The following is a 115,343-nucleotide window of genomic DNA, read 5'->3' on the forward strand; positions in this document are numbered from 1 at the left end:
CAGGAGTGGGGGCAAGGTGTGGGCAACCCGCGTGAGCGGGTTGTCCACGGCTTGTCCCCACGCCCGCCTGATGGGAATCAGGCGGCCTGCACGCGTTGTCCACGGTCCGGCGCTGGCACGGCGTTGCCGGGGGTGTCGCGGCGGTCCAAGCCTTGCTCAGTCGTCTCCGGCTGAAGCGCCCCGCGGCGCATCGACTCCCCGCTGAGCGCCAGACGATGGGCGTTGTGCAGCAGCCGATCGAGGATCGCATCGGCGAGGGTGGCCTCCCCGATGAGCTCATGCCAAGTGTCCACCGGTAGCTGGCTGGCGATCAGCGTCGCATGGCGCCCGTGGCGCTCCTCGATGAGCTCCATGAGGTCGGTGCGCTGGGCGGCATTGAGCTTGGCCAGGCCCCAATCATCGAGGATCACCAGCTCCATGCGGACGAGCTGGCCCACGGAGCGGTTCCAGCTACCGTCGCCGTGCGCGATGCGCAGCTGCTCCAGCAGCCGCGGCAGGCGCAGGTAGCGCACCGAGAGTCCTTGGCGGCAGGCCTGATTGCCGAGGGCGCAGGCGAGCCAGGTCTTGCCGCAACCGGTGGGGCCGGTCAGGCAGAGATTCTGTGCGCGGCGCACCCAGTCGCAGCTGGCCAGGGCCGCCATCTGCGCGCGGTGCAGGCCGCGGGCATGGCGGTAGTCGATGTCCTCGATGCAGGCGTTCACGCGCAGCTTCGCGGCACTGAGCAGGCGTTTGAGGCGGCGATTCTCCCGGCTGAGCTGTTCGCGCTCGATCAAGAGCGCCAGGCGCTGCTCGAAGGCCAGCTCCTGGATGGGCGGTTGTTCGAGCTGCTGCGCGAGCGCCTCGGCCATGCCGGTGAGCTTCAGGGCACGCAGACCTTCTAGGGTGGGTTGATGCAGCATCGTCGTTCCCCTCAGTGGTAGTAGCGCGCGCCGCGCACGTTGGCATGCTGCGGCAGCGTTGCCGGCGTTGTCTCGACCTCAGCAAGCGCCGGCAGCGGCTGCTGATCAAGCCCTTGGGTGAGGATCGAGCGCACGCTGTGGTAGCTCGGCGAGGCGATCACCAGCGCCCGCGCGCAGGCCGCTTCCAAGCGCGCCTCGCCATAGCCGCGCGCCAGGTGGCGCAGGCCCAGACAAGCCCGGTAACCGTGCTCGGGATGCGCTTGCTCGCTCAGCTGCTGGCTCACCACGGCCTGGGTGGCCGGGCCGATGGTCTGTGCCCAGTCGAGCAGGCGCTGCGGCGACCACTGCTGATGCGCCTGATGCGCCTTGGGCATGTGCTCGGGGCGCGTGCTGCACCCGCCGGCGCCTTGTCGGGGATGGGTCGCCACCCGCTGGCCGCGGTGTAGCACCTCCACGCTGGTGGCGCTCAGACGCACGTCCACGCGCTCACCGACCAGGCGATGGGGCACGCTGTAGTCAGCGCCATCGACATGGATGTGATAGTCGATACCGACGCGGGCATGGCGCCATTCGGCGTACTCGAACGGCGTTGCCGGCAGGGCCTTCAACGCCGGGCGATCGAGCTGCTCGAACAGCGTGCGGCGTGAACCAGGCAGTTTCTGAAACGGGCGCGCGTTGAGGGCCACCAGCAGTTCGGCGATGGCGGCGTTGAGCTCGGCGAGCGCGAAGAAGCGCTGGTGACGCAGCCGCGCCAGGATCCAGCGCTCGACCACCTGCACCGCCACTTCGGCCTTGGCTTTGTCTTTCGGCTTGTAGGGCCGCGCCGGCAGGATGGCGGTGCCGTAGTGACGGGCCAGTTCCTGGTAGGTGGCGTTGGGCTCAGGGGCGTAGCGGTCGGGGCGCTTGACCGCGGCGCGCAGGTTGTCCGGCACCAACAGCGCGGGCACACCGCCGAAGAAGGCGAGCGCACGCTGATGGGAGCCGATCCAGTCCGGCAACGACTGGCTCCAGGTGGCCTCGGCGTAGGTGTAGCTGGAGGCGCCGAGCACGGCGACGAAGACCTGCGCCTGGCGCGCCTCGCCGCTGCTGGCATCGCTGACCGCAACCGTGGGGCCGCAGTAGTCAATGAACAGCTTCTCCCCGGCCCGGTGCACCTGGCGCAGGCTGCGCTGCTGGCGCCCGATCCATTGCCGGTAGCGCAGGCAGAACTGGCTGTAGCGGTAGGCCTGCTCGCCCGCCTCGGCGGCATACTCCGACCACAGCAGCTGCAGTGTCACCCCTTTGCGCTTGAGTTCGGTGTGCAGCTGCGCGTAATCGGGCTCACGATAGCCGTGCGCCTGGGCGCGGCGGGGACGATACAGCAGCGCCTCGAGCGCGGCTTCATCCATCCCATCGGGCAGCGGCCAGGCGATCCCCTTGGCCTGGGCCACACTGACGACCTTGCCGACCGTGCCCTTGGAGAGCCCCACCGCGCGGGCGATGGTGGCATGGCTGAGCTTGGCCTCAAACTTCAGTCGCAGTATTTCGGTGATCTGTCGCATTGGAATCCTCGTCGCCGGCATCGGTGCGTCCCACAGGGTTGGATGAAACGCCCGTGATGCGGCAGAAAGTTGAGAATGTCCAGTGCATTGCGAGCGATTCCGATGCAACGTGACCAGCCATTCCGCCATCGTGACCAGCCATTCCGGAAACCGACCGGAAATTGGTCACGTTGAGATCGGAATCGGCGGTCACGTTCCGTCGGAATCCGCGGTCACCTTCAAGCGGAATCGATGGTCACGATGGGTCGGAATACGCAGGTTCGACAGATTCATGCCCATGAAGTAAAGGCACAGCACCCAGGTGCGCAACGGCTGATGATGGCTGGCCGGCGAAGACCGTCCCGGTCAGGTCGTCGAGCCAACGCCCGCAGTCCCTGCAGCGGTACTTCTGACGCTCCGGCTGGCGACTATCCCGCACCTGCTTGGTGACCGCTGCCGAACCGCACCGGACGCAGCTGACCCCCTCCCGCCAGCGCAGCGTGCGCACCGTCTCGAAACACTTGGCGTCGTCGATGAGCGTTTGGATTTTCAGCATCAGATCACTCCGGCAGCGATTCAAAAGGGCCGGAGCGTATCGCTTGACCGCCTACTGTCGCATTCCATAGAGGGCGTAGCCGAAGCGATCTAAGACGCCCTATCAAAATACCCGCCTAACCTACACAAGCTCCTGAATGACAGGCCGTAGAGGGCGTTCTGTTAGCGCTTCGCAGAACACGCAGCAATTTGAATAGTGATCTGCAGATCGGCTGCCCCTGCCCACGCAACGCCGAATAACGGTCGATGGAGAATACGCGATTATGCTGTCGGTGGGGTGCGGTATCTCCTTTTGTACAGTGTCGTTCGTGCCAGTCCGAGGTTATCCGAGGCGCGTCCAGAGTCTGATCAGTGAACGAGATGTCAAAAATCTTTACACTTCGTTCCTGCGCATGGTGCTTGGCACTCCAACCGCCGATCCTAAGCAAGTCTAAGCCGCAGTTTTTGTAGTGTTTATTTTGCTGCCTCGGATCTGCGGCACAAAACTTGATTGTCGTAACTCGTCCTACCAGCGAGGCTTCGAACAGGCACATGCCCACGGGTGAGCGGGTGCGGCCGAGCGAGACCGATGATCGGTTGGAGGACCAAATTGCGCTCACGAGGTTTTTTGGAGAGTAGGCATGAAGAAGCTGACTGTAATCGCCGCTGGGGGGCTGCTGGGGTTGGTCGCGCAGACGCTAAGTGCGGCTAAGATCAATCTTTTCGAGTACAACTTCAATATCGACGGCCTCGTTGATCCTGCACCGACAGGCCTTGACGATGCTTCATTCGACTACTCAACCGGGTTAGGAAGCTTAACAATCGAATTGACAACGCCTGGAAGCCGTTACGTCTCCTTTTTCGTTGATCATGAGATCGACGAGTGGAGCAACGGTTGGTTTAATGAGACCGGTGCAATGTCGGGGAGCGCCGAAGCAGGTCAGAGCTGGGAGATCGATGAGCCGAAGTTTTACTTTGGCGACATCTTCGACAATTTTTCTAACGGCACGCTAGACGACAGTATTTTCTGCGGCACTAATCCTACTGACAATACGAGTTACTGTGATTCGTCGCTAGAAGACGACGTCTCCATGGCCCTTGCTTGGGACTTCACATTGGCTACTGACGAAACTGCCCTCATCAGCTTCGACTTGAGCGATACGCCTGCGCCGAGCGGATTCTACCTCACCCAGACTGACCCGGATTCCAACCAAGGCACCGGCCAATCGATCTACTTCTCCTCGACCTTAGACATCTCGTCGTCTTCGACACCGCCCAACCCGGTACCAGCGCCGGCCCCTCTGGGATTGCTCGCGGCGGGAGCCTTCGCCTGGGGGCTCAATCGACGTCGATCCGCGTAATAGGAGCTGCCCACCAGCCGATGGGCACCGTTCGGTCCAATGAGCCACGATCTGCTGGGGGCAGGCCGGGGCTTGATCGGATTCAGAAAAAAGGAGCCAAAAGATGCATCCGCGATCGAGTCACTCGACTCGCCCTGAAGAGCGCCAGCCGACCTACGCGCGCTCCGGGCTTGTCTCTCCGGCTAGGCCTAGGCACGTCACGCTGTCTTGTATCCTGACGGCGATCCTGCTCCTAGCGCTCCTCCTACCCGCGATCGCGGCAGCGGCTCCGACCGTCAAAACAGTCCCCTGGGTTGCAAGCAACCCCTTGATTCCCCATGACACCTGGGATGGCAAAGAGGTCACGCTCAAGGGGACCTCGGACGTCGCCGGTGACAATATCGAGTACACCTGGGACTTCGGTGACGGAGGTTTCGCCACCGGTACCGTGACCAACGGCTACGCCATCGAGGCCCGACACGCCTACACTGGCGTCGTCGGCGACATCTTCACCGCCCGCCTCACGGTACAGAACACCGATACCGGTGAGATCGGCAGCGCAACCTACTTCGTTGAGATCCGCGAGAAGACTCTGGAGACCGAGGTCAATGTCGCGATCGACGAGGGTCTGTGGTACCTCCATAAGACGCTGTACCGGCAGACGACTAACGGCATCGAGCTTGGCAGCTGGTCTCAGTCCACCTCTTGCTCCGTCGCGAATCCCTTACGCTGCGCATCAAACGGCCACTACGCCATTACGCCGGCCAACCTCAATGCCTTCGCCGTTAATGGTCACGTGGAGGCTGGCGACCCGGACAATCCCTATACGGAGACCGTCGCCCGCGGCATGCGCTGGCTGTTCGGGGCGCTAAGGACCGAAGCCATCTCTTCGCGCACCTATCCGGCTCCAACCGGCACAGTGAATCCGGACTCCAACGGTAATGGCTATGGGGTGCGGGTCAACCAAGGCAGCTACCCCTATCAGGGCGGGTTCTTCATCGATGCCATCATCGCCGCCGGTGATCCTGACCGCGTCACGACCACCGGCGCTGTCGGCTCGGGCACTGATCCGGGCATCCAAGGACGCCGCTATGCCGATATCGTTCAGGACATGGTCGATTCCTACGCCTACGGCCAATACAACGCCAATAGCGCCGCCCGCGGCGGCTGGCGCTATAGGTGGAATCAATTCCCGGACAATTCCGCTTCTCAATGGGCGGCCATCGGACTCATTCCCGCCGAACGGGTCTGGGGGCTCAATGTGCCGGATTGGGTTAAGACCGAGAACGAGGTCTGGCTTGGCTACAGCCAGGCCCTGACGGGCAGCGAGGCTGGGCGCTTCGGTTACACGAACACGTCCCCCTCGGGCTGGGGGCCCTATGCGGTCACACCCTCGGGCATGGTACAGATGGTCATGGACGGCATCGGACGCGGCGATCAGCGCTGGGACCTCGCCGAGACCTGGATCCGTGATCGCTTCGGCAATGACACCAGTCGGGCGGAGACATCGATACGGGATTATTACTACGGTCTCTTCTCTTTCACGAAGGCGATGCTGCTGCACGACTCCGACGGCGATGGCGAAGCAGAGCCTATTACGCTCCTGCAGTCACAGACCCAAGGCGTCGACCCAATCGACTGGTACTCAGCGGAGCAAGACAAGGGCGATTCCATCGACGGTGTCGCGCGTACGCTCGTGGACGATCAGGAGGCCGGCGGCTACTGGTATAGCCACAATCGTCGCGAGCACAACTACGAAGGCAACCAGTATTCGCTCGAGACCGCCTTCGCGGTCATCATGCTCAAGCAGACCCTGTTCCAGGCCGGCTCGCCGGTAGCGGTCGCCCAGGCGACACCTAACCCGGGCGTCGCTGGTGGTATCACTCTGCTCGATGCCCGTAACTCCTTCCACCAGGACGCCAACCGCTCCATCTTGAGCTACGAATGGGACCTCGACGACGACGGCGTCTTCGATGTGATTGGCCCGACCGTGGAGTATCGTTTCCCGGGGCTTGGGGATTACCCCGTCACGCTGCGTATCTCAGACGATTCATTGCCCGTGCAGACCGCAACCACGACCATCGTGGCGCGGATCGACGTGCCGCCGCTCGCGCCGACCGCGGATGCAGGCGGACCCTATGTCTTCTGCCCGGGGCAGGGCTTCTTCCTCGACGGCACCGGATCCGTCAATCCGGACGAGGGTCAGAGTGAGCCTGGGCTGCCAGGGGACAGCATCGTCAGCTATGCCTGGGAGCTCACCGGTAACGCCCAATTCGACGACGCGTCCGGCGCTCAGCCGAACGTTACGGGTTTCTTCACGGGCCTGGGTGTTGGCAAATATCTGATCCAGCTTCGTGTCACCGACCGCACCGCGACCGCCTTCCCTTCCAGCGGCGAGCCGGATCTGAGCGATGCCGATACCGCCCAGGTCTTCGTGCGTGATGCCTCCGATTCCGCCTGCACGGCCTGCGTCAGCGACCTGTCCGCACGCGCCAAGCGCAACAAGGTGGGATTACAGTGGTCACCACTGCCTGAGGTCGCTGGCTACGACATCTTCCGAAGCACCCAGCAGGGGGGTCCCTACAGTCTCCTGGCCTCGACCGAGGCGGATATCGGGTTCTATCTTGACGACTCGGTGCTCACCGGGACGGTCTACTACTATGTGGTCCGCCCCTTCGATGAGCGGCACGACGAGGTGTGTCAGTCCAACGAATCGAGCGCGCTCCCACAACTCCGCACTCGGGGCGGCTCCTCGCGTAATTTGGCTCCGGTGATCACCTCCATACCCTCGACCTTCGCGACCGAGGGGTTGGGCTACAGCTATCAGGCTCAGGCGCAGGATCCGAATGGGGACATCCTGAGCTATGCCCTGGACCTGGCGCCTCAGGGCATGACGATTGGCTCGTCATCCGGTCTGATCCAATGGGTGCCCGAAGACGCACAGGTCGGCGATCAGAACGTAACCCTGCGGGTACAGGACCCAGGTGGTTTGCTGAGCACCCAATCGTTCATGATCTCCGTGATCGATCAGACGGATCCACCAGAGATCTTGTCGAGCCCGGTTACCGAAGCCGAGGCTCGGGTGGCCTATAGCTATCAAGTCGAGGCGGTCGATCCGGATCTGGGAGACAGTCTGGACTATACGCTGACCACGGCGCCGGATGGGATGACCATTGATGCGGCTAGTGGCCTGGTGAGCTGGACTCCTCACGATGACCAGGTCGGAAGCCAGCTGGTGACGGTGCGTGCGACCGATACCACCGGCCTATTTGCCGAGCAGTCGTTCACGATCCAGGTTGTCGAGTTGAATGAGCCGCCTTCCTTCACCTCTTCGCCGGTCGTTGAGGCGCTGGAAGGCAGTCTCTACGCCTATGACGCCGACGCCAATGACCCCAATACGGGCGATACCCTGACCTTCTCGCTCGATGAAGCGCCCTCCGGCATGGACATCGATCCAGCGAGCGGCCTCATCCAATGGACCCCGAGCGAGCAGCAGGTGGGCTTCGTGGACGTTCTGGTCCGTGTCGGTGACGCCGCCGGACTGAGCAGCACCCAAAGCTATCAGGTCGCGGTCCTGAACCAGAACGACCCGCCGAGCATCACGAGCACCCCCGTCACTTCGGGTGACCAGGATGGCCTCTACGTCTACCAGGTGGCGGCTAGCGACCAGGACCAGGGCGACGTGCTGACATTCAAGCTCACGACTGCGCCGACAGGCATGACGATCAATCCGACGAGTGGCCGGATCACATGGACGCCCGGCAACGAGGATGCCGGCAGCGAGCATGCTGTGGCGGTGCAGGTCCGGGATTCAGGAGGCGCGACGGCCGCTCAGAGCTTCGTCGTGACCGTGCTCAACGTCAATGACCCGCCCGTGATCACCTCGGCGCCGATCGTTGTCGCTGGCGAAGGTGTCAGCTACGCCTATGACGTCGAGGCAACCGACCCGGACATCGGAGACAGCCTGACCTTCTCGCTGCAGACCCCGCCAGATGGGATGACGATCGACCCGAGCAGTGGTCTCATCTCTTGGACGCCGGCCAGCAGCCAAGCAGGGGTCGAGGCCAGCGTCAGCGTTCGTGTGACGGATGCAGGCGGTCTCATGAGCACACAAGACTTCAGCATCGCTGTCGCGAGCGCTGATGACTTCATTGCCGTACCCGACGTGGTCGGTTCGACCCAAACCGACGCGGAGATCGCGATCGACGATGCGGGTCTGAGCCAGGCAACCGGCTCAACGGCATTCGATGCCGTAGTCCCCGTTGACCACGTCATTAGCCAGACACCAGCGGCCGGGACCGCCGTTCCGGTTGGCTCGCCCGTCAGACTGGAGGTCTCGTTAGGCCCGGTTCAGGAATTGGTCCCGAGCCTGATAGGGCTGGCCCAAAACGACGCCGAGGCTAGCCTGGCCGACGCAAATCTAGCGGTTGGCACGGTATCCACGGGTAACAGCAATAGCGTCCAGGCCGGGATCGTCTTGAGCCAGGATCCTGCCGCCGGCACCTATCGTCCAGCTGGCAGCGCTGTCAGTTACAAGGTTTCTCTCGGTCCAGACAATACGCCACCCACGGCTGCCATCGAATCCCCGGCAACCGGCAGCTCACTCTCCGGAACGGTCGAGATCACAGGCACTGCGGACGACGACAATCTGCGCTCCTGGCGCCTCGAATACTCGGTGTCCGGCAGCGACGATTGGGTCGGCATTGCCGAGGGCGACACCCCCGTCAGTAATGGTCTCCTGGGTCGGATCGATGCGGGCATACTGCGTCCCGACATCTATCGATTGCGTCTCACCGTCGCTGACGATCTGCACGCCGTGAGCAGTCTGGTCGAAGTGCAGACCAACGACCAGCGGCAGTTGGGGCAATTCGAGCTGGTCTACGAAGACCTGCGTGTCCCTAACCTGGGTCTGCCGATCGTGCTTCGGCGCGTCTATGACTCATCGCAGCCTGGTGCCGGCGATTTCGGTCGCGGGTGGCGCTTGGCGCTGACCGATCTGGACATTCGAGAGGACGAAGACAATAACGTCTTCATTACGCTGCCGGATGGCCGGCGCAAGGCATTCGGCTTCACGCCGACCTCGTTCGGCTTCCCCTTCAACTTCCTGGCGGCGCCAGGCTACACGGCTCCGCTGGGTGTGTACGACCGTCTCGACGCCCTTGACTGCGGCGCATTGGCAATGTCCGGCGGACGCTGGTTCTGCTTCCCAGGCCCGCTGTACGACCCAGATCTCTATCGGTTGACCACCAAGGAGGGGCTTATCTATACGGTCAGCGAATCCCTTGGTCTGCAGCGGCTGGAAGACCGCAAGGGTCATTACATCGAGATCACCAATGACGGGATCTTGTCGAGCTCTGGGCGGAACGTGACCTTCGACCGGGATGCGGAGGGCAGAATCATCGGGATCACAGACGCCAACGGCAATCAGCAGCATTATGTCTATGACGACCAAGGGCGTTTGATCGAGCACGTCGACCGTAACGGGAATTCCACCCAATACGACTATCTTGACAACGCTCATCTCCTGAGCGGCATCACCACGCCCGACGGTTGTCAGCCTGTGCGCAACGAGTACACCGATGGGCGGCTGTCTGCCCGGATCGATGAGCACGGCAATGTCACGACCTACACCTATGACGCGACTGCCGGGAGCGAGACGGTCACCGATGCCAATGGCGAGCCCACGACCTACTTCTACGACGGACTCGGCAATACCATCCGCGTGGTTGGACCGCTCGGCAGCGAGACACTGATCGAGAGGGATGCGGACGGCAACGAAACCCGTCGTACCGATCCATCAGGTCGGGTCACCGAGAAGACCTATGATGCCAATGGCAACCAGCGGTCGATCACCGTCGATCCGGCGGGGCTGGCCCTGACATCGACCTGGACCTACAACGCCTTCGGTCAGCAGACCCTTTACACCGACCCGGAAGGGAATACGACTACCTATAGCTACGACAGCGATGGAAACCTGTTGAGCCGGGTTCACAAGGACCCTGCCGGAGCTGTCGTGGCGAGTGAGTCCTTCACCTACGACAGTTTAGGCAACCGACTGACGCACACGCACGAGGATGGCAGCGTCACGTCCTACACCTATGACAGTTTCGGCAACATCCTTACGGAGACACCGCCGGATCGAGGGACAACGACCTTCGAGTACGACGTCATGGGCAATCGGACTGCTCTAATCGATCCGCTCGGCAATCGCAGCGAATTCAGCTTCGACGCCCTCGGGAATCCGACCGGCTTGACGCATGGAGGACAGGCTATCTGGTCGTCAACCTATGATGAGCAGGGGCGGTACCTCAGCCTGACCGACGCCAATGGGGAGGTCACCCGTTTCAGCTATGACTGCGTTGGGAATCTGACTGAAGTGCAGGATGCACTGAATCAGGAGACAGAGTACAGCTACGACAGCGCTGGCAACCTCATCGCGACGATCGACGCTCTGGATAATCGAATCGAATTCGACTATGACGCTGTCAATCGGCAGATCGCGCGCATCGGGCGGGATGGCCGTGCCTGGGGTTTCGACTACAGCCCGGACGGCCTCATCGATGAAATGTCGACGCCCAACGGTGACGAGACGCGCCAGACCTACGATGCCGCTGGGCGGATCATCGAGCGGGTTGAGCCTGAGCGGACGATTCGCTATAGCTACGACGGCAATGATCGGCTGCTGAAGTCGGAAGAGGACTATGGCGGTGGTGTCGTGGCAGAGACCACTTGGTCCTACGATGCCCAGGGTCAGGTCTTGAACTCAACAGATCGCAACGGTCGCACGCTCGCCTATACCCGCAACGAGCGCGGTGATCGGCTGTCCATGACGACGCCGGATGGCCTGACGACCACCTACGTCTACGATGGGATGCAGCAGCCGGTGGAGATCGCGACCGGCAGTGACGGGGTGTCCCTCACCTATGACGAGGCCGGCAATCTGATTCAGAAGTCGTTCACCAACGGTGCACGCGAGATACTCACCTACGACAGTCTGAATCGCCTCACGGGTGTCCGTATCGAAGACTCCTTGGGTCAGGTGATCCAGTCCTTCGACTACACACTCGACGGGAACGGCCAACGAACAGCGATCGACCTAACCGATGGCCACATCGCCTACGGTCAGGATGCGCTGTATCGGTTGACGTCCGAGCGCATCAGCTCGACCAGTCTGGGCAACCGGACGAGCAACTGGAGCTACGATGCCATTGGCAACCGCACTGATTCTGGAGCCTCCTTCGCTGACGACGGGCGCATCAAGACCGATGGCCTGGGCTTCAGCTACGTGCATGACGACAATGGAAACCGCGTGCAGAAGACGGGTGGTGCCACGCTGGTGACCTACGGCTATGACTCGCTGAATCGGCTAACGACGTATGACACGAGTGGTATGAGTGCGGTCTATGGCTATGACTACGTCGGGCGGCGGGACTACCGCGCGGTCAATGGCACCGTCACTCAGTACCTGTACGACCGGCAGAACATCGTCGCCGAATATGACGATGCCGGAAGCTTGGTGGCCCGTTATACCCATGCATTGGGCATCGACACGCCGCTGATGGTGGTCCGCAATGGACGCACCTGGTTCTATCACACCGATGGTCTCGGCAGCGTGGTCGCAATCACAGACGACAGCGGGGCCGCTGTGCAGCGTTATGGCTACGACGCCTGGGGCAATTTGATCCTAAACGAGGGTGACTTCAGCTTTGCCGATGTCGAGCCTATCAACCGCCTGACCTTTACCGGGCGGGAGTACGACGCGGAATCGGGCCTCTATTACTTCCGGGCCAGGAGCTACGATCCTCAGCTTGGACGCTTCCTGCAGAAGGATCCGCAGCAAGGCTCTCTCAACGTGCCCCAGAGCCAGCACCCCTACAGTTATGTCCGCAATAATCCGGTAAATCTGACGGATCCGATGGGCGAAGCGGCAATGCTCGAATACGGGTTCATACTGACCGCGCCGACCGCTCAGGAGCAATCCGCGGCGCTGGTTGGTTTCATGCACGGTTTCGGTGCCACGAACATCACCTTCATCGGACACTTCATGGAGCTGAGCACCACCGGCAACTTCCACGACATCAGCCAGCTCTGGGATGAAGCGACTGCGCGCACGGAACGATCGATGGATGAGCTCAAGAGTATCCTTGGCGTCGCGGAGAAGACGAGTAGCAAGGGTGGTGTGGGCAGTATTCCCGGGGCATTCCTGAATGGCGCCCATTACGAGCTGGGAGTCAAGATCACGATCTTGGGGCATGGTGAGAAGCGCTCGATCGAGGACTCACAGGGCGGCTTCAAGGAGGGCGTCGACAACGGATTGGCTTATCTGCGCTCTCTGCGGCCACACTAGCAAGGCTCGAAAGCAGGGCGATCGCATCAGAGCATGATGATGTGCTTTTAGGGGTTATCTGAGCTTAGCGGCATAATCAGCCGAAAATACTGACGTGCTGAGGTTCCGATGCCACCGCTTGCCCTCGACCGCTCGCTTGTGCGCCACTTTGCCGACCTTGAGGACCCGCGCTGCGCGTTGAAGCGTCGCCATCGGCTGGTCGATATGATCGTGATCGCCATCGCGGCTGTGTCGTGCGGCGCTGACGGTGGGGTTGCGATCGCCGCTTTCGGGCGCGCCAAGCGCGAGTGGCTGGGGCAATTCCTGGAGCTGCCCAATGCTATTCCCGCCCATGACACCTTTGGGCGGGTGTTTGCGCTGATCGAGCAGGGCAATTGCATCAACCGGCTCTAATATTTGCGGATGCTGATGCTTTCCGTTTGCTTGGCGACTCGGGGTCCTCGAACAGGAGCTTGGCGAGGTAACGCTCATCCCAACCCGCCTTCAGGCGCTTGTTCTGGATGCCAAGCTTGGTGGGATCGTTTTTGAGTCGGTTCAGTGCAATGTGACGCAGCACGGCCAGATTTTCGCGAGCGACCGGCTCACGGACCCGCGAGTCATCCTCGCGAAAGGCGACATCGAGGCTCCAATGCAGCTGATTCTCCACCGTCCAGTGGCTGCGCGCGGCGCAGGCGAAGGTCTCGGCTTCAGGACCGATGCTGACGATGTAGAAGCGCGTCTCCTGGGTGGCGGTGCCGTTGAGCTCGCGGGTCGACTCGACCATGCCGATCCTATTCAGGCCCTCCCAGCGGATGCAGGTCACCAGCTCCCTGGCCCAATCGCGAACGTCGGTGTCGGTTTAAGAACCATCGGTTACCGTTACGAATTTCAGCTGCTCCCTGAAAGCGTTTGATCACACGATGGTTTCAAATTTGGAACTGCTGATGGCGAAAAGCCGTATGGAAAAGTAATGGGTTTGCGGATAGCATACCTCATAGGATCTGCGGTGCTGGTGGCAGTTACGCGCACCCGCCCTAACATGACCGTCTGAGGATTTCCGAGTGCCAAGGCCCTACGCGCTGCACGCCCTTCGTGGTCTTTCCCTTGTTCTGCTTTTGGCGGTCCTGCTGACGGCGACAGCGCTGAGCGCCTTCCAGGACGAGACTGCGGTAACGCTGCCACCGCTCGCGGATGACGCCTATGCGTTGGCGGCGGGGGACGTGGATGCGGACGGTGATCTGGACCTGGTGGTGACCGGCGCCGATGGCCCACGCCTGCTGCTGAACCAGGCCACCGGCGGCGGTGCGGGTGTCTTCACGGAAAGCGCGGGACTGCCCGCGCTCGGCGCCGTCGCTCTGGGCGCGGTGTTGGTCGACGTGGACGGCGACGCTGATCTGGATCTGTTCCTGGCGGTGGCCGACGGTCAGGACCGGCTCCTGCTCAACGACGGCGCCGGCGCCTACACCGATGCCACCGCCGCGAGGCTGCCGCCGGATGTAGCCACGGGCGCCGCCGCAGCCGCAGGCGATGTGGATGGCGATGGCGATACGGATCTAGTAGTCGGGAACCGCGACAGCCGAAGCCTGCTACTGCTGAATAACGGCAGCGGCGCCTTCACCGATGCCGGCACCAACCGACTGCCCGTGGATGCCGATCCGACCACCGCGGTGCTGTTCGCGGACCTGGACGGCGATGGCGCCGATGACCTGTTCTTTGCAAACGACGGTGCCCAGAATCGATTGCTCCTCAACGACGGTCTTGGCACCTTCACCGATGCTACCGCGGCCAATTTGCCCGCCGCCGCCGACGAGAGCCTTAGCGCAGCGGCCGCCGACGCCGATGGCGACGGCGATATCGACCTGGTCATCGCCAATGGCACCGCCGGCACTTCGCTCCTGCTGAACGATGCCGGGCTGTTCACCGACGCCTCCGCGTCGCGCCTCCCGGCCCTGGCGGAGTATGCCGTTGGTCTCGCCGCTGGCGATATCGACTTCGATGGCAGCGTGGATCTTGTCGTCGCCAATGCCGGGCAGGACGCCGTACTGCTGAACGATGGCGCCGGCAGCTTTGCAGTCTCCACCCTGCCGGCCGATGAGCGCCGCAGCTTCGCCGTGCTGTTGCTCGACGCCGACCTGGACTTCGATCTCGACCTGCCCATTGCTGCTCCGGCCGGCCAGACGCGCCTCCTCGTTAACGATCTCGCCTTCCCGCGCATCCGCCTTAGCCTGGCGCCGGACTATGTGGAGGCCACGGAAACACTGACCTTTGCCGTGGAGACCTTCGACGAAGATGGCGTCGCCGCCGTGGCACTCATCGTGCGTCGGCCGGGCGGCACCGAGGATACGCCGACACTCACCGCCGGGACCGCCAGCTATGTGCCGCCGGTGGCGGGGGATTACGTGGCTCGGGTGACTGCTGAGGACAGCCTCGGCAACATCGCTACCCGCAGCCTCTCCTTCCTGGTGCAGGAGCAGGATCTCACCGCACCCGGCGTGACCACCACGGTAACGCCAGCTGAAGTTCTGTTTGGGCAGTCGGTGCAGATTGCGGTATCGGCGAGCGATGATCGCGGGGTTGTCAGCCGTCGGCTGAACGTCTCCGGTATCACCGTGCCCCTCAGCACCGCCGGCGAGGCCACCTATGTGGCAACCGCCGTCGGCACCCAGACGGCAACCGGCTTTGCTCGCGATGCCGCTGGCAATGAGGGCAGCGACGCCGTCACGTTCGATGTGCGGCCGGACAACACGGCGCCCACGCTGGCGCTATCGCTTGGGGCGGACACAGTCGACCTCGTGGATCCGCTCACCATTTCCACCACCGCCACGGACAATGTCGCGGTGGTGAGTCTAGCCATTACCGTGACCGGTCCAACGCATCCGGACGGACTCGAGCTCACGCCCGATGCGGACGGTAGCGCCGCTTATACGCCGTTCCTCGCTGGCACCCACACCGTAAGCGTGCGCGCCACCGACCCGGCCGGCAACGAGACGGTGGAGACCGCCACCTTCGAGGCCGTCGGCGAGTCGGACAGCACCGCGCCGACGGTGACCGTGGATGTCTCTCCCGCCACCGTCGCCGTCGGCAACGTGGTGACCGTCACGGTGGACGCTACCGACGATGTCGCGGTGAGCTCACGCTCGCTCACCATCAATGGCACGCCGGTGACCCTGGACGCCGTGGGTACGGCGACCTATACCCCGCCCGTCATCGGCGACTACACGGCCGAGGCCCGCGCCACGGACCCCACAGGCAACGCCACCACCGCGACCACCACCTTCCGGGCCATCGACCCGGCGGGCGACACCGAACCGCCCGACGTCGCGCTTGCCTCGCCGGCGGACAGCGCCGAGGCTTCGGGTGTCGTGACCATCGGCGGCACCGCCGACGATCCGACCCTGGCCGCCTACAGCCTGGCCTACGCGCCCGTCGGTACCAACGACTTCACGACCTTTGCCACCGGCACCGAGGCGGTTGTTGATGGCACCCTCGGCACGCTGGACACGACGCTGATGGAGAACGGGTTCTATCGTGTCCGACTGACGGCCGAGGACATCAATGGTCGCACCGCGACGACCGAGCGCCTGATTCAGGTCTCCGGTCGATTGAAACTCGGCATCTTCACGGTCTCGTTCCAGGACAAGACCATCCCGGTCGGCCGGCTGCCGGTGTCCGTGACCCGCACCTACGACAGCCGCCGGCGCGGCAGCGTCGGCGATTTCGGCTACGGCTGGAATGTGGCGCTGACTCAGGCCGAGCTCGTCGCGAACCGGCTCGCCGGCGACGGCTGGGAAGACCAGAACCTGGGCGGATTCATCCCGACCTACCAGTTGGCGCCGACCCAGCCGCACTTCGTGACCATCCGGCTTGGCGAGGACAAGGAGGTGAAGTTCCGCGCCGTGCCCGTCCCCGCGACCCAGCGGCTGTATCCGTTCTCGTCCTATGGCCCCACCGGGATGCGCTACGCGCCCGTCGGCGACAGCGACGTCGGTACGCTCACGGCCAGCGGCGAGGATCCGGCCTGGCTCATCGGCGACGAGATCGTGGATTTCGGCTTCGACGTCTACAACCCGAGCCGCTTCACCTACACGGCCCCGGACGGCTTCCAGTACATCTTCAGCGGCTCCCAGACGTCGGTTCGCTACAGCCTGATCGCGGTGGTCGATCCCGCGGGCGTGCGCATCGACATCACGCCTGATGGATTCACGCGCTCCGACGGCCTGGCGGTAACCTTCGTGCGCGACGCTCTGGGCCGTATCACGTCCATCGAGGACCCGGCCGGCAACACCGTGACCTACGAGTACGACGGCGCCGGCGACCTGGTCGCCGTCATCGACGCGGAGGGCCATCGCGCCGAGTTCGAGTACGACGACGAGCACTATCTGACCGAGCTGCGCGACCCGTCCGGCAACCCGGTTCAGCGCAACGAGTACGACGAGGACGGCCGGCTGATCGCGATCACCGATGCGGCGGGCAACCGCGTCGAGATGGACTACGACCTGGACGCCAATACCCAGATCGTTCGCGACCGGCGCAACAACCCGTCCATCTACGAGTACGATAGCGCCGGCAACGTCGTCGCCGAGACCCGCTTCCCGACCGTCGACGGCAGCGTGCAGCCGGTACTGACCCAGCGCCGCTTCGACGACAACGGCCAGATGACGCAGGAGACCCTGCCCGACGGCACCGTCAACAGCTACGCCTACGACCGCTTCGGCAACATCATTGAGGAGGTCAGGGACGTCGGTGGCCTGGCGCTCACCACCACCTACGTCTACAACGCCAGCGGCCGGCTGCTGACCGAGACCGACGCCCGTGGCAACACCATCACCCACACCTACGACGCGGACGGCAATCGCGACTCCACCACCGATCGCGAAGGCAACATCACGCTGTTCGAGTACAGCGACGACGGTCTGCTCACGCGTGAGATCGACGCCCTCGGCAACTACACGGCCTACGAGCACGACGTCCTGGGCAATGTCATCGCCGAGTCGCGTTGGGACGGCAACAGGTCGGTGTCCACGGCCGACGATACGCTGCTGCGCCGTATCGAATACGATTACGACAGCGTCGGGAACAAGGTCGCCGAGACCGTATTGGTGGCCGACGGTAGCGGAGGCTACGTCGAGGCCACCACGAGTTGGACCTACGACCGCAACGGCCGGCAGCTCACCGAGACCGACCCGCGGGGCCATACGACGACCTACGACTACGACGAGGTCGGCAATCGCATCGCCGAGATCGATCCGCTGGGCCATCGCACCGAGTATGGGCACAACGCGCTCGGCGACCTGATCCGCATCGACTACCCCGACGGCGGTGCGAAGCTCATCGGCTACGACGCGGACGGCAACCGCACCACGGTCACCAATCCGAACGGTCGGACTACCACCTACGTCTACGACGCGTTGGACCGCGTCATCCGTGTCGATCATCCCGATGTGACGCTGGCGGACGGCAGCACCCAGATCAGCAGCCAGATCAACCTCTACGACGCGGTGGGGAACCTGATCGGCGAGGTGGACGAGCGCGGCAATCGCACCGATCACGGCTACGACGCCGCGGGACGGCGCACCAGCACCCTGCAGCCGGAGGTCTACGACGCCGTGACCGACAGCCTGGTGCGGCCGCAGACCCTGTACGAATACGACGCCAACGGCAACCGCAGCGCGGTCGTCGATGCCAAGGGCAACCGCACCGAATACAGCTTCGATCGCGAAGACCGGCCCACGGGCACGCTGTTTGCCGACGGCAATACGACCGCCGTCGGTTACGACGACCTGGGCCGGGAGACCTCGCGCACCGATGCCGCCGGGCTGGTCACCGAGTACGCCTACGATGCCCTCGGTCGTCAGACCGCGGTCTCGCTGCCGCCGCCGAACCCCGGCGATGCGCGGCCCGAGACCCTGTTCACCTACGACGAACTTGGCAATCCGCTGACCCAGACCGACGCCAACGGGCATGTCACGGCGTTCACCTACGACCTAACCGGAAACCGCCTGTCCCGCACGCTGCCGGGTCTGCAGACCGAGACCTTCGTCTACGACGCAGCGGACCAGATGGTCAGCCACACCGACTTCAACGGCGAGACTACCGAATTCGACTACGACGCCCGTGGTCGCCGAACGCTAATCGCGTACCCGGACGGCACCAGCGTCGCGACCACCTACACGCCGGGTGGCCAGCGGTCGATCGTCACCGATGCCCGCGGGCCCACGACCTATGCCTACGACGAGCGCGATCGGCTGGTGAGCCGCACCGATCCGGACGGACTCGTCATCGCTTACGGCTATACGGCCAGCAGCGAGGTGGAGACCGCGACCACGGCCGCCGGCACCACCCGCTATGGTTACGACGCCCTCGACCGTCTGGCCTCGGTCACCGATCCCGACGGTAACGCCGCCTTCTTCTGGTACGACGCGGTGGGCAATCAGTCGGTCCTCGACCACGCCAACGGCGCCGAGACCCGTTATGGCTACAACGACCGCAATCAATTGACCCGCGTCGAGCAACGCGACGCGCTCGGCGCCCTGTTCGCGATGCACGTCTACACGCTGGACGCGAACGGGCTTCGCACCCGCGTGGACGAACTGCCCATGGGCAACGCGGTGGACTATGTCTACGACGACAACCATCGCCTGGTCCGCGAGACGCGTGTCGGCGCCGACGCCTACGACATCCGCTACAGCTACGATGCGGTGGGCAACCGGGTCGCGATCGACCGCGACGGTGCCGTCACGGGCTACAGCTACGATGCCAACGACCGTCTCACCAGCTCCGGTCTGACCACCTACGGCTACGACGCCAACGGCAATCTCACCAGCGTGACATCGGGCGGACAGACGACGACCTTCGTCTTCGATGCTGCCAACCGGCTGGTCCGGAGCACGGCGCCCGGCGGTGCGGCGACCGATTACGTGTACGACGCCGACGGCAACCGCGTGCTGAAGTCCGACACCGGCGGCGACACGCGCTACCTGGTGGACATCCGCAACCACACCGGCGTGGCTCAGGTGCTCGAGGAGCACGCCGGCGGCGGCCCCGTGGCCCGGTACACCTATGGCGCGCAACGGCTGACCCAGGACCGTGCTGGCGTCCTGAGTCACTACCATGCCGACGGACTCGGCAGCGTCCGCGCCCTGACCGACGCCACCGGCGCGGTGACCGACAGCTACGTGTACGACGGCTACGGCAACGAGGTCGCGACCACCGGCTCCACCGATAATCCCTACAGGTTCGCCGGCGAGCCCTTCGACCCGAACGTGGGCCTCTACTACCTGCGGGCTCGCTACTACGACGCCGAGACCGGTCGCTTCGTCTCGATGGACCCGGCCGCTGGCGATCCGCAAAGCCCGATGAGCCTGCACCGGTATCTGTACGCGAACGATAACCCGGTCAACTTCGTCGATCCGACCGGCCGGTTCACGCTGATCTCCATCAACATCAGCATCTCGATCCAGAGCACGATCCGCTCGATCTACACCAAGAACCTGGTCAGCTTCTTCCTGACAGCGGCACGCATCGCCTACTGCCAGCTGGAGCCCGCCTACACGCTCCAGATCATCGGCATCGACATGATGTTCAAGGACCTGCCCGGCGCCGAGCTGATCATTCATCAGTCGCGCGCGCAGATCGCCGCGGGCTACCGAGCTATCGGCAACGCGGCGCTTGCCGTCTACCAGGACACCTTGAACGAGTTGGTGGACTTCAAGGTCGAGTTCGGCGGCGTGCTGGCCGATGTCTACAACTGGGCCAACGGCAGCGGCGGCCTGCCGATTTCGGTGCCGCTACCCCAAGAGGCGGCGGAAGTCATCGAGTTCTACGAGCAACTGCAGGGCTGGTTCGAGACGGCGGAGACCGCCTACACCAAGGCGAAGGAGGGCATCCAGGCCGCCACCAGCAGCGACGCCTGCCAGATATTCACATTCCTCGACGAGAATGCCGACACAATCCTCGGCAAGGTTCCGGACTTCTGATCGGGGGCTGAGACATGAACCGTCAGACGCACAGCAGCCACCCCGTCAGTCGCACCGGAGTCTCCATGCATCCGCTAGTTTCCTCCCGTCGCCGAGGCACCGTCCGGCCTGATCTTCCCGGTGGTTCGCGCCGCCGCGACTTCGATTGGAGCACCATGGGCAGGGCGCTGGTCCTGATCGCGCTTCTGCTCGCCGGTGGTTGGAGCGGTAGCGCACGGGCTGCCAGCTTTGCCGTCGGCGGCGCGGACGGCAGCTTCGAGAGCGACCTGACCGGCACGGTGACCGAGGGTGCCGTCGGCTTGGTTCCGGGCATCGGCATCATCGGCCCGAGTCAGGGCGCTGGTGCCCTGCTGATGACCACGGAACCGGACGAGGGCTCCCAGCCCGCCGACGCGGATGCGGCCGAGCTTCGCGTCGAGGGGTTCGGCATCCCCGCCGGCACTGGGAGCTTGCGCCTCGACTACAGCTTCCTGACCAACGAGCCGACCCCCAGCCGCACCAACGACCGCTTCACCGTCGAACTGGTGCTGATCACCGCCGGGGGCGAGGAGCGACTCCTGGCCCAGGACACCTTCGACAGCTTCTATCCGGCACCCTGGACCGGCTACGCGGAACAGACCGGCTGGCGCAAGCTGGTGGCCGATGTCTCCGCCCACGCCGGTTCCGGCGACAGCTTCACGCTGGCGTTGCGGGTGGCGGATACCGGGGACGGTCGCGCCGACTCGGCGGTGATCGTCGACAACCTGATCTTTGCCGATCCGGGCGAGCCGATCGCGGAGGTGGCCGAGTCCTACCTCGAGGTCGCGCTGGGCGAGGAGCTGGTGCTGGACGGGTCGGGCTCCAGCGATGCCGACGATGCCATTGCCGAATACCGATGGGACCTCGGCAACGGCTGGTACGGTATCGGCCCCGTGCTCGCGTACACCTACGACGAGGAGGGCGTCTACCGGGCCCGCCTCCAGGTCACCGACGGCGACGGGAACAGCAGCACCCAGGACGTGATCATCGTCGTCGGCGAGCTGAACAGCGCGCCGTCGATCGTCTCCGCGCCGGTGAGCGCGGCGGCCCAGAACGTGGAATACCGCTATCAGGTCCGGGTCGAGGACCCCGAACTCGTCTACGGCGACACCATGACCTTCGCCTTGACCGAGTCGCCGGCGGGCATGATCGTGGACCCGGCGACGGGCCTGATCACCTGGACCCCGGGCGACGGCGACCCGCGCAGCTCCGACGTCACCGTTCGAGTGGAAGACAGCGAGGGCCTGTCCGACAGCCAGAGCTTTCGGGTCACGATCGGCCCCGAGGTCTATCTGATCGCGGCCCAGGACGACGGCTGGCTCTACTTCAGCCGCAGCATCGGCGACGGCACCTGGACCGCGCCCGAACTCATCGACGACGTTGGCAACAACTCCCGCGGCGTCGCCATAGCCGACTTCGACGGCGACGGCGATTTCGACTTCATCACCGGCAACGACACTACGAATCCGACCCTCTACCTGAAGTTCTACGAGCGCGACGGGCTCGATTTCAAGGCACCGGTCCTAATCGGAAGCATCGGTTCGACCCCGTTTCCGGCCGGGAACACCATAGAAGACATGGCCGCCGGCGACTTCGACAACGACGGTTGGATGGATCTCGCCGTCCACGGCGACGACGGCGACAGCTGGGTGTTGATGAACCAGGGTGGGCTGGTCTTCGGCGAGGCGGTCTTCTTCGCCTCCGATTTCGAGACCGGCGACGACACCTGGGGTGGCCAGCAGTGCTCGACCGCGCAGGCGCGCGACGACACCGTCCTCGCCCCCGACGGCGGCACCTTCTCTATGCGCGTCTATGCGACCGCCGACGGTTCCTGCATGTCCACCGACATCAATCCGTCCGGCTGGACGCTCCGGCTTGGCTCAACGGTCTCGTTCAAGTACCGCATCCCGGCCGGCGTGCCCATGGGACTGCTGTTCAACGTCAGCGGCAAGGGCTGGATCTATCTCGGCGGGAGCCCCGCCGCCGACGGTGGCCAGTACGACTATCCGAACGTTCCGAAGGTCGAGCTGATCGACGACGGCCAATGGCATGAGGTCGAGATCGACCTGTTCCGTGCCATCAAGGCCCAGTGGCCGGATGCGACGACCATCACCGAATTCGAATGGTGGACCGGCCCCGCCGGCGAGGCGACCGCTGGGCAGGCCTTCTGGTTCGACGACTTCGAGATCACGCGCCGCGACCTGCAATCCGGCTTCGAGATCGCGCGCCTGCCTCACACCGGCGGTCGCGGGCGCGGTTTCGATGCCGGCGACGTGGACGGCGACGGCGACCTCGACCTGGCGCGCGGTCGCTGCTGCGACGGCCTGATCTACCTCTACACCAACGACGGTAGCGGCAACTTCACCGCATCCGCCGGGGCCGTGGCCGATGCCGGCAGGGATCCCTACGGCGTCATGCTGGCTGACTTCGACGGCGACAACGCCGCCGACCTGATCGGCAACTTCGGCAGCAACGGCGACAGCTCTTTCTTCAAGGGCAATCGCAGCGGCACCTTCCAGTCCGGCGTCGCGATCCCGTCTCTCGATACCGGCACCTACAGCTCCTTCGCCCATTTCGACATCGACGACGACGGTGATCGGGACGTCGTCGCGGCCACCTATACGCGCGATCGCGTGCTCTACTACGCCGGCAACGGTGACGGGACCTTCGCGCAGGCGTTTGAGGTCGGCGCGACCGCCAGCAGGACGCTGGCCATCGCACTGCCAGCCGGTCGCGAGATCGGGCAGCCCTTTGCCGATGTCGTCGCCGACACCCAGGCGATCGATGTCAGCGATACGGTGCAGTTCGACGCCTCGGGGTCCTTCGACGACGGCGCCATCGGCGCCTACGAATGGGACTTCGGCGATGGCACAACCGGCACCGGCGCGACTCCGAGCCACACATACACCCAGGAGGGCGACTACAAGGCCGTCGTGACGGTCGTCGACAACGAGGCCCGGATTGATCGCCGCTCCGTTCGCATCCAGGTGACCGGCGCGCCGCCCACGGCCGTGGCCGGCAGCTATGTCCTCGACGAAACCATGGCCCTGAACGAGCAATGGCACGGCTTCCTTAACGGCGGGGCCTCCAGCGACGACAGCGGCATCGTCCTCTACGAATGGGACCTCGATGCCAGCGACGGCGTCGATCTCCAACCCCTCGGGCCGACGCCACGGGTCGTTTACGAAGCCCCCGGCGTCTACACCGTGACTCTGCGCGTCACAGATGTCGTCGGCCAGACCGCCACTGCCACCGGCACCGTCACGGTCGAGGCCGGCGCCCCGCCATCGGCCAGCGTAACCGGGCCGGCTCTGCTCGAAGAGACCGACGCAAGCCTGGGGGTTTGGACCGGCTGGTACGATGCCTCGGCGAGCTCGGACGACGTCGGACTCGCCGCCATCAGCCTCGACTGGGGCGACGGCGCCGGCTTCGATCTCGCCCCGCTTGCCGACGACTTCGACGACGGCGATCGCGACGGCTGGTCCCATTTTGGCGGCAGCTGGGGCGTGACCCACGGAATGCTCACTCAGACCAGTCTGAACGAGTCCTGGGTCTGGCTCCAGGATCTGACCCGCCGCTACGGGGATTTCGTCCTCGAACTGGACTTCCGAGGCAGCGAGGGGCCGAGCGACGCCTACGTCGGCGTGGCCTTCCGCAACGCCAATTCCAGCGCCAGTCGTGACACCTATCTGCTCTATTCCCGCGACAGTTGGGACTTCTGGCGCTTCTACGACTGGAACACCGATAGCATTCTGGCCGAGGGCGGCAGCGGCTGGGACCCGGAGACCTGGTATCGGATCAAGATCGAGGTCGTCGGCGAGCGGATGCGCCTGTGGGTGACCGAGGCCGGCGCTACGGAGACCCTGGACCCGGTGCTCGAGGTCAGCGACGGCGCCCATGCGGAGGGCGGCATCGGGCTCCTGACCTGGGGCCAGGCCGCCTGGTTCGATAACGTCAAGGTCACGCCGCTGGATGCCACCTGGTCCGAGAGTGCATCGGCCCTGACCGATCTGGCGCATTCCTTCGAGACCGCTGGCGACTACAGCGTCGTTGTCACGGCCGAAGACCATGCCGGGCAACAGCACCAGACCATTCTGGACGTCTCGGCGGTGGCCGGAGACGCCCCGGTGGCCGATGCCGGCGGCCCCTACGTCTTGGACGAGTGGGATGCCTGGGACGGGCGCTGGGACTTCATCGGCGACTTCGGCGGCTCCAGCGACGATACCCGGGTCGAACGCTATCGCATCGATCTCGGCGACGGCAACGGCTATACCACTGGCGTCGCCGATGGTGCGGCCACCGGTGCGTTCATGACCGGCACCGACCTGTACGGCTATGACGTGCCGGATGCGACCATCCAGCGCATCGTCGCCACCGAGGACGGCACCCAGGTGGACATCGTCGATCTGTCTACGCTGGAGATCATCGCCTCCAACATGCTTGATCGGCTGCAGAGCTGGAACAACGTCAACGTCGGCGACGGCACCTATTTCAAGGTCAAGGCCAGCAAGCCTGTGGTCGCCTATTTGACCGACTTCGGTGCCCACTCGGCCTTCATGCCGGCGATGGACGGTAGCGCCGTCGGCAACGAGTTCGTCCTGCACCGCGACGGCAACAGTGGCTTCTACGTCTTTGCCTTCGAGGATGCCGTCGTGCGCTTCTTCTCCAGCGCGGATGTCGAGATCGACCGGCGCGAGCTGCGCGCCGGCGAATACTGGAGCACGAGCAGCCCAATCAGCGACACGCTCTATCGGGTCGTGGCCAGCGGTCGGGTCGCGCTGCAGACGGTCGGCGGCAACGGCTACACGACCGTCCCCTCCGAGAACGGCACGCCGGTCGGCCGGCGCTTCTACTGTGCCACCGTCGATTGGACCACGGCCGCGCTCACCGCCTTTGCCTACGACGACGCGAACATCGAGGTCTTCGATCTGGACAGCGGCGAGCTCCTCTACACCGCTGCGATGCTCGCCGGCCAGCTGTGGTTCCAGCCCGGTATCGGCACGCGCCGACTCCGCATCGAGAGCGATGCCGCAATCGAGGTCTGGGCGGGCAGCACCGAGGGCGGCAGCGGCATCGTCGATCTGGGCGACGACATCTCGATGACCGTTGGCCGCGACGGCACCGAATTCCTGTTGCACGAGCTGCGCGACGGCATCGTCATCTTCGCGCCCAACGCCGATACGGCCATCGACATCGACGACGGCCTGCAGACCGCGACCCTGGAGCGCGATGGCTTCCTGCACCTGACGCCGGCCGACCTGCCGCCGCTGGATGTGCATCGCATCCGCACGACCAAGCCGGTCGTGATCCAGACCCTCGGGCGCGCGAACAGCTACAACGACCTGGGCACCTATCTCGGCGGCGTCTCGGCGCGCCACTGGTATACCGGCGTCGGCACCTATGACCTATCCCTGGTGGCCATCGACAACGCCGAACAGGAAAGCGTCGCGGCCTTCACGACGGTGCAAGTGACCCAGGGCGAGCCGCCGGTCCCGGACATCGCAGCCCCCGCCGAGGCGGACGAGGGGACGGCCGTGGGCGGGCGCTGGCCGGTGCATTTCGACGCCACCGGCTCCACCGACGACTCCGAGATCATCCGCTTCCAGTGGGACTTCGGCGATGGCGCCACCGCCACCGGCGCTGTCGTCGATCACGAGTACACAGCGGTCGGCGAATACGACGTGACGCTGACCACGACCGACCGGGCCGGCCAGCAGACCAGCACCACCAGGACCATCGACGTCACCCGGGGGGCGCCGCCGGTGGCCGACAGCGGCGGCCCCTATAGCTTCGGCGAAGAGACGGCCAGCCACGGCGTCTGGACCGCCGCCATCGACGCCTCCGCGTCCACCGACGACGCCGGCATCTACGACTACCTGTGGACCCTGGAGCCGTCTATCGTCGACGACTTCACCGCGACGGAACTGGATGGGGAGCGGTGGCAGCGCCTGAACGCCGCCATCGACAGCGGCGTCGTCAGAGTCACGCCGACCGGAGGCTGGGCGACCACCTATCTGGTCACCAGACAGTCGTACCGCCGCGGCCCTGGCACCAGCTTCACGGGCTTGATCGGCACGCCGACCGGCACGCAGAACCTGATGTGGGGCCTGAAGAACTTGGGCTCGAACGCGTCATACAGGCAGTTCCCCTATGCGATCTACTTCAACAACGGTTCCATCCTGATCTACGAGTACGGCGCCAACCGCGGCACCGTCGGCAGCTATACCCGTGGCCAGGCGCATGAGGTACGCATCGACCTTAAGCAGCCGTCCGGTGCGCTTTACTACTACCGCGAACTGGGTGCGGCCGATTGGACGCTGTTGTACGACTCTTCCAGTTTCTCCGACACCTATCTGCGGCTCGGTGCGGTCGGGAACCGGGGCGTCTTCGAGCTCAGCCAGTTTACTGTCCAGCAGACGGACGAACGCCCGATCACAAGCCTCTCCTTCGACGAGCCCGGCGTCTATGAGCTGACCCTCCGGGTGCGCGATAACGCGCTGCAGGAGGACATCGCGATGACCAGCATCACCATCGCCGACGGCGCGCCGCCGACGGCCGAGGCGGGCGGTCCCTACGAAGCCGAGGTGGGCGCGATGCTGACCTTTGACGGCAGCGGCTCAAGCGACGATGTCGCCATCCAGTCCTACGACTGGAGCTTTGGCGACAGCACCGGTGGTGCCGCGGACCTGCCCTACACCGGCACCGGCGCGAGGGCTCGGCATTTCTACCGGGCCGAAGGGACCTACACGGCCGAGCTGACGACGACGGACAACACCGGCAAGACTGGCACCGACACGGCAGAGGTGACCGTGATCACCGGCGAGGTGCCTTCGGCGGATGCCGGCGGGCCCTATGTTGGCGGCGTCGATGGGCCACCGGTCTATTTCGATGCGATGGCCTCGACGGACGACTTCGGCATCGTCGAGTACCGTTGGGATTTCGATACTGCCATCGACAGCGACGGCGACGGGGATACTGCGAACGACATCGATGCCGTCGGGCCGCGGCCCTTCCATATCTACCCCTACGCTACCGGTTTGACCGGGCTGTTGGACAACTTCGATGACGGGGCGCTCGACGGGGGTCTCTGGGACGCCGCCCGCGCGGAGGAGACGGGTGGTGTGCTCAGCCTCACGGGCAACCGGAACTGGGGCAACACCTACGCCTTTGCGCGTGCCTTGAGGCGCGACGGTCAATCCGTGCGGGGTCGTATCCGTGTGGAGAGCGGTCAGACCGAATACGTCGTCTGGGGCCTGAAGAACACCAGCGACAGCTTCCATTACAACCAGATGCCCTACGGGATCTACTTGTACAATGGCCGCTTCCGGGTCTACGAGAACGGGACCTATCGCGGTGCCTTCGATACCTACCTCGAGAATACCTGGTACGAGCTGCGCGTCGATCTGAAACCCACCGGCGCGACCTACTTCTACCGTGCGGACGGTGCCGCGGACTGGGTGCAGCTCTACGACTCCGACTATTCTTCGGAGGCCGGGCTGCGCGCCGGGGTGGTGGTCTATTCGGTCTCGGCCGACATCGACGACATCGAGGTCGTCGGCGGTAGCAACGCGATCCAAGCGAGGCTGACTGTTGAAGACGGCGCCGGCCAGACGGCCACCGCGACCGTCCCGGTGACCGTGGCGCCCAACCTGGCGCCGGACGTGGTGACCGTGCCCTGGGTCGCCGGCGACCCGTTGGCGCCCCACGAGACTTACAACGGCAAGGCGATCCACCTCAAGGGCATCGTCCGCGACGCGGACCCGGTGGAGTTCGAGTGGAGCTTCGGCGACGGCACTGGCTCCGGGCGCATCGCGGTCACCGACCCCTATGATCTCTCGGTGAGCCACACCTATCCGGATTCCCCGGACAACACGCCCTTTACGGCCACGCTGACGGTCTGGGATGCGGACGGCCAGAGCGGGCAGGATGTCTACCGGGTGCTGGTCAAGCGCAGGAACTTGACGGTCGAGACCAACGTCGCCATCGACGAGGGGCTCTGGTATCTGCATCGACGCCAGACGCGGACCACGACCGAGGGCTACTCGTCCGGTTATTGGCAGACGGTTGCCTACGCCGGGTATTCCGCCAGCTCCACCGCCGCCGCCCTGCAGGCCTTCCAGATTAACGGCCACTTCGAGCACGGCGACAACGCGACCAACCCCTACGCGGAGACCGTTAGCCGGGGTCTCAAATACCTGTTCACGCTGCTCTCGCCCAATGCGATCGCCACGCAGACCGCGGGCGAGCCGGATACCAACGGCAACGACATCGGCATCACGGTCAACGGCGGACGCCCCATCTACGAGGGCGGGCCGGTGATGGACGCCATCGCCGCATCGCGCACGCCGCTGGCCCGCACCGTCACGGGAGTCGATCAGGTCCGACGCCGCAGCTACTTCGACATCCTGACCGACATGGCTGACCAGTTCGCCTGGGGGCAGTACGACGACGAGCGCTATGGCGGCTGGCGCTATAGTTGGAACTCGTTCCCGGATAATTCCGCGGCGCAATGGGGCGCCATCGGATTGCAGCCCGCGGAGGCGATCTTCGGCATCCCCGTTCCGGACTGGGTCAAGGAGTGGAATGATAACTGGCTCAGCTACAGCAACAACGGCGTGGGTTTCGGCTATACGGGCGCCGGGGACGGGCGCGCGACCACGCCGTCGGGCTTGGTGCAGCTCGCCTTCGACGAGGACGTAAAGCTCGATCCGCGTTGGCAAGCCGCCGAGGCAAGGGTTGCGGAGCTTTGGTCGCGCGGTGACACCGATAGCGTCATCTACGAGTGGTCATGCAGCGTGCGCAATGCCGGCACCGAGACCTGCCGCGACTACTACGCGATGTATGCTTTCGTGAAGGCAATGCGTCTGGCGCTGCCCGAGCAGGTCGTCACCTTCAAGACCACCGGGCTCGACTGGTTTGAGGACGCCGACGACGGCGTTGCCCGCGTCCTGATCGACGACCAGCGCGCCGACGGCCGCTTCCAGGGCCAGTACCGCTCGGCCTGGGACATGCGCTCGGCCTGGGCCGTGATCATGCTCTCCCGCACCCTGTTCGTGGAACGGCCCGTGGCCGATGCCGGCGAGGACAGCGTCTGGGCCGTCAATGTGCCCTTCCTGTTCGACGGGTCGAACTCCTATCACCCCGACCCCTTCCGGAGCATCGTCCGCTACGAATGGGACTTTGATGGGGACGGCACCTACGACCACGTCTCCGACCAGCCGACGGTCGAGCACACCTTCGACGACCCCGAGGCGGAACTGCCAAAGACCTACACGGCGCGACTACGGGTTACCGACAACAACGTCCCGCCGCTGACCGCCACCGACACCGTCGAGGTGACCCTGAGCATCCCGCCGCGGCCGCCGATCGCCGACGCGGGCGGAACCTATGTCTGCACCCAGGGCATTCCCTGTCCGCTCGACGGCAGCGGTTCCTATGATCTCGACGAGCCCTTCGACCAGATCACCCAATACGGCTGGGAGCTGGATTTCGCCGAGTTCCCGCGCGACTTCGATGAGGCCGGCGGCGCGCAGGCCATCGCCATCTTCGACACGCTGGGCACCTTCGACGTGGGGCTCCAGGTCTGGGACAACGGCTTCCTGAACGACCTCGACGAAGACGGCGAGGTGGATCCCGACGAGCGCAAGACCGGCCAGGACTTCACCCGCGTGCTGGTGGTCGCCAACGAGGCACCGACGGCCGCGGTCGCGGGCCCGTTGACCATCGACGAGGGCGAGGCCGTCGAACTCGACGCCTCCGCGTCCACCGATCCCAATGGCGATGTCCTGAGCTATCGCTGGGACATGGATGACGATGGAGCCTACGACGACGCGACCGGCGCCACTGCGAGCTTCACCGGTCGCGACGACGGCATCTATCCGGTCAGGGTCAGCGTCGGCGACAGCCTGCTCGACGACACCGACGAGACCAGCGTGACGGTCCGGAATGTCGCGCCGGTCGTGGATGCCGGTCCGGATCGGGTCATCGACGAGGGCGGCGGCATCAACGTCGCCGGCTCCTACACCGACCCCGGAGCCGACTCCTGGATCGCCACGGTCGATTACGGCGACGGCAGCGGCGAGCGGCCTCTGGCGCTGGATCAGGCCACGAAGACCTTTGCGCTAAGCCACGACTACTCCGCCAACGGTCGCTACACGGTCACGGTCACGGTCACCGACGACGATGGTGACTCGGGCAGCGATACACTCGGGGTTACCGTAACCGACCTCGGGCCTACCGCCGCCCTCAGCGGCGACAAGGCCCAGGATGAGGGCGATACCGGTAGCTACGATGCTCGCGCCAGCACGCCGGGCCCGGTGGACACCATCACAGGTTATGCGTGGGATTGGGATTACGACGGCAGCTTCACGCCTTCCGGCGATACCGGAGCCACTGCCAACCACACCTGGATCGAGGACGGCGTTTACACCGTGGCCGTGCGCGTCACCGACAGCGATGGCAGCTCGGACATCGCGATGCTCCCGGTTACCGTCGGCAACCTCGCGCCAAGCGTCGATGCTGGACCAGACCAGAGCGGCGCGCCGGGCACTACCATCAGCCTGGCACCTGCCACCTTCACGGACCCCGGTATCCAGGACACCCACACCGCCACAATCGACTGGGGTGACGGGAGCACCGCTGCGCCCGGCAGCGTCACGGGGGCCGATGGCAGCGGTACCGTCAGCGCGAGCCATGCCTTCGCGGCGCCCGGCACCTACACGGTCACGGTCACGGTCACCGATGACGAGGGCGACAGCGGTCAGGAAAGCCTTAGCGTGCGGGTGAAGGCGGGCAACCTGGCGCCGTCCGCTGATCCGGGCGGCCCGTACAGCGCCCCCGAGGGGGGCAGCGTTCAGCTCGACGGCAGTGGGTCCGCGGATCCAGATAATGGCCCATCAGCACTCGGGTACGCCTGGGATCTCGATGGCGACGGGGCCTTCGACGACGCCTCCGGCGTAAGCGCGAGTCTGTCGGCGGAAGATGACGCTATCCTGGATGTCGCGCTGAGGGTCACCGATGGCGAACTCAGCAACAATGCGGCGACAACGGTCACCGTCACCAACGTGGCGCCGGTGGTCACAGCGCCGGACGACGCCAACGGCCTGGAGGGCAGCGCGTTGACCTTTGGCGCCGCGAGCTTCTCCGATGCCGGCGTGCTCGACACCCATGTCGGGCTCGTTAATTGGGGCGACGGTACGCCGACGGAGCCTGGCGCCGTCACTGGAGCCGACGGCAGCGGCAGCTTCGACCTCGGCAGCCACACCTATGTCGAAGACGGCAGCTACACGGTGACCGTCACCGTCACCGACGACGACGCGGGCGAAGGCAGCGCGACCCTCACGGCTACCGTTGCCAATGCGGACCCCGTGGTGGACGCTGGCGCTGACCAGGCCACGACGGGGAGCACCAGCATCAGCCTGGCGCCTGCCACCTTCACCGACGCCGGCACTGCGGACACCCACACCGCCGAGATCGACTGGGGCGACGGCACCGTCGCGGACGGCAGCATCAGCCAGGGTGCGGGCAGCGGCAGCGTGGCCGGGACCCACAGCTACAGCCAGGCCGGTACCTACAGCGTACAGGTTACGGTGACGGACGACGACGGCGGGTCGGGCAGCGATAGCTTCCAGGTCACCGTCGACCCATCCGTCTTGGTCAATCAAACCGTGTTCGACCTCACCGCACGGGTCAAGAGCGGCAAGGTCGGGCTCAGCTGGAGCCCGGTAACGGGTGCTGATGGCTACAAGGTCTACCGATCCACGGCGGTTGGCGGCCCATACGACCTACTCGCGGCCGATCATGGGTGCAGCGGTGTCCCATGCTTCTACCTCGATGACGGTATCAGCAATGGCGTGACCTACTACTACGTGGTCACGTCCATGGCGTCGGGCGTCGAGTCGCTGCACTCCAACGAGGTTAGTGCCACGCCCATGGAGCGACGGCGGAGGCGGCGATGAGCTGGCGGCAACCTGGGTCGACCTACACGGCGCTTGCGTTGGCGTTGTTGCTGGCGCTGACGGCATCGGGCTGCCGGGATGCGGCAGAGTCCGGCGGCGAGAAGACGGAAAAGGGGCCTGCTGGAGGCGCGGTAGCTCTGAAACCTGACGTGCCCGACCCAGCCATGGCCGTAATGCTGGACGAGGCCGCTTCTAGGGCACCGCATGTCGCCGCAAAGCCGCCGGCGGTACCGGCGGAGCCAACGCGGTTCACGGTGGACACCGACGCTGGTCGCGTCTTCCTGCCGAGCCAAGGATGGAGGACCGTGGACGAGTTCCGCGACCTTTATTATAGTCGCCCACAGGATCTGCCTGGCGACATCGACCATGATGCGGTCATGGCGCTGTGGCAGCAGTCGGACCGATGACCGGTATTCGAACATGAATGAAGGGGATAGCGTGCCGACGATCTAAGATCGACACTGCTCGCGGCAGTCCTCGGCCTTGCCAGTCAGCATACCTTGGCTGTCCCAATCGACCTCGAGGAGTGGGCGCTCAAAGTGAATAGTGACCTCTACGGCACCTACTACGATCCAGCGCCCGGGTTCGTGCACGCAATTGGTTTCGATTTTACCACCGGACTCGGCACGCTCTCGCCGATCCTGGTCGGTGCCGGCGACTATTTTGTTGGCTGGTTCCTCGACCACGAGCTCAGTCAGCGCTTGAACGGCTAGTTCAACGAGACGGGGAGTACATCGGGCACGCCCGTTCCCGGCCAGGCGTGGGAGATCGACGAGCCGGGCTACGGGATGAATGGTGCCGAAGGGCCTGATGTCGGCGATATTCTATTCTTCAACTTCCTCGATTCCGACCAGTCCGTCAGCCTGTCGGACAATCTGGTGTTCGAATCCTGCGAGCGCTGCGATCGCACACGAGAAGACCCGAGTGGTGCGTTCTGCGAGACCGGCGACAATTATCAGGGCAACCAACGCTGCCCGCGCCGTGGACGATACAGCAGCGCCTCAAGCGCGGCTTCATCCACGCTCTCAGGTAGCGGCCAGGCCACGCCCTGGGCCCTCGCCACACTGATGACCTTGCCGACGGTGCCCTTGGAGAGCCCCACCGCGCGCGCGATGGTGGCATGGCTAAGCTTGGCCTCGAACTTCAGTCGCAGTATTTCGGTGATCTGTCGCATTGGAATCCTCGTCGCCGGCATCGGTGCGTCCCACAGGGTTGGATGAAACGCGCGTGATGCGGCAGAAAGTTGAGAATGCCCAGTGCATTGCGAGCGATTCCGATGCAACGTGACCAGCCATTCCACCATCGTGACCAGCCATTCCGGAAACCGACCGGAGATTGGTCACGTTGAGATCGGAATCGGCGGTCACGTTCCGTCGGAATCCGCGGTCACCTTCAAGCGGAATCGGTGGTCACGATGGGTCGGAATACGCACCGCGGTCACCCGGCGTAGCATTCATCAGTCCTCAATCGGCGAGAGTTGCCGACGGCGCCGCGTCGTCCTGCCCCGCCGTCTCCGCCGGATTGCGGATGATGACCCGGATCGGTGTCTGTGGCGGCGGCATCAGCGCTCGGTTCACACTTGGCGCTTGAGGGGCATTGAGCGCGATGCCGTGGCGATGCTCGATGATGCTGTCGGCATCGTGCACGAACCCGATCAGCGTGCCACTCTGCTCTGCCAGATAGATGTTGCCGGGCTCGATGAAGGTTGAGCCGGTATAGACCCAACCGTGGTCGTCCACCGGCTTGCCGTTCATCAAGATTAGTTCGGCTGCACGCGCTCGGTGTAGCGTGCCGTCCGCATCCCATTCCACGTGGATATCGACAGGATCACCCTGCACCGGCCTGGGATCAAAGTGATATTCGGGTAAGGTCGCGTTGTCCGGGTCGAGGCCGATCAGTATGCAGGCGAGATTGAACTCGGTCGCCGTCGTATCCAGCTCCAGCACGGCCTCATAGGCCTTGTAGCCGTTCCGTTTGACGGCTAGGTACTCGAGCAGGTCTCGCCCTTGGTCCGGACCACGCTCGAGGAAGCGGCCCGGCACGCTAAACTGGCCCATCTCCCGGTCGAGCTGGATCTGGCCGAGGCTCGGCGCCTCGGGCGGGGCGACCGTTGCTGTCTCGTCGGTCCAGGCTGCTGCCGGCCAGCTCAACAGCAGCGCGAGTACCGCCGGGTAAATCGAGCTCTTCGCTTGCGTCAATCGGTTCTCGTGCATCATTTGGCTCCAATCACAACGCGATGGGGCATCGGTGGCTGGAACGGATGCCGCTCGATGCAGGTGAAGCCGGCCTCTTCGAGCCAGTGCGCAACGGTCGCGTCGCTATGTACGCCGCCGTCGGCGGCCGTCAGCATCATATTCAGCCCGAACAAGGCCGCGAAGGCCGGGGTGCTGCCGTTCGCATCGGTCAAGACATCGCTGATGACCAGCATTCCGCCGGGTGCCAGCGCGTCACGGGCGCGATCGATCAGCGCGCGGCAGCCGGACTCGGTCTCGCGATGAAGAACGCCCGAGATCAGCACGACATCGTTGCCATCCGGCAGCACGTCCTCATTAAAGTCGCCGGGCAGCGTGGTGACGCGGTCGGAGACGCCTAACTCGTCGATGATCTCGCGCGCAATCGCGACGATGTCAGGCAGGTCCACCACGGTCGCCTGCAGCTTGGGATAACGCTGGGCGAGCAGTGCCGCATAGGTGCCCGGGCCGCCCCCGAGATCGAGTAGACGGTAACGCCCTTCCAGGTCGACGATTCCGGCCAGCGCGCGGCCGACCCCCAACGCCCGGTTGTGCATACCGCGCACGAAATGGCGGGTTTGGTCCGGATCCCGCCCCAGATAATCCTCGGCCGGGATCTGCGGCTTGCCGCTGATCAGCGCGTCACCGAGCCGAGCCCAGGTTCCATAGAGGTCGTCGCTGTAGCGCAGCGCATCGCCGAGATAACCGGGCTTGCCTGGCTCCAGAAAGGCGGCGCTGAGCGCGCTGTTCACATAGCCATCCGGCTGCGACTCCAGCAGACCTAGACCGGTACAGGCGTTCAGCATCAATCGGGTCTGCCGCTCGGCGGTGCCAAGCTCGGCGGCGATGGTCTTGGCCGTCAACTGCCGCCCGGCTAGCAACGCGAAGAGGCCCAAGCGGTTCGCGGTCAACAAGGTCTGGGCACCCCAATGGGCCGTGGATAATGCCACCAGCGGCGACGGGTCCGGGATCGGCCGTTGCTCAGTCATCGATAGGTTCCTTTACGCCGCGGTCGATGTCGCATTCCAACTGCATGTAGGCACAGCAGTGGCACATGAAGTCGCTTGAGATCTTGAGCCCCCGCTGCCGGCGAATGGCGGCATAGTCGATGTTGAGACGCTCGAAATAGTGGTGCAGGCGGTCAAAATAGTCTGGATGGTCGCGCCCGCCGGTCGGCCAGTACAATGAGTACACCGGCAGCACGCCACGCTCGCACAGCTTATCAGCGCCCTCGATGGCCAGGCTGGCAGCCTCATCCCAGCCCATCTCGTGCTCGGGCTCCAGCTCGATGCCGGCGACCATCGCCGAGTACACCCGGCCTTTACCCCAGAGCGCGACGGCTTGATCGAGTGCCTGAAGCCAACGCTCGTAGCCGACAAAACGCGCCTTGCCGGGACAGACCTTCGCGAACAGCGGTGCCGACCAGACCTCGAGATTGAAGCAGACCTGATCGACGAGACCTTCGCCTTGGAGCCGCTCCAGCCGATCCGCCGGCAGGGCGCCAGAGCCGCATGAGACCGGGAGCCGGTGCCCGTTGACCTGCTGCACGGCCTGGGCCAGTGCCAGGTAGCGGTCACCTTCCAAGGACCAGTCCTTCATCGATCCGCCGACCAGATATAGGTGGCGGATGCCGCCCTCGTCCAACGCCGCCCTCAGCGTCTCCTGCATGCGTTGGATCGCCACCGGCGACAACTCGGCCTGTTCAATCCGCTGCTCATAATGCTTGATGCGCTCGTTCGGCGCACCATAGGCGCAGAAGGTGCAGCGCAGGGAGTCGCCGTTGTCGCCCCGGTTCAGGAAATACTCGCAGCCCGGCGCGATATTGATGATCGCCATGTCGCCGTGCAGGCTGACGCCTGCTTGAGCCATTGGCAGACCGTCGCTGGTTTGCTCGCGCATCCAATGCGGCAGTGGTGTAAAGGCCACCGGCAGCTCGCGGCCATCATCATGTCGCAGCCGGTAGCCGGACAGCGCATCGCCCATCACCTGCCAGGGGGCATCGGCCGTTCCCTTGACTCGGATCAGGGTCTCGTCGGGCAGCGTCATCAGGTACGGAATCGTGACCTTGTCGTTGCCGGTCGGGTTCGGCTCGCCAGGCCTGAACCGATAGGGGTAGAAGTTTGGAAAGGCATGCTCGGCGGCAGCGCCTAGGCTGTCGCTGTAGCGGATGCCGTCGAACATCAGCTCGATCTTGAGCTGTGCGGAGGAGGGAAGGGTTGGGGCGGTCATCGTCACTCCATCGATGGGTGCGGGCGTCGATGATGCTATATGATTTAGTCGTTCGCCCAAAGCAGATTAGCGCACCGCGGAGACGCCCATGCTGTACATGCTGATCAACCGTACCCGTCCGGGCCTGACCTCTGAGCAGTATCAGGAGCTCGGCCGCCTCGCCCAGGCCTTCTACGACGAGATCCCGGACGGTCTGACGCTGATCGGAGACTGGGCCGCGGACGATCGGTCGCGGACCTTTGCGTTGTTGGAGACCGACGACCCGACCTTGATCGAGCGCATCCAGGCCCCATTCGCCGGCCTTGTGGAGATCGAGACGATTCCTGTCACGGCCGTGACCGGCTGGGGCGGCGGGGGCTGATCGTGTCGCCGCGAGCTCGCGGTGGACTGGCCATCGCCATCGCGCTGCTGATCCCGATCATTCCGTTCGTTGTTATCGGCGAGTTGCCGGGCGAGCGCTGGCTGTCCCGTGCCGACGATAACGCGCTGCTGTTCGGCGTGGCCGGTGCTGGTCTGCTGGCCGGTGACGTGCTGTTGCCGGTGCCCTCGAGCATCATCGGCACCTTGCTCGGCGCTCGGCTCGGGCTCATAGCCGGGCTGCTCTGGTGCTGGAGCGGGCTGATGCTTGGGAACCTGATCGGCTACGGCACCGGTCGGCTGCTGCTCGGTGGTCTCGGTGAACGGTTACCGCGGGCGCCGACGCTGGCGTTGCTGTTCTTGAGTCGCCCGGTGCCGGTGCTGGCCGAGGCGGCGACCTTCACGGCCGGCGCTGAAAGGCTCGCCATGGTGCCGTTTATTGCCATCTGTGGCGCCGGTAACCTGGTCTATGCCCTCGCCCTGACCGGCAGCGGCGCCGCGCTGCTGCCGGCCGGGCTGGCTGGGCCAGGACTGATCGTACCGTTGGCGGTGCCGGCGCTTGGCTGGCTGATATGGCGCTGGCTCAAGAGTAGGCATAGCGGTTGATTCGTGCCAGGGCTGAGCCGACCCGGCGCGTCGGTGATCACCCGCGCCTGCCCTGTCGCAATCTCAGGTGATGGCTTGAAGCTCGCGACCGCGATCGCACGTATCCAGTCCCTGGCAGCGCGGTGGCGTCATTATCCGTTGCCGCGGCCCGGTCTGCACCTGCGTTTCATGCTGCCGTTGGTCGGTGTCTTCATGATTGCGGCATTGCTTGGTTGGTGGGCGAGTTCGCGGTTGTTGGCGACGACCTTGGAGGCGCGGCAGCAGGCCTTGGTCGAGCGCACCGCCGAGCTGCTCGCTGGCGGACTGTTCCCGCTGACCCCGGAGCTGCTGGAGCGGGTTGCGCTGCTCACCGATGCGCGCGTATTCCTTCTTGATGCCGGCGGTCGGCCGCTCTCGATCAGTCCGCACATGGCGGTGCTCCCGAGCCTGAAGGAGCTCGAAAGCGGCATCGTGGATAGCGGTGGTGAGCCGCAGATCGTCGCTGTCCGACCCCTCGGGAAGGCGCCGCCGAGCGGAGCAGCTCGGATCGCCGTTACCATCTCCCTAGCGCACGTTCGAGCTGCGGTGAATCAGGCGGCATTGACCCTTGGGCTCGTGGCCGTGCTAGCGGTCTTCCTGTTGTCATGGCTGGCCCATCGGCTGGCTGCTGGCGTTACCAAGCCGCTCGACGCATTGATCCGCATGGCCGCACGTATCGCCGCTGGCGAGCGCGAGCTGGCGGCCCCGGTCGAGCCCGGTCCGCAGGAGATCGCCGCGCTCGCCGATGCGCTCGAGCATATGGTCACGCGGCTCCGCGAGACCGAGGCCGAGGCAGCGCGCCAGGCGCGCCTGGCCGGTCTTGGTGCGATGGCGGCGCGTGTTGCTCATGAGGTGCGCAATCCGCTGACGGCGATGACCATGCAGCTGCAGCTGCTGCGCGAGGACCTGCCAACCGAGCGTCGCAGGGATGTCGATGCGCTGCTGAACGAGGCGCGGCGCCTTGCGTTGCTCGTCGATGGCATCGTCGATCATGGTCGACCGCTGCGCCTGCAGCCCCGGCCGACCGATCTGAACCGCCTCGCTGCCGATGTCTCGAGTCTGTTTGCGCCGCAGATGCGGCATCGCCAGATCCTGCTGGAGCGCGACCTCGATGAGGGATTGCCATTACTGGACCTCGATCCGGATCGCACCAAGCAGATGCTGGTCAACCTGCTCGTCAATGCGCGCGACGCCCTGCCGAACGGCGGCCACATATGCCTTGCCACGACGGCTGACAGCGATAGCGCGATGCTTTCCGTTGAAGACTCAGGTCCCGGACTGCCCGAGGAACGATTCGCCGCGATTCTGTCTGGCCATGCCGGGCATGAGGGTTTCGGTCTGCGCATGACCGCACAGCTGGCTGGCGCGCAGGGCGCAACATTGGCGACGATGCCGTCCACTCTCGGCGGAGCAGCTCTGGTGCTGCGATTCTCCCTGTCCAGTCCCGATGCCAAATGAGACGATCCATGAGTCGTGTGCTGATTGCCGATGATGAGCCCGGTATCTGCAGCGCCTTCGCCGCAATGCTGGCCCGGGACGGCCACGAGGCACTGATCGCCGCGAATGGCGCGGAGGCCGTGACTCGCGTTACCCGGGAGACGCTGGACGCCGTGTTCCTCGACGTCCGGATGCCCGGTATGGACGGCCTCGAGGCCCTTGCGCGCATACGGGATTTGCAGCCACAGCTTCCGGTCATCGTCATGACCGCCTTCGGTACGGTGGAAACGGCGCTAACCGCCGTGCGCAATGGCGCTTTCGACTATCTCGGCAAGCCGCTGGAGCTCGATCAGGTTCGTGCCGTCCTTGAACGTGCGCTGCGCGCGGGTGCGGCCGACGCCTCGGTATCTGAGCAAGCAGCCACCGGTGAGGCCACTGATGATGAGCTGGTCGGCCGAGGACCTGCGATGCAATCCCTGTTCAAACGCATAGCCGTGCTCACGGACACGGCGATGACGGTGCTGATCCTCGGGGAGAGCGGTGTTGGTAAAGAACTGGTCGCACGCACGCTGCACCGCCTCGGCCGTCATCGGGAAGCGCCGTTCGTCGCCGTCAATTGTGCGGCGATCCCCGAGGCCCTATTGGAGAGCGAGCTGTTTGGCCATGCCCGCGGTGCGTTTTCGGGGGCCGTCGAGACCCGCGCCGGTCGGCTCGAGGCGGCTGGAGCCGGCACCTTGCTGCTCGACGAGGTGGGCGAGCTGCCTCCAGTCCTGCAGGGCAAGCTGCTGCGCGTGCTGCAAGAACGCCAGTTCGAACCCGTTGGCGAGCACCGCCCGCGAGCGTTGAAGGCTCGGGTGCTCGCGGCGACGAATCGCGATCTCGCGCTTGAGGTCGAGGCCGGGCGCTTTCGGGATGATCTCTACCATCGCTTGAATGCGATTAGCCTACGGGTTCCGCCGCTGCGTGAGCGTCCCGAAGACATCCCGGTCTTGGCTGAGCGGATCCTCGCTCGAATCGCTGCCGATCTCGGTCGTCGGCCCCTCTACCTTGAGCCGGACGCTCTGGCGATGCTCACAGCGCACCCGTGGCCCGGTAACGTGCGCGAGCTTCAGCATCTGCTCAGCCGCTCGGCGCTGCTCGCCCGCGGGCCCAGCCTCGGTGCCACAGATCTCCTCCTCGACAACGACGAAAGGTCGGCAGGCGGTGTCGTGGACCCGTTCTCACGCCTCGAGCAGAGTGTCAGGGCTGCTCTGGCGTCCCTGCTTGCTGCGCCGCAGCCGCCGGAGGACCCGTTTCACCGCATCGTGCGCCGGGTCGAGCGGGAGCTCATCGATGCGGCGCTGCAGCGGTGCAATGGCAGCCAGGTCGGCGCATCCCAGCTGTTGGGCTTGCACCGCACGACATTGCGCAAGCGGCTTCAAGACCATGACTGAGAGTCGCCTCCCCAAGGCGTCTGTCGCCATCGTGTACAGGCGAAGCCGCTTACCGTTTCATTAACCGACACGCTTTCGGATCAGCGCCGGGCTTCATGGTGGCCGACAAACCGACCAACAGTGTGCCATCTCATTGAAATAGTCATGGATATCCCTTTATGCGATGACCGGCCAACGAACATGGCGCGTCCTGTGCTCTACTGGGCGTGAGCGGCTGCAGGTGCTACCGGCTCACCTGTCCGTATCCCCTTCGCGGGCAGGTCTACGACTGCCGCCCCACACGGCGACCGTATTCTTCTTGTTCGGTGTGCCGCCGCTAACAAAATCACCTGCAGCTCGCTTATCATTGTGCGCGGGCTCTGAGCGCCCGCTGCCGTTTTCTTATGGCATGTTTTCGCCGCTAAGAAGGGAACAGCGCTAGCCAAAAGGCCCATTAGACACGATCGATCGAGACCGGAGAGTCCACTGAGACAGCACAGTCCAGATCCGCCCGACGCAACCGGTGTTTGGATCGCCGGCGCTTGTGGCGATATCGCTGCGACGGTGGTCGCTGGTGCCCGTGCGATAGCCCGCGGTGCCAGTGAAGCAACGGGTCTGACGACCGCCCAACCGCCCTTCAGCGAGATGGGTCTCGCCGATATCGCCGATCTCTGCTTCGGCGGTGCCGAGATCAACGACCGGCCGCTGGCAGAGTCGATTGCTGCGCTGCATGCGCGCTCGCGCACCCTCGATCACGAGCGGCTCGAGCTGATCCAGCCTGATGTCGCTGCGGTCGAGACCGATATTCTGCGTCTGCCCGATGCCGGGGACTTGTCTCTTCCCGCGCTGATCGATCGGCTGCGCGCCGCAATCCGTGTCTTTCGCGAGGGACATGACCTTGCGCGGGTCATCGTCGTCAACCTGATCTCGGCCGGCCCGGAGCCTGAGCCATCGACGCAGCACGAGACCCTGGCCGGTCTCGACGCCCTGATCGCCTCCGATCGGCGTGAGTTCGTGACCCCAAGCCTTTGCTATGCCTACGCGGCACTCCGGGAAGGCTGCCCTTATATCAATTTTACGCCGAACCCGGGTACCGAGTTTGGCGCGATTGCCGAGCTGGCGACGCAGACCGGTCTGCCGTTTTACGGCGACGACGGGAAGACCGGCGAGACCTTGGTCAAGACCGCTTTGGCGCCGATGTTCTCGGCCCGCAACCTGAAGGTCCTGAGCTGGGAGGGTGTGAACCTGCTCGGCAACGCCGATGGCCGTGCGCTGGATGATCCGCTCAATCGCCAGGCGAAGCTGCGCAACAAGGAGCAGGTGCTCGCGAGCATCCTCGGCTATGCACCGCATGCTGGCGTGTCGATCAACTACGTCCCATCCCTCGGCGATTGGAAGACTGCCTGGGATCTGATCCACTTCCAAGGGTTCCTGGATGTGCCGATGACGATGCAGTTCACGTGGCAGGGCTGTGATTCGATCCTGGCCGCGCCGCTCGTGCTGGACCTTGTCCGGCTTGCTGATTTTGCGCAGCGTCGAGGCGAGCAGGGACACATGACGCAGCTTGCCTGCTTCTTCAAGCATCCCCTCGGCGTTGACGAAATGGCGCTTCCGCGCCAGTTGGATATGCTGCAGGAGTATGCCCTACACCATGTCGAGCGAGGCTAACGGCGCCCGCCCGGCGACGGTCGGGCTGCTGGCAGCGGTGACCGCTGTCGGCCTCGACCTGTTGGTACGGCCACGCTTGGGGCCGGTGCTGGCGCCAGTGTCGGCCTTGCTGGCGGCGCTTGGCGCTGGATTGTTCGTTCTGCTGCCGCCGCTGGAAGCAAGACAGGCGCCGCTGCGAGGCCTATTTTCAGTAGCCGTGCTGACGGCACTGTTGGCCGGCCTATTGCAGTGGGTTTTGGGGCCACCGCTCGCAGCGGCCGCGATCGTCCTCGGTGCTGCGTTGACGGCGTTGCTGCTGTTTTGTACAGGTGCCTTAGTCCTGCTTGCGCCGCCGCCTTGGCGCCGAGCGGCGCATGGTCTTGCGCTCGGTGCCCTGCTCGTACTGGCGCTCACTCCAGTCTGGCTCGCCGGCTGGCTCGACGCGCTATCGCGCTGGTCTTCGGCCATCGATGCATTGATTGCCTTGAATCCGCTGACGGCGCTGGCCGTGGCCGGACAAACGGATTATCTGCGCATGGATTGGTTCTACCGACACTCACCGCTCGGTAGCCTCCGTTTCGATTACCCAAGGCCGATGTTGTTGCTTGTGGGCTATAGTCTGCTTGCGCTCGCGCTTGGCCTGGCTCTTTTTCGCCGTCGGCATCGACAGCCACCGTTAAACAGGTCGTGACCTACTGGCGCTTGAGGCAGCCGGCATTGTTCCATCACTAATCGACGAGGACTCTGTGATGCATCGAATGACGACCTTGCTCTGCGTGCTAGCGCTCACGGCTTCGCTGACCGCCCCAACCTTGGCTGCGGCTGCAACCGATGAAGAAGCGGCTGCGAATGCGACCACCGATCTCGATCCCGAGCTCGAGGCCGAGCTCGGCCGCGCCATCGACCTTGGGATCACCTATCTGCGCGGCCAACAAGCCGATGACGGTGCCTGGTCCGACTCCGTGGGCGTGACCGCATTGGCATTGCGAGCGCAGCTCGAATCGCCGCAGGCTATGCCCGGCGATGATCCGATGATCGAGAAGGGGGTCGCGTTCATCCTCAAGCACGTCAATGACGACGGCTCGATCAGCGAGACCAACCATAACCGAAATTACAATACCGCCGTTGCCATGACGACGCTTGCGGCGACTGGCGAACCGAAATACGAGGCCGTCATCGCCGATGCGCAGCGCTTTCTGCAGGGGCTGCAGCTCGATGAAGCCGACGGCTACGAGCCCAGCCATAACTACTATGGCGGCATCGGCTACGGGGGCGATGAACGGCCGGACTTGTCCAATCTCTATATGGCCCTGGAGGCGATGAAGGCGACCGACTTGGACCCGGACGACCCGCTCTGGGATAAGGCATTGACCTTTGTCACCCGCTCCCAGAACAACAGCGAGACCAACGATATCGAGGTTAGCGTGGATGACGGCGGCTTTGCGTATATGCCCAACTACAGCCCGCATGGCGAGGGTCGCTCTTATGGAGGCATGACTAGCGCGGGCCTTCTGAGCTTGCTGTTCGCCGGCGTCGACAAGACCGATCCCAGGGTGCAGGCGGCCTATGATTGGATTCGTGCCAATTACACGGTGGAGACGAATCCGAACGCGACAGGCAAGCAGGGCTTGTTCTATTACTACAACGCCTTTGCAAAGGCGATGGCCGCGTACGGCGAGCCGCTGGTGACCGATACCGACGGTGTCAGCCACGATTGGCGTCGCGATCTCGGTAAGCGGCTATTGGCGCTGCAAGATGCGGACGGCTCTTGGGTCAACAAGGACTCCAGCCGCTGGTGGGAAGGTGACCCGAACCTGGTCACAAGCTGGAGCCTGATCGCGTTGAACCATATCCACGGCCGCTGAGCCGCTCCCTCTAAGACACCCGTTGAGCCGGTGCGTCGCATTGCGTCGGGGCTAATGATCTGCGGCCTGGTTGGGTCATCCTCAGCCGCCAGCCTGGACATCATCCCGCTGTGGGACGGTTTGTTCGTTGCGGGTGCGCCGGTGGAACTGCAGGCGCTGGTCGGCAGCGATACTGGTGGTGCGGCGAGAATCGTGGTCACGAGCGACGATTATCGGCTCGATTACAGCTTTGAGATCGAGGCCGGCGAGCCGCTCCGGCTTGCGCTCCCGCTACGCCCCGGCCTATCGGGTCGGGTCAAGGCTGCTGTTGAGCTGCCGGACGGTAGTCGCCTCATTGAGTCGCTGACGCTGACCCGTGAACCGAGGGCCGTTACCGTCACTAGCAGCGCGCGGCTGCCGCTAACCGGCTCTGGCTATGGTCCTATTGGTAGACTGGTGCTGACGCCATCCAGGCTGGCAGCGCTGAACGGCGATCAGAGTGCTGCCCTCGCAGCCTATCTCGCCCGCTGCGGTGGGCTCGTCGTACCGGGCGCCAGTGCACAAGGGCTTGCGCTGTTGCGGGCCGCTGCCGGCTGTGGTGGTGCCGGGATTAGGGCTAATGTCTCCGCGTCGCTCCCGACCGTACAGTCGGTGCTGTTGCCGGCGGCGCCGGAGTCTAATCCGCAACGGTCAATCCTGCTGTTGCTTATCCCCTATCTGCTCTTCCTGTTGGGGGTTGCGACATTGCGCCGGCTTGGGATCTGGCTACTCGCGGTGCCGGCCGGCGCGGCCTTGGTCATCGCCGCCGCACTTCCAGCAGTGACTGGTGGAATCACTGCCAGCACGATCGCAGTGATGCATGCCGGCGACACCACCATGCGCTGGCGCGCTTGGCTCCTCGCCGATGGCGGAGCGGGCCGCGAGCGGCTGCCGCTTGCCTCTGGCACGGAGGTGCCCCGTGCGCTGGATGGCGGTCCTGTCGAGCTGGTGAGGTCCGCTGAGGACGCAACGCCAGCCCTAGTGCTACCAACGAGGCTGCTTCACCAACGTCGTTTCGAGCTCGCTGGCATCGCGCCTGCGCCCTGGTCGTTCCGGGCTCACCTTACCCGGGACCTTGTTCATCTTGTCAATGAGAGCAACGAGGTAATGCCGGCTGGATGGCTATGGACTGGCGACAGGGCCTTGTCGTTACCACCGCTGGCTGCAGGAGCGGGCATGGAGGCCGATATCGGCAGTGCTGTGACGGCGGGAGGACGGCGCCCCGACCACGACATCCCTTGCCCGCTGGAGGGGCTGGTGGATGCATCCGGTCCGGCATTACTGTTGCCGCTGGCGAACGAACCGCTGCTCGGCAACCAGGGCTGGCTGATCATCGAGCTGTCTCCGGCCATTGCCGAGGCATGAGCCCCTATCGAGTCGCGCTCATCGGTGGTCTCTTGTATGGGCTGCCCTGGGCCGCCTGGATCGTCGGCGGGTTGGCTCCAAGTCCCAACACGGGCCGCGACCTGAGCGCCATTGCCCTCAGCTTGCCGCTGGTGCAGCTCACGGCACTTGTGCTGTTGTTACCAGGGCTCCTGGACGATCGGCTCGGCAACGGGCTTGCTGCAGCATTGCTGACGCTGATGATACCCTGGCCAATACTGCCGGTTCTGCACGCAGCGGGCGTCGGGAACGGGCTGCTGTTGCTCGGTCAAGCCACTTCCATATTCGGCGGTCTGTTGTTGGCCTTCCTCTATCGAGTATTGCGTCGAGCTGCGCGGTTCTCGGCTGAAGCCGGGTTTGCTGGCACGCTGCAGCTCGCCGTGCTCTTGGCGGTGGTGGTTTACGGGCCTGCGCTGCTGGGGATGGCGCGATGAGGTCGAACCTTGACGAGAACCTTGGGCGGCTGCTCAATCGGCTGCGTTGGCGCTTGCGATTCAGAGACTTGCGTCGCGACCTGCGTAGGGGTTTGAGCGTTGCCGCAGCAGTGCTTGGGGCAGGCGCGTTGCTGTATCTTGAACTGGGCTGGCCCAAGACATCGATCACGATCGGTATCGGTGGGCTGACTGTCTTGGCCTCATTGCTGCCGGCCCTGTGCCGCCTGCACGGCGGCAGCCCGAGCTTCAATGAGACCCTCCGCTTCGCGGATAGCGCAGCTGCAGCCAACGCGCTGCTCCTGACTGCACGAGAATCATCGGACGCAGTATCAGATATCGCAACGCGGCTGATCCGAGCGCAGGCAGCCGCAGCGCTGCCGGAGTGGCGCCATCGACTGCGGCGGCTGCCATTGGGACCCCTGCCGGTGACATTGCTGCCGCCCGCGCTGGTATTCTTGGCGGCGGCATTGCTGCTTGCTGCCATTGCCGATGCGCAAAGCGACCTCGGAGATGCCTCCTTGGCGAGCCCTGAGGCGCCTGCGGCTGGCCCGCTTCCGGCCTCTCCAATCGCGGCGTTGGACGCGGCGATCGCCCGCCTCAAGGCCGACCAAAGCCGCTCAGCAAAGCAGAAGGATCGTATTCGATCGCAGAACGATGCGAGCGCTGACGCGACATCGGCTGCTGGAGCAGCCGCGATATCGGCTCCGGCCGCTGCGGCAGAGGATCTAGGCGCGCCTGCGCCTGCAGGGGTGGCCGGCGATCCACCTCGGGCTCGAGGCCCGCTTGCGACAATGACGTTGTCGCCCGGCGGCGGGGCCGGCGCTGCGCTGGGAACATCCGTGCCTTCGACGAAGGCTGCTCCGGCTAATGCCATCGAAACTGCGCCGATCACCCCGATACCGGTCGACCGCGAGGGCAGGCAGGCGGCGAACGCCACCGGTGGCGGCTTCTCGTTGCTGGCTTCTGGATCATTCGACTCGGCGCGCGCAATGACGCAGCCAACGATCCCACGGCCTACGGCGCCGCCTCGCTCGGCTAGTGCGCTGGACCCTGCCCGTCGTGCACTGGTCTCACGTTACCATACCCTGCTGGGCGCGGGATCAAGATGATTGGCCGGCGTGCACCGAATAGGCCCGTTCGCCTGATGCGTCTAGCGCTCGGCGGCCGGATCGCTGGGCCTGGAAGCGCCTTCGAGAGCAGACGCTTCCGGCTGCACCTTGTGAGTCTTTCAATGCAACGACAGGCACGGCCCTTCGGATGAGAGCCAGTGACAACCCGGAACGGATCGTTCGGCAAGCCGCCGAGGAGATCGGTGCGCTGTGCGATGCGCTGGCCGCTGCCATCGTCGGCCAGCGAGCCTTGATTGAGCAGTTGCTGTGTGCGGTGCTGGCCGGGGGGCATGTGCTGCTGGAAGGGCTTCCGGGGCTGGGCAAGACCCACCTCGCAAAGGGCTTGGCTCGGGTGCTCGGTGTCTCGGTAGGACGGGTGCAATGCACGCCGGACCTAATGCCGGCGGACGTCACCGGCAGCGAGCTATTGCACCGCGGCGATGGCGAGGAGGCGCTGCGTTTCGCGCCAGGTCCTGTATTCGCCAACCTGGTCCTGGTCGACGAGATCAATCGGGCGACGCCGAAGACCCAGGCGGCGCTGCTGGAGGCGATGCAGGAGGGACAGGTCACGCAGGGTGGTTGCAGTCATGCACTGCCACAGCCGTTCTGGGTCATCGCGACGCAGAATCCGATCGAAATCGAAGGGACCTACCCGCTGCCGGAGGCACAGCTCGACCGTTTCGCCGTGCAGCTGGATCTGGGCTTTCCGGACGCCGACGGGTTGTTGGCACTCCTTGATGTTGCATTGGACGCGGAGCCGGCCGAGACCCTGCCGCCGGTGCTGGACAGTGAGCAGCTAGTCGGTCTGCTGGCCCTCGCGCGCGTCCCGCTGATCGCGGCACCGGTGCGGCGTGCGGCCGTGGACCTCGTCCTCGCGACCCATGCCGCAGCCGGACCGGCCGCAGCGCTGCGGTATGGAGCGAGCCCGCGCGCCTTGCAGGCGTTGCTGCGCGGCGCACGAGTGCGGGCGCTGATGCACGCCCGCGCCCATGTGAGTCTTGACGATCTGCAAGCCCTAGCGCTGCCCTGCCTGAGACATCGTGTCGTGCTCGGCATGGATGCGGCGCTGGCTGGCACCAACAAATCCGATGTGCTGGTGGCGGTCCTCGCCGACTGGCGCAGGCGTCTCGATCACCAGTCGAGATGATCAATAGCGGGCCAGCCACTCCGTTGGCTGCAGTCGATGCACAGCGGCTACGCCGGCTCGCGTCGTTTGTCGTCAGCTTGTTGGCTGGCCGACCTTTGCACCATGGCGGACCGTTGCATGACCTGCGACCCGCTGCGAGCGGACTGGAATTCATCGATCATCGCGATTTCATCGCCGGTGATGATCCGCGCGGCATCGACTGGCGAGCCAGTGCGCGCCGACGGCAACCGCTCGTTCGCCGCTACCGCGATGAGCGCGCCAGCGACTGGCTAATCCTGCTTGATCGCAGCGCGTCCATGGATGCCTCGGCGGGCGTTTGGTCTTTGGCGGTTCAGCTCGCCGCTGGACTTGCCTTCGTGCCAATGCAGCTCGGCCATCGCACGCTGGTCGCTCTATTCAGCGATCGGCTCGATGCCTGGTCGTCGATTGGTCGCAGTGAAACCGCTTACTTGGCTCAGCGCCGGCTGTTGGCCACTGCCATGGCAAGACAATGCGGCGGTGCCTCCCGGCCCGAGGCGGCCTTGCCACTGACCGAGCGGGGGAGTCGAGTCTTGCTGATCAGCGATGGGCTGCGCCAGGATGCGATGGTGCCAGCGCTAGCCCGACTTAGGTCTGCCGCTGGCGGGCTGGAGATGATCCAGGTGCAAGGACCCTTGCCGGAATTGGACGGGCCTGTGACAGCAGTGGATATCGAGAACGGTAGCGAACGCGTGCTGATGGGCGATACGGCCACGCGCGCGGAGGCCGTCAAGGCCAGAACGGAACTGGATGCCGCGCTGACCGAGGGCTGCCGCAGGCTTCGGGTGCCGCTTAGTCGGGCTCGGCCTGGCGACGACTGGGATCGGGTCTTGCTAAGGCATCTCTTGCGCCACCCGCGGCCGGCCGTGGGCAACGGTGATGTGTCACTGGCTCAAGAGCGAGCCCGAGCAGTCCAATGATCGGGGCGACAGCGCCAGCCTGGCTGCTAGGGCTGCTACTGTTTCCGCTCCTGCGCGAGCTACATCGGCGGCGGGGCTCACAACTGCGGATACCGGTGCCAGCGCTGTTCCTGTGGCGCGGTGCGCCGAGTATGGAGCGCTCCGGCTACCGCCGCGCCCGGCCGGACCCGATCTGGCGGCGACGGGCGCTGCTGCTCGGGTTGCTGCTGTTGGCCTTGGCCGGACCGGTCTGGAGGGCTCAACCGTTAGGGCCTAGCATGGCGATGATGCCTCGTTCGGGCGCGTTACCTGAGGATGTGAATCTCGCGGTTGCTGCATTATCGGCGCGGCCCGCGCTGATCCGGCCGGAGATGTTGGCGGTGCGTGTGACGCTGAGCGGCGACTTTTCGGCGGCCGGGCCGCGGATGCTCCAGGTGCGGCTCGACGGGCGCGAGCTGCTGCGGCAAGCCGTTGACCGCGAGGCTGGCAAGAGTTGGGCAGCCGTGCTCGAAATTCCACGGCCGATGGAGGATGGTGCTGCAGCCGCATTGCAGGCCCGGCTCCTGTTCGCCGATACGGGATCGATGGACGACAGGCTGACGCTGGACCTTGGGCCGCTGCGGCGGCTTTCGGTTCGGCTCGATCCGCGCTGCGCTGATCCAATGAGGGCTGCGCTGGAGGCGACTGGGCGAATCGACCAGGGTCTCGCTGCTGCACCCGAGCTTCAGATCCGCTGCGGCGGTAGCTCGCCGCCCTCGAGCGCTGGCGGTGCACCTCTGCTGTGGTTCGCGGCACCTGCCGAGGGAGCGCGGTCCGTGACGCCCCCGCTCTGGACGGTGCCGGACGCCGAACGTCCAGGCTTTGAGATCGGACCCGGATGGCGGGCGGTATCGCCAAACCCAATGCCGCCGGGCGACGTGCTCCTCATCGGTAATGGACAGCCGTTGATCATCGCCCAGGGGGAGCCAAAGCGGTTATTGGTATTGCTCGATATCGCCGATCCACAGCTCGCGGCAGGCGCCGAGCTGCCGCTGCTGCTGGACTGGCTCATCGCTCGGCTGACCGGTACGCTGGCGACCGACGGCGTCGTTGCTGCGTCGCTGACGGCCGCCGAGCGGATGCAAGATCTTGAGAGGTCATCGGCGGCGCTGATGACGAGGCGATCGGCATTGGATCTTGCGTTCATTCCGCTCCTTCCCGCTCTGATCTTGGCGATGCTCGAGGCCATCACGGGCGGCCGCCGGTGGTCTCGATGAAGGGAACAGATCGGTTGTTCCGGTTGGGCATGCTGCTGGTCGCCGCGCTGATTGGCGCCGCGCTGGCCGATCCACCGCTACCCGGTCTGCACGGCCCGTCACATCTGGTCGTCCTGTTGGACGACTCGGCGAGTCTCGGCAGTGCTCGAGTCGACGCCGCCTGGCAGAGGCTGCGCCCGATGTTGGAGAAGCTGCCCGGCAGCAGCCTGGTCACGTTGATCCGTGTCGGCGCCGATCCGGCCGTCGAGCTGAACGCCGTTGAGATCGAAGACCTGCACCTGTCCACCCGGCCACCGCGGAGCTTGCCGCTGCCGAAGCTCGGGACCGATCTTTCCGCGGCGCTGCAAGAGGCTCGAGACCTAGCGCGAGCCCACCCGGATCAGCCCCCACCGCGGTTGTTGGTCGTCTCAGATGGCCGGGCGACGGAAGGTGATACGGCTGCGGCGCTGCAAGACCTCGAAGAGGCGGGCTTGAGCCCATTGTGGTGGGATCTCGGCGCCGATGCTGGTGCCGATGCCTGGATCGAGCGTTTGCAGGCTCCAAGGCGACTTCCGGCGGCTCGGCGACTACCCCTGCGCATTGTCGCCGGCAGCAACGCTGACAGTGCTATTGATGGTCGACTCACCGTCATCCTGGGCGGGGAGGCGATCATGGAGCGGGAGGCTCGTATCGAGCCGGACGAAATGCTTGTGCTCGATCTCACGCTGCCGCCGCTGGAGGCCGGTAGGCATATGTTGACGGCCAGACTGGAGACGTCCCTCGGCGGCGATGCGCTGCCGACCAACAATACGGCCGAAGCACTGGTCGAGGTCGCCGGCGCGCCGCTCGTGCTGGTGCTGTCGGAAGCCACCGGCGGCAGCGCGCTCGCTGCTGGATTGACCGCCGGTGGCTGGCGTGTCGAGACGCCGCTGCCTGATGACCTCGGGGCGAGCGATCTCAGGCGGGCGGCCGTGCTGATCCTGGATTCATTGCCGGCCACGGCCCTGTCGTCGAGTCAGTGGCGAGAGGTCGGTGTCGCTGTCACCGGCACAGGTACTGGTCTTGTCGTGCTCGGTGGACCGGGCACCTTCGCGGCAGGAGGTTATCGCGGGTCGTCGTTGGAAACGCTGCTACCGGTCACGAGTGAGCCACCCAAGTATCTGCCGGCAGCGGCATTGCTGTTTGCATTAGACCACTCCGGCAGCATGGGGCAGCCGACCCAGGACGGTTCCAGGCTTGCGCTGGCTCGACAGGCGGTCGTGCAGGCAGCGGCTCTGCTTGGACCGCGGGACTGGGCCGGGCTGCTCGGCTTCACCGCCGATGCGCAGCTGCTGCTGCCGATTGCTGCGCGCGCAAATCAGTCCGCTGCCTTCGCTAGCGCCGCCGCCATTCCGCCGGGTGGTGGCACGCGGCTCGCGCCGGCAGTGGATAAAGCGCTTGACGCGCTGAGCCGGGTGCCGATGGACCAGAGGCTGCTCGTCCTGATTAGCGACGGCCAAATCGCGGGTGCAGCAACCAGCGAAGACGGTGCGTCCGGCTCCGCAACCGATGTGACGGCCTTGGGCAGGCAGCTGGCCGCCGCCGACATCAATCTGATCGCGATCGGTGTCGGAGATGCTGAGCGGCTGCTGCCGCTGAGCCGGCTCGCCACGGCTGCTGGAGGGAACTTTCATGCGGCCGTTAGCGGTGTGGCGTTGCCGCAACTCGTCGATGTGGAGGTCCGTCAGCAACGGGACGGGGCCCGGGGCGGACCGGTCCGTCCTGTTCAGGCCGAGCCGCTGCCGTTTCCGTTCGAGATCGATTCCGATTGGCCTGCACTCCTCGACTATGCCATTACGACAGCACGGCCCTCTGCAGCGGTGCCGCTGCGAGCTCCGAATGGTGATCCGCTGCTAGCCTGGCACCATGCTGGTGTCGGTCGGGTTGCCGTGCTGACGGCTGGCATCGGGCCTTGGGCGCCGGACTGGCACCGCTGGTCGCAGCTGCCGGCTCTGCTCAGCAGATTGCTCGGCTGGGCCGCTGACAATGATGAGGTTGATGAGCTGACCATGCGACTAGCCCATGGGCCGGCAGCGCTGCGGCTTCAGGTTGATGCTGCCGACGCCGGCGGCCGCTGGTCTGGCGCAGGCCTGCTCCGATGGGAGGTCCGGGACCCCGCCGGACGCTGGCGACGGGGCTTGTCTCCACCCAAGGCTCCCGGCCGGTTCGAGCTGAGGGTACAGGCGCCTGTTGCTGGCCGTTATGATCTCGAGCTGATGCTTGACGGACAGTATTGGCGCGGCAGTATCCATCACTCGCCTCGCGTCGAGCTGCTGCTGTCACGGCAGCAGACCGAGGCCCGCGCGCGGTTTGCGACCCTTTCCCGTTGGGAGCCGGCAGACGGCGTCGCCGCAATCGCCGGGCCGGCCGCCAGCGCTCGAGTTGCGCTGATCGTCAGCGCGGCGCTGTTGTTCTTGGCATTGCTGGTGAGAGAGCGTTTTGGGCCGCACGATCTACGGTGATGCCGAGCGCTGCGTCGCGAGCCAGTGATCTCGAACAGTGGTCGGCGCCCTAGCCGCGGAATGCTTGCGCCCATGTCATTCATCTCGATCTTTCGCACTGAGCCCTTAATCGTTTGCATACACTCTTGTTAATGCTCATGCTTGGCGGCCCGATGATCCGTTCTAGGGTCCTGCCTTGCCTCTGTCTTGGCGCGAGAGCCTTTTCGTCGCAATGATTACCGACGGCAAGCACACTCGATCAGATGCGCATCGCTTACAGTACCAACGCCTATACCCGATATGAGCTCGCCACGGCCTGCGACCGCATCGCTGCCCTCGGCTTCGATGGCCTCGAGATCCTCTGCGATCGGCCACATTGGTTTCCCGGTGAGACGACGATGGCCGAGGCCGATCAGCTGCGCGCCCGCTTGCTTGAACTGGGTTTGTCCGTCAGCAACCTGAACGCGAATACGGCCAACGGCTTTTTCGACCCGCCCCCGCCTGAGACCGTCTTCGAGCCCTCCCTGTCCAGTGCCGATCCCGAGCGGCGGCGCTGGCGGCTCAATTACAGTATCGAGGCACTGAGGCTTGCTGCCCGCGTTGGCGCTCGCAATATCAGTATCACTTCCGGTCGGCCGGAATCCGGGGGCACGCCAAGGCAGGGTATCGAGCTATTCGTGGACAGCCTGAAACGGCTGTGCGACGCGGCCGAGCCTATGGGCGTGCGTGTTGGCGTCGAATACGAGCCGGGCCTGCTCGTCGAGTGCGCGTCCGAGTTGGCCGAGGTCATCGACCGGGTTGGCTCGGCACTACTCGGGGCCAACCTCGACATTGGGCATTCGTGGCTAGCTCGGGAGGAACCGGCAACCGTCGCGGCCCTACTGAACAGGCGCGTCTGGAACGTCCATATCGAGGATATCGCCGCGTACAAGCATTTCCACCTGGTGCCCGGGGAGGGGGATCTTCCCATTGAGCTTTGGCTGGATGCACTGAGCGAGGCCGGTTTTGGCGGTTTGCACACGGTCGAGCTCTACACCTATGCCGAGGCGCCTGATGAAGCTGGACGCAGCGCGATCGCCTATCTGCGTCGAATCGCCGCGCAGCGAGCGAAGGCGGCCGGACGATGATGGTGTCCTGGGCGTGGCTGCGCCCCTGGATGGAACTGGTGCGTCTGCCGGCCTTATTCTCGGCTTGGTCGAACATCATCGCCGCGCATCTGGTCGCGACTGACGGCGCCCTCGACGCTCGGATGCTTGCTGTGCAGCTGGGCATCACGACCTGTCTGTACTGGGCCGGGATGATTCTGAACGATTGCTTCGACTTGGCTGAGGATCGTCGTGAGCGGCCCAATCGACCGCTGCCCTCCGGCCGGATACGGCCGACCTCGGCTTGGTTGGCAGGGGGCGCCCTCCTGCTTGTCGGTCTTATCCTCGGCGCTGCTGCGGGGCTGGTACCGCTGCTAGTCTCGGGGTTGCTAGGGTTGGCCGTGGTTGCCTACGACGCTTGGCTCAAGCATCGGCAAAGCGGCCCGCTGGCGATGGGCCTGTGTCGCTATCTGAACTGGCTGTTGGGCCTGAGCGCGGCGCCGATTCTGCTGCCCTCGTTGCTGCTGCCGATACCGATCCTGCTCTATACGGTAGCGGTGACCGTTCTGAGCTGTGCCGAGACCCGCGACGGCGACCGCCGGGCGGTATTGCATAGCGCTCTTTGGGTAGGCACTGCGGTTATCGCCATGCTGGGGCTGTTCGTGCTGGGTCTATTCAGCGATCTGCTGGCACTGCTCGCCCTCGCCCTCGCGCTCGCACTATTGCTCCGGTTCCTTGCTGGGGTCGGTCGCGAGGCCCGCGCTGGCGATGTACGCAAAGCGGTTGGCCTGATGCTGCTCGGCATGATCCCGCTGGACGCCCTGTTCTTGGCTGGCAATGGTCAATGGCCAGCGGCCTTAGGGCTGCTATTGTTTCTGGTGCCCGGGCGTTTGCTTGCGCGCCGGATAGGGGTGACTTGAGCCCTGCTGGCTCATCGCTCTAAGCGAGTGATCGGCATCGACAGCCTAACCCCTCGTGTTTGATTGCGAATTGCTGCGCTCTATGACCCAGATTGACAATGCCTTCCCCATCCTGCGCTCAGCCGTTGGCGCGGCCGCGTCCCGCATGGGCGTCAGCTGGCTCGACGAGGCGACCGCCATCATTCGCGCAGCGGCACCAGAGGAGAGACTGGGGATCGTGGCAGGCTATTCGCCAGGCGTATCGCGACGGCTCGGCGGCGCGGCGCTTGGCGAAGCGGGACCCGTGATAAGAACTGCCTGCGGACCGCTCAAGATAGCCGCTTGGAGTGCTGGTGATGCAGGGCGTGCCTGTCTGTTATTGGCCGCGGGTCTAGATGACGCCAGTGAAGCAGCGGACGAACAGCAGGCACGGCAGGTCGCGGAGCTGTTCCGCGCCGGCGATGAAGGGGAACGCGTTTCCCTCGTTCGGGCGCTTTGCTTGTTGTCGACCCCCTGCGCAGCGGTTGCGACGGCGCGTCAGGCAGGCCGTATCAATAGCCTGCGGCTGTACGCGGGGCTGGCGCTCGACAATCCGTTCCCTGCCGCCTGCTACGGGGAGCGAGATTTCAATCAGGTCGTGCTGAAATGCCTGTTCAACGGGCTGCCCATCGGACGCATCGACAGTCTTGACCAGAAGGCCAACCCAGAGCTGTCGCGGATGTGTCAGGATTACTTCGACGAGCGCGTCGCTGCCGGGCGCGCTGTCCCGTCGGACATCTATCTGGCCCTCGTTCCCCATGCCGACGAGCGAGGGCTCGGGTTGGCGATGGCGGCACTGGGCCATGCCGATGCCGCGCATCGCATCCATGCGGCCCGCGCCCTGACCGCCCGGCGTGATGCACCCGGGGTCCATGATGCCCTCGCCAGACGGCTGGCCGTTGAGACCGACCCTGCTGTAACGGCGATATTGACATCACGCGGCGTTGCCTAATCTCGAGCGCCCGGCGCACGACCACAACGGAGACCGACCCATGCGCTACTTCGATTCTCATATCCATATGCTCTCGCGCACCACCGACGATTACGAGAACATGGCCGCCGCCGGGATCGTCGGTGTTTGCGAGCCGGCCTTTTGGCAGGGTCAGCCACGCACTCAGGTCGGCACCTACATCGACTATTTCGATTCCCTTGTGGGCTGGGAACGTTTCCGCGCCAGTCAGTTTGGCATCCAGCATGTCTGCGCGATCGGCCTGAACCCGAAAGAGGCTAATGAGGTCGAGCTGGCCGCCCAAGTCGTGGCCCTGATGCCGCGTTGGCTGGAGAAGGATGGCGTCGTCGCGGTCGGCGAGATCGGATTTGACGATATCACGCCGGAGGAAGAGCGCTTCTTCGCCGAGCAGCTGGAGCTGGCCAAGTCCCATAACTTGCCGGCACTGATCCATACACCGCACCGGGACAAGGTCGCCGGCACCGAGCGCTCGTTGGCGCTCGTGCGCGAGATCGGGCTCGACGAGGAGATGGTCATCATTGATCATCTGACCGAGCTGACGCTGCCGCTGGTCGTCGAGACCGGCTGCTGGCGCGGCCATTCGGTCTATCCCCACACGAAGATGTCCGAGGAGCGCATGGTCGCGCTGTTGAAGCAGTACGGAACCGAGAAGATGGTCGTCAACAGTGCTGCGGACTGGGGCCGCAGCGATCCCCTCAAGGTACCGAAGACGGGGGAAGCGATGCGGGCTGCCGGGTTCTCCGATGACGACATCGATAAGGTCTTGTTCCGCAACCCGATCCAGTTCTACGCTCAAAGTGGTCGGATCTCGCTCGAGGCGATGACGAGGCCGGCCATTGACCAGACGCAGCTGTGGGAGGACAACTCGGTGCTGCGTGGCCAGACACCGATTGTCGAGGGTGAGTCAGTGGCCTCCTGACGTTGACCCCAGAGCGATGACCAGGTCGGCGAAGAGCATTGCAAGTTGGCGACCTGCTGACCTGGCCTACTGCTCCAATGTGCACCCGGGTACCGACCTGAACGATTTGGCTGTTCATCTGCGCGGGCCGATCCGGGGTGTGCGCGAGCGCCGTGGACTGGACCGGATGGCCGCCGGTCTGTGGCTTGCGGCCCCGGTGGCCGGCTCATTGGACCCGGCCACCGGGGGCGTGCCTCAGTACCTCACGGACCTGCTGGCCGAGACCGGCATCAGGCTGCAGACCCTGAACGGCTTTCCTTACGGCGATTTTCATCAGGACGAGGTCAAGCACGCGGTCTACCGCCCGGCTTGGGACGAGCCGATGCGGCTCGACTATACGCTCGCGTTGGCCCGGGTGTTGACGCATTGTCTTGCTGCCGATACGGTCGAGGGGACGATCTCGACGCTTCCGCTCGGCTTTGCACCGGAATGGAGTGCGAAACGGCATGTCCGAGCCTTGGATCAGCTTTGCCAGCTCGCGATCGCACTGGCCGAGCTGGCGCAACTCAGCGGCCGCTCGATCCGCGTCTGCCTGGAGCCTGAGCCCGACTGCGCGATTGAGACGACGAGCCAAGCGATCCAGCTCTTTGCCGATGATCTGCCGCACGCCGCCCGGCGTAACGGGGTTCCGCAGCGTCTCATCAACGAGCACCTTGGTCTCTGCCTCGATATTTGCCACCAATCCGTGCAATTTGAGGAGCCGGGCGATGCCTTGCGCAGCCTCACCGCGGCGGGCGTGCCGGTGGGCAAGATCCAGGTCTCCAGCGCGTTGGAGGTCCCTGATCCCGCCCGTGCTGGGCTGGACCAGGTGCTCGAGCCTTTCGCTGAGCCGCGGTATCTGCATCAGGTTCGCTGCCGATATCCGGACGGTCGCATCGTCGGGCGCCGAGACCTGCCAGCGGCGCTTGCTGATGCGGATTTGCGCCATGGGGAATCCTGGCGCATCCACTTTCATGTCCCAATACAGCGGCCGGGTGCGCCGATTGGCGGTCTTGGCACGACTGCGAGCGCGATCCTGGGACTCCTCGATACTCTTGCTATGGATAACTCGCCGCGACCGCACCTTGAGGTCGAGACCTACACCTGGCTGGTGCTGCCCCTAGGGGGGCGACCCACGGATGAGCAAACCCTCGTCGGCGGCCTCGCGTCCGAACTTTGTTGGCTGGAGCGACAGATGGGGAATCGCGGCCTCCTCCATCGCGGCCTCGGCTAGCGTGCGCGTCGGCCGGAATCAGCCTTCAACATGGCGCTATGAAGAGAGAGCTTGAGATAGCCAGCGGTCATATCGGCAGCCTTGCGCATGAACAGAGGGGCCGCGCATGAGCAGCACAATCAGGCGGCCATTGGTGGTCATCGATGTGGTCGGTTTGACGCCAGCGATGCTCGGACCGCGCGCCCCGCACCTGACGGGGCTTCGAGATGACGGCTTCATGGCGCCGATGGACGGCGTGCTGCCGGCGGTGACGACTACGGCCCAAGCCTCGATGTTGACCGGGTTGACAGCAGCAGGCCACGGCATTGTCGGCAACGGTTGGTACTTTCGGGATCTCGCTGAGGTCTGGTTCTGGCGCCAATCGAACCGGCTCATGCAGGGCGAGAAGGTCTGGGAGACGCTGCGGCGCAAGCATCCCGGTTTTACCTGCGCGAAGCTGTTCTGGTGGTACAACATGTACTCGAGCGCCGACTGGGCGTTGACACCGCGACCGGTTTACCCAGCCGACGGCCGCAAGCTTCCGGCGCTGTACTCGCAGCCCGCGAATCTGAGCCTGGAGGTCGAGGCCGAGCTCGGTTCCTTCCCGTTTTTTCACTTCTGGGGGCCAAAGGCCGATATTCGTGCATCGGATTGGATCGCGGACAGTGCAGTGCTGATCCTGCGATGCAAACGTCCCGACCTGACGCTGGTCTATCTGCCGCACCTGGACTACAACCTACAGCGTTTGGGACCCGATGATCCGGACATTGACAAGGACATCGCGGCTGTCGATGCCGCCGCCGGTCGGGTCATCGCGGAGGCGCGCCGCATTGGGGCCGAGGTCCTGGTCGTCTCCGAGTATGGGATCGGGGCGACCCGCGCTGCTGTTCATATCAATCGCTCGCTGCGAGAGGCCGGCCTGCTGGCGGTGCGCGATACCCGCGGGGTCAAGGGGGCCGGCTGGGAACTGCTCGACCCGGGTGCCAGCCGCGCCTTTGCCGTCGTCGATCACCAGATCGCACATGTCTATATCGCCGATCCCAAAGACATCGAGCCGGTTCGCCGTCTGCTGGCGAGACAGCCGGGCATCGCAGAGGTGATGGGCGCTGATGACAAGGTGGCTGCCGGTATCGACCATCCGCGCAGTGGCGAGCTCGTCGCTGTCGCTGCGGCAGACTACTGGTTCAGCTATTACTACTGGCTCGACGACAATCGGGCGCCGGATTTTGCCCGCACCGTCGATATCCATCGAAAGCCCGGCTATGACCCGGTCGAGCTATTTCTTGATCCGGCACTGCGTTGGCCGAAGCTCAAGATCGCCTGGCGCCTCGCCCAGAAGCGCTTGGGTGTCAGCACGCTACTTGACGTCATCCCCCTTAGGCCGGAGCTTGTGCGCGGCAGCCACGGACGGCTTCCCGATGATCCCGCTCAAGGCCCCGTGCTGATTAGCTCCGACGCAGGTCTCGCAGTCGAGCGTCTGCCGATGACCGGAGTGCATGACCTGATCCTTCGCCACTATGGCGATCATCCGGGCTGATTCGTCATCACGCTCGCGGAAGGCCTCAGGACGATCCGATCTGAATCGGCTGGCTCATGGACCCGACAGCCGTTCTCGCCGTTAGATGTCCCTGACGGCAATCCACCAGGCTCATCACTGGGCATCCTCCCAGGCAGTATTCGTATTTTGCACAGGTCGAGCAGGCAGCATTTGCAGCTGCATGGGCGGCCATGTGCGTTCGGAAGCTGCGAGCGGGGAGGTCGTTCCAGATCGCGCGCAGATGCTGCCGATGCAGGTTGCCGACAGCGTGGCGGGGCGTAAAGGTGCAAGGCAGTACATCAAGGTTTGGCAGTAAGCCGACGCTGGAGCGAAGCGCGGAACAGCCCTCCAGGTAGCGAGCGGCATGGGCATCGAACGCATTATCGGCCCCGGTAACGGCCGGGGTCAGGCAGCAATCGAACCCAACCCGCGTGGTCTCGGCGAGGCGGAAGAACGTCTCCTGCAGCCGCTCGCTGACCTCGCGGCTGGGCAACGCGGCCAGCGGTGTCCCATAGCTGGCCCCGCGACCGACCGGCTTGAAGGCGAGGAAAATCACACCATAGAGTCCGGATTGGGCACGGCAGAACTCGGTGATGCTGCCGAGGCGTGCGAAGGTATCGGCGTTGAGTGTGATCTGAAGGACGGTCGGAATGCCGCGACCTAGCAGCCGCTCTAGGGTGTGGCGGAAACGGGCGAAGCCGGTAGAACGATAGGTGCGGAACGCTTTGCCAACGCCTTCCAGACTCAGCCCCACGGCACCGCAATAGGCGCCGATTAGATCGAGGTAGCGATCGTTGAGGTTGTCTCCGCTGGTTGTCAGGTTTGGGACGACGCCATGGTCATGGCACAGCTTGAGGATAAGCGGCAGATCGGGGTGCAAGAGCGGCTCGCCGCCACCCAGGGCCACTTGGTAGGCGCCGACGTCGGCTATCTGCTGTAGTGCCCGCTTGATGTCCTCGAGGCTTGCGTGACCGCCGGTTGGGGTCGAACCGGCATAGCAGTGGGGACAACCGAGATCACAACGGTCGGTGATCTGGAAGTCGACCAAGGAAGGGCCGGCAAGGGTTGGGACGGGTGACGAATCGTCCTTCAACTCGTAAGCAATCCGGCGGATCGGGCGGCCGTCCAGACGCGTGACATTCGCGCGGACCTGGTTAAGGAGGTTTGCCGCGTCGGCATTCAGCAGACGGTTTGGATCGTCTTCCGCATAGGACCAGAGAACGCTGAACCCTTCGTGGTCCAGCTCCAGGAAGCTGGCATCAGTGGGATCGAACAGAACGCCGCCGAAGCTTTCGTAGCGCAGGATAAGGGGTAAGTCAGCAAGCAACGAATGACGAGTACGGGGAACGTGCGCCTGCGGTCCTCCATTCACCATGGTGACGGGTTGATCAGTCATCCGGATCGTTGGCTGATTTGCGCCATGCTCGCCGGAGTAGGCGTTCGAGGACGAAGGCGGTGACGAGAACAAGCGCGATACCGCCAAGGACCATCGCGTTGCCGGTTAATGGACTTGCGGGTTGGGACGCGGCCGGTTGCGTAGTCGTCGGCGCCGGCACACCCGCCCCATTCGGCGCTGCGGTCACACCGCCTGCAACAGGGGGCTGCGCCGATACAGTACTACCCGCTACCCCTTGCGTTCCCTGCGCCGTTGGCGCGCTCGGTTTCGGGGGTGGCGGCAACCATTCGGTATAGGACGAGGAGTTGGTCGTGAAGCCGCGGCGGATGCGAAGGATCTTCATGCAATGTTGTCTGGGCGCTAATCAGCCGGCTCGTCGTTGATCGGATGAGGGGCCGCGTCCGTGCGCAGCATCAGTCCGACCTGCTCCCCTACCCGCAGCGTCTTTGGGCCTGTGCAATGAACCCGTATTTCGGGACCAGTCCCCTCCAGCCTCAGCCGTACCTCCTGATAAGCACCATAGTAGACAGTCTTCGCGACTGTCGCGGCCGCTGCGCCCGAGCCTGGGTCGGTGAGCTCGATGGTCTCGGGGCGAACCAGGTAGCGTGCAGCGGGCTGCAGCGGGCGTCCGGGGGCCAGCACACCCAGCTCGGCGCCGGTGAGGAGATTGGTGTCCCCGAAGAATTCGGCCACCCACGCGTTGGCTGGCTGCTCGTAGATACGGCGTGGCGGATTATGGTCAATGAGTCGCCCGTCCTTCAGCACCAGAATGTGGTCACTGAAGTAGAACGCCTCCTGATGATCATGGGTGGCGACAAGCGCCGTGATGCCGTTGGCGCGCAGATAGCTGTGCAGACGCTCGAACAGGCGCTGTCGCAGCATGGCGTCGATATTGCTGAACGGCTCGTCCATTAACAGCACCCGGGGGGCGACGGCCAGCGCCCGAGCGAGCGCGACCCGCTGCTGCTCACCGCCGGACAGGTTATCGATGCGCCGATGCTTCAGCTGACTGATTTCCAGTAGCTCGAGCAGCGCATCGACCCGCGTTTCGGCATCACGAGCGCGCTTTACGCCGAACGCCACGTTCCCTTCGACATCAAGATTCGGGAAGAGCGTAAACTCTTGAAATACCATTGACATACCACGTTTCTGTGGCGGTACGTGGCGATCGGGGCTGCTCAGGAGCTGATCGCCTAGGCGGAGCTCGCCGGTGTCAGGTCGGTCCAGGCCCATGACGAGACGTAACAGCGTTGTCTTGCCGCTGCCGCTAGGACCCAGGACGGTTGCCGTCGTACCGGCTGGAACCTCGAAGGATAGGTTGTTCAGGATCGTCCGGGTTCGAGTGGCCCGGGTCAGTGCGGTTCCTCGCAGCACGAATCAGGGTCTCCCGCCGAGCCAACGATTCAGGGAGAGTACTGGGTAGATCAACACCAGCACAAGACTCAGCGTATAGAGGGCCGCGGGCGGATAAAGATCGATCTCGGCGAACCGAAAGATGGATAAGGCAAGCGAACCGTAGCCGAATGGCTGCAGGACGAGGGAGAGGGTCAGCTCCTTCGACGTGATCACAAATACGAGCAGAGCGGCAATCACCAGCGGTCCGCGGATTTGGGGTAACAATACCCTTAAGAGGCCGTGGAGTCGGCCGCGACCTGCGCATCGCAATGCGTCATCAAGCCTTGGAGAAACACCGGCAAGACCACTCTCAATGCTGAAGGACGCAAAGGCGGTGAAACGCAGTGTCGTCGCCAACAGCACCAGCAACAGGGTGTCGGCGAGCCACGCGCCTCCTGCGGTTTGATAGCTCCAGCCGGTCAGAAACAACAACGCAATGGCCAGTGCGATGGCTGGCATGCCGTACGTCAGACTCAGTACCGAAAGGATGCCGAGACGCCAGTGGGGTCCATCGGCGGCGCGGGCCGTCAACGCAAAGAAAAGTCCGAGCAGCAATGTCAACGCTGCCGTGCCGATGCCCAGGAGCAACGTATTCAACAGGTCGCCATAGAGTTCCCGGAGTCGGAAACGGTCGATTGCCTCGGCGGCCCAGGCCAACAGCCAGAGCATCGGCCAGGCGAAACCCAAGAGCACCGGCAGCGAGCAGGCGGCGGCTGCCAGCCAGGCGAGCGAAAAAGAAAGATGCTGGCGCTCTGGCGAGCGCGGTCGATTGGTTAGGGTGGTAAAACTGCGCCCTTGGGTAAGCCCTCCGTAGGCCGCCACCAGCAAGAGCGGTAGCAGGGCCGTCAGCAGTGCCAACTGAGCGGCTAGGGCCTGATCATACTGGGAGAACCAGGCTCGGTGGACGGCTATGGTCAGCGTGCGCAAACCGAGCGCGCTGGCGGTACCGAAGTCGCTTACGACCTCGACGACCACTAACAGTACTCCCAAGAGCATTGCCGGCAGCGCAAGAGGTAGCAGGATCTGCCAAGTCGTGCGCCAGCGGCCGACGCCCAAGGTCCAACCGGCCTCGAGGTAGCCGGCCGTCTGCCGGCGAAAACTGGCTTGCGTCAACATGTAGATATAGGGATACAGTGTCAGCGCTAACAAGAAGGCGGCGGCGGGGGGGGATTCGACAACGGGCGACCAGTCGAAGCGATGAGAGAGCTCCCGGTAGACGATCGCTACGAGGTAGCTTGGGAGCACCAGTGGAAGCGCTAGCGCCGAGTCCAGCAGGCGTCGTCCTGGAAACTCGAAGAAGGTCGTCAGCCAGGCGCCACCGACCCCGATCGGCAGCGCCAGCATCGCCGCTGCGGCCGCCAGGAGCACGGTGGTGGCGACGTAGCCTGGCAGCACGGTGTCAGCCAGCCGCCATAGCGCCGCCGTCTCCAGCGGCGCGGTAGCCCGAAACAGCAGAAGCAGCGCTGGCGCTAAGAACAGCGCCAGCGCCAGCCCGGTCAGGACGCGTCTCAGCGTTGACATCGTTGAGCCGCGGCCGGTGGAAGTGGTGGTGGAGACTGGATGCTTCCGGTCTTCTGCTTGCGCTTGCGCGGCCTGCTGTGAGGACCCGCCTTAGAAAGGGACTTGACAAGTGTTCTCGAACAGCGCATCAGGGGCCGTTAGCGGTCGCTGTCGAAGTCGACCTCATCCAGTATTGTCACAATGGCATCGCGATGGGCCGCAATCGCGTCCAACGGTATGAAGTTGGCTTTGAAGCGACCGCCCTCGATACCCTCCTGCCGATTTCCCAGTGCGCGGAGACTGTCCAGCATCTCCACGTCGTCCCGGACCGGATACTCGAAGGTGGTGTTTACGATGAACTCCTGTCCGGCGTTACTCACGAGGAACTCCAGCAGCTGCGTCGCGGCGGGGACGTTCCTATTGGCTGTGGTCAGTGCGGCGCCGCCGCGCATGATGTAGGAGCCGCCGGATTCCTGATTTGGGAATATCAAGTAGGTGGCCTTGCCCCAGGCTCGCTGCTCTGGGTTTGCCAGCATGATTGGCATATAATAAGAATTGCCGAGCGATAGGTCACACTCGCCCTCGTAGATGGCGCGCACCTGAGCGCGGTCATTGCCTTTAGGCCGGCGAGCGAGATTCGCATGCAGGCCCATAATGAAGGCGCGAGCCGCCGGCAGACCTTGGTCTTCGGCCATTTGCGAAAGCAGGCTCAAGTTATAGTTGTGATATCCAGAACGGATGCAGATTCGGCCACGCCATTCTGGGTCCGTCAGATCGGCGTAGGTCTCGATGGAATCGGGCTCGACCCGCTCCTTCGAGGCGAAGATTACCCGCGGCCGGTAGGACAAGGTGATGTAGGCATCGTCCGCGTCGCGGAAGCGTGCCGGCAGCTCTGCAGCGATGGTTGACGAATCAAAGGGGCGCAGCAGCCGCTGTTGCTTCGCTTCTTCGAGGATGTCCGCGGTTTTGGTAATGATCAGATCAGCCTCGGTCGGACGCGACTGGAGTCTTGCGATCAAACCCTTGTCGACGAATGCGGACTCGATTTCGACCCCGGTCAGGGTTCGGTAGTACTCGAACAAGGGCTCGAGGTGGGACGGCGTGCGATCGGAGATCACGCGAACAGTGGTATCGGCGGCCTGAGCCGCAAATGCGATTCCGAAGGTCAATGCGACGATCGGCAGCAGGCGCTGGATAAGCATCATTGTCCCCTTGTCGATAGGAGCTGGTTTGAGTTGTGTTTTGCGGCGGTGATCGCTCAAACATCGCCGCGTCGCCGTAAAGCAAATATCGTTCCAGAGAGCTGTAGGCACGGCGAACCCTGAGGGGTAATCAGGTCTATTCGGGAGTGGCGCACGTCTTGAGTGCTGACGCCGTAGCTGTGACTTGGGCCTCGATAGGGGGTGTGCTGTCGCTTTGTGTACAGCCGAGAGGTGGGGCTGTTCATTCTTGCGCCGTCGGTTGGTCTCAGGGCGAGGAGCCCTTAACGCAAGGAATGAAGGATACGGTTCAGCACGGTCAAGGCGCCGGCCGTGGCCAAGTTCGAATCGCCCGTGCCTCGTCCCCAGGAGCCGTCCTCGTGATACCGCGCCAGCAGATCCCGAGCCAGTGCATCCCGCCAATTCACTGGATTACCCCCAGGCTGCTCTATCTCCGATTTCCCGAGCGCAATCAGAGCCGCCGCGAGGCTATCGTCGAACAGGAACCGCTCAAGCGTGCTTAACGGTCCGCCGGTGTCCAGCAGGGGCCGGGCGGTGATCTCGTGAAAGGCCCTGGCGACCGAAGGATCATCCACGCCGGCGCCGGCAAGCAACAGCCCGACAATGCCGGCACGCGGCGCCAGGGTTGATGCCGCGGTGGCGTTGTCCCTGGTGTCCCGATCGGATGCTCTGCGCAAGTAGGTAATCGCCTTGTCCCAGATCGGGCTCTGGGGGTCGAGACCGGTCTCTCGCAGCGCCTGCAGGGCCAGATACTGGATCTCTAGCTGCGGCTGCCCGCTGCCTGGGTCGGCAATGCCACCGTAGCGCGGATCAGTTGGGGCGATGCCGTGCGCCTCATCCAACTGCGCATCGGCCAAGAAGGCTCGCCCCTTGCTCAGTAGCGAATTGTAACGGGCGTTGCCGGTCGCCTTTAACGCAATCAGGGTAATCGCCGTATCCCGGACCCGCTGCGCTGGACTACCGCCGATGGAACCGTCCTCATGTGCTTGACCGAGGAGGTAAGTTAGAGGCCGGGTGATGAAAGCGCCGTCTGCCTCGTTGTACTCCTGATACGATTCCAGGAAGGCGTGCAGGGCGAGCGCAGTCACGTAGGTCGAGTTGGACCAGCTACCATCATCGGCTTGCCGGTCGCGCAGGAAGCGGAGCCCATAATCCGTGTGCTTCAACGCCTGAACGGCCAGTTCACGATCCATCGGCATCTGGGCCGGGGTAGCAATAGGCCAGCAGGCGATTGCGGCGAGGAGGAGGAGCAGCGGAGTTAGCATCTTCATGGCGGATACTCCGTCCTTCGCGGACCCTTGACTTAACGCTTATGCGGGCCGGCGGGGCACGCGCCCACATGAGCCCTTGGTGTCGAAGGCGGTCGACTGGTACCAGAGTAGTCGCTCACCATGCGGCCTTCAGCCCGGCGGGCTCGCTGACTCGAGCAACCTACTGCAACAGACGTGGCCGCGGCACTGCTGTCGACGGGGGCGAAGATACGGTAGAGGATGGCGCTCCCTAGGGGATTCGAACCCCTGTTACCGGCGTGAGAGGCCGACGTCCTAACCACTAGACGAAGGGAGCGGAAGTGTCGTGGCGAATCGCGTATTATACGCAGGTCGCCGGCTCGCTCAAGCCTTTGTGTCGAGGGCGCCGTGCCCAAACCTTGAGTGATCGTCGTCGGCGCTGGTATCGGCGCTGGTATCGGCGCTGGTATCGGCGCTGGTATCGGCGCAGGCATGCCGGCATTGAGCCGGCATTGAACCGGGTCGCTTGCGATTCACAGCCGTGATGCGCGGGCTTGGCCCGCTTCGTTCTGGCTGAGGTCGGGGCCCGCGTCGTCTGAGCGCGCCCGCTATTGCCCACCCTTAAACCTTGCAGGAACACGAGCCCGTTTGCCCTCCGCATCTCTCCCCGAGCCGCTGATCGTCCCGCGTCCGGAGCATCCGATCTCGCGTGCCGACATCAGCCCCAACGCGCTGAAGGTCCTCAATCGTCTCAAGCAGGCCGGATTCGAGGCGTATCTGGTTGGTGGCGGTGTGCGAGACCTACTGCTCGGCCATGAGCCGAAGGACTTCGACATCGCAACCAACGCGACCCCCGAAGAGGTCCGGGCGGTCTTCCGGAACTGCCGTCTGATCGGGCGGCGATTCCGGTTGGCGCATGTCTTTTTTGGCCGCGAGATCGTCGAGGTTGCGACCTTCCGCGGAAGCGGTGCCGACGGTGACGGCGAGGCACAGGTGCTCGAGAACGGGATGATCTTGCGCGACAACGTCTACGGCAGCATCACCGAGGACGCACTGCGCCGAGATTTCACCGTGAACGCGCTCTACTACAACATCGCCGATTTCTCGGTGGTGGACTACGCGGGCGGGTTATCGGACATCGAGGCAGGCCGGTTGCGGTTGATCGGTGATGATCCGGTGGCGCGCTATCGCGAGGACCCTGTACGCATGCTCCGGGCGGTGCGCTTTGCCTGCAAGCTCGGATTCATCATCGAGCCCGACTGCGCCGAACCGATTCGCGGTCTGGCCCACCTGCTCGGTGAGATCTCGCCGGCGCGGCTGTTCGATGAAACCTTGAAGCTGTTCCACAGCGGGTATGCGCTGCACGCATTCGAGAAGCTTCGGCACTTCGACCTGTTCGTGCAGCTGTTCCCGGCGACTGATGCCTGTTTGGAACGCGAGGATCACGCTTTCCCAATCACCTTCGTCAGTCGCGGCCTCGACAACACCGACAAGCGTATCCTCGAGGGTAAGCCGGTCGCGCCTGCCTTCCTGTTCGCAGTGCTGCTGTGGGAGCCGGTTCGAATTCGGTATCAGGAGCTGCTGGCCGAGGGCACGCCTTCGGCCGAGGCGATGGCGCTGGCATCGCACGAGATCGCATCCGCCCAGCAGCGGCGGGTGGCGATCCAGAAGCGTTTCGCGCTGCCGATGCGCGAGATCTGGGCGTTACAGCCGAGGCTGGAGCGACGGCAGGGCAAGCGCCCGTTGGCACTGCTCGGACACCCGCGTTTTCGTGCCGCCTATGACTTCCTGCTGTTGCGGGCCGAGGCGGGAGAGACCGACTCGGAGCTTGCACAATGGTGGACGCGTTTCCAGTCCGTCGATGCGGCCGAGCGTGCACGGATGCTCGGCAGCTCGCCGCAGCGCAAGCGCAAGCGTCGTAAGCGCAAACCGAAGTCGGCCGTGGCGGGAGCGAGCAACGGATCGGGCAATGGGGGCGCCAATTCCGACGCCGCCTCGAGCGCTGATCGGCCGGCGTCGACGGCCGCCAAGGCGGGTCGTGGCGATGAGTGAGCGGATGAGCCTGGACCGGACGACTCCGGTGCCGGTCTACATCGGCCTCGGCGCCAACCTCGATGATCCGCGGCAGCAGGTCGAGCGGGCGCTCAGCGAGCTGCAGGCGCTGCCGCAGAGTCGTCTCGCAGCGATCTCGCGGCGCTACAGGACGGCGCCGGTCGGCCCCAAGGACCAGCCAGACTTCGTCAATGCGGTCGCGCGGGTGGACACCCTGCTCGACCCGATGACGCTCTTGGCGTTGCTCCAGCGCATCGAGCGCCGGCACGGCCGCATCCGGAACGGCCGGCGCTGGGGGCCGCGCACGCTCGATCTGGACGTCCTGTTGTTCGGTGATCAGGTGCTCGATGAGCCTCGGCTGTGCATCCCGCACCCGCAGATGCACAGCCGCGCGTTCGTGCTCGTCCCGCTGGCCGATATCGCCTCAGCTGAGCTGATGGTGCCCGGCCGCGGCCGCCTAGGCGATCTCCTCGACCAAGTCGCCGAGGCTGCGCAAACGATGCTGCCGCTGCAGGTTGCCGCGGAGGATGAGCCCGCTGCGGCTGAGCCTGATGCGGCTGAGCCTGATGCGGCTGAGCCTGATGCGCCGCTCAAGCGCGCATCCTTGCCATAATCGTATCGCGTGCCAGCAGGCGCGCGGATCTTGCTTCAGCCCGCCTGAACCAAACGATCACCCATGTCGAACGCTACCATTACCACCGCGAGCCTGATGGCGCTGAAGCAGCGCCGCGAGCCCATCGCCTGTTTAACCTGCTACGACGCCGCCTTCGCCCAACTGCTCGAGCGGGCCGGCGTCGAGGTGCTCCTTGTTGGCGATTCGCTTGGGATGGTGATCCAGGGGCGGCCGACCACGCTCGGCGTCACATTGGATCAGATGGTCTACCACACCGGCTGTGTCAGCCGCGCTGCGACACGCTGCCTGGTCATTGCTGATATGCCCTTCATGAGCTATGCAACGACCGAGCGCGCGGTCGAGACCGCTGCGCGTCTGATGGGCGAAGGCGGTGCGGCGATGGTGAAGCTCGAGGGTGGGGCCTGGCTTGCCGAGACGGTGGCACAGCTGGCCCGCTCTGGCGCGCCGGTCTGCGCCCATCTCGGGCTGCTGCCGCAGTCGGTCCATCAACTCGGCGGCTACCGGGTGCAGGGACGCGACCCCGAGGGCGCGGAGCGCATCCGCAGCGATGCGCTCGCGCTCCAGGAAGCGGGCGCCTCGTTGCTGGTGTTGGAATGCGTGCCGAGCGCACTGGCTGAGTCCCTTGCGCAGACATTGCAGATCCCGGTCATCGGGATCGGCGCGGGTAACCGCTGCGACGGGCAGGTGCTGGTCCTGCATGACATGCTCGGGCTGACCCCGGGGCGGGCGCCGCGTTTCAGCAAGGATTTCGTCGCCGAGGTGGGTGCCGGGACAGGATTCGCAGCCGCTGTCGAGGCCTATCTCAGCGCGGTCAAAGACAGGTCATTCCCGGCCTCCGAGCAAACCCTCGCATAGGTCAGGGCCTGAGGTTTGGGGGAGCAGTCGATGGAGCGTGTCGAGTATGTGCGGGAGCTGCGTGAGCGGCGGGCGGCCTGGCGCCGCGCCGGGCAGCGGGTCGCGCTAGTGCCGACCATGGGTCATCTGCACGCGGGCCATCTCGCTCTGATCAGCGAGGCGGCGCGCTATGCTGGCCGGGTGGTTGCGACCGTGTTCGTCAACCCGCTGCAGTTCGGTGCTGGCGAGGACTTTGCGGCCTATCCGCGCACCCTGGAGCGTGATGCGAGGATGCTGCGCGAAGCGGGCTGCGACCTGCTGTTCGCGCCTGCCGAGACCGAGGTCTATCCGCGTGGTCGGGATGGTCAGACCTTCGTCGAGGTGCCCGGCCTCTCCGATGACCTTTGCGGTTCGAGCCGGCCCGGACACTTTCGAGGGGTCGCGACGGTCGTCGCCAAGCTCTTCAACATGGTGCAACCGGAGGTCGCGGTCTTCGGCGAGAAGGACTTTCAACAGTTGCTGGTGATCCGGCGCATGGCGGCCGATCTCGATCTGCCGATCGAGATCGTCGGTGCGCCGACCGTGCGCGAAGCCGATGGCCTCGCGATGAGCTCGCGCAACGCCTACTTGAGCACCGCCGAGCGCGCGATCGCGCCGCGCCTCTATCAGACCTTGATCGCAGCCGCTGCAAGGCTGCGAGCGGGCGCTTCCAGTACTGAGATCGAACAGGAAGGCATGGACGCGCTCTCGGCAGCGGGCTTTGTTCCGGATTATCTCAGTATCCGCCGCCGCGCGGACCTTCTACCGCCAGCTGAGCCGCCTCGCGACGAAGCCGATCGCGCGTTGATCCTCCTCGCGGCAGCCCGTCTCGGACGCGCCCGGTTGATCGACAATCTTGCCTGCGACCTCGGTGTGCCAGTTGCGTGAGGGTCAGTGGATCTGAGACGCTAGAATATACTGCACTGCAGCATAATGGTGTGCTGAGGGCTTTGGCGCCTGGTAGAGGGTGCTGAGACGGCGATGGTCGAGCCGCACCAGATGCTGGTACCGCCCCGGCGCGGATGCCCTTCTCCGGACGCCTCACTCCGGACCTAGCGGTGAGCCGCGCCCAGCCATGACGGCCTAGTCGAAGACCGGCTACCGGCGGCGCCTGACTGTTGTTAATCCTGGGAGACGACGAATGCAACTGACGCTGCTCAAATGCAAGCTGCATCGGGTGTGCGTGACGCACGCTGAGCTTGAATATGAGGGTTCTTGCGCAATCGATGAACTGCTGATGCGGCAGGCGGGTATCCGTGAGTACGAGCAGCTGCACCTCTACAACCTCGCCAACGGCGAGCGGTTCACGACCTATGCGATCCGTGCAGAGGCGGGCTCAAGGGTGATCTCGATCAACGGTGCTGCGGCGCACAAGGCAAGCCCCGGTGACCGGCTCATCATCTGCTGCTACGCGACGATGACCGAGCAGGAGGCCGCCGCGTTCGAGCCGACCTTGGTCTACTGCAATGACGCGAACGAGGTCGTCCGCGTCGGCCACGCGATTCCGGCTCAGGCGGCTTGAGGTGATTGCCGAAACAGAGATCGGCTAAGGCGATTTCTGTCAAAGCTCATACCGCCTTGCTGGTCTTTTCGCTCGCCTTCTTCGTCGCGCCGCCGGTCACATAGCCCGGCTATGCTCCCGGCGACGCTCCTCGAAGGCAAACGACAATCCTGCGCAATTCGGTACGAGCTTTTCCGGCAATCGCCTAAGCCGTCAGCGCTCGCTCCTGGCTGCCGCGCGCATCGATCGCTTCCTGATAGAAGTCCTGATAACGCTGCGCGCTGGCCTCCCAGCTCAGGTCTTGGGCCATCCCTGTGCGCATCAGCTGGCGCCAGCTGTCCGGGGCGTCGCGGTAGAGCGCTAGAGCACGCTCGATCGCAGCCCAGAGGGCGTCGGTATTGGCCTCGTCGAACAGGAAGCCGGTCGCCTGCCCGTTGCTGAGGGTGTTGGCGTTGGTGTCGACGATGGTGTCGGCCAATCCACCGGTTCGCCGGGCGATCGGAACGGTACCGTAGCGCAGACTGTACATCTGATTCAGACCGCAGGGCTCGAAGCGAGACGGCATCAAGAAGATGTCGCTGCCGGCCTCGATGAGGTGGGCGCGTGACTCGTCATAGCCAATGCGCACGCTCAGCTGTGCGGGATGGCGGGCGGCCTGCTCGAGGAGCCGCTGTTGCAGTGAGCGGTCGCCTTCGCCCTGCACGACGATCTGCAGGTCTCCGCGCTCCAGCAGCTTCGGCAGCAGGTCCAGGATCAGGTCGATCCCCTTCTGCTCGACAAGCCGGCCAATATGGCCCAGAACGATGCTGTGCTCGTCATGCGGCAGGTCGAAGAGGCGCTGCAGCGCGAGCTTGTTGCTGGTCTTCAGTTCCAGGCTGTCGCGGTCGTAACGCTGTACTAGGCTGACGTCCCGGCTTGGGTCCCACTGGCGATAATCGACCCCGTTCAGGATGCCCCTGAAGCGACTGCCGAGCTGCCGCAGCAGCCCGTCGAGGCCGCAGCCGAAGGCGCTGGTCCGAGCCTCGTCGGCATAGGTTGGACTCACGGTGTTGGTGCGGTCGGCAAAGACGATGCCGCCCTTGAGGAACGACATCCGTTGATGGAACTCGACCGCGCCGATCGACCAGAGGGCGGGAGGCAGCGCCAAGCGGTCGAACGTGGCCCGGTCGAACAGCCCTTGATAAGCCACATTGTGCACCGTGAAGATGGTTGCAGGCCGCTCCTCGTAGCGGTCGAGGAACACCGGTGCGAGCCCGGTCTGCCAATCATTGCAGTGCAGGACCTCGGGACGCCAGTCGATGGTCGGCAGCCCGAGGGAGACCCGTGCCAGCACGCGCGCGAAAAGCAAGAAGCGCTCGGGGTTATCGCCCCAGTCGTGGCCGCTGACATCGGTATACGGGTTGCCCTCGCGACAGAAGTAGGCCGGGGCATCGACGAGATAGACCGGCAGGTCGCGATCCGGCAGCAGACCGCCGAGGAGCGTGACCGGTCCCTGAGTATTCTTCAATCCGAGCTCGCTGAGCACCCGCAGCTCGCGCACCAAGCGCTTGGCCTGCGGGTAGGCCGGCAGGATCAGCCGCGCATCATGCCCTAGCTCACGCAACGCGGTGGGGAGGCTGGCGGCAACATCGGCGAGGCCGCCAGTCTTGATCAATGGGTGGGCCTCGCTGCTGGCGAACAATACGGCTTGGCCATCGCGAGCGCTTGCAGAGGTCATGGGTCTTGGTGTCCGAAATCAACATGGGATGCAGTCAAGACCTGCACAGCGGATCTTGTGACGCCGGCAAGACTCTCCAACTGAAGCTAGCACAAATTCTGTTTTCCGGAGGGATACCCAATGAAGGAACCCTGTACGCTGGTGATCTTCGGTTCGACTGGCAATCTCGCTCAGATCAAGCTGCTGCCGGCGCTCTATCACCTCGAGCTCGCCGGTCATCTGCCCCCATCGGTTCGCATCCTGGGCTTCGGTCGGCGTGACTGGAGCGACGCGCGTTGGCGCGACGAGGTGCGCGGCTGGGTGGAGCAGTCTGCCCGTGGTGCGCTCGATGAACCGGCCCTAGGGCGCTTGCTCGAGCGGCTCTACTTCGTTGAAGGCGACCTCAGCGACGAGGCCGGATATGAACGATTGGCGCAGCGTTTGCGCGGGGATGAAGGGTTTCCGCGCAATCTGATCTTCTACCTCGCGATCGCGCCGGCGCAGTATCAGCCGACGGTCGATGGGCTCGCCGCGCAGGGCCTGAACCAGCAAGACGATGGCTGGTCCCGGCTCGTCGTCGAGAAGCCATTCGGCTATGACCTAGAGAGCGCCGAAATCCTCGATCGACAGCTGCGCCGCCACTTCGACGAGGAACAGATCTACCGGATCGATCACTACCTCGGTAAGAGCACGGTGCAGAACCTGCTGGTCTTCCGGTTCGCCAACCTCTTTCTCGAACCGCTCTGGAATCGGAACTATATCGATCACGTCCAGATCACCCATGCGGAAGGCCGCGGGATCGGCAGCCGCGCTGGGTTTTACGATGGGGTCGGAGCCCTTCGGGACATGATCCAGAGTCATCTGCTGCAGATGCTTACGCTCGTCGCGATGGAGCCGCCGCCGAGCCTCGATGCCGAGGCCCTGCGCGACGAGAAGGTCAAGGTGCTGCGCTCGATCCGCCCGATCAGCCGGCAGGCGGTTCACGCCCATGCCTTCCGCGCGCAGTACCGGGCCGGCGAGGTCGATGGCGAGCCGGTGCCCGGCTATTTGGACGAGCCCGGTATCGATCCGCAGAGCGCCACCGAGACCTATGCCGCGCTCAAGCTCTACATCGACAACTGGCGCTGGCGCAACGTCCCCTTCTACCTGCGCACCGGCAAGCGGCTGGGCGAGACCAACTCACTGATCAGCATCCGCTTTCGCCATCCGCCGCAGCAGCTCTTCCACGATACCCCGATCGAGCAGCTCAAGCCGAACTGGCTGCTGATCAATATTCAACCCAGGGAATGCATCCGAATGGAGCTCCAGGTCAAAGAAGCCGGGCTCGAGATGCGCAGCGTGACCGAGCGGCTCGATGCCAGCACCTGTTTCATCGGCAGCGAGCAGATCGACGCCTACGAGGCGCTGCTGCTCGATATCCTCGAAGGCGATCATTCGCTGTTCCTACGTTACGATGAGGTCAACTACGCCTGGCGTATCGTCGACCCGGTGCTCAAGCTCTGGGCCACCGAGCGCCACTACATCCATACTTATCCGGCCGGGTCTTGGGGGCCGGCAGAGGCGGGCCGTTTGTTCGACAAGGAGGACCAGGACTGGCGCAACGACCTCGACGAATGATTGCCGCTCTGTATGCTGATGCAATGAGCGATGGAAGGGGGCGGCATTGCGGCGGGTCGTCGCGTACAATCCCGTGGTTTTCCACCCCGGCTGAGTGAGATCCGGCCTCATGGCAAGTGTTCATACCACCCCTGAATGGCGAGCCCTCGAGGGGCATTGGCAGCAGCTGCGCGCGGTCCATATGCGCGACCTGTTCGCCGATGATCCCAGCCGTGCCGCACGGATGACCATCGACGCGGCTGGGCTGCATCTCGACTTCTCGAAGCACCGCGTCACCGATGAGACGCTGAGGTTGCTGTTCGATCTGGCTCGGGCGGTGGGGCTTGAGCAGTGGCGTGAACGGATGCTCAGCGGTGAGCACATCAATGTCACCGAGGATCGCGCGGTGCTGCATACCGCGCTGCGCAGCCCGGCCGGCGAGCACCTCGACGTGGACGGCGAGGACGTGATGCCGGCCATCGAGGCCGTGCTGACCCGAATGCAGGACTTCAGCGACCGTGTCCGCTCGGGGGAATGGAAGGGGCACACCGGCAAGGCGATCACCGATGTCGTCAACATCGGCATCGGCGGCTCCAACCTGGGACCCAAGATGGTCTGCGAGGCATTGCGCCCCTATCAAGCCGAGCAGCTTCGTCCGCACTTCGTCTCCAATGTCGACGGGACCCATCTCGCTGAGACGGTTCGCGGTCTGAATCCGGAGACGACGCTGTTCATCGTCGCCTCCAAGACCTTTACCACGCTCGAGACCATGACCAACGCCCAGAGCGCACGGCGTTGGCTGGTCGATGCGCTCGGTGACGAGAAGGCGGTGCGCAACCACTTCGTCGCGGTCTCGACCAATAGTGAAAAGGTCGCCGAATTCGGCATCGACACCGATCAGATGTTCGAGTTCTGGGACTGGGTCGGCGGCCGCTATTCGCTTTGGTCGGCGATCGGGCTGCCGATCGCGATCGCGATCGGGTTCGATCGGTTTGCCGAGCTATTGGCCGGCGCGCATGCGATGGACCAGCATTTCCGCTCAGCACCGCTGGAGCAGAACCTGCCGGTGATCCTGGCCCTCCTCGGGGTCTGGTACATCGATTTCGCCGGCGCCAAGACCCATGCGATCCTGCCCTATGACCAGTCTCTGAAATACTTCCCGGCCTACCTCCAGCAAGGCGACATGGAGAGCAACGGCAAGCATGTCACCCGTGACGGTATGGCCGTCGATTACAGCACTGGCCCGGTGGTTTGGGGCGAGCCCGGCACCGACGGGCAGCACGCGTTCTATCAGCTCATCCATCAGGGGACTGAGCTGATCCCGTGCGACTTCATTGCCCCGATTCGCAGTCATAATCCGATCGGCAACCATCACAGCCTGCTGATGGCGAACTGTTTCGCGCAGACTGAGGCACTGATGCGCGGTCGCACGCTTGAGGAGGCCAGGGCCGAGATGCTCGCGGCCGGGCACGCCGAGGCCGAGGCGGAGCGGTTGGCGCCGCATCGGCAGTTCGACGGCAACCGGCCGACCAGCACGATCCTGCTCGAGCAGCTCACCCCGGAGAGTCTGGGTGCGCTGATCGCGCTCTACGAGCACAAGATCTTCACCCAAGGCGTTATCTGGGGCATCAACTCCTTCGACCAGTGGGGCGTCGAGCTCGGTAAGAAGCTCGCCAACGTGATCATCGGCGAACTCGAGGCGGGGGAGGTCACCGAACCGCACGACACCTCCACCACCGCATTGCTGCGTTACTTCCTCGCGCGCAGCTAGAGCGCGTCTGATCAAGCGCGGCTGTCCAATAAGCCCGAGGGTAAGCCCGAGGGGGATCAGTGCGGCCCGGCCGGACGATGAGATCGTCCTGCACCTCTTATTTGCCGGGCCTTGACCGGCTAGAATGCGCGGGAACCCAGCCCTCGGCCGTCGCTGCCCGCTCAGCATGCGCCCGAGGTCGGCCGCCGCGCACAGCAGGTGTTTCTGAATCGAGGACCGCATCGATGAGCCAAGAAAGCGACTTCCATTACCTCCGCCATTCGCCGCTGACCACGGGCCTGACCGACGACCAGGTTCATGCATTGGCGGGTATCGCCTTTTGCCGGCAGCTCGCCGACCAGGAGGTCTTGATCACCGAGGGCAACGTCGAGCACGCCCTGCACATCATCGCCGAGGGGGCAATCGCCGTGACGCGCGATCTCGGCAAGGGCGAGTTCACCACCATCCATGTGCTGCGTACCGGCGACCTCGCCGGTGAGATGGGCTTCATCAGCGGCCAGCCGCATACCGCCACCCTGCGCTCGCTGGGCCGAACCCAGGTCTGCAGCCTCGAGCGCGAGGCCTTCGAGACCCTGCTCGACAAGGACCCCTGGCTGGTCTACCGGGTGATGTGCAACATCATCCATGTCAGCCAAGACATCCTGCGCCGGATGAATGCGCAGTACGTCGAGCTGACCAAATACGTGCACCGCTCGCACGCGGTGTTCTGAGGCAGGGCGTAGCGTCCGGAGGGGGCGCCCGCGCGTTGCGCCGCCTGCTGGCCAGTTCGCGTCTTCGCCGGCTGAAGGCTTGACGGATGCGCACGGCTGTTCTTGAGCGGGAGCGCGTACGCCTGGCTGCTGCAGCGCGAGGCTGCAGCGTCAGGGGTTCAGATCGTTGACCGCGCCGATGTTAGCGGGCAGCAAGACCCACCACATCCATCAGCTGGGCATAGTCAGTGACAACGCCGTACTTCACCTGCTCCTGCTGGGGCCGCCTGATCAATGGTAATCGCTCTCGCGCTGGTGGCGCACGGCCAGTATGGTGACCGTCTCGGCATCCTCGATCTCAAACAGGGCCACATAGCCGGAGGCGCCAAATGGGATCAGTAGTTCACGGAGAAACGGCGAGTCGATCGACACCTTGCGACAAGTAAATGGAAACTGCTCCAGTGTGACCATCGCAGCGCGAATGGCTGCCAGCGCCCGCTCGGCCAGCGCCCAATCCGTGGCATCCCGCTCGAGCATGAACGCGTACAGCCTGAGCAGATCGTCCTCCGCTCCCGGAGTGAAGCGGACGCGATAGGTCATCGATCGGCAGTTCCAGACTTGTGCGCATCAAGCATGGATTGGAGCTGCTCGACCACCGCGGACGCCTCGACATAGCGTCCGGTCTGCCGAGCCTGATCACGCGCCCTCAACCCGCGTTCGATAAACGCTTGTTCAGCCTGACGATAGGCCACGCTCTGACGAATGGCCTGCTCGACGAAGCCCGACAGGGTTTCCCCTTCCTCCAAGACGCTTTCCACGGAATGCCGCAGTTCCGGCTCAACCCGCAGGGAAGGAATCGTGGCTGTTTTCATCGCTGTCCCCAGTGCGTTGCATTTGCGATGCACTATGCCGGCCCTTTGGCAGCGGCGCAAGCCCGGTGGCGACGCAGAATCGTCAAGGCTTGCGCCTGACTAAGCGCGATCGGCAGGCTTGCATTGGCCTCGCATTGGATGCACACCATGCGGTTGCAGCTGAAGGCCTGCCAAATCGATCTCGGCTGGGATGGGATCTCACGGTGTTCTTACCCCGATCACTCCGGCTCCGAGACCTCTTTCAAACGCAGCGCAGAGACCACAGCGCCGAGCGCGGCGAGGCCGAGCACCAGGATGACGAACGCGGTGCCGTAGAGATCGCCGAGCACGCCGACAAGCCCGCCGAGCAGCATCACGACGCCGATGACGGTATTGCTGACCGCGACCATCGCTGCGCGCGTCTCGCTGCTGGCCATGTCGACCAGATAGACCTTGCGGCCGAGGCGCACACCGGCATGGGCGACGCCGAGCAGCAAGAACAGCAGGGCGAAGCCGTAGCCGCCGAGCAGCGGGGCCTGGAACTCGATCAACGCCCAGGTGATCAGCCCGAGCAGGCCGGCCCCGGCGGCCGCGAGCACCATCACTAGCCGTGCCGAGCGGTCGCTGAGCCGACCCCAGACCGGGGCGCTGAGGGTGCTGGCGAGACCGCTGGCAATGATCAGCAGGCCGAGGGCGCCGAGGTCGCTGCCGCTCGCCTGCTGCGCGAGCAGCACATAGAAGGGCGGCGCGAGGGCGACGCTGAGCAGCGCGATCCGCACCAGCACGAAGCGGCGGAAGAGGGCATCGGTGCGCAGCAGGCCGATGCTCTCGATGGCCGCCGTGAGCGCGTTGCCGCCGCCCTCGGTGGCGCCGGGCTGCTCGCGGATCAGCGTGAAGACGCCGGCGGCGAGCGCGAACAGCATGGCCGCGCCGCCGAGCAGCACAACGAACAACAGCGCATCGGTGCGGCTGTCGTCGATCAGCTTCAGGAGCAGACCAAGCCCGAGGATCAGCGCACCGGCGATCCCGGCCGAGAGCCCCATCAGATTCCCGCGTCGTGACTTCGAGACGGTCTTGCCGAGCACGTCCTTGGCCGAGACCGAGCACAGCCCGCGCGCGAGACTGAACACCACCAACAGCCCGACCACCACCCAGCCGGCCACGGCGCCACTCAGGGTTGCGGCCACCCACGCCATCAGCGCCAATGCGGCGGCCGAGGCCAGCGAGCCGATGATCCAGACGCCCTTGCGCAGCGGCAAGCGGCGGATGTAGGCGGCGACCGCTAGCTGCGGGACCAGCACGCCGGCCTCGCGGATCGGTACCAGCAGGCCGACCAACAAGGCCGGCGCGCCAAGCCAGCCGATCAGCCAGGGTAGGATCAGCTTGGCGCTGGCGAGCTCGTCGGCGACCTTGGTCAGCAGGTTCGCGCTCAGATAGGTGAAGAAATTGCGCGGCTGGTCGTTGCAGGACTCGCTCGGGATGTCCTTGCAGACTCGCGCGTCCTCGTCGCCGGTGACGAGATCGTATAGGCTGTTAAGCGGTGAGCGGTCTCGCTGGTCAGGATTCGCGGTTTCTGCCGAGATTGGGGCGTGATCGTTCATGCGGGCAATCGTCAATGTCGGTCAAGGCGTGTTGGCGGAAACATCAGCGCGATGCGGGGTTGACGGAACCTCGTCGCTGATTTGGGGGTCGCAACGCGCAGAAACCGAGACTGATCAACGGGGGTGCGATGTGGTCAAGGCGCAAGCCAGTATCGAGATCGAGCGATCTCCGGAATCGGTTTACCGCTTCATTGCGGAGGAATTCGAACGCAACTATCCGCGCTGGTCGCCCGAGGTCAAGGAGCTCCAGATCCAGACCCAGGGGCCATTGCGGGTCGGCAGCAAGGCGCGGCAGGTGCGGGTCGACCAGGGGCGTCGTACCGAGTCGGTGTTTCGCATCACCCACATGGAGCCATCTCAGAGGCTGACCTTCGAGAGCAACTCGCCTGATTTTCGGGTCGACTATCGGGTTGCGCCGCATCATGGCGACCGTACGCGTCTGGTCTTCACCTTCGAGCTGAGGCGGTTGGATCTGATGATGCGCCCGTTCGAGAAGTTGATCCGCCATGCCATTCAGGATGGGGCCAGGCGCACGGTCCATAATCTAAAGCGGCTGATCGAAGCGGACGAGGAGCCGGCCGCCGCGTGACATCAGACCGCCGTATCACTCGTCGAGTGTGAGAGGAGAATCGCATGAGCTTCGTGGCAGAGAAAGACCCAGGCATGATCCCACTGGTGCTCTCACAGATCCTGGATCATTGTGTCAACGGCGTCACGCTCTCGGACCCCGACCTGCCGGACAACCCGATCGTCTATGCGAACGACGTGTTCGAGCGCATGACCGGGTACAGTCAGGACGAGATCATCGGTCGCAACTGCCGTTTCCTACAAGGCGACGATCACGACCAGCCAGAGCTCGCCGAGATTCGCGCTGCGCTCACCGAGCAGCGGCCGGTCGAGGTCACGCTGCGCAATTATCGCAAGGATGGCAGTCTGTTCTACAACCGCTTGAGTATCCGCCCGTTGCTCGACCCGGATGGCGAGGTGATCTACTACCTGGGCGTCCAGTACGACGTGACCAATCAGGTCCAGGCAAAGCAGGAGATCGACCGCCTGACCTCTCTGCTCGGCCAGGGATGATCGAGGGACGCATTGCCCATGGCGGGCGGCCTCGACCATCACCCGCCGCCGCGCCCGGCATCGGCGGGAGCCCTGTCATCGGCGCGTGCCGGCTCAAATGGGGGTCCGAAGGTCTGCTCGTACTCGGCGGCATAGGGCGCAAGGGCGCGATAGACGTGCGCCGGCACGATGCGTGACTCGAAGCGACCGAAGCGATCGCGCACATGCTGCAGGTTCCGGAATAGCTTCATCTCGATGATCGCCCGCGCGAACTCCAGTCCGCGCGGGCCGCGGGTGCGCTGTAGCCAGGCGATCAGCCGGCGGATCGGCTTCGGCGGCTTGCCCGGCGGCTTGGCCAGCATCTGCAGATAGCGCGGCATGCCGCGGTTGCGATCGCCGCCCGCTCGCGGCGGTGATCACGGCCTCGACCTCGCCGCGCTCGAGCAGCCTTGCGGCAAGACTGGTGACGATCCCGGACCATTGCGCGCCGGAGACCGGCGGCTGCATCCGCGCGATCTGCATCTGGCGGTAGACGCCGAAGCGCAGCTCGTCGCCGTCGTGGCGGTTGCGGCCGAACAGGCGCTGCTCGATGGTCTCGGTTTGATTGCGCACGAACACGCAGGCGCGCGCCATCTCCGGCTTTAGGAAGCTGTCGCAAAGGCCGCGATCACTGCAGAGCTTCGGGCGTCCGGCGAGGCGCGCCTCCTGGCTCAGGAGCGTCGGCTCGCGCAGGCCCTTCGAGGGGCCGTCGCCGAATAGCTCCGGATCGAGGTCATCTAGATTTGAGGCGGGGTTTGAGGCGGGTCGTTCGGACATGGCGGACATAGCTCGATGGCGGTCGAATCACTCGGGTGGCGGCTGCAGAACCCAAGCCTTCTTTTTACCGCCGTCAAGCATTGGATGCGTATGCGTAAGGCGATTGCCGGAAAAGCTCGTACCGAATTGCGCAGGATTTTCGTTTGCCTTCGAGGAGCGTCGCCGGGAGCATAGCCGGGCTATGTGACCGGCGGCGCGACGAAGAAGGCGAGCGAAAAGACCAGCAAGGCGGTATGAGCTTTGACAGAAATCGCCTTAGGTCAGAAGCGGCCTCGATGCGCGATCGCATCGTCTGATGCAGAACCCGCTGCTGGTGACCGAGGTTACCCCGCTGTCTCGGGGCGAGAAGGCTCGTCTTCGATCATCGACTCGATAGCATCGGTAGCGGTGGCGATGATCTGTTCCCGTAGGGCTGCAGTGCGAGTCGGCTGGGCCTGGTCCGGGTCCTCACAGAGGAGCTCGCAGAGGGCATCGGTCGGTGCCTCGAAGTCGCAGTGGCCGGCACCGGGGATCGGTTGGACCCTGGCATCGTCACTGGCTGCGAAGACGGCGCGCGCATTGTTGCCGGCGTTGCAGTTGGTCGGCTCGCCGGCGAGACCGAGCAGTGGCTTGTCGAGCTCGCGAACGGCACGGAGGCCGATGCCCTGAGCGTCGACCAGGTCGAGCGTGACGGCGCCGATAGCGTTCGGATCGTTGCGTGCGGCGACCAGCGCCGCCAGGCCGCCGGCGGAGAAGCCGCTGTAGACGATCTGCCCTGCGCCGACGCGTACCTTTAGATGCTCGGCGAGCGCGATCATGTCGAGCCCGTTCTGTTGGTGGCGGCCATCCCAGGGGCGCATATTGCAGAAGTCCAGTGTTGCGACCGGGATGCCTTGCGTTGCCAAGGCCTTGGCCAGCCCGCTCATTCGCTCCTGCGAGCGCAGAAAACCATGTCCAAGGATCACTAATGCCGGCTTTCGTCCCGGCTTTCGGGGTTCCAGAGTGGAAGAGACGACGGGGCTGTCGTGAGCGGGGTGTTCGTTGGGCTTGTACAGTCGAAAGTCGAGCCTGCAGCCGGTCGCTGAACGGAGCGTACCGGCGGTCGGTTCGAGATGGATCGAGGCGGCCGCTGGAGTCGATATGGGCTCGCCACGGTGAAACAGACCGGAGCAGCCGATCAGTGAGGCCAAACCAATGAAGCTCAGCGCGGCAGAACGGAGAATGGACATCGACCGGAGATGGTCTCGGCTTCGGCTACTTCCAAGCAGATGCTTGCCTCAGCACAGGATATCGGCTGCTGGCGGGCCGAAGGCGGTAGCGGCTGCATGCTAATCTGCGCGCATGCCTCTGTCGTCCTCTGCATCCAGGTCCAGTCTCACCGAGCAACCGCCGGTCCGTATCCTGCGCAAGTCATCCGATTCGGGTGCACCGCTGACCAGTGTCGAGGCCCTGTTGCGCTGCGTCTATGCCAACCGCGGCGTGAACGGGGTTGCAACGGCTGGCCTTGGTGCGCTCCATCCGGTCGAGGCGCTCCACGGGATCGATGAGGCGGCCGCGCTGATCGCGGATCAGATCGGCTGCGGCGGGCGCTTCGTCGTGGTCGGCGATTTCGACGCTGATGGTGCGACTGGGACCGCGGTTGCACTCCTCGGTTTGCGCGGCCTGGGCGCGACAGGCGTCGACTTCCTGGTGCCGAGCCGGTTTGCGCATGGCTACGGGCTGAGCCCGGCGGTGGTCGAGGCGGCGGCCGAGCGCAGGCCGGACCTGCTGATCACGGTGGACAACGGCATCGCCAGTCATACCGGCATCGAGCGCGCCACAGCGCTCGGCATCCCGGTGCTGGTCACCGATCACCACCTGCCGGGCGCGGAGCTGCCTGCGGCCGTAGCGATACTCAATCCCAACCAGCCTGCCTGCGGCTTCCCGAGCAAGCACCTGGCCGGCGTCGGGGTCGTCTTCTACCTGCTGGTGGCCGTGCGCGCGGAGTTGCGCCGTCGCGGTTGGTTCCAGGGCGGCCGGACGGAGCCGAATCTGGCGGAACTGCTGGATCTGGTCGCCTTGGGGACGGTCGCCGATGTCGTGACCCTCGACGAAAACAACCGCATCCTGGTCGAGCAGGGCCTGCGCCGCATCCGGGCCGGACGCTGCCGCCCCGGGCTGCGGGCATTGCTCGAGATCGCCGGGGTCGTGCTCGAGCGCACGACGGCGCGGGATCTCGGCTTCGCGGCGGGACCGCGGCTCAATGCCGCCGGACGCCTCGAGGATATGTCGGCCGGGATCGAATGCCTGATCGCCGATGAGCCGGTGACCGCGATGAGGCTGGCGCAGCGGCTGAATGACCTCAACCGCGAGCGGCGCGCGCTGACCGCTGAGATGGGGGCCGACGCCGAGCGGCTGATCGAGCGGCTCGGGGCCGACCTGGGCACCCTGCCGGCCGGGCTCTGTCTATTCGCCGAGGATTGGCATCAAGGCGTGGTCGGGATCGTCGCGGCACGGGTGCGCGAGCGTTGGAACCGGCCCGTGATCGCCTTCGCCGATGGCGGTGACGGGCTGCTCAAGGGCTCGGCGCGCTCGGTCGAGGGCCTGAATGTGCGCGACTGCATCGATGCGGTCGACAAGCGCTGTCCGGGATTGATCGAGCGCTTCGGCGGTCACGCGATGGCCGCGGGCCTGAGCCTTCAGCGCGACGCGCTGGCGCCGTTCCAGCTCGCGTTCGCCGACGAGGTCGCCCGGGCGCTCGGTGATGCGCCGGCAACGCGCGAGCTGCTCTCCGACGGTGAGCTCGCCGGCCCGTTGTTGAGCCTGCCGACGGCCGAGGCCCTGCGCGTTGCCGCGCCCTGGGGCAAGGGCTTCAGCGAGCCCCTGTTCGACGGGGTGTTCGAGCTGTCGGCGGTTCGGGTGATCAAGGACCGCCATCTGAAACTGCGCGCCCGCACCGCGGCGTCGCCGCCGCTGGAGGCGATCGGCTTCGGGCTGGCCGAGCTGCGCGGACAGGCCGGCGGGCACGCCCACCTGGCCTATCGGCTGGCGGTCAACGAGTATCGGGGGCTGCGCATGCCGCAGCTGCTGATCGAGCATCTGGCGCCCGCGCCCAGTGCCGGCTGACGCGCGTGGCGACGCGCTGATGTGCCGATGTGGAAGCGGTCAACTGCTGCTGTTGCTTCGGAACGGACGCAGGAGCGCGGCTGGTCTGCCGGCGGCGTTCGGGCCTGTATCGACTAGCGCTTGCGTTTGACGAAACGCTTCAGGCGGTCGCGCTTGCGGGCCTGACGCGGCGTGAGCCTGTTGCGGCGCCCGGCATAGGGGTTCTCGCCGCTCTTGAGCTCGAGGCGCATCGGCGTGCCGAAGAGATGCAGTGCCTTGCGGAAGCGGTTGATCAGGTAGCGGCGATAGCTCTCGGGGAGGTCTCCGGTCTGATTGCCATGGATGACGATGATCGGCGGGTTGCGTCCGCCCTGGTGGGCATAGCGCAGCTTGATCCGCCGCCCTCGCACCAGGGGTGGCGGGTGCTCCTGCACCGCATCCTCGAGCAGGCGGGTCAGCATCGGTGTCGGCAGGGTGCGGGTCGCGTTCTCGAAGGCGCGATCGGCGGTCTCGAGCAGCAGGCCGACCCCGCTGCCGTGCAGCGCTGAGATGAACTCGACCTCGGCGAAGTCGAGGAACGGCAGCCGCCGCGCGACGGCCTCCTTGATCTGGCGTCGTTCGGTCGGATCGAGACCGTCCCATTTGTTGACCGCGACCACCAGGGCGCGGCCGCTGTCGACCAGATGCGCGGCCAGGGTCGCGTCCTGATCGCCGATCCCGGTGTGGGCGTCGAGCACCAGGATCGCGACGTTGCAGGCCTCGATCGCCTGCAGCGTCTTGACCACGCTGAATTTCTCGATCGCCTCGGTGATCCGGGCGCGGCGCCGCATGCCGGCGGTGTCGATCAGCTGATAATGGCGCTCGCCGAGCGAGAACGGGATGCTGATGCTGTCGCGGGTGGTGCCGGGGCTGTCGAAGACGACGACTCGTTCCTCGCCGAGCAGCCGGTTGATCAGGGTCGATTTGCCGGCGTTCGGCCGGCCAACGACGGCGATCTTGGTCGCCGCGCCGGTGGTCTCGTCTTCGTCGGTCTCGTCTTCGTCGGTCTCGGCCTCAGCGGCGCCCGCGGTGCTCGGGAGCCGAGCAAAGACCTGGTCCAGCAGGGCCTTGACGCCGCGGCCTTGGGTGGCCGCGATCGGGTGCGGATCGCCGACGCCGAGCAGGTGGAATTCGCCGGCCGCGGTCTCCCAATCGACATGGTCGACCTTGTTGGCGACCAGGGTCAGCGGCTTGCCGGTGCGGCGCAGCTGCTCGGCGATCTCGAGATCGATGCTGCTGCTGCCCTCGCGGGCATCGACCAGGAACAGCAGATGGTCGGCCTCATCGATCGCGTGTTGTACCTGCCTCTCGGTCAGCATCTCGACGCCGTCGCCGCCGCTGATGCCGCCGGTATCGACGACCACATAGGGGCCGGGTCCGACTCGGCCGATGCCGTATTGGCGGTCGCGCGTCAGCCCGGGAAAGTCGGCGACCAAGGCATCGCGGGAGCGGGTCAGCCGGTTGAAGAGGGTCGATTTGCCGACGTTGGGCCGGCCGACCAGGACGATGACCGGCAGCATCTTGGCTCAGTCCTGTTGCGGAAGCGGCTGCGGCTCAGGTGCGCCGCCGGCCGGGGCGGTGCGTGTGCCTCTTGTGCCGCGCAGCGCGGCGAGGGTGCCGTTATCGAACTGCAAGTACACGGTGTTGCCCGAGACCACTGGCGTGGAGGCCGCCGCAGCCTTGGTGACGCGCTCGCGTCCGATCAGGCGCCCGTCGCGCCGGGAGATCCAGTGCACATAACCCTCGAGATCGCCGACCACCAAGGCATCGCCGACGAGGGCCGGCGCGGTCAGGTTCCGATTGAGCAGCGCGTCCTGCTTCCAGCGGCCCGCGCCATCGGTCGGACTCGCCGCCCAGAGGTTGTCGTGCGAGTCGGTGATATAGAGGCCGGCCTCATCGGCGGCGAGGCCCGCATGGGCCGACAGCTCTCGACGCCAGAGCACCGTGCCGCTGGCGATGTCGATCGCGGCGAGATCGCCGTTGTAGCTCGCCACATAGACCTGGTTGCCGACGATGACCGGATCGGTGTCGATATCGGCGATCCGCTCGAGCTCGGAGCGACCGCTCGGCGCCGAGACGATCACCTCCCAGATCGGCGCACCCTGCTCTGGGTCGAGATAGACGAGGCGGCCATTGGAGACGCCGACGATGATCCCGTCAGGGCCTGCGGCCGGGGAGCTGCTGCCGCGCAACGTCAGGATCGGGGCCTGATAGCCGTAGCGCCAGCGCTCGCTGCCGTCGCTGATCTCGAGCCCATAGACGGTGTCGTCGATGGTGTGGACGACGACGAGATCGCCGATGAAGCGCGGGACCGAGAGGACCTCGCTGTCGAGCTGCGCGCGCCAGCGCTGGCTGCCGTCGCGCGCCGACAGCAGCAGGACCTCGCCGTCCGAGGACCCGACGACAAGCTGATCATCCCTGACATCCGGTCCGCCGCTGAACGGGATATCGGTCTTGCGCTCCCAGAGCCTGCGCCCGTCTGTCCGGTCGAGGGCTGCGATCCGGCCGCTTGCATCGGCGGCGTAGACGCGGTTACCGGTAACGGCGGGCCGCAGATTGAGGGCGCGGCCATCATTGCCTTTGCCGATCCGGGTGCTCCACAGGGTCCGGACGCTGACCTCCTGCGGGCTGGCCTTTGCAAGCTCAGCCGGCGGGCTCGGGTCCTTGGCGCGTCCGAGCCCGATCCAGCCGAGACTGCCGCACCCCTGCAGCAACAGGGCGGCGCAAAGCGCCAGGGCGATCGGCCACGCCGGGCGCTTCAGTGAGGCTGCTCGGAAGGCGTCCATTGCGATCAAGAAGCGTTCTCGGGGCCGAGCTCGACCTCGGCCGGGAGGTCTTGCAGCTTGAGCTCGATCAGCCGCGATAGCCCGGCACCGCCGTCGATCGCCTCTTGATAGGCGGCGCGTGCGCGGCTGATCTCGCCGCGGGCGGCGGCGATATCGCCGCGCAATCCGGCGAAGTCGGCGCTGAAGGACGGGCCATCGTCGTGGTCCTCGATCACGGCGGCCGCCTCGTCGAGTGCGCCCTCAGCGATCAGCACGCGGGCGAGCCGGAACGCGGCGAGCGTCGTCAGGCCCGGGGCCGGCGAACGCTCCATCGCCGAGCGCAAGACGTCCGCGGCGCCCTGAAGGTCTCCCCGCTCGACCTGGACGCGTGCAACGGCCAGATCGGTCAATGTCGCATAGGGGCTGCTCGCAAACTCCTCGGTCAGCACCTCGGCTTGCTCGATGGCCGATTCATGCTCGCCTGAGCTTGCCGCCATCAGGATCTGCTCGAAGGCAAGCGAGGCGCGCTGTCCGGTCTGCTCTTGATGGTTGACCCAGGCGCGCCAGCCGAACACCAGGCCGAGGCCGATGACGATGCCGGCGATGACGGCCGTTCCGTTCTCCTTCCACCATTTCTTGATGGCTTCGACCTTTTCGTCGTCTGTGGTCAGCTCGGCCATGATTCTCCCGAGTGGTCGTTGGTCTTGATCTGGATTAAGAGGGCTAGCCCGTCGAGGGCTTGGGTGGGCTAGGTGAAGCGGCGTCCAATCAATCTATAGCAAGGGGGGGAGCCGCTCGGCCAGCTCGCTGAGCGCGACATCACGCTGCTCCTCGCCCGAGCGCAGCGGCTTGATCCCGATGCGCTGAGCACTGAGCTCATCGTCGCCGAGCACGAGCGCGACTCGGGCGCCGCTGCGGTCGGCGCGCTTGAATTGGCTCTTGAAGCTGCCGCCGCCGCAGTGGCAGAGGAGCCGGATACCGGGTAGGGCGTCTCGGACCCGCTCGGCGATCTGCAGCGCCGCGGCCGGGGCCTGCTCGCCGACCGCGATCAGATAGGCATCGACCCGCGCCAGGGGCTCCGCCGCGCTGAGCTCGATGAGCCGCTCGAGGCCGAGCGCGAAGCCGACCGCCGGAGTCGCACGTCCGCCGAGCTGCTCGACGAGGCCGTCATAACGCCCGCCGGCACAGACGGTACCCTGTGCGCCGAGCGATTGAGTGACCCATTCGAAGACGGTGCGGTTGTAGTAGTCGAGACCGCGGACCAGTCGAGGGTTGATCCGATAAGCGATCCCTGCGCGCTCGAGCCCGGCGCAGAGCGCCTCGAAATGGGCGCGCGACTCCTCGCCAAGCGCGTCGAGCAGGCTTGGGGCGCCGGCGATGATCTCGGTGAGGTCCGGATTCTTGGAGTCCAGCACCCGCAGCGGGTTGGTCTCGAGCCGGCGCCGGCTGTCGTCATCCAGCTGCGCTTCCTGTGCGCGCAGATAGTCGAGCAGCTGCGAGCGGTACCGGGCGCGCTCGTCGCTGTCGCCGAGGCTGTTGAGCTCCAGCTCGAGGCCGTCGAGGCCGAGCGCCTGCCAGAGCCGGCGCGTGAGCAGGATCACCTCGAGGTCGATGTCCGGACCGCTCAGGCCGAAGACCTCGACGCCGATCTGATGGAACTGGCGATAGCGGCCGCGCTGCGGGCGCTCGCGCCGGAACATCGGGCCGCGGTACCAGATGCGTCGGGGCTGATCGAGCAGCCCGTGCTCGATCGCGGCGCGCACGCAGCTCGCGGTGCCCTCCGGCCGCAGGCTGAGCTGATCGCCGCCGCGGTCCTCGAAGCTGTACATCTCCTTCTCGACGATGTCGGTGACCTCGCCGATCGAGCGCTTGAACAGCTCGCTCACCTCGACCAGCGGGGTGCGCATCTCCTGGTAGCCGTAGCCCTCGAGCACGGCCCGGGCGCGGTCTTCGACCTGCTGCCAGCGGCCGCTCTCGTCTGGCAGCAGATCATGCATCCCGCGGATCGCCCGAATGGGGGTCTGCCGTGCCATCAGGTCACTCCGTCTCGGTCGCTGCCGCGGTTGTCTCGACCTCGGCGGGGTCGAGCTCGAAACGGGCGACATTGCCGCGCGAATGGCGGCCAATGTCGTAAGCCTCGCCGCCGACCGTCACCTCGACGGCCGATGCGTTGCCGAGCACGAGCGAGTACGGTGGCTCGCCGCCGAGCACCTGGCTGTCGCCGCGGCTCATCTCGCCGAACAGCAGCACCTCGCCGGTGGCATCGCGGATATCGACCCAGCAGGGTCCGGTGAATGCGAGCTCCACGGTTTCTGCGCTTGCTTCCGGAACAGCAGCGGCGTCGGCGCTGTCGGTCGGGGCGCCGCTGTCCTCGGCCTCGCGGTCAGGCTCAGGCTCAGGCTCCGCGGTCGATGCGGCAGTCTGCGGTCCGCTCGGGCTGGTATCGGAAGCGGCCAGTGCCGCATCGGGCGCTTCGGGCGTCGGCAGCGGCGGACTGACGTCGGATGGGTCGAGCTGGCCGGCCGGGGGCTGGCCGGCCGGGGCCTGTCCGGTTGTCGGCTCCGAGGCGGCTGTCGCGTCCGGAGTCCCGGCCGGGCGGGGTGAGGTGGTGACGGTCGTCTCCGGCGGCATGCTCAGGATGCGCTCGCGGCCGCTCGGTGTCGGCTCCTCGCGGATGCGCTCGGTGGTCGGCTCAGCGGCAGAGGTTGGATCGCTCAGTGCGCCGGGCTCGGGCTGTGCAGGTGGCTCCGAGGGCTGGTCGATGGGGCCTTCGAGCGTTTCGCTCGGACCCGCGGAGGTGCCGATCTCCGGCTGCGTCGTCCCATTACCCGCAAGGATACCCTCGACGATCGGGTGATCGGTCCACCACAGGTAGGCACCACCACCGATCACGAGAACGAACACCATCAACAGCAGGTACGGCAGCCAGTGGCCGCTGTCGGGCTCATCGTCTCCCCCGGTAGACCGGCCAACCTGGCGCGGCGGTGCCTCGGCGCCGGGGTGAAGACGGCGGAAGCTCAGGTTCAGCGGCTCTGGATCGAGCCCGAGCAGCCGGGCATAGCTGCGGATATAGCCGGCGACGAACACGGCGCTCGGCAAGCGATCGTAGTCGTCGCGCTCGATCGCCTCGACCACCGAACGCGAAAGGTGCAGGGAGCTGGCCACATAGTCGACGCTGAGCTTCTTGACTTGCCGGGTCTGGCGCAGCCTTGCGCCCGGCGAGTCCGGTACCTCGGCTGCATCGGCTTGTCCCGCCAGGCGCTGGTCGGCCTGCGGTCCTTGGTCCAGGTCGGACGTCGTCACAGCTGTATCACCTCGGGGGAGTCTGGATAGCGCTGACGCAGTGAGCGCTCAAGCAGCCGGGCCAGCTTCAGGTTGCCGAGCTGGCGCTCGATGCGTGCGGCGAGCAGCAGCGCCTCGGGTGTCGTCTCGCCAACACGAGAATAGCGCGTCATGAAGGCGCGTGCGCGCTGATAATCACCGCGTTGGTAAGCAAGCCTTGCGAGCTCGAGCGCGGCGGGCGGGTACTTCGGGTTGCGTTCCAAGGCCCGCTGCAGATAACGCTCGAAATCGCCTGTGCGTCCCGCTCGACGCGAGCAATCGGCCGCATTCATCAGTGCGACCTCGGGGCCTTGATAGAGCGGGTCGGCGAGCGCGGCCTTGATCTTGGCGAGCCCGGCCTCGTGCTTGCCTTCGGCGCAGAGGACGGCGCCCCAGGCATTGCGGTAGTCCGGATTGCTCGGATCACGTTCCACCGCCTCGGCGAATTCGCGCTGGGCATCGGCGGTCTTGCCGAGACGCTGGTAGACGATTGCCAGGATGTAGTGGGCGCGCGCGCTGTCGCGGTCTGCGGCGACCGCCTGCTTCGCGCGCCCCAGCGCGGTTTCGAGCTGGCCGCGCTGAACGTATTCCGCGGCCAGGTCGACATAGAGATCGGCCGGGCTTTCGTCCTCGGATACGGTCTCGGTCTGACTCGGCGCACCGGCACAGCCGTTCAGCACGAGCGCTGCCAGGATCACGCTCGGGCCCCGAGACCAGGTCGGGTGACGGCGCGAGATGGCGGGCATCAGGTATGGACGGCGACGCGGGGCGATGCCTCGGCCTGAGGCCGCCGGCGGTTCTGCACCTGCCCGACGAGCTGGCCGCAGGCTGCTGCGATCTCGTCGCCGCGGGTCTTGCGGGTGATGGCGATCAGTCCGGAGCGCTTCAGCCGCTGGCGAAAGGACTCGATGCGATCTGGCTCGCTGGTCTCGAAGCCGCTGCCCGGGAACGGGTTGAACGGGATCAGGTTGACCTTGGACGGTACACCCTCGAGCAGCCGAATCAGCGCCTTGGCATGGCGATCGCTGTCATTGACGTCTTTGAGCATCACGTATTCCCAGGTGATGCGCCGGCGCGGCTCGCCGCGCAGATAGGCTCGACAGGCGGGGATCAGCTCTTCGAGCGGGTATTTCCGGTTGATCGGAACAATCTGGTCGCGCAGCGCATTGTCGGGCGCATGCAGCGATACCGCCAGCGAGACATGACTGACCTCGGCAAGCCGATAGATGTTCGGGACGATGCCGGAGGTCGAGAGGGTCACGCGCGTCTTCGCCAGCATATAGGCAAAGTCGTCCTGCATGATATCCATCGCCCGCACCACCGCCTCGAAATTCGCGAGCGGCTCGCCCATCCCCATCATCACGATGTTGGTCGGCGGCTTGCCGAGCACCCGTGTCGCATGCCAGACCTGGCCGATGATCTCGCCGGTGGTCAGGTTGCGGCTGAAGCCTTGTCGGGCGGTTGCGCAGAAGTGGCAATCGAGCGCGCAGCCGACCTGCGACGAGACGCAGAGGGTGCTGCGGTCCTCTTCGGGGATATAGACGGTCTCGACCCGCTGGCCATCGCGGAGCTCGAATAGCCACTTGATCGTGCCGTCCGCCGAGGGTTGCTCGAGCGCCGGCTGCGGCAGATCGATCGAGGTCTCTTCACTGAGCCGTGCACGCAGTGACTTGGAGAGGTCCGTCATCGCGGCGATGTCGGCGATGCCGTGCTTATGGACCCAGCGGAACAGATTGCGCCCGTGATAAGGCTCGAAGCCCCAGCCCAGGGTCAGGTCTTCGAACCCTGCGCGGTCGAGGTCGAGCAGCGGGATGTGGGGCTTCGGGTCCATCGGGGCGGTGCGCTGACTGAGACGGGGCGAGGCGCGCCCGCACGCTCACTGCGTGCGCGGGCAGATCCCGTCGGGGAAGAAGAATCCGATCTCGCGCTCGGCGGTCTCGGGTGCGTCGGAGCCGTGCACCGCGTTCTCGGTGAAGGAATCGGCGAAATCGGCGCGGATGGTGCCCGGTTCGGCCTTGGCCGGATTGGTCGCCCCCATCAGCTCACGATTCTTCGCGATTGCGTCTTCGCCCTCGAGCACCATCACCAACACAGGGCCGGATGTCATGAAGCCGACGAGCTCGTCGAAGAATGGCTTGCCCTGGTGCTCGGCATAGAATGCACTTGCCTGCTCCAGGCTCATGTGCAGCATCCGGGCGGCGACGATGCGCAATCCGGCCTGCTCGAAGCGGTTGCAGATGGCACCGATTGCGTTCTTTGCGACCGCGTTCGGCTTGATGATCGAGAGCGTCGTTTGCTCGGCCATAAGGGCTCCTTAAACAGATTCCGGGCCGCCGCCGAGTCAGAGCCCGGCCGCTATCCGGCGAAGGGTGCGGGGTCAGGTTAGCCCCCTATTCTAGCGGGACAACCAAGCGTAAATCCATCGCTGTCTCGCGGCCGGCTGCTGCCTGTCAGGAGAGACCGAGCAGCGCTGCAGCGGTGAGCAGCGCCTTCAGCGGCATCAGCGTGCCGGTAATGATCACCGGCGACTGATCATCGGCGACTGATCATCGGCAACCTCAGCCCTTACGCAAAAAGAGCCACGCGGCGAACCCTAGGAACGCAGCGATCTCGATCATGGGGAGCGGGATGTCTTGCATCGGTGTGCGGCCTTGAGGAGGGGGTGGATTGCTCGGCCGGTCTCGTTCGACCGGCACTCGCCTGCCTCAGTAAGTGGCTTCCGTGCTTGAGGGTTTTCAAGGTGATCCGGGGCTGAGGGGCAGTGCGCTCGGGCTGCGCTGCATGATGGCAGGTGCGATCGGACCCCCAAAAAACCGACCGCGGTGCTCGGATGCTCGCGCGAGGTGATGGCGGTCAAGGTTCGGGCAATGGTGGGTTGTTAACCTGTTGGGGTCTCTAGGGGTGCGGCTCTTGCTGCACCGCAGCATTCGCAGTAAGCTTTCGCGATGACAATAGCCCTGCTGATCGTCTGTGATTTTGCGAGCCCCCGATTTGACTCCCCGATTTGACTCTGAGCAGTAGGTAGGGACGATGACAGAATATGCGTTGATTCTGGTCAGCACGGTCCTGGTCAATAACTTCGTGCTGGTCAAATTCTTGGGTCTGTGCCCCTTCATGGGGGTCTCCAAGAAGCTCGAGACAGCGATCGGGATGGGCTTCGCGACGACCTTCGTGCTTACGATGGCGGCGGTGACCACCTGGGTCGTCAACACCTATCTCTTGGTGCCGCTCGGGATCGAATACCTCCGAACCATCGCGTTCATCCTCGTGATCGCGGTCGTCGTGCAGTTCACCGAGACGGTCATGCACAAGACCAGCCCCGTGCTCTATCAGGTGCTTGGGATCTTTCTGCCGCTGATCACGACCAACTGCGCCGTGCTCGGCGTCGCCCTGCTCAACCTTCAAGAGCAACGGGGATTTCTCGATGCGGCGCTCTACGGCTTTGGGGCGGCGATCGGTTTTTCGCTGGTCCTGGTGCTGTTTGCGGCGATGCGGGAACGGGTTGCTGTGGCGGATGTCCCGGAGCCGTTCCAGGGCAGCGCCATCGCAATGGTGACCGCCGGTTTGATGTCCCTGGCATTTATGGGGTTTGCGGGGTTGGTTTCCGTTTAAGCTGGGCCAGTTTCTCGAATAGCGCGCCCGGAATCCGGGTGTGCAATCAAGCGCGGGGTGCGGGCAAACCGAGTCGGCGGGGTCAAGGCGCGTCGACTGCTCTTGCACTGCACCGGGAGAGATAAGATGTTGATTGCGATTGCGGCGATTGCTGGACTGGCCGCGGCCTTCGGGCTGCTACTTGGCTATTCGGCGATCCGCTTCCGGGTTGAAGGTGACCCGATCGCCGACCAGGTCGACGCGCTGTTGCCGCAAAGTCAATGCGGCCAGTGCGGTTACCCCGGCTGTCGGCCCTACGCCGAGGCCGTTGCGTCCGGTGAGGCGGAGATCAATCTGTGCGCCCCCGGCGGCGAGGGGACGATGCTCGCGATCGCCGACCTGCTCGGGCGTGAGCCGGTCGAGGTCGGTGAGATTGAAGAAACGCCGAAGAGCGTCGCGGTGATCGACGAGCAGACGTGCATCGGCTGCACCAAATGTCTGCAGAGCTGCCCGGTCGATGCGATCGTCGGCGCAGCCAAGCAGCTGCACGGGATCATCGCGAGCGAGTGCACGGGCTGCGGTCTCTGTCTGTCGCCTTGTCCGGTCGATTGTATCCACCTGCAACCAGTTCCGGAGACCATTGCCAACTGGAAGTGGCCCTACCCAACGCCGCTGCGGCGACCGGTTGCGCTGCCGCCGGAGTCTGAGCTGCTGCCGGAGCAGCGTGAGGCTGCCTGAGGCACTCGGGGCGCTCGGGCGTCGTCCTCCAAGTCCGGCGCGGCCCAGAGCGGGGCGCGCCGAGTCACTGAATCCTACTCGACGAACCATTTTCGAGATGTCAGGTTTACGATCGATTCTAGATGGCGGTGGACAGCGCAAGCTGTGGCACTTCCATGGCGGTGTTCATCTGCCCGATGAGAAGGGGCTGTCGAACCGACAGCCGATCGCCGATGCGCCACTGCCATCACAGCTCGTGATCCCGTTGCAGCAGCATATCGGCGCGCCGGCGCGGTGCCGCGTTGCTGTCGGCGATCGGGTACTGAAGGGACAGCTGATCGCGGAGCCTCAAGGCTATATCAGCTCGCCGGTTCATGCCTCGAGTTCAGGTACGGTGGTCGCGATCGAGCCGCGACCGATCCCGCATCCTTCCGGCCTCAGCTCGCCCTGCGTGGTAATCGAGACCGATGGTGAGGATCGATGGGCCGAACTGCCCGCACCGCTGGCCGAGCGCCCCGAGCAGATCGGCGGTTGCGACCCGGCAGTGGTGCGCGATCGCGTCCGCGCATCCGGGATCGTCGGGATGGGGGGGGCGGCCTTCCCGTCCAACGTGAAGCTCAACCCAGGCAAGGATCAGCCGATCGAGACGCTGGTGATCAACGGGGCCGAGTGCGAGCCCTACATCACCTGTGATGATCTGCTGATGCGCGAGCAGGCGTCGGACATCATCGACGGCGTCCGGATCATGCTGCATGTGATCGCGGCGAAGAAGGCGGTGATCGGCGTTGAGGACAACAAGCCCGAGGCGGCACAGGCGCTCAGGACCGCGATCGAGTCCGCCGCGGTGGGTGATCGGGTCGAGGTCGCGGTGATCCCGACCCTCTATCCGAGCGGCGGCGAGAAGCAGCTGATTCGCATCCTCACTGGTAAGGAGGTGCCGAGCCACGGCATCCCGGCCCAGGTCGGGATCGTTTGCCAGAACGTGGGGACGACAGCGGCGGTTGCCGACGCGGTGCTGCGCGGTCGGCCCTTGATCGAACGGTTGGTGACCGTGACCGGGCGGGCTGTCGCCGAGCCCCGCAACTACCGCGTCCCGATCGGCGCCCTCGGCGAGACCCTGATCGCCGCCAGCGGCGGCTATCGCGGCGAGATCGCAAAGCTGGTGTCGGGGGGGCCGATGATGGGCTTTCGGCTCGAGACCGACGCGGTGCCGATCACCAAGGCGACGAACTGTCTGCTCGCGCTGACCACCGATGAGAGTCCTGATCCGGGTCCTGCGCTGCCCTGCATCCGCTGCGGGCGCTGCGCCGAGGTCTGCCCGGCCAACCTGCTGCCGCAGCAGCTCTACTGGCACGCCCGTGCCAAAGAGCTCGACAAGGTTCAGGACTTCAACCTGTTCGATTGCATCGAATGCGGTTGTTGCGCGCATGTCTGCCCCTCCCATATCCCGCTGGTGCAGTACTACCGTTTCGCCAAGACCGAGAGCTGGGCGCGCGAGCAGGAGAAGCGTGCGGCCGATCATGCCCGTGAGCGCCACGCGGCGCGCGAGGCCCGGCTGGAGCGCCAGGAGCGCGAGCGCAAGGCCAAGCTGCGGAAGAAGAAGGAGGCGGTTGCCGGGGGCGCTGCCGCATCGGCGAAGGTCGGCAAAGCCGATCGATCCACGAAGGGCACCGAGACCGATAAGCAGGCCGCGATCGAGGCGGCCCGCCGCCGCGCAGCCGAGAAGAAGGCAACGGTCGCGAAGACAGAGCAGGCAGCGCAGCCGCAGGGCAGTGATGCGGCGGCAGCCTCAGGCTTGCCGCCGGTCGATGAGCGCAAAGGGGCGGTGCTTGCCGACGACCCGGCCGCATCCCGAACGGGCAGTGGAGCCGGGCAGCAGGGGGCCGAACGGCAAGGCGCCGAGCAGCCGGTCGCTGAGGGGTCGGCTGCTGAGCCGTCGGCCGCTGGTGAGACGCCGGCCGCTGAGGGGTCGGCCGCTGGTGAGAAGCCGGTCGCTGAGGGGTCGGCCGCTGGTGAGAAGCCGGTCGCTGAGCAGGCGGCCGTTGGTGAGACGCCGGCGGCTGAGAAACCCGCTGCGGAGAAACCCGCTGGGGAGAGACATCTGGCGCGTCGCGAAACGGCGGTTCAGGAGTGAGCGCCGTGACGATGACCATCATTTCTTCGCCGCATAGCGCGCGGGTCAATCGCGTCGACCAGGTCATGGTGCAGGTGTGCCTGGCGCTGATCCCAGGCACGGCGGCGCTGGTCTGGTTCTTCGGTTGGGGCGTGCTGATCAACATGGCCCTGGCAACGGTCTTCGCTGTCACCGCCGAGGCGCTGGTGATGAAGCTGCGCGGACGTCCGGCGTTGCCGGCGATCTCGGACTATAGTGCCGTCGTGACGGCGCTGCTGTTCGCGTTGACGATCCCGCCGACGCTTCCGTGGTGGATGACCCTGTTGGGCATCCTGTTCGCGATCGTGATCGTCAAGCAGCTGTACGGGGGCATCGGCTACAACCCGTTCAATCCGGCGATGGCCGGGTACGTGTTCCTGCTGATCTCCTATCCGGTCGCAACGACCAGCTGGCTGCCGCCGGACGTCTCGGAGCTCCTCGAGGCGCGCGACCTCTCGACGCTGTCCTTCGTGGATTCGGTGCGCCTGATCTTCACCGGTGCGCTACCGGAAGGGCTGACCTGGGACGCGGTCAGCGCCGCGACCCCGCTCGACGAGCTGCGCACGATGCTCGATCAGGGCAAGACGATCGATATGATCCGCGAGAGCCCGCTCTGGGGTCTCTTCGGCGGCCGTGGATGGGAGTGGGTTGGCGCCTCGTTCCTGCTCGGCGGGCTCTACCTGCTCTGGCGCCGGGTCATCACCTGGCATATCCCTGTGGCCTTCTTGGGCGGACTCTTGGCGGTGGCGGCTGCATTCTGGCTGGTCGATCCGCAAGGCTATCCGTTCCCGACGTTCCATCTGTTCTCCGGCGGTGCGATCCTTGGCGCGTTCTTTATCGCGACCGATCCGGTCTCCGCCTGCACGACCAGGCGTGGGCAACTGATCTACGCGGCCTTGATCGGTGTCACGGTCTTCGTGATCCGCACCTGGGGTGGGTACCCGGACGCCGTCGCCTTCGCGGTACTGTTATTGAACATTGCGGTGCCGATGATTGACCAATACTCACAGCCGCGTGTCTTCGGCCATGGCCGAGGCGAGCGCAAGAAGGCTTAACCATTCCAAACCGAGTCAACGGATACCGATCATGAAGAAGGCCCCAATCCTCATCGCCGCGCTCATCCTTGGCAGTTTCGCCGTCGGCGGCGTCGGGCTGGTCGCCATGACCCACGAGCTGACCGACGCGAGGATCGCCGAGAACCAGCGTCAGGCCATGCTCACTAAGCTCAAGGCGATTGTCCCGGAAGGGCGCATGTCCAATGATCCGCTCGAGGATCGGATCGAGGTCAGCGATCAAGAGCTGCTTGGCGCCCCGAAAACAGAGGTCTATCGGGTACGCGACGATGGTGAGCCGGTCGCGCTGATCCTAAAGCCGATCGTGCCCGATGGTTACGCCGGCCCCATCAAGCTGCTGGTCTCGGTCCTCCCCGACGGCACGCTCGGCGGGGTTCGCGTGATCGAGCATCATGAGACGCCGGGGCTTGGCGACAAGATCGAGGAGCGCAAGGACGACTGGATCATCGAGCAATTCAGCGGCCGCTCGCTCGGTGAGCCGCCGATCGAGGAATGGACCGTGAAACGGGATGGCGGCGCCTTCGATCAGTTCACCGGTGCGACCATCACCCCGCGTTCGGTGGTGAAGGCGGTCAAGGACACCCTGTTGTTCGTCCAGCGTCATGGCGATGCGCTGTACGAGCGGCCGGCATCCGGTCAGGAGAACGAGACCGGTGAGCCGATGCAGGCGGCCGCTGCAGCCAAACAGGCGGCCGCCGAACCGGCTGCCGGCGGCAAGTCGACCCCTCTCGCGGAGGCGTCCTGATGGCGGGGAAGGGCTATGGCGCTCTGGTCGGCGAGGGGCTCTGGAGCAACAACCAGGCGTTGGTGGCGATGCTCGGGCTCTGCCCGCTGCTCGCGGTCACGACCACGGCGACCAATGGCTTGGGGATGGGGCTGGCGACGACGACGGTGCTGGTGCTCTCCAACGCGACGGTCTCGCTGATCCGGAACCTGGTGCGGCCGGAGGTTCGGCTGCCGGTGTTCGTGTTGGTGATCGCCTCCTTCGTCACCGCGGTCGAGCTGACCATGCAGGCCCAGTTCTATCAGCTCTACCTGGTACTGGGTCTGTTCATCCCATTGATCGTGACCAATTGCGCCATCATCGGCCGCGCTGAGGCGTTCGCCTCGAAGGCGCCGCTCGACCGGGCCATCGTCGACGGTCTGGCGATGGGGATCGGTTTCACGCTGGTGCTGATGGTGCTGGGCGGGATGCGCGAGTTCCTCGGTCAAGGGACGCTCTTCTATCAGGCCGATCTGCTCCTCGGGTCTGCCGCGCAAGGCTTTGGTTTGGATCTCGGTGAAGGCTTCCAAGGTGCGCTGTTGGCGATCCTCCCGCCTGGAGCCTTCATCGGCCTCGGGTTTCTGATCGCGCTGAAGAACCTGATCGATAAACGCGTTGAGCGGCGCCGATCGGCTCAGCGCGCAGCGAGAAAGACGTCTGAGGAGCCCGGTGCATCGGGTGAGCTGGCCCCGTCGTAGCGCTGACTGTCGGGCCGGGCCGTACAGCGCCCGATGTCGCCGGGGCCCCACTCGATAACAGCTTGCGACGCACTCGCGTCCAAGTGGCTGGGCTGGAAGTGGTATATTCGCGCGTTCACCTGAGTGTCGGTTGACGCACCGGCGTCCGACGCTGGTTGATATCGCTTTCAGTCAGGCCAGCCATCCTGTGCGCGTCGCTCGACGGTTGCTGGCAGCATCTCAAGACAGACGAGGAGTTTTCGCATGTCCAAAAAGCATCCAGTTGTTGCCGTCACGGGCTCGTCCGGGGCCGGGACCACGACCGTCAAACGCGCGTTCGAGCACATCTTCTACCGCGACGGCATCAATGCGGCCGTGATCGAGGGCGACAGCTTCCATCGCTTCAATCGCAAAGAGATGAAGGCCGAGATGGCGAAGGCCGCAGAAGAGCACCGGAACCTGAGTCATTTCGGTCCCGAGGCGAATCACTTCGACCTGATCGCGGATCTGTTCGCGAGCTATGGCGATACCGGCACCGGCAAGAAACGCTACTATATCCACAGCGACGAAGAGGCGGCCCATCACAACAGCCGTCTCGGCACCGATCTCTCTCCCGGTGAGTTCACCCCTTGGGAAGAGGTTCCGGGCGGCACCGACCTGCTGTTCTACGAAGGGTTGCACGGGCTCGTGAAGACCGACGACGCCGATGTCGCCAGGCATGTCGATCTCGGTATCGGCGTTGTGCCGATCGTGAACCTGGAGTGGATTCAGAAGATCCACCGGGACAACTCCGAGCGCGGCTATGCGGCTGAGGCGATCGTCGACACCATCCTGCGCCGGATGCCGGACTACATTCGCCACATCACGCCGCAGTTCACCCGGACCGATATCAACTTCCAGCGCGTGCCGACGGTCGACACCTCTGACCCCTTCATCGCCCGCGATATACCGACCCCCGATGAGAGTTTCGTGATCATCCGCTTCAAGGAGCCGGAAAAGTTCGAGATCGACTTCCCCTATCTGCTTTCGATGATCAAGGAGTCGTTCATGTCTCGTCGCAACACCATCGTCGTGCCCGGCGGCAAGATGGGGTTCGCGATGGAGGTCATCCTGCAGCCGATCATCGAGCGCATGATGGCGGCGCGACACGTCTGACCGCTCTGATCACCGCAAGCGCCGCGATGCTCTCGCGGCCGCTTGCTACTCCAGTGCGGCGCCGGGCGCCGATGCCTGTCCCCCGGCATCCGGCATCAGCGCCGCGGGCGGCCGCACCGTGAGCAGATGGACGCGGCGGCTGTCGGCGCGCAGGATCGTAAAGCGAAAGCCGTCGATCTCGACGCGCTCCCCGCGCGTGGGCAGGTGTGCGAAGGCGTGCACGACCAGCCCGCCGACGGTATCCAGATCGCCGCCCTCGAGGCATGAGCCGAAGTAGTCGTTGAACTCCTCGATCGAGGTTCGCGCCTTGACCGTGTACTCGCCCCTGCCGCGCTTGTAGATGAAGGCGCCCTCGTCGAAGTCGTGCTCGTCTTCGATGTCGCCGACGATCTGCTCCAGCACGTCCTCGATCGTGACCAGACCGGCCGCCGAGCCGTATTCGTCGACGACGATGGCCATGTGGTTCCGGCTGGCCCGAAACTCCTTCAGCAGCACGTTCAGACGCTTGCTCTCGGGCACGAACACCGCTGGCCGGACATGGTCGCGGATATTGAACGGGCGGCGATTCGCTTCCGAGTAGTAGCTCAACAGGTCTTTCGCGAGCAGGATGCCGACCACCTCGCCCTTGTCGTCACCGGTGACGGGGAAGCGGGAATGGGCGGACTCGACAGCGGTCGCCAGGATGCGCTCGAGCGGGTCATCCCGACGAATATGGACCATCTCGGCGCGCGGGATCATGATGTCGCCGACGCGCAGATCGGCAACCTGCAATACCGCCTCCATCATGCCGAGCGCATCGCGGTCGAGCAGGCCGCGGCCCTCGGCGTGCTGCAGCAGCTCGGCGAGCTGTTCCTTGTTCTTGGGCTCACAGCGGCCCAATAGACCGCCGAGATCGTTCAGGCCGAGGCGCCTCAGCCAGTGATTGGCTGGATTGGCTGGGGCGCCCTGTCTAGATCCGTCGTCGCTCGTCATGGACGTCGTCGATGACCTCATAAGGTGATGGGAATCCTAGCGCGCCAAGAATCCGGATTTCCAGCGCTTCCATTGCCGATGCCTCGGCTTCGGTGAGATGGTCGAAACCGAGCAGGTGCAGCACGCCATGCACGACGAGATGCGCCCAATGGGCCGTCTCGGTCTTGTCTTGCTCGTGCGCCTCGCGTTGGACCACCGGCGCGCAGATGATCAGATCGCCGAGCAGGCTGCCGAGCGCTGCTGCCTGCGGGTCCAGGGCGTCGAGTCCCGGCGGCAGATCGAATGGAAAGGAGAGGATATTGGTCGCCCCGGTGCGATCGCGGTAGCATCGATTCAGCGTGGTGCTCTCCTCCTCGCCAACGATCCGGAGGGTCAGCTCAGCCGGTTTCGGCACGGTCCGCCGCGCCGATGCGGGCCCGGCTGCTAGCTCAGCTGCGAGCCCCGCTGCTAGCCCAGCTGCGAGCGCCTCAGACGCCCAGCGCTCGAGGTCCGGTACCGATGGCAGCGGCCGCTGACGATCGGTCTGCGGACGCGCATCTTGCAGGTCGATGAGCACCACGTCCTCTGCGGCTGTGGCAGTGGTCCCGCCGGCGGCCCTTCCGGCGCTCGGCCCGGCGGTCGGCGCGTCAGCTTCCTTGGTCTCGGTCATGGGCGTCGTAGGCATTGACGATCCGCTGGACCAACGCGTGCCGGACGACATCGCGGGCGCTGAAGAACGAGAAGCTGATGCCCTCGACCGGACGCAGGATCTCGACGGCCTGGCGCAGCCCGGAGGGCTGCCCCTTGGGCAGATCGACCTGGGTCACGTCGCCGGTCACGACCGCGGTCGAGCCGAACCCGATCCGGGTCAGGAACATCTTCATCTGCTCAGGGGTCGTGTTCTGCGCCTCGTCCAGGATGATGAAGGCGTCGTTCAGGGTGCGGCCGCGCATATAGGCGAGCGGCGCGACCTCGATCACGTTGCGCTCGATCAGCTTGTTGACCTTCTCGAAGCCGAGCATCTCAAACAGGGCGTCATAGAGCGGGCGCAGGTAGGGATCGATCTTCTGCGCCAGATCGCCGGGCAGGAAGCCGAGTCGCTCGCCGGCCTCGACGGCTGGGCGGATCAGCAGCAGCCGACGCACCCGGTCGGTCTCGAGCGCCTCGACCGCGCAGGCAACGGCGAGATAGGTCTTGCCGGTGCCAGCCGGCCCGACACCAAAGTTGATGTCATGGGTCAGGATAGCGCGCATGTAGCTCTGCTGCATCGCACCGCGCGGCTTGATCAGACCGCGCTTGGTCTTGATGATGAGGTCCAGCGTTTGCTCGGCGCTCGCTTCGGCCGCGGCGTCGGCGCCGGCCTCGACCAGCTGCAGATGGACGCGCTCGGGCGAGAGGACCTCATTGGCCGCTGCGGCATAGAGGTCGTTCAGTACACGGGCGCCGGCCTCGGCGGCCTGCTGCTCGCCGATCAGGCGGAAGCTCATGCCGCGATTGGCGATCTCGATGCCGAGTCGACGTTCGATCAGGCGCAGGTGCTGGTCGAACTGACCGCAGAGGTTAGCCAGGCGGACGTTGTCCTCGGGCTTCAGACTGAGGTCGATGTTATAGGGGGTTGGGGGCAAAGGTCTGTCTTGATGGCTCAGAAGGCTCAGCCGGTAAGGGATTCAGCAAAGAATGCCCAACGCGATTCAGGCGCAGGCGTTCGCGATGGCCGACTCGGTGGGGCTCGACCCGGTGACGCGCTCCTGCAGCTGGCCGCGCAGCGAATTGGGCAGTGCCTCGGTGATGAGCACGTCGGCGAATTGGCTGGTCAGCTGCGGCGGACCCGCAAGGTTGACGACCCGGTTGTTCTCGGTGCGGCCGGCGAGTTGGGCTGGGTCCTTGCGCGACGGGCCGGTGATCAGGACCCGCTGCACCGTCCCGACCATCCGTCGGCTGACGACCTGGGCCTGGTGGTTGATCTGCTGCTGCAGCCGAGCCAGTCGGGCCTGTTTGGTGGCCAGCGGGACGTCGTCCGGATACTCGGCAGCCGGCGTGCCGGGTCGGGCGCTGTAGATGAAGCTGAAGGACTGGTCGAAACCGACCTCGCTGACCAGACGCAGCGTCTCGTCGAAATCGGTCTCGGTCTCGCCGGGAAAGCCGACGATGAAGTCCGATGAGATGCAGATGTCGGGTCGTGCGCGGCGCAGGCGCCGGACCTTGTCCTTGTACTCGAGCACGGTGTGGCCGCGCTTCATCAGCGCGAGGATGCGGTCGGAGCCGCTCTGCACCGGCAGGTGTAGGTAGCTGACCAGCTCCGGCACCTCGGCGTAGGCCTCGATCAGGCTGTCGGAGAACTCGACCGGGTGCGAGGTCGTGAAGCGAACCCGGTCGATGCCCTCGACCGCGGCACAGAAGCGGATCAACAATGCCAGGTCGGCGATCTCGCCGTCATGCATCAGGCCACGATAGGCGTTGACGTTCTGGCCGAGGAGATGGATCTCGCGAACGCCCTGATCCGCGAGGCCCGCGACCTCGGCGATCACGTCGTCGAACGGGCGGCTGATCTCTTCGCCACGGGTGTAGGGCACCACGCAGTAGGTGCAATACTTCGAGCAGCCTTCCATCACCGAAACGTAGGCGCTCGGGCCCTCGGCCCGTGGCTCCGGCAGCCGGTCGAACTTCTCGATCTCGGGGAAGCTGACATCGATCTGCGGCATGTCCCGTTCGCGCGCGGCATCGAGCATCGCGGGCAGGCGATGGAGGGTCTGCGGGCCGAATACCAGATCGACGAACGGTGCGCGCGCACGAATCGCGTCGCCCTCCTGACTGGCGACGCAGCCGCCGACACCGATCACCAGGTCGGGTCTCGCGCTCTTCCAGGGCCGCCAACGTCCGAGCTGCGAGAACACCTTCTCCTGCGCCTTCTCGCGGATCGAGCAGGTGTTGAGCAGCAGCACATCGGCCTCCTCCGGCCGTTCTGTCCGCTGCAGCCCGTGTGAGGCGCGCAGCAGGTCTGCCATCCGCGACGAGTCGTACTCGTTCATCTGGCAGCCGTAGGTTTGAATGAAGAGTTTCTTGGCCATCGACAGTGGAGCGCTTTCGGCACCACAGGTTCTACAAATGGGGAGAGATCGGCGGACGCCGAGGATTCCGAATCAGTGCATCGTCTTCAGTGTCGATCATGGTGTCAAGCCGAGTCGTATCAACCTGTAAGATCCAGTGCCGATAATCCGCCGCCACCCCCGAGACCGAGCATATGATGCGCAAGCCCGCTCTGCCTGATCCGCAAACAGGCCGCCTGCTGGCCTGGGCGCTCTACGACTGGGCCAACAGCGCCTACGCGGCCCTGATCCAGACCTTTGTGTTCGCGACCTACTTCACCAGTCAGGTTGCCAAGGACAGTACCATCGGCACCACGCAGTGGGGTAATGCGATCGGCATCGCTGGTCTGCTGATCGCCCTGTTGGGTCCGCTGCTCGGTGCGGCCGCCGATCAGGGTGGGCCGCGCCAAGGGCTGCTGCGGGCGCTGACCGGGCTCGCGGTGCTCACGACCGCCCTCCTGTGGCTGGTGCGACCGACGACAGATGATGTCACCCTGGCGCTGTTGCTGGTGGGGATCGGCACCGTTGCCTTCGAGCTCGCCGGCGTGCTCTATAACGCGCTGTTGCCGGCACTCGCTCCGCGCTCGCGAATCGGACGCTGGTCCGGCTGGGGCTGGGGGCTGGGCTATGTTGGCGGCCTGCTCTGCTTGGTCGTCGCGCTGTTCGGATTCGTGCTCGACGATGCCTGGCTGCCCCTGCCGCGCGAGGATGCCGAGCATGTGCGGGCAACCTTCCTGCTGACGGCGGTCTGGTTCCTGGTCTTTTCGCTGCCGCTGCTCTCGCTGCGGCTCGATCCGCCCGACGGGCGCAAGCCGCTGCTCAGGGCGGCACGCGACGGTCTGCAGCAACTCGCCGGCACGCTGCGCCGGGTGCGCGAGTACGCGACATTGGTGCGGTTCCTGATCGCGCGCATGCTCTATGTCGACGGCCTGGCGACGCTGTTCGCGTTCGGCGGCGTCTATGCGGCCGGCACCTTCGGGATGTCCGAGCAGCAGGTGCTCCTGTTCGGCATCCTGCTCAACGTGACCGCTGCGATCGGGGCGGTCGGTTTTGCCTGGCTCGATGATCATAGCGGCCCGCGCGCAACGATGTTGCTGGCGCTGACGGGGCTGATCCTGCTGGGCACGTCGGTGCTGCTGGTCGAGTCGCGCACGGCGTTCTGGGTGCTAGGTGGCGCGCTGGGGCTCTTCGTCGGTCCGGCGCAAGCGGCGGGCCGTTCTTATCTCGCGCATGCGGCGCCGCCCCATCTGCGTGCCGAGCTGTTCGGGCTGTTTGCACTCTCGGGCAAGGCCACGGCCTTTGCCGGCCCGCTGCTCGTCGGCTGGGTCACCTGGCTGGCCGGGAGCCAGCGCATCGGTATGGCCACCATCGTCGTCTTCTTTTTGCTCGGGCTCTTGATGCTGCTGACGGTGCCCGAGGCACCGCGCGAGCGCGACTGACTCGGGTCCCAAGCCGCAAGCCCGTGACTGGTGGCGGCTCGGCGCCACGCGAGCGAGATGGGGCGAAGGGCGCAGCGGCTAACCTGACACAACGGCAGCAAGCGTTTCATCGTTCCGTGCGTGGCGCACCGTCATGATCGTTAGCCGCAGATCATGATTCCACTGGTCGCTGCTGCTTTCGGGCATTCAGCCGGTCGGCGATGAAGAACGGGGCATAGAGCACGAGGAAGCTCAGGCCGGCGATTGCGAGCAGCGGCAGCCAGTACCAGGGCCAGGGGCCGAACCAGTCCATGAGTGAGGCGCCGGCCGGTTTCTCCATCAGGTACATGAAGTTGGTGCCTGTGCTGGCGTTGACCGCCAGGGCGACTACGGCAACCGCGACGGTGATCAACGGGGCGCGGATCAACGAGGCCGGAACGGGCCGCAGCCGGTAGACGATGAGGGCATAGAGCACGCCCACCATGACCAGTCCGTGCCCGAGGAAGAATAGGATGAACCGGGCCGACGGGAAATCCTGTACCAGATCCGGTGTCGCGAGCGCCTGGGTCGTGCCGGCGAGCGCCCAGAAGTAGACCAGCTCGAATGCTCGCGGGCTCGCCGTGATCAGGACCCAGGCGGTGAGCCAGACGGCCAGCGCGCACAGGTGTAGGGGCAGCATCTCTGGTGTCGGTCCATCGCGCTGCAGCATAAGCGCCAGCTGCACCAGCTCTTGGGCAACCAGCAGCAGCGCCAGCAGGATGCCGATCGGCCTTGCCAGATGGGGGGCGAGGCCGCGCACGGCGACGGGCAGCAGCAGCGACATGGCCAGGATCAGGCCCAGGGTCGCCAGGTGCGATTCGCCGAAGAGCGCGAAGCCGCTATTGATTGCGGTAGTCGACATAGCAGGGGTGCTCCCAGATATCACAAGTCAGGATCGGCGGCTTGCTGTTCCACGGCGGATGATCGGCGATGCCTGCGCTGGCGATGCTCGAGTTTGCCATGGCGTGACCGAGGATCGCACGGTCATCGCCTGGGCGGAATCCGATGAGCATGAGGCGGGCTGGCGGGTCCTTCAGCTTGGGCCGTTGCGTGTCAAGCGGGATCGATGCCTCGGCTTGACTGTAACTGATCTGGATCAAGCCGGGCTGATCAGCTCTTTCCGCAAGATGTAGTGTCGCCTATACTGGCGAACACAATATCTTGTGCCCCATGACCCTAGGAAGCCGATCATGACAACGACCACTGCGGCGGCCCCGGCGCTGCTTACGCTGCCGACACGGGTGCTCAAGCGCGACGGCGAGCAGGTGCCTTTCGACGGCTCGAAGATCGAGTCCGCGATCCTGCGCGCCGGCCAGGCGACCGGGGAGTTCGGCGAGATGGAGGCGCAGCTGCTTTCCGCGCAGGTCGTCAAGGTGCTCGCGCATCGCTACGGCAACGGCCGGCTGCCGGACATCGAGGGCATCCAGGATGTGGTCGAGCAGACCCTGATCAGCGCCAACCACTTCGAGACCGCTCGCTCGTACATCGTCTATCGCGAGCAGCGCGCGAAGCTGCGCGCGGACCAGCGCACGCTGGTCGATGTCGCCAGCTCGATCAACGAGTACCTGGATCGCTCCGACTGGCGCGTCTCGGCCAATGCCAATCAGGGCTACTCGCTCGGCGGCCTGATCCTGAACACCTCGGGCAAGATGATCGCCAACTACTGGCTCTCGCACGTCTATCCGCCGCAGGTCGGTGAGGCCCATCGCGAGGGCGATATCCACATCCACGACCTCGATATGCTCGCCGGCTACTGCGCTGGCTGGTCGCTGCGCACGCTGCTGGCCGAAGGGCTGAACGGCGTGCCGGGTAAGGTCGAGGCGGGGCCGCCGAAGCACATGTCGAGCGCGATCGGTCAGATCGTCAACTTCCTCGGCACGCTGCAGAACGAATGGGCCGGTGCTCAGGCGTTCTCGAGCTTCGATACCTATATGGCGCCCTATGTACGGGTCGACGGGCTCGATTATCCGCGCGTCAAACAGTACATCCAGGAGCTGATCTACAACCTCAACGTGCCGTCGCGGTGGGGGTGCCAAACCCCGTTTACAAATCTCACGTTTGATTGGGTCTGCCCCGAAGATCTGCGCGAGCAGGTGCCGGTGATCGGCGGCGAGGAGCAGCCGTTCACCTACGGCGAGCTGCAGGCCGAGATGGACATGATCAATCGCGCCTACATCGAGGTGATGACCGAGGGTGATGCCAAGGGCCGTATCTTCACCTTCCCGATCCCGACCTACAACATCACCGAAGATTTCCCCTGGGATAGCGAGAATGCCGAGCATCTCTTTGAGATGACGGCAAAATATGGCCTTCCTTATTTTCAGAATTTCCTCAATTCAGAGCTGTCTCCGAACATGGTGCGCTCGATGTGTTGCCGGCTGCAGCTCGATCTCAGCGAGTTGCTGAAACGCGGCAATGGCCTGTTCGGCTCCGCCGAGCAGACCGGCTCGCTCGGGGTGGTCACGATCAACTGCGCGCGGCTCGGCTATACCCATCGCGGCGACGAGGCCGGGCTGCTGCGGCGTCTCGACGAGCTGATGGAGCTGGCCAAGAAGAGCCTGGAGCTGAAACGCAAGGTGATCCAGCGTCACATGGATGCCGGCCTGTTCCCGTACACGAAGCGCTACCTCGGCACCCTGCGCAATCATTTCAGCACGCTCGGCGTCAATGGGATCAACGAGCTGATCCGAAACTTCACGAACGACGCCGAGGACATCACCACCGAGTGGGGCCATGCCTTCGCGTGCCGGCTGCTCGATCACGTACGTGCCCGGATGGTCGAGTTCCAGGAGGAGACCGGCCACATGTACAACCTGGAGGCGACGCCTGCGGAGGGCACGACCTATCGCTTCGCGCGCGAGGACAAGAAGCGCTACCCGGGCATCCTGCAGGCCGGCACCGAGGAGGCGCCGTACTACACCAATTCCTCGCAGCTGCCGGTCGGCTACACCGACGACGCCTTCGAGGCGCTGGCGGCGCAGGACGCGCTGCAGACCCGGTACACCGGCGGAACGGTGCTGCATCTGTACATGGGCGAGCGCATCGGCTCAACCGAAGCCTGCAAGCGGCTGGTGCGGCGGGCGCTGACCAATTTCCGGCTGCCATACATCACGGTGACGCCGATCTTTTCGGTCTGCCCTGTGCATGGTTACCTGGCTGGCGAGCATGAGTTCTGCCCGAAGTGCGATCAGGAGCTGATCGAGAAGAAACGCGCCCAGCAGCGAGCGGCGGTGGCGACTTAGAGGCCCCAACGTTCATGGCACGGTGCAACCCCCCGAACGATGAATTTCGCGTGATTCACGGGAACAAAATAGCTCCTGCGGCCAAATTGAGTCGAAACTTGAGCGATTCAGGTGGCCATTTTGGTAGGACCTCTGATGCGCTGAGCCGCTGGGGGAGCGGGCCGCGAGCGTGGTGCCAAGGGGAGCGGGTCCCCCGGCCGCGCGTCCGGCGGACGCCGTGAATCCGTCCCTGGAGGCCAACGATTGCGATTCGGGGGATCGCCATCCGGGCGATCGACGCCGCCGGACACGCGGCCGGGGCACCCGCTGCCGCATCAGGTGTTTGACGGCCGAGAAGACGGGCCGAGCGAACGCGATCACACGACCAAACGCGGCCGAAGCTGGCCGTACCATCCAATCGACAGGAGTAACCAATGACCGAAACAACGATCGAGCCGACCATCGAGCTGCGCGACGAAGAGCGCACCCGCTGCGAGGTCTGGACGCGGGTGATGGGCTATCACCGTCCGGTGTCGGCCTTCAATCGCGGCAAGCAGGCCGAGCACCAGGAGCGCACCTATTTCCAGGAACAGCCGACTGGCGGCGAGCAGCGAGCGGTGCCAACGCGGCGCGAGGCTGCCTAAGGCAATTGCCGGAAAAGCTCGTACCGAATTGCGCAGGATTGTCGTTTGCCTTCGAGGAGCGTCGCCGGGAGCATAGCCGGGCTATGTGACCGGCGGCGCGACGAAGAAGGCGAGCGAAAAGACCAGCAAGGCGGTATGAGCTTTGACAGAAATCGCCTAAGCCCATTCCGGCCGGTTTATCGGCCTTATCCGAATCATCGGCCAGGCAGCACAGGCTTCTGGTTTTTGATGAATGCAGGCGCAGCGGAAGCCGGTGGAGCGGGTATGGGCGTATGTGTCGGGGCTCTTTCAGCCCGTTTTGAAGAACGCCCAGCCCTTATGAGCTCTTGATTTCAACCAAGAAGAGGCGCCCCCATTAGGGTTTCTCGGGCGCTGCCGGATCGAGTGTATGTCCGATACCTTGAGGGTTGGTGGCCTAACCCCCTTGACCAGCGTCGACTACCCGGGCGAGCTGGCTGCTGTGGTCTACTGCCAGGGCTGCCCCTGGCGCTGCCCCTACTGCCACAACAGGCACCTCGTCGATGAGACCGGTGCCGTGCCCGCGCAGCTCGACTGGGCTGAGGTCTTGAGGCGGCTCGAGTCACGCCGGGGTCTGCTCGATGCGGTGGTTTTCAGCGGCGGCGAGCCGACCGCGCAGGCGGCGCTTGCCGCCGCGATGGCCGAGGTCCGCGCGCTCGGCTTCAAGGTCGGCCTGCATACCGGCGGGCCGTACCCGGAGCGGCTGCAGCGCCTGTTGCCGCACCTGGACTGGGTGGGCCTCGACATCAAGGCGCTGCCCGAGGACTACGCGCAGGTCACCGGTGCTGCCGGCTCAGGAGAGCGCGCTTGGCAAAGCCTGCGCTTGCTGCTCGATGCCGGTGTCGATCTCGAAGTCCGGACTACGCCGATGCCCGGCCTCGATGACGACGCCTATCTGCAGCGCCTGATGCAGCAGTTGGCCGATGCCGGTGTCCGCAACTATGTGCTGCAGCAATGCCAGCCGGTGCATTTACGGGATCCAAGCCTTAAGGGCAGACTCCGCGCCCTTCCTGAACATTGGCCCTCAGCGCCAATCGAGCACGTCGCGCTGCGGGCGGCTTGACCGCTACTCGGAAACGGGTTGGGTTGCAAGAACAGCATGCCATCGCAGCGATTCAATTCGTTTGAGATCAGACGCCGCTCAAGCCTGTGAGCGACGAGCAGAGGGGCCGGTGCTTGCGGAATCTGTAACCGCCAAGCAATAATCCGCCGCGAACTGCGTTGAGATAAGGGACGGAAAGGAGCCATATGACCGGCGCAGACCCACCATTGGCGCATGTGCGCTTGGATTCGGATGGCGGTTGGTATCGGCATTCTCTGGCGGAGCACCTTCAAGCCGTTGCTGAATTGTCCGGCGATTTCGCTTCCTGCTTCGGTGCCTGCGATTGGGCAGTCCTCGCGGGTCAATGGCATGATCTCGGGAAGTACCGCGAGCGATTCCAGCATTACATTCGTGCGGCTTCGGGACTCGATCGCGAGACGGCCCATATCGAAGCGCGACCTGGGCGCACAACGCATTCGACCGCTGGGGCGCTGCTCGCTGAAGAGCGTTTCGGGCCGGCCGGTCGCGTACTCTCCTATCTGATCGCCGGACATCATGCCGGTCTCCCCGACTGGAACGCTGGCCTCGATGCCCGTCTAGCCAGCGAGGACGCGCGAAACGAGTTGGCCGAGGCCGTCGCAGCTGGACCGCCGGCGGAGATCTTGCAGGCTGAATTGCCGCGGGCTGATTTGCGAGGCGTGCCAGGGGGTTCTGCTGGCCTTGCCCTTTGGGTGCGGATGCTGTTCTCGTGCTTGGTCGACGCGGACTTTCTGGATACCGAGGCCTTCATGGCGCCGGAGCAGGCGGCGTCGAGGGCCGGTTGGCCGGACATCGAGGCGCTTGCCGAGCGCTTCGATTCGGCCATGTCGCAACTCCTCGACGAGGCCGAGTCGACGCCCGTCAACCGGCTCCGCCGCGAGATCCTGCGAGACTGCCGAACCGCCGCAGTTCAAGCGCCGGGCGTCTTCTCGCTGACGGTCCCGACCGGTGGCGGCAAGACGCTGTCCAGTATGGCCTTCGCCCTCGACCATGCCCGGCATCACGGCAAGCGGCGCATCATCCACGTCATCCCCTACACCAGCATCATCGAGCAGACCGCGGACGTCTTCCGCGGCATCTTCGGCGATGCCGTGGTCGAGCATCACAGCGCGGCCGAATCCAGTCCAACCAAGGAAGGGCTCCGCAGCCGGCTCGCCTGCGAGAACTGGGACGCGCCCATCATCGTTACCACCAGCGTGCAGTTCTTCGAATCGCTGTTCGCCGCACGGACCTCGCGCTGCCGCAAGCTGCACAACCTGGTCGATAGCGTCGTCGTACTGGACGAGGTCCAGCTGTTGCCGCCAGGCTTGCTGCAGCCGATCGTCGATGTGCTGAAGCTGCTCAGCGAGCATTACGGGATGACGCTGGTCCTCTCCACCGCAACCCAACCCGCACTCGACACGCGCCGCTACTTCGATGCGTCGAAGAACTTCGACGGTTTCGGTAACGTCCGCGAGATCATCCCGGACCCCGATCGGCTGTATGCGAGGCTGAAACGCGTCGAGGTTCAACTGCCCGCAGATCTGCATGAACCAATCGAGTGGGAATCACTCGCGAGCGAGCTATCCAAGCACGACTCGGTGCTGGTCGTGGTCAACAGCCGGCGTCATGCCCGTGAGCTCCACAGCCTGATGCCGCCGGGCACGCTGCATCTGTCCGCGCTCATGTGCGGTGCTCATCGCTCGCAGGTCATCGCCGAGATCAAGCAGCGGCTCGCCGAAGGTGTGCCGACGCGAGTCGTCTCGACCCAACTCGTCGAAGCCGGCGTCGATCTAGACTTTCCTGTGGTCTACCGGGCATTGGCGGGGCTCGACTCCATCGCCCAAGCGGCTGGACGCTGCAATCGAGAGGGACGACTGGAACGCGGGCAGGTGGTGGTTTTCATCCCTCCGGAACGCTCCGGCATCGGTCTGCTGCGAGCCGCTGAGGATGCCTGTTGCGCGACGCTTCATGGCGTCGCCGGTGATCCGCTGGACCGGGCCTTGTTCGCCCGTTACTTCGAGCACCTCTACTACAGCCGCGACTTGGATGAGAACGGCATCTGTAATCTATTGAAGGCCGGTCAGCGCTCGCTCGGTGTCCAGTTTCGCACCGCTGCCGAACGTTTCCGAATGATCGAAGAAGATCAGTCACCGGTGGTTGTGCTGTACGACGCCGAGCACGAGGATGCTGAAGTCAGGAAGCTGCTTGCCGGACTCCGCAAGAACGGAGCGGAGCGTTGGCTGATGCGCAAGCTGCAACGCTACGTCGTCAACGTCCGCGCGCCGGAGATTCAACGGCTCCTGACGCAGCAGGACATCGAAGAGGTGATCCCGGGCCTGTTCGCGCAGACCAGCGATTGGCTTTATCACCCGAGCCTCGGCCTGACCATCGACAAACCGACGCCCACCGCAACGCAGAGCATCATCTGAAGGACGCCATGAAACGCTATTGCCTGGAGGTCTGGGGCGACTACGCCTGCTTTACGCGGCCTGAGATGAAGGTCGAGCGCGTCAGCTACGACGTTATTACTCCCTCTGCCGCCCGTGCCATCTTCGATGCCATCCTCTGGAAACCCGCGATCCGCTGGCATGTGCGGCGCATCGAGGTGCTGCGGCCCGTCCGCTGGATGACGCTGAAGCGCAACGAGGTCGCGAGCATCGCCTCCGATCGTGCTGGCGCCGAAGGTTACCGCGGGCTCTTCATCGAGGACGACCATGTCCAGCGCTCCGCGTTGCTACTGCGCGACGTCGCCTACCGTCTGCACGCGGACTTGGAGTTTCGGCATGACAAGGACCCGAATGCCGCCGCCGTCAAATACCATCAGATGTTCGAGCGGCGCGCGGACAAGGGTCAGTGCGTGAACCAACCTTACCTCGGCTGCCGGGAATTTCCCGCCTACTTCCGGCGCGTTGCGACCAACTCGACGGAGCCGCCACCCATCACCGACTCCGACGAGCTGGGGTTCATGCTCTTCGATATGGATTTCAGCGACCGCGCGAATCCCAAGCCGATGTTCTTCCGTGCTGCCTTACGCAACGGGGTCGTCGATGTGCCAGCCCATGACAGCGAGGAGGTGCGGAGATGATCCTGCAAGCACTATACGACCTTTACTCGCGCTACCCGGACGGCGCTCTTCCGATCGAAGGTTATGAAGAAGTACCGATAGCGTTCAAACTGGTCGTGGACGCGAATGGGAATTTCGTCGATTTGGTTGATGTCCGCGATATCAAGGGCAATAAGCGCATGCCGAAGAGAATGCGCCTGCCGAGCAAAGTGGATAGACCAGGTCAAGGGTCTTGGCAAACGGCCTTCCTACTTTGGGATCATCCCCGGTATGTCCTCGGAATCCCGCCCGACGACTCGGCTAAGGAAGCCGCGCTTGCCCCGAAGCGGGTCGAGGCGTTCGTCAGCCGGATCGAGCAGAGTTTCCCTACCTCCGGGATCGACCCTGGTGTTGATGCAGTTCTAAATTTTTACTCAGGTGGTGGACCCGAGCACGCGCGGCAACATCCGCTGCTGCCAGACCTGCTGGATTCGAAGGGCAACGTGGCGTTCCAACTGCTCGGGGACGTCGAACTAGTCGCCCAGCGACCAGAAGTCGTTCGGCAGGTCCGAAAAGACTTCGGGGCTGCGAACGATCAAGTATTATCGCCTTGCCTGGTGACGGGTGAGCCTTCTGCGGCATTGCGTCTGCATCCTGCTACACCCCTGCCAGACAGACGATCGAAAGCGAACGCGAAGCTGCATTCAATGCATGCGAAATCTTCGTGGTCCTACGGAAAGGCTCAGGGGTTGAATGCGCCCGTCAGCGGGCGCGCTGCATTTCGGTATGCAACCGCTCTGAATCATCTGCTACGCGATGGCTCCGAGCAGAAAGCTCGAATTGCGGACAGCTGGGCGGTCTTCTGGGCGGAGCGCCCGCACGATTTGGAA

Annotated in this window: 84 protein-coding genes, 1 tRNA gene and 2 pseudogenes (1 of these 87 running past the window's edge); 52 read left to right on the top strand and 35 right to left on the bottom strand. The window is 64.9% G+C overall.

All coding sequences use genetic code 11. The features are described 5' to 3' along the window. Window positions 1-182: 182 nt before the first annotated feature. From istB to CKO40_RS00020, 4 genes and pseudogenes are all read right to left on the bottom strand, one after another. Window positions 183-899, bottom strand: a pseudogene (gene istB, locus CKO40_RS00005) (IS21-like element helper ATPase IstB); the annotation flags it as partial. Window positions 900-910: 11 nt separating this feature from the next. Beyond that, entirely contained in the window at window positions 911-2,461 is a 1,551-nt protein-coding gene (gene istA, locus CKO40_RS00010; protein ID WP_200343546.1) for an IS21 family transposase, read from the bottom strand. Beyond that, window positions 2,403-2,633: a hypothetical protein gene (locus CKO40_RS00015; protein WP_200343957.1), complete on the bottom strand. Its 231-nt coding sequence runs from the start codon at window positions 2,631-2,633 to the stop codon at window positions 2,403-2,405. Before CKO40_RS00015 ends, istA begins: the two co-directional genes overlap by 59 nt. 42 nt (window positions 2,634-2,675) lie before the next feature. Beyond that, window positions 2,676-2,975, bottom strand: a complete 300-nt coding sequence (locus CKO40_RS00020; protein WP_242476680.1) for a transposase — start codon at window positions 2,973-2,975, stop codon at window positions 2,676-2,678. A 619-nt stretch (window positions 2,976-3,594) separates the two neighbouring features. On the opposite strand from CKO40_RS00020, the gene CKO40_RS00025 reads away from it, so the two are divergent. From CKO40_RS00025 to CKO40_RS00035, 3 genes are all read left to right on the top strand, one after another. Next, the gene (locus CKO40_RS00025) at window positions 3,595-4,314 is read left to right on the top strand and encodes a PEP-CTERM sorting domain-containing protein (protein WP_200343548.1); all 720 of its coding nucleotides are present in this window, start codon (window positions 3,595-3,597) and stop codon (window positions 4,312-4,314) included. Between the two features lie 307 nt (window positions 4,315-4,621). Beyond that, on the top strand, window positions 4,622-12,640 hold the full coding sequence (locus CKO40_RS00030; RefSeq protein ID WP_207173288.1) for a putative Ig domain-containing protein: 8,019 nt from the start codon (window positions 4,622-4,624) through the stop codon (window positions 12,638-12,640). Between the two features lie 108 nt (window positions 12,641-12,748). Beyond that, window positions 12,749-13,033 carry a transposase family protein gene (locus tag CKO40_RS00035; protein ID WP_200343552.1) on the top strand — a complete coding sequence of 95 codons (285 nt, stop codon included), beginning with the start codon at window positions 12,749-12,751 and terminating at the stop codon, window positions 13,031-13,033. Here CKO40_RS00035 and CKO40_RS00040 read toward each other — a convergent pair. Then, window positions 13,020-13,427, bottom strand: a pseudogene (locus CKO40_RS00040) (ISAs1 family transposase); the annotation flags it as partial. The gene CKO40_RS00035 and the pseudogene CKO40_RS00040 sit on opposite strands and share 14 nt — an antisense overlap. 253 nt (window positions 13,428-13,680) lie before the next feature. Between CKO40_RS00040 and CKO40_RS00045 the strand changes: the two are divergent. The 4 genes from CKO40_RS00045 (at window position 13,681) to CKO40_RS00060 (ending at window position 33,283) form a co-directional block, all read left to right on the top strand. Continuing rightward, on the top strand, window positions 13,681-20,595 hold the full coding sequence (locus CKO40_RS00045; protein ID WP_207173290.1) for an FG-GAP-like repeat-containing protein: 6,915 nt from the start codon (window positions 13,681-13,683) through the stop codon (window positions 20,593-20,595). 155 nt (window positions 20,596-20,750) lie between these two features. Then, window positions 20,751-32,570 (top strand): PKD domain-containing protein, encoded by an 11,820-nt coding sequence (locus CKO40_RS00050; RefSeq protein ID WP_200343556.1) that lies wholly within the window; start codon window positions 20,751-20,753, stop codon window positions 32,568-32,570. Next, a complete protein-coding gene (locus CKO40_RS00055; protein ID WP_200343557.1) occupies window positions 32,567-32,977 on the top strand; it encodes a hypothetical protein in 411 nt (136 codons plus the stop codon). Before CKO40_RS00050 ends, CKO40_RS00055 begins: the two co-directional genes overlap by 4 nt. 93 nt (window positions 32,978-33,070) lie before the next feature. Next, window positions 33,071-33,283 carry a hypothetical protein gene (locus tag CKO40_RS00060; RefSeq protein ID WP_200343558.1) on the top strand — a complete coding sequence of 71 codons (213 nt, stop codon included), beginning with the start codon at window positions 33,071-33,073 and terminating at the stop codon, window positions 33,281-33,283. 242 nt (window positions 33,284-33,525) lie between these two features. On the opposite strand, the gene CKO40_RS00065 is transcribed toward CKO40_RS00060, so the two are convergent. From CKO40_RS00065 to CKO40_RS00080, 4 genes are all read right to left on the bottom strand, one after another. Beyond that, complete coding sequence (locus CKO40_RS00065; RefSeq protein WP_200343559.1) at window positions 33,526-33,744, bottom strand: sigma-70 family RNA polymerase sigma factor; 219 nt, start codon at window positions 33,742-33,744, stop codon at window positions 33,526-33,528. Between the two features lie 289 nt (window positions 33,745-34,033). Further along, the gene (locus tag CKO40_RS00070; RefSeq protein ID WP_200343560.1) at window positions 34,034-34,783 is read right to left on the bottom strand and encodes a YdjY domain-containing protein; all 750 of its coding nucleotides are present in this window, start codon (window positions 34,781-34,783) and stop codon (window positions 34,034-34,036) included. After that, window positions 34,783-35,790, bottom strand: a complete 1,008-nt coding sequence (locus CKO40_RS00075; RefSeq protein ID WP_200343562.1) for a methyltransferase — start codon at window positions 35,788-35,790, stop codon at window positions 34,783-34,785. Before CKO40_RS00075 ends, CKO40_RS00070 begins: the two co-directional genes overlap by 1 nt. After that, the gene (locus tag CKO40_RS00080) at window positions 35,783-37,030 is read right to left on the bottom strand and encodes a radical SAM family protein (RefSeq protein ID WP_200343564.1); all 1,248 of its coding nucleotides are present in this window, start codon (window positions 37,028-37,030) and stop codon (window positions 35,783-35,785) included. The genes CKO40_RS00075 and CKO40_RS00080 overlap by 8 nt, the downstream gene beginning before the upstream one ends. Before the next feature lie 88 nt (window positions 37,031-37,118). Between CKO40_RS00080 and CKO40_RS00085 the strand changes: the two genes are divergently transcribed. The 19 genes from CKO40_RS00085 (at window position 37,119) to CKO40_RS00175 (ending at window position 59,775) form a co-directional block, all read left to right on the top strand. Beyond that, complete coding sequence (locus tag CKO40_RS00085) at window positions 37,119-37,391, top strand: DUF3303 domain-containing protein (RefSeq protein WP_200343566.1); 273 nt, start codon at window positions 37,119-37,121, stop codon at window positions 37,389-37,391. Window positions 37,392-37,393: 2 nt separating this feature from the next. Next, window positions 37,394-37,993 (top strand): TVP38/TMEM64 family protein, encoded by a 600-nt coding sequence (locus tag CKO40_RS00090; RefSeq protein ID WP_200343568.1) that lies wholly within the window; start codon window positions 37,394-37,396, stop codon window positions 37,991-37,993. 75 nt (window positions 37,994-38,068) lie between these two features. After that, on the top strand, window positions 38,069-39,469 hold the full coding sequence (locus CKO40_RS00095; protein ID WP_200343570.1) for a HAMP domain-containing sensor histidine kinase: 1,401 nt from the start codon (window positions 38,069-38,071) through the stop codon (window positions 39,467-39,469). Between the two features lie 8 nt (window positions 39,470-39,477). Continuing rightward, complete coding sequence (locus tag CKO40_RS00100; RefSeq protein WP_200343572.1) at window positions 39,478-40,881, top strand: sigma-54-dependent transcriptional regulator; 1,404 nt, start codon at window positions 39,478-39,480, stop codon at window positions 40,879-40,881. A 624-nt stretch (window positions 40,882-41,505) separates the two neighbouring features. Beyond that, a complete protein-coding gene (locus CKO40_RS00105) occupies window positions 41,506-42,528 on the top strand; it encodes an inositol-3-phosphate synthase (protein ID WP_200343574.1) in 1,023 nt (340 codons plus the stop codon). After that, window positions 42,512-43,198 (top strand): hypothetical protein, encoded by a 687-nt coding sequence (locus tag CKO40_RS00110; protein WP_200343576.1) that lies wholly within the window; start codon window positions 42,512-42,514, stop codon window positions 43,196-43,198. The genes CKO40_RS00105 and CKO40_RS00110 overlap by 17 nt, the downstream gene beginning before the upstream one ends. 58 nt (window positions 43,199-43,256) lie before the next feature. Continuing rightward, the gene (locus CKO40_RS00115) at window positions 43,257-44,372 is read left to right on the top strand and encodes a prenyltransferase/squalene oxidase repeat-containing protein (protein WP_200343578.1); all 1,116 of its coding nucleotides are present in this window, start codon (window positions 43,257-43,259) and stop codon (window positions 44,370-44,372) included. Between the two features lie 30 nt (window positions 44,373-44,402). Further along, window positions 44,403-45,755 (top strand): hypothetical protein, encoded by a 1,353-nt coding sequence (locus CKO40_RS00120; RefSeq protein WP_200343580.1) that lies wholly within the window; start codon window positions 44,403-44,405, stop codon window positions 45,753-45,755. Next, window positions 45,752-46,207 (top strand): hypothetical protein, encoded by a 456-nt coding sequence (locus CKO40_RS00125; protein WP_200343582.1) that lies wholly within the window; start codon window positions 45,752-45,754, stop codon window positions 46,205-46,207. The genes CKO40_RS00120 and CKO40_RS00125 overlap by 4 nt, the downstream gene beginning before the upstream one ends. 1,257 nt (window positions 46,208-47,464) lie before the next feature. Beyond that, window positions 47,465-48,463 carry an AAA family ATPase gene (locus CKO40_RS00130; RefSeq protein WP_200343584.1) on the top strand — a complete coding sequence of 333 codons (999 nt, stop codon included), beginning with the start codon at window positions 47,465-47,467 and terminating at the stop codon, window positions 48,461-48,463. 113 nt (window positions 48,464-48,576) lie between these two features. Then, a complete protein-coding gene (locus CKO40_RS00135) occupies window positions 48,577-49,401 on the top strand; it encodes a DUF58 domain-containing protein (protein ID WP_200343586.1) in 825 nt (274 codons plus the stop codon). After that, complete coding sequence (locus CKO40_RS00140; protein ID WP_200343588.1) at window positions 49,398-50,636, top strand: hypothetical protein; 1,239 nt, start codon at window positions 49,398-49,400, stop codon at window positions 50,634-50,636. The genes CKO40_RS00135 and CKO40_RS00140 overlap by 4 nt, the downstream gene beginning before the upstream one ends. Next, window positions 50,633-53,116 carry a VWA domain-containing protein gene (locus tag CKO40_RS00145; RefSeq protein WP_200343590.1) on the top strand — a complete coding sequence of 828 codons (2,484 nt, stop codon included), beginning with the start codon at window positions 50,633-50,635 and terminating at the stop codon, window positions 53,114-53,116. Before CKO40_RS00140 ends, CKO40_RS00145 begins: the two co-directional genes overlap by 4 nt. A 242-nt stretch (window positions 53,117-53,358) precedes the next feature. Then, entirely contained in the window at window positions 53,359-54,222 is an 864-nt protein-coding gene (locus CKO40_RS00150) for a sugar phosphate isomerase/epimerase family protein (RefSeq protein WP_200343592.1), read from the top strand. After that, on the top strand, window positions 54,219-55,100 hold the full coding sequence (locus CKO40_RS00155) for a UbiA family prenyltransferase (RefSeq protein ID WP_200343594.1): 882 nt from the start codon (window positions 54,219-54,221) through the stop codon (window positions 55,098-55,100). The genes CKO40_RS00150 and CKO40_RS00155 overlap by 4 nt, the downstream gene beginning before the upstream one ends. Window positions 55,101-55,182: 82 nt before the next feature. Continuing rightward, the gene (locus CKO40_RS00160) at window positions 55,183-56,070 is read left to right on the top strand and encodes an EboA domain-containing protein (RefSeq protein ID WP_200343597.1); all 888 of its coding nucleotides are present in this window, start codon (window positions 55,183-55,185) and stop codon (window positions 56,068-56,070) included. Between the two features lie 40 nt (window positions 56,071-56,110). Beyond that, window positions 56,111-57,007, top strand: a complete 897-nt coding sequence (locus CKO40_RS00165) for a TatD family hydrolase (protein WP_200343599.1) — start codon at window positions 56,111-56,113, stop codon at window positions 57,005-57,007. Window positions 57,008-57,023: 16 nt separating this feature from the next. Beyond that, entirely contained in the window at window positions 57,024-58,259 is a 1,236-nt protein-coding gene (gene eboE, locus CKO40_RS00170; RefSeq protein ID WP_200343601.1) for a metabolite traffic protein EboE, read from the top strand. A 106-nt stretch (window positions 58,260-58,365) separates the two neighbouring features. Beyond that, window positions 58,366-59,775 (top strand): alkaline phosphatase family protein, encoded by a 1,410-nt coding sequence (locus CKO40_RS00175; RefSeq protein ID WP_200343603.1) that lies wholly within the window; start codon window positions 58,366-58,368, stop codon window positions 59,773-59,775. A gap of 25 nt (window positions 59,776-59,800) precedes the next feature. Here CKO40_RS00175 and CKO40_RS00180 read toward each other — a convergent pair whose 3' ends face one another. The 6 genes from CKO40_RS00180 to CKO40_RS00205 form a co-directional block, all read right to left on the bottom strand. Continuing rightward, complete coding sequence (locus CKO40_RS00180) at window positions 59,801-61,171, bottom strand: radical SAM/SPASM domain-containing protein (protein WP_200343605.1); 1,371 nt, start codon at window positions 61,169-61,171, stop codon at window positions 59,801-59,803. A gap of 360 nt (window positions 61,172-61,531) precedes the next feature. Next, window positions 61,532-62,545, bottom strand: coding sequence for an ATP-binding cassette domain-containing protein (locus tag CKO40_RS00185; RefSeq protein WP_200343607.1), 1,014 nt, complete (start codon window positions 62,543-62,545; stop codon window positions 61,532-61,534). A gap of 3 nt (window positions 62,546-62,548) precedes the next feature. Continuing rightward, a complete protein-coding gene (locus tag CKO40_RS00190) occupies window positions 62,549-64,087 on the bottom strand; it encodes an ABC transporter permease (protein WP_200343609.1) in 1,539 nt (512 codons plus the stop codon). Window positions 64,088-64,224: 137 nt separating this feature from the next. Continuing rightward, window positions 64,225-65,268, bottom strand: a complete 1,044-nt coding sequence (locus CKO40_RS00195) for an ABC transporter substrate-binding protein (RefSeq protein WP_207173292.1) — start codon at window positions 65,266-65,268, stop codon at window positions 64,225-64,227. A gap of 281 nt (window positions 65,269-65,549) precedes the next feature. Then, entirely contained in the window at window positions 65,550-66,557 is a 1,008-nt protein-coding gene (locus CKO40_RS00200) for a prenyltransferase/squalene oxidase repeat-containing protein (protein WP_200343613.1), read from the bottom strand. Between the two features lie 220 nt (window positions 66,558-66,777). Further along, window positions 66,778-66,852 (bottom strand) — tRNA-Glu (locus CKO40_RS00205). A gap of 311 nt (window positions 66,853-67,163) precedes the next feature. Between CKO40_RS00205 and pcnB the strand changes: the two genes are divergently transcribed. The 5 genes from pcnB to panD all read left to right on the top strand — a co-directional run bounded on the left by pcnB (window position 67,164) and on the right by panD (window position 71,596). Continuing rightward, the gene (gene pcnB / locus CKO40_RS00210) at window positions 67,164-68,567 is read left to right on the top strand and encodes a polynucleotide adenylyltransferase PcnB (protein ID WP_200343614.1); all 1,404 of its coding nucleotides are present in this window, start codon (window positions 67,164-67,166) and stop codon (window positions 68,565-68,567) included. After that, window positions 68,560-69,180 carry a 2-amino-4-hydroxy-6-hydroxymethyldihydropteridine diphosphokinase gene (folK, locus tag CKO40_RS00215; RefSeq protein WP_200343615.1) on the top strand — a complete coding sequence of 207 codons (621 nt, stop codon included), beginning with the start codon at window positions 68,560-68,562 and terminating at the stop codon, window positions 69,178-69,180. Before pcnB ends, folK begins: the two co-directional genes overlap by 8 nt. Window positions 69,181-69,243: 63 nt before the next feature. Beyond that, complete coding sequence (panB, locus tag CKO40_RS00220; RefSeq protein WP_200343616.1) at window positions 69,244-70,056, top strand: 3-methyl-2-oxobutanoate hydroxymethyltransferase; 813 nt, start codon at window positions 69,244-69,246, stop codon at window positions 70,054-70,056. Window positions 70,057-70,086: 30 nt separating this feature from the next. After that, window positions 70,087-70,962: a pantoate--beta-alanine ligase gene (gene panC / locus CKO40_RS00225; RefSeq protein ID WP_200343617.1), complete on the top strand. Its 876-nt coding sequence runs from the start codon at window positions 70,087-70,089 to the stop codon at window positions 70,960-70,962. A 253-nt stretch (window positions 70,963-71,215) separates the two neighbouring features. Then, window positions 71,216-71,596 (top strand): aspartate 1-decarboxylase, encoded by a 381-nt coding sequence (panD, locus tag CKO40_RS00230; protein ID WP_200343618.1) that lies wholly within the window; start codon window positions 71,216-71,218, stop codon window positions 71,594-71,596. A 184-nt stretch (window positions 71,597-71,780) separates the two neighbouring features. On the opposite strand, the gene glgA is transcribed toward panD, so the two are convergent. Next, window positions 71,781-73,292: a glycogen synthase GlgA gene (glgA, locus tag CKO40_RS00235; protein ID WP_200343619.1), complete on the bottom strand. Its 1,512-nt coding sequence runs from the start codon at window positions 73,290-73,292 to the stop codon at window positions 71,781-71,783. Window positions 73,293-73,412: 120 nt separating this feature from the next. Here glgA and zwf point away from each other — a divergent pair, with 120 nt between their 5' ends. From zwf to CKO40_RS00250, 3 genes are all read left to right on the top strand, one after another. Beyond that, the gene (gene zwf, locus CKO40_RS00240) at window positions 73,413-74,888 is read left to right on the top strand and encodes a glucose-6-phosphate dehydrogenase (RefSeq protein ID WP_200343620.1); all 1,476 of its coding nucleotides are present in this window, start codon (window positions 73,413-73,415) and stop codon (window positions 74,886-74,888) included. Window positions 74,889-74,997: 109 nt separating this feature from the next. After that, the gene (pgi, locus tag CKO40_RS00245) at window positions 74,998-76,638 is read left to right on the top strand and encodes a glucose-6-phosphate isomerase (RefSeq protein ID WP_200343622.1); all 1,641 of its coding nucleotides are present in this window, start codon (window positions 74,998-75,000) and stop codon (window positions 76,636-76,638) included. A gap of 224 nt (window positions 76,639-76,862) precedes the next feature. Next, window positions 76,863-77,348 carry a cyclic nucleotide-binding domain-containing protein gene (locus CKO40_RS00250; protein WP_200343624.1) on the top strand — a complete coding sequence of 162 codons (486 nt, stop codon included), beginning with the start codon at window positions 76,863-76,865 and terminating at the stop codon, window positions 77,346-77,348. Window positions 77,349-77,618: 270 nt separating this feature from the next. Here CKO40_RS00250 and CKO40_RS00255 read toward each other — a convergent pair whose 3' ends face one another. The 3 genes from CKO40_RS00255 to CKO40_RS00265 form a co-directional block, all read right to left on the bottom strand. Then, a complete protein-coding gene (locus tag CKO40_RS00255; RefSeq protein ID WP_200343626.1) occupies window positions 77,619-77,927 on the bottom strand; it encodes a type II toxin-antitoxin system RelE/ParE family toxin in 309 nt (102 codons plus the stop codon). After that, window positions 77,924-78,199, bottom strand: a complete 276-nt coding sequence (locus CKO40_RS00260) for a YlcI/YnfO family protein (protein WP_200343628.1) — start codon at window positions 78,197-78,199, stop codon at window positions 77,924-77,926. The genes CKO40_RS00255 and CKO40_RS00260 overlap by 4 nt, the downstream gene beginning before the upstream one ends. 218 nt (window positions 78,200-78,417) lie before the next feature. Then, window positions 78,418-79,779, bottom strand: a complete 1,362-nt coding sequence (locus CKO40_RS00265; RefSeq protein ID WP_200343630.1) for an MFS transporter — start codon at window positions 79,777-79,779, stop codon at window positions 78,418-78,420. 130 nt (window positions 79,780-79,909) lie between these two features. On the opposite strand from CKO40_RS00265, the gene CKO40_RS00270 reads away from it, so the two are divergent. Both CKO40_RS00270 and CKO40_RS00275 read left to right on the top strand, forming a co-directional pair. After that, entirely contained in the window at window positions 79,910-80,368 is a 459-nt protein-coding gene (locus CKO40_RS00270) for an SRPBCC family protein (RefSeq protein ID WP_200343632.1), read from the top strand. Window positions 80,369-80,412: 44 nt separating this feature from the next. Next, window positions 80,413-80,859, top strand: coding sequence for a PAS domain-containing protein (locus CKO40_RS00275; RefSeq protein ID WP_200343634.1), 447 nt, complete (start codon window positions 80,413-80,415; stop codon window positions 80,857-80,859). A 93-nt stretch (window positions 80,860-80,952) separates the two neighbouring features. Here the strand turns inward: CKO40_RS00275 and CKO40_RS25045 are convergent, their stop codons facing one another. Further along, complete coding sequence (locus tag CKO40_RS25045; RefSeq protein WP_338074090.1) at window positions 80,953-81,309, bottom strand: coenzyme F420 hydrogenase/dehydrogenase beta subunit N-terminal domain-containing protein; 357 nt, start codon at window positions 81,307-81,309, stop codon at window positions 80,953-80,955. On the opposite strand from CKO40_RS25045, the gene CKO40_RS25050 reads away from it, so the two are divergent. Beyond that, window positions 81,217-81,483 (top strand): hypothetical protein, encoded by a 267-nt coding sequence (locus CKO40_RS25050; RefSeq protein ID WP_338074092.1) that lies wholly within the window; start codon window positions 81,217-81,219, stop codon window positions 81,481-81,483. The genes CKO40_RS25045 and CKO40_RS25050 overlap by 93 nt on opposite strands. A 494-nt stretch (window positions 81,484-81,977) precedes the next feature. On the opposite strand, the gene CKO40_RS00285 is transcribed toward CKO40_RS25050, so the two are convergent. Beyond that, a complete protein-coding gene (locus tag CKO40_RS00285) occupies window positions 81,978-82,559 on the bottom strand; it encodes an alpha/beta hydrolase (RefSeq protein ID WP_207173296.1) in 582 nt (193 codons plus the stop codon). Window positions 82,560-82,974: 415 nt separating this feature from the next. On the opposite strand from CKO40_RS00285, the gene recJ reads away from it, so the two are divergent. Continuing rightward, a complete protein-coding gene (recJ, locus tag CKO40_RS00290; RefSeq protein WP_200343638.1) occupies window positions 82,975-84,738 on the top strand; it encodes a single-stranded-DNA-specific exonuclease RecJ in 1,764 nt (587 codons plus the stop codon). 113 nt (window positions 84,739-84,851) lie between these two features. Here the strand turns inward: recJ and der are convergent, their stop codons facing one another. From der to ndk, 8 genes are all read right to left on the bottom strand, one after another. Then, complete coding sequence (gene der / locus CKO40_RS00295) at window positions 84,852-86,276, bottom strand: ribosome biogenesis GTPase Der (RefSeq protein ID WP_200343640.1); 1,425 nt, start codon at window positions 86,274-86,276, stop codon at window positions 84,852-84,854. A gap of 6 nt (window positions 86,277-86,282) precedes the next feature. Beyond that, window positions 86,283-87,542: an outer membrane protein assembly factor BamB gene (gene bamB / locus CKO40_RS00300; protein WP_200343642.1), complete on the bottom strand. Its 1,260-nt coding sequence runs from the start codon at window positions 87,540-87,542 to the stop codon at window positions 86,283-86,285. A 5-nt stretch (window positions 87,543-87,547) separates the two neighbouring features. Continuing rightward, window positions 87,548-88,201: a YfgM family protein gene (locus CKO40_RS00305; RefSeq protein WP_200343644.1), complete on the bottom strand. Its 654-nt coding sequence runs from the start codon at window positions 88,199-88,201 to the stop codon at window positions 87,548-87,550. Window positions 88,202-88,294: 93 nt separating this feature from the next. Then, on the bottom strand, window positions 88,295-89,554 hold the full coding sequence (gene hisS, locus CKO40_RS00310) for a histidine--tRNA ligase (RefSeq protein WP_200343646.1): 1,260 nt from the start codon (window positions 89,552-89,554) through the stop codon (window positions 88,295-88,297). A gap of 4 nt (window positions 89,555-89,558) precedes the next feature. After that, the gene (locus tag CKO40_RS00315; RefSeq protein ID WP_200343648.1) at window positions 89,559-90,824 is read right to left on the bottom strand and encodes a RodZ domain-containing protein; all 1,266 of its coding nucleotides are present in this window, start codon (window positions 90,822-90,824) and stop codon (window positions 89,559-89,561) included. Further along, window positions 90,821-91,588: a type IV pilus biogenesis/stability protein PilW gene (pilW, locus tag CKO40_RS00320; protein WP_200343649.1), complete on the bottom strand. Its 768-nt coding sequence runs from the start codon at window positions 91,586-91,588 to the stop codon at window positions 90,821-90,823. The genes CKO40_RS00315 and pilW overlap by 4 nt, the downstream gene beginning before the upstream one ends. After that, window positions 91,588-92,673 (bottom strand): dual-specificity RNA methyltransferase RlmN, encoded by a 1,086-nt coding sequence (gene rlmN, locus CKO40_RS00325; RefSeq protein ID WP_200343650.1) that lies wholly within the window; start codon window positions 92,671-92,673, stop codon window positions 91,588-91,590. The genes pilW and rlmN overlap by 1 nt, the downstream gene beginning before the upstream one ends. 45 nt (window positions 92,674-92,718) lie before the next feature. Further along, window positions 92,719-93,147 carry a nucleoside-diphosphate kinase gene (ndk, locus tag CKO40_RS00330; protein WP_200343651.1) on the bottom strand — a complete coding sequence of 143 codons (429 nt, stop codon included), beginning with the start codon at window positions 93,145-93,147 and terminating at the stop codon, window positions 92,719-92,721. Between the two features lie 725 nt (window positions 93,148-93,872). Here ndk and rsxA point away from each other — a divergent pair. The 7 genes from rsxA (at window position 93,873) to CKO40_RS00365 (ending at window position 100,970) form a co-directional block, all read left to right on the top strand. Beyond that, on the top strand, window positions 93,873-94,454 hold the full coding sequence (gene rsxA / locus CKO40_RS00335; RefSeq protein ID WP_200343652.1) for an electron transport complex subunit RsxA: 582 nt from the start codon (window positions 93,873-93,875) through the stop codon (window positions 94,452-94,454). A gap of 126 nt (window positions 94,455-94,580) precedes the next feature. Then, the gene (gene rsxB, locus CKO40_RS00340) at window positions 94,581-95,171 is read left to right on the top strand and encodes an electron transport complex subunit RsxB (protein WP_200343653.1); all 591 of its coding nucleotides are present in this window, start codon (window positions 94,581-94,583) and stop codon (window positions 95,169-95,171) included. A 97-nt stretch (window positions 95,172-95,268) separates the two neighbouring features. Continuing rightward, window positions 95,269-97,284, top strand: a complete 2,016-nt coding sequence (gene rsxC / locus CKO40_RS00345) for an electron transport complex subunit RsxC (protein ID WP_200343655.1) — start codon at window positions 95,269-95,271, stop codon at window positions 97,282-97,284. A gap of 11 nt (window positions 97,285-97,295) precedes the next feature. After that, window positions 97,296-98,357 carry an electron transport complex subunit RsxD gene (gene rsxD / locus CKO40_RS00350; protein ID WP_207173298.1) on the top strand — a complete coding sequence of 354 codons (1,062 nt, stop codon included), beginning with the start codon at window positions 97,296-97,298 and terminating at the stop codon, window positions 98,355-98,357. A 31-nt stretch (window positions 98,358-98,388) separates the two neighbouring features. Next, a complete protein-coding gene (gene rsxG / locus CKO40_RS00355; protein ID WP_200343660.1) occupies window positions 98,389-99,120 on the top strand; it encodes an electron transport complex subunit RsxG in 732 nt (243 codons plus the stop codon). Next, a complete protein-coding gene (locus tag CKO40_RS00360; protein ID WP_200343662.1) occupies window positions 99,120-99,836 on the top strand; it encodes an electron transport complex subunit E in 717 nt (238 codons plus the stop codon). The genes rsxG and CKO40_RS00360 overlap by 1 nt, the downstream gene beginning before the upstream one ends. Before the next feature lie 243 nt (window positions 99,837-100,079). Continuing rightward, window positions 100,080-100,970: a phosphoribulokinase gene (locus CKO40_RS00365; protein ID WP_200343665.1), complete on the top strand. Its 891-nt coding sequence runs from the start codon at window positions 100,080-100,082 to the stop codon at window positions 100,968-100,970. A gap of 45 nt (window positions 100,971-101,015) precedes the next feature. Here CKO40_RS00365 and CKO40_RS00370 read toward each other — a convergent pair whose 3' ends face one another. The 4 genes from CKO40_RS00370 to miaB form a co-directional block, all read right to left on the bottom strand. Then, window positions 101,016-101,942: an HlyC/CorC family transporter gene (locus CKO40_RS00370; protein WP_200343667.1), complete on the bottom strand. Its 927-nt coding sequence runs from the start codon at window positions 101,940-101,942 to the stop codon at window positions 101,016-101,018. After that, window positions 101,920-102,591, bottom strand: coding sequence for an rRNA maturation RNase YbeY (ybeY, locus tag CKO40_RS00375; protein ID WP_200343669.1), 672 nt, complete (start codon window positions 102,589-102,591; stop codon window positions 101,920-101,922). Before ybeY ends, CKO40_RS00370 begins: the two co-directional genes overlap by 23 nt. After that, entirely contained in the window at window positions 102,569-103,546 is a 978-nt protein-coding gene (locus CKO40_RS00380; protein ID WP_200343671.1) for a PhoH family protein, read from the bottom strand. Before CKO40_RS00380 ends, ybeY begins: the two co-directional genes overlap by 23 nt. A 66-nt stretch (window positions 103,547-103,612) precedes the next feature. After that, entirely contained in the window at window positions 103,613-104,989 is a 1,377-nt protein-coding gene (gene miaB / locus CKO40_RS00385; protein WP_200343673.1) for a tRNA (N6-isopentenyl adenosine(37)-C2)-methylthiotransferase MiaB, read from the bottom strand. A 176-nt stretch (window positions 104,990-105,165) separates the two neighbouring features. On the opposite strand from miaB, the gene CKO40_RS00390 reads away from it, so the two are divergent. After that, entirely contained in the window at window positions 105,166-106,446 is a 1,281-nt protein-coding gene (locus CKO40_RS00390; protein WP_242476682.1) for an MFS transporter, read from the top strand. Between the two features lie 151 nt (window positions 106,447-106,597). Here the strand turns inward: CKO40_RS00390 and CKO40_RS00395 are convergent, their stop codons facing one another. Both CKO40_RS00395 and CKO40_RS00400 read right to left on the bottom strand, forming a co-directional pair. After that, a complete protein-coding gene (locus CKO40_RS00395) occupies window positions 106,598-107,326 on the bottom strand; it encodes a YwaF family protein (RefSeq protein ID WP_200343677.1) in 729 nt (242 codons plus the stop codon). Further along, window positions 107,304-107,564, bottom strand: a complete 261-nt coding sequence (locus CKO40_RS00400; protein ID WP_200343679.1) for a Fe-Mn family superoxide dismutase — start codon at window positions 107,562-107,564, stop codon at window positions 107,304-107,306. Before CKO40_RS00400 ends, CKO40_RS00395 begins: the two co-directional genes overlap by 23 nt. A gap of 90 nt (window positions 107,565-107,654) precedes the next feature. On the opposite strand from CKO40_RS00400, the gene CKO40_RS00405 reads away from it, so the two are divergent. The 6 genes from CKO40_RS00405 to cas8c all read left to right on the top strand — a co-directional run. Continuing rightward, window positions 107,655-109,706, top strand: a complete 2,052-nt coding sequence (locus CKO40_RS00405; protein WP_200343681.1) for a ribonucleoside triphosphate reductase — start codon at window positions 107,655-107,657, stop codon at window positions 109,704-109,706. 413 nt (window positions 109,707-110,119) lie between these two features. Next, a complete protein-coding gene (nrdD, locus tag CKO40_RS00410) occupies window positions 110,120-110,329 on the top strand; it encodes an anaerobic ribonucleoside-triphosphate reductase (protein WP_200343683.1) in 210 nt (69 codons plus the stop codon). 388 nt (window positions 110,330-110,717) lie between these two features. Then, the gene (locus CKO40_RS00415; protein ID WP_200343685.1) at window positions 110,718-111,410 is read left to right on the top strand and encodes an anaerobic ribonucleoside-triphosphate reductase activating protein; all 693 of its coding nucleotides are present in this window, start codon (window positions 110,718-110,720) and stop codon (window positions 111,408-111,410) included. A gap of 185 nt (window positions 111,411-111,595) precedes the next feature. Then, window positions 111,596-113,839 carry a CRISPR-associated helicase Cas3' gene (gene cas3, locus CKO40_RS00420; RefSeq protein WP_200343687.1) on the top strand — a complete coding sequence of 748 codons (2,244 nt, stop codon included), beginning with the start codon at window positions 111,596-111,598 and terminating at the stop codon, window positions 113,837-113,839. 8 nt (window positions 113,840-113,847) lie between these two features. Next, complete coding sequence (gene cas5c / locus CKO40_RS00425) at window positions 113,848-114,495, top strand: type I-C CRISPR-associated protein Cas5c (RefSeq protein WP_200343689.1); 648 nt, start codon at window positions 113,848-113,850, stop codon at window positions 114,493-114,495. Next, a protein-coding gene (gene cas8c, locus CKO40_RS00430) for a type I-C CRISPR-associated protein Cas8c/Csd1 (protein ID WP_200343691.1) crosses the window boundary here: on the top strand, window positions 114,492-115,343 show its start. The gene runs 951 nt beyond the window's last position; the window shows 852 of its 1,803 coding nt (coding positions 1-852); the start codon lies at window positions 114,492-114,494; its stop codon lies beyond the right edge, outside the window. Before cas5c ends, cas8c begins: the two co-directional genes overlap by 4 nt.

Origin of the sequence: Halochromatium glycolicum, assembly GCF_016584085.1 — a bacterium.
Taxonomy (GTDB): domain Bacteria; phylum Pseudomonadota; class Gammaproteobacteria; order Chromatiales; family Chromatiaceae; genus Lamprobacter; species Lamprobacter glycolicus.

What these genes read in the sequence shown, in the direction of transcription:
- rsxB (WP_200343653.1), top strand. Translation starts at nt 94,581, where the DNA reads ATGTTGATTGCGATTGCGGCGATTGCTGGACTGGCCGCGGCCTTCGGG.
- CKO40_RS25050 (WP_338074092.1), top strand. Translation starts at nt 81,217, where the DNA reads ATGCCGCGGTTGCGATCGCCGCCCGCTCGCGGCGGTGATCACGGCCTC.
- CKO40_RS00110 (WP_200343576.1), top strand. Translation starts at nt 42,512, where the DNA reads ATGTCGAGCGAGGCTAACGGCGCCCGCCCGGCGACGGTCGGGCTGCTG.
- CKO40_RS00200 (WP_200343613.1), bottom strand. Translation starts at nt 66,557, where the DNA reads ATGAAGATGCTAACTCCGCTGCTCCTCCTCCTCGCCGCAATCGCCTGC.
- CKO40_RS00305 (WP_200343644.1), bottom strand. Translation starts at nt 88,201, where the DNA reads ATGGCCGAGCTGACCACAGACGACGAAAAGGTCGAAGCCATCAAGAAA.
- CKO40_RS00065 (WP_200343559.1), bottom strand. Translation starts at nt 33,744, where the DNA reads ATGCGACAGATCACCGAAATACTGCGACTGAAGTTCGAGGCCAAGCTT.
- CKO40_RS00365 (WP_200343665.1), top strand. Translation starts at nt 100,080, where the DNA reads ATGTCCAAAAAGCATCCAGTTGTTGCCGTCACGGGCTCGTCCGGGGCC.
- rlmN (WP_200343650.1), bottom strand. Translation starts at nt 92,673, where the DNA reads ATGGACCCGAAGCCCCACATCCCGCTGCTCGACCTCGACCGCGCAGGG.
- CKO40_RS00025 (WP_200343548.1), top strand. Translation starts at nt 3,595, where the DNA reads ATGAAGAAGCTGACTGTAATCGCCGCTGGGGGGCTGCTGGGGTTGGTC.
- CKO40_RS00035 (WP_200343552.1), top strand. Translation starts at nt 12,749, where the DNA reads ATGCCACCGCTTGCCCTCGACCGCTCGCTTGTGCGCCACTTTGCCGAC.
- folK (WP_200343615.1), top strand. Translation starts at nt 68,560, where the DNA reads ATGAGTGAGCGGATGAGCCTGGACCGGACGACTCCGGTGCCGGTCTAC.
- CKO40_RS00190 (WP_200343609.1), bottom strand. Translation starts at nt 64,087, where the DNA reads ATGTCAACGCTGAGACGCGTCCTGACCGGGCTGGCGCTGGCGCTGTTC.
- CKO40_RS00160 (WP_200343597.1), top strand. Translation starts at nt 55,183, where the DNA reads ATGACCCAGATTGACAATGCCTTCCCCATCCTGCGCTCAGCCGTTGGC.
- CKO40_RS00255 (WP_200343626.1), bottom strand. Translation starts at nt 77,927, where the DNA reads ATGACCTATCGCGTCCGCTTCACTCCGGGAGCGGAGGACGATCTGCTC.
- CKO40_RS00150 (WP_200343592.1), top strand. Translation starts at nt 53,359, where the DNA reads ATGCGCATCGCTTACAGTACCAACGCCTATACCCGATATGAGCTCGCC.
- ybeY (WP_200343669.1), bottom strand. Translation starts at nt 102,591, where the DNA reads ATGACCGAGACCAAGGAAGCTGACGCGCCGACCGCCGGGCCGAGCGCC.
- CKO40_RS00250 (WP_200343624.1), top strand. Translation starts at nt 76,863, where the DNA reads ATGAGCCAAGAAAGCGACTTCCATTACCTCCGCCATTCGCCGCTGACC.
- CKO40_RS00395 (WP_200343677.1), bottom strand. Translation starts at nt 107,326, where the DNA reads ATGTCGACTACCGCAATCAATAGCGGCTTCGCGCTCTTCGGCGAATCG.
- CKO40_RS00165 (WP_200343599.1), top strand. Translation starts at nt 56,111, where the DNA reads ATGCGCTACTTCGATTCTCATATCCATATGCTCTCGCGCACCACCGAC.
- bamB (WP_200343642.1), bottom strand. Translation starts at nt 87,542, where the DNA reads ATGGACGCCTTCCGAGCAGCCTCACTGAAGCGCCCGGCGTGGCCGATC.
- CKO40_RS00275 (WP_200343634.1), top strand. Translation starts at nt 80,413, where the DNA reads ATGAGCTTCGTGGCAGAGAAAGACCCAGGCATGATCCCACTGGTGCTC.
- CKO40_RS00155 (WP_200343594.1), top strand. Translation starts at nt 54,219, where the DNA reads ATGATGGTGTCCTGGGCGTGGCTGCGCCCCTGGATGGAACTGGTGCGT.
- rsxA (WP_200343652.1), top strand. Translation starts at nt 93,873, where the DNA reads ATGACAGAATATGCGTTGATTCTGGTCAGCACGGTCCTGGTCAATAAC.
- CKO40_RS00100 (WP_200343572.1), top strand. Translation starts at nt 39,478, where the DNA reads ATGAGTCGTGTGCTGATTGCCGATGATGAGCCCGGTATCTGCAGCGCC.
- istA (WP_200343546.1), bottom strand. Translation starts at nt 2,461, where the DNA reads ATGCCGGCGACGAGGATTCCAATGCGACAGATCACCGAAATACTGCGA.
- CKO40_RS00405 (WP_200343681.1), top strand. Translation starts at nt 107,655, where the DNA reads ATGACAACGACCACTGCGGCGGCCCCGGCGCTGCTTACGCTGCCGACA.
- CKO40_RS00140 (WP_200343588.1), top strand. Translation starts at nt 49,398, where the DNA reads ATGATCGGGGCGACAGCGCCAGCCTGGCTGCTAGGGCTGCTACTGTTT.
- recJ (WP_200343638.1), top strand. Translation starts at nt 82,975, where the DNA reads ATGCCTCTGTCGTCCTCTGCATCCAGGTCCAGTCTCACCGAGCAACCG.
- CKO40_RS00130 (WP_200343584.1), top strand. Translation starts at nt 47,465, where the DNA reads ATGAGAGCCAGTGACAACCCGGAACGGATCGTTCGGCAAGCCGCCGAG.
- miaB (WP_200343673.1), bottom strand. Translation starts at nt 104,989, where the DNA reads ATGGCCAAGAAACTCTTCATTCAAACCTACGGCTGCCAGATGAACGAG.
- CKO40_RS00195 (WP_207173292.1), bottom strand. Translation starts at nt 65,268, where the DNA reads ATGCTTATCCAGCGCCTGCTGCCGATCGTCGCATTGACCTTCGGAATC.
- CKO40_RS00080 (WP_200343564.1), bottom strand. Translation starts at nt 37,030, where the DNA reads ATGACCGCCCCAACCCTTCCCTCCTCCGCACAGCTCAAGATCGAGCTG.
- CKO40_RS00285 (WP_207173296.1), bottom strand. Translation starts at nt 82,559, where the DNA reads ATGAGCGGGCTGGCCAAGGCCTTGGCAACGCAAGGCATCCCGGTCGCA.
- cas3 (WP_200343687.1), top strand. Translation starts at nt 111,596, where the DNA reads ATGACCGGCGCAGACCCACCATTGGCGCATGTGCGCTTGGATTCGGAT.
- rsxD (WP_207173298.1), top strand. Translation starts at nt 97,296, where the DNA reads ATGACCATCATTTCTTCGCCGCATAGCGCGCGGGTCAATCGCGTCGAC.
- CKO40_RS00360 (WP_200343662.1), top strand. Translation starts at nt 99,120, where the DNA reads ATGGCGGGGAAGGGCTATGGCGCTCTGGTCGGCGAGGGGCTCTGGAGC.
- CKO40_RS00070 (WP_200343560.1), bottom strand. Translation starts at nt 34,783, where the DNA reads ATGCACGAGAACCGATTGACGCAAGCGAAGAGCTCGATTTACCCGGCG.
- pilW (WP_200343649.1), bottom strand. Translation starts at nt 91,588, where the DNA reads ATGCCCGCCATCTCGCGCCGTCACCCGACCTGGTCTCGGGGCCCGAGC.
- CKO40_RS00125 (WP_200343582.1), top strand. Translation starts at nt 45,752, where the DNA reads ATGAGCCCCTATCGAGTCGCGCTCATCGGTGGTCTCTTGTATGGGCTG.
- CKO40_RS00265 (WP_200343630.1), bottom strand. Translation starts at nt 79,779, where the DNA reads ATGAACGATCACGCCCCAATCTCGGCAGAAACCGCGAATCCTGACCAG.
- ndk (WP_200343651.1), bottom strand. Translation starts at nt 93,147, where the DNA reads ATGGCCGAGCAAACGACGCTCTCGATCATCAAGCCGAACGCGGTCGCA.
- CKO40_RS00415 (WP_200343685.1), top strand. Translation starts at nt 110,718, where the DNA reads ATGTCCGATACCTTGAGGGTTGGTGGCCTAACCCCCTTGACCAGCGTC.
- pgi (WP_200343622.1), top strand. Translation starts at nt 74,998, where the DNA reads ATGGCAAGTGTTCATACCACCCCTGAATGGCGAGCCCTCGAGGGGCAT.
- CKO40_RS00175 (WP_200343603.1), top strand. Translation starts at nt 58,366, where the DNA reads ATGAGCAGCACAATCAGGCGGCCATTGGTGGTCATCGATGTGGTCGGT.
- CKO40_RS00145 (WP_200343590.1), top strand. Translation starts at nt 50,633, where the DNA reads ATGAAGGGAACAGATCGGTTGTTCCGGTTGGGCATGCTGCTGGTCGCC.
- CKO40_RS00370 (WP_200343667.1), bottom strand. Translation starts at nt 101,942, where the DNA reads ATGACGAGCGACGACGGATCTAGACAGGGCGCCCCAGCCAATCCAGCC.
- zwf (WP_200343620.1), top strand. Translation starts at nt 73,413, where the DNA reads ATGAAGGAACCCTGTACGCTGGTGATCTTCGGTTCGACTGGCAATCTC.
- CKO40_RS00075 (WP_200343562.1), bottom strand. Translation starts at nt 35,790, where the DNA reads ATGACTGAGCAACGGCCGATCCCGGACCCGTCGCCGCTGGTGGCATTA.
- CKO40_RS00115 (WP_200343578.1), top strand. Translation starts at nt 43,257, where the DNA reads ATGCATCGAATGACGACCTTGCTCTGCGTGCTAGCGCTCACGGCTTCG.
- CKO40_RS00055 (WP_200343557.1), top strand. Translation starts at nt 32,567, where the DNA reads ATGAGCTGGCGGCAACCTGGGTCGACCTACACGGCGCTTGCGTTGGCG.
- CKO40_RS00050 (WP_200343556.1), top strand. Translation starts at nt 20,751, where the DNA reads ATGGGCAGGGCGCTGGTCCTGATCGCGCTTCTGCTCGCCGGTGGTTGG.
- eboE (WP_200343601.1), top strand. Translation starts at nt 57,024, where the DNA reads ATGACCAGGTCGGCGAAGAGCATTGCAAGTTGGCGACCTGCTGACCTG.
- hisS (WP_200343646.1), bottom strand. Translation starts at nt 89,554, where the DNA reads ATGGCACGGCAGACCCCCATTCGGGCGATCCGCGGGATGCATGATCTG.
- panD (WP_200343618.1), top strand. Translation starts at nt 71,216, where the DNA reads ATGCAACTGACGCTGCTCAAATGCAAGCTGCATCGGGTGTGCGTGACG.
- CKO40_RS00180 (WP_200343605.1), bottom strand. Translation starts at nt 61,171, where the DNA reads ATGACTGATCAACCCGTCACCATGGTGAATGGAGGACCGCAGGCGCAC.
- CKO40_RS00260 (WP_200343628.1), bottom strand. Translation starts at nt 78,199, where the DNA reads ATGAAAACAGCCACGATTCCTTCCCTGCGGGTTGAGCCGGAACTGCGG.
- rsxC (WP_200343655.1), top strand. Translation starts at nt 95,269, where the DNA reads ATGTCAGGTTTACGATCGATTCTAGATGGCGGTGGACAGCGCAAGCTG.
- CKO40_RS00390 (WP_242476682.1), top strand. Translation starts at nt 105,166, where the DNA reads ATGCGCAAGCCCGCTCTGCCTGATCCGCAAACAGGCCGCCTGCTGGCC.
- rsxG (WP_200343660.1), top strand. Translation starts at nt 98,389, where the DNA reads ATGAAGAAGGCCCCAATCCTCATCGCCGCGCTCATCCTTGGCAGTTTC.
- panB (WP_200343616.1), top strand. Translation starts at nt 69,244, where the DNA reads ATGTCGAACGCTACCATTACCACCGCGAGCCTGATGGCGCTGAAGCAG.
- CKO40_RS00085 (WP_200343566.1), top strand. Translation starts at nt 37,119, where the DNA reads ATGCTGTACATGCTGATCAACCGTACCCGTCCGGGCCTGACCTCTGAG.
- cas5c (WP_200343689.1), top strand. Translation starts at nt 113,848, where the DNA reads ATGAAACGCTATTGCCTGGAGGTCTGGGGCGACTACGCCTGCTTTACG.
- der (WP_200343640.1), bottom strand. Translation starts at nt 86,276, where the DNA reads ATGCTGCCGGTCATCGTCCTGGTCGGCCGGCCCAACGTCGGCAAATCG.
- glgA (WP_200343619.1), bottom strand. Translation starts at nt 73,292, where the DNA reads ATGACCTCTGCAAGCGCTCGCGATGGCCAAGCCGTATTGTTCGCCAGC.
- CKO40_RS00020 (WP_242476680.1), bottom strand. Translation starts at nt 2,975, where the DNA reads ATGCTGAAAATCCAAACGCTCATCGACGACGCCAAGTGTTTCGAGACG.
- CKO40_RS00105 (WP_200343574.1), top strand. Translation starts at nt 41,506, where the DNA reads ATGGGTCTCGCCGATATCGCCGATCTCTGCTTCGGCGGTGCCGAGATC.
- panC (WP_200343617.1), top strand. Translation starts at nt 70,087, where the DNA reads ATGGAGCGTGTCGAGTATGTGCGGGAGCTGCGTGAGCGGCGGGCGGCC.
- nrdD (WP_200343683.1), top strand. Translation starts at nt 110,120, where the DNA reads ATGACCGAAACAACGATCGAGCCGACCATCGAGCTGCGCGACGAAGAG.